The 115,343-nt window shown below is 72.0% G+C and carries 79 protein-coding genes and 5 pseudogenes (1 of these 84 running past the window's edge); 54 read left to right on the top strand and 30 right to left on the bottom strand.

Translation table 11 applies throughout. The features are described 5' to 3' along the window. Window positions 1–217, bottom strand: the 5' end (the start) of a protein-coding gene (locus ACIRDU_RS27630) for an MFS transporter (RefSeq protein ID WP_403584016.1). 1,022 nt of this gene lie to the left of the window's left edge; 217 of the gene's 1,239 nt are visible here — the first part of the coding sequence; the start codon lies at window positions 215–217; the stop codon falls past the left edge of the window. 170 nt (window positions 218–387) lie between these two features. Between ACIRDU_RS27630 and ACIRDU_RS27625 the strand changes: the two genes are divergently transcribed. After that, window positions 388–1,515, top strand: a complete 1,128-nt coding sequence (locus tag ACIRDU_RS27625; RefSeq protein ID WP_403584013.1) for a ferrochelatase — start codon at window positions 388–390, stop codon at window positions 1,513–1,515. 8 nt (window positions 1,516–1,523) lie between these two features. Beyond that, window positions 1,524–2,339, top strand: a complete 816-nt coding sequence (locus tag ACIRDU_RS27620; RefSeq protein WP_403584011.1) for an inositol monophosphatase family protein — start codon at window positions 1,524–1,526, stop codon at window positions 2,337–2,339. Between the two features lie 106 nt (window positions 2,340–2,445). On the opposite strand, the gene ACIRDU_RS27615 is transcribed toward ACIRDU_RS27620, so the two are convergent. Further along, complete coding sequence (locus ACIRDU_RS27615; protein WP_181361613.1) at window positions 2,446–2,619, bottom strand: hypothetical protein; 174 nt, start codon at window positions 2,617–2,619, stop codon at window positions 2,446–2,448. A 417-nt stretch (window positions 2,620–3,036) separates the two neighbouring features. On the opposite strand from ACIRDU_RS27615, the gene ACIRDU_RS27610 reads away from it, so the two are divergent. From ACIRDU_RS27610 to ACIRDU_RS27595, 4 genes are all read left to right on the top strand, one after another. After that, window positions 3,037–3,690 carry a response regulator transcription factor gene (locus ACIRDU_RS27610; RefSeq protein WP_003993508.1) on the top strand — a complete coding sequence of 218 codons (654 nt, stop codon included), beginning with the start codon at window positions 3,037–3,039 and terminating at the stop codon, window positions 3,688–3,690. Between the two features lie 4 nt (window positions 3,691–3,694). Continuing rightward, on the top strand, window positions 3,695–4,927 hold the full coding sequence (locus tag ACIRDU_RS27605; protein WP_403584009.1) for a sensor histidine kinase: 1,233 nt from the start codon (window positions 3,695–3,697) through the stop codon (window positions 4,925–4,927). 408 nt (window positions 4,928–5,335) lie between these two features. Continuing rightward, window positions 5,336–5,632, top strand: a complete 297-nt coding sequence (locus ACIRDU_RS27600) for a DUF4193 domain-containing protein (RefSeq protein WP_003993510.1) — start codon at window positions 5,336–5,338, stop codon at window positions 5,630–5,632. Between the two features lie 13 nt (window positions 5,633–5,645). Beyond that, the gene (locus ACIRDU_RS27595; RefSeq protein WP_403584006.1) at window positions 5,646–6,617 is read left to right on the top strand and encodes a hypothetical protein; all 972 of its coding nucleotides are present in this window, start codon (window positions 5,646–5,648) and stop codon (window positions 6,615–6,617) included. A gap of 46 nt (window positions 6,618–6,663) precedes the next feature. On the opposite strand, the gene ACIRDU_RS27590 is transcribed toward ACIRDU_RS27595, so the two are convergent. Beyond that, window positions 6,664–7,122, bottom strand: coding sequence for a DUF3093 domain-containing protein (locus ACIRDU_RS27590; RefSeq protein WP_403584004.1), 459 nt, complete (start codon window positions 7,120–7,122; stop codon window positions 6,664–6,666). A 58-nt stretch (window positions 7,123–7,180) separates the two neighbouring features. Between ACIRDU_RS27590 and ACIRDU_RS27585 the strand changes: the two genes are divergently transcribed. The 8 genes from ACIRDU_RS27585 to ACIRDU_RS27550 all read left to right on the top strand — a co-directional run bounded on the left by ACIRDU_RS27585 (window position 7,181) and on the right by ACIRDU_RS27550 (window position 14,982). Then, window positions 7,181–7,765 carry a PaaI family thioesterase gene (locus tag ACIRDU_RS27585; protein WP_403584002.1) on the top strand — a complete coding sequence of 195 codons (585 nt, stop codon included), beginning with the start codon at window positions 7,181–7,183 and terminating at the stop codon, window positions 7,763–7,765. Continuing rightward, complete coding sequence (gene dut / locus ACIRDU_RS27580; protein WP_403583999.1) at window positions 7,762–8,313, top strand: dUTP diphosphatase; 552 nt, start codon at window positions 7,762–7,764, stop codon at window positions 8,311–8,313. The genes ACIRDU_RS27585 and dut overlap by 4 nt, the downstream gene beginning before the upstream one ends. Window position 8,314: 1 nt before the next feature. Next, the gene (locus tag ACIRDU_RS27575) at window positions 8,315–9,064 is read left to right on the top strand and encodes a DUF3710 domain-containing protein (RefSeq protein ID WP_403583997.1); all 750 of its coding nucleotides are present in this window, start codon (window positions 8,315–8,317) and stop codon (window positions 9,062–9,064) included. 159 nt (window positions 9,065–9,223) lie between these two features. Then, window positions 9,224–10,399, top strand: coding sequence for an alginate lyase family protein (locus tag ACIRDU_RS27570; protein WP_403583995.1), 1,176 nt, complete (start codon window positions 9,224–9,226; stop codon window positions 10,397–10,399). A gap of 170 nt (window positions 10,400–10,569) precedes the next feature. Then, the gene (locus ACIRDU_RS27565; protein WP_403583992.1) at window positions 10,570–13,113 is read left to right on the top strand and encodes an ATP-binding protein; all 2,544 of its coding nucleotides are present in this window, start codon (window positions 10,570–10,572) and stop codon (window positions 13,111–13,113) included. Further along, the gene (locus ACIRDU_RS27560) at window positions 13,110–13,793 is read left to right on the top strand and encodes a response regulator (RefSeq protein WP_403583989.1); all 684 of its coding nucleotides are present in this window, start codon (window positions 13,110–13,112) and stop codon (window positions 13,791–13,793) included. Before ACIRDU_RS27565 ends, ACIRDU_RS27560 begins: the two co-directional genes overlap by 4 nt. A gap of 40 nt (window positions 13,794–13,833) precedes the next feature. Continuing rightward, entirely contained in the window at window positions 13,834–14,232 is a 399-nt protein-coding gene (locus tag ACIRDU_RS27555; RefSeq protein WP_403583987.1) for an OB-fold nucleic acid binding domain-containing protein, read from the top strand. Between the two features lie 3 nt (window positions 14,233–14,235). Further along, a complete protein-coding gene (locus ACIRDU_RS27550; protein ID WP_403583985.1) occupies window positions 14,236–14,982 on the top strand; it encodes a DUF3159 domain-containing protein in 747 nt (248 codons plus the stop codon). Between the two features lie 68 nt (window positions 14,983–15,050). On the opposite strand, the gene ACIRDU_RS27545 is transcribed toward ACIRDU_RS27550, so the two are convergent. Continuing rightward, on the bottom strand, window positions 15,051–15,725 hold the full coding sequence (locus tag ACIRDU_RS27545) for a TrkA family potassium uptake protein (RefSeq protein ID WP_031134707.1): 675 nt from the start codon (window positions 15,723–15,725) through the stop codon (window positions 15,051–15,053). After that, window positions 15,725–16,396, bottom strand: a complete 672-nt coding sequence (locus tag ACIRDU_RS27540) for a TrkA family potassium uptake protein (protein WP_094053911.1) — start codon at window positions 16,394–16,396, stop codon at window positions 15,725–15,727. Before ACIRDU_RS27540 ends, ACIRDU_RS27545 begins: the two co-directional genes overlap by 1 nt. Window positions 16,397–16,643: 247 nt before the next feature. Between ACIRDU_RS27540 and ACIRDU_RS27535 the strand changes: the two genes are divergently transcribed. The 3 genes from ACIRDU_RS27535 (at window position 16,644) to ACIRDU_RS27525 (ending at window position 21,391) form a co-directional block, all read left to right on the top strand. Next, window positions 16,644–17,615, top strand: coding sequence for a PfkB family carbohydrate kinase (locus ACIRDU_RS27535; protein ID WP_403583982.1), 972 nt, complete (start codon window positions 16,644–16,646; stop codon window positions 17,613–17,615). A gap of 265 nt (window positions 17,616–17,880) precedes the next feature. Further along, window positions 17,881–19,932, top strand: a complete 2,052-nt coding sequence (locus ACIRDU_RS27530) for an APC family permease (RefSeq protein ID WP_403583979.1) — start codon at window positions 17,881–17,883, stop codon at window positions 19,930–19,932. A 130-nt stretch (window positions 19,933–20,062) separates the two neighbouring features. Next, the gene (locus tag ACIRDU_RS27525; RefSeq protein WP_403583976.1) at window positions 20,063–21,391 is read left to right on the top strand and encodes a class I SAM-dependent RNA methyltransferase; all 1,329 of its coding nucleotides are present in this window, start codon (window positions 20,063–20,065) and stop codon (window positions 21,389–21,391) included. Window positions 21,392–21,624: 233 nt separating this feature from the next. Here ACIRDU_RS27525 and ACIRDU_RS27520 read toward each other — a convergent pair whose 3' ends face one another. The 3 genes from ACIRDU_RS27520 to ACIRDU_RS27510 form a co-directional block, all read right to left on the bottom strand. Next, the gene (locus tag ACIRDU_RS27520; RefSeq protein ID WP_403583974.1) at window positions 21,625–24,453 is read right to left on the bottom strand and encodes a glycoside hydrolase family 2 TIM barrel-domain containing protein; all 2,829 of its coding nucleotides are present in this window, start codon (window positions 24,451–24,453) and stop codon (window positions 21,625–21,627) included. 297 nt (window positions 24,454–24,750) lie between these two features. Next, window positions 24,751–26,100 (bottom strand): PHB depolymerase family esterase, encoded by a 1,350-nt coding sequence (locus ACIRDU_RS27515; protein ID WP_403583971.1) that lies wholly within the window; start codon window positions 26,098–26,100, stop codon window positions 24,751–24,753. Between the two features lie 304 nt (window positions 26,101–26,404). Beyond that, entirely contained in the window at window positions 26,405–27,235 is an 831-nt protein-coding gene (locus ACIRDU_RS27510) for a helix-turn-helix domain-containing protein (RefSeq protein ID WP_403583969.1), read from the bottom strand. Between the two features lie 74 nt (window positions 27,236–27,309). On the opposite strand from ACIRDU_RS27510, the gene ACIRDU_RS27505 reads away from it, so the two are divergent. Both ACIRDU_RS27505 and ACIRDU_RS27500 read left to right on the top strand, forming a co-directional pair. Beyond that, window positions 27,310–28,131, top strand: coding sequence for a phytanoyl-CoA dioxygenase family protein (locus ACIRDU_RS27505; RefSeq protein ID WP_403583967.1), 822 nt, complete (start codon window positions 27,310–27,312; stop codon window positions 28,129–28,131). Next, window positions 28,128–28,403 (top strand): hypothetical protein, encoded by a 276-nt coding sequence (locus ACIRDU_RS27500; RefSeq protein WP_403583965.1) that lies wholly within the window; start codon window positions 28,128–28,130, stop codon window positions 28,401–28,403. The genes ACIRDU_RS27505 and ACIRDU_RS27500 overlap by 4 nt, the downstream gene beginning before the upstream one ends. Before the next feature lie 189 nt (window positions 28,404–28,592). Here ACIRDU_RS27500 and ACIRDU_RS27495 read toward each other — a convergent pair whose 3' ends face one another. From ACIRDU_RS27495 to ACIRDU_RS27485, 3 genes are all read right to left on the bottom strand, one after another. Then, the gene (locus ACIRDU_RS27495) at window positions 28,593–30,104 is read right to left on the bottom strand and encodes a glycoside hydrolase family 43 protein (RefSeq protein ID WP_403583963.1); all 1,512 of its coding nucleotides are present in this window, start codon (window positions 30,102–30,104) and stop codon (window positions 28,593–28,595) included. Between the two features lie 40 nt (window positions 30,105–30,144). Next, window positions 30,145–32,277, bottom strand: coding sequence for an alpha-galactosidase (locus tag ACIRDU_RS27490; protein WP_403583960.1), 2,133 nt, complete (start codon window positions 32,275–32,277; stop codon window positions 30,145–30,147). Window positions 32,278–32,471: 194 nt separating this feature from the next. Next, a complete protein-coding gene (locus ACIRDU_RS27485; protein WP_403583958.1) occupies window positions 32,472–34,841 on the bottom strand; it encodes a xyloglucanase in 2,370 nt (789 codons plus the stop codon). A 746-nt stretch (window positions 34,842–35,587) separates the two neighbouring features. On the opposite strand from ACIRDU_RS27485, the gene ACIRDU_RS27480 reads away from it, so the two are divergent. The 3 genes and pseudogenes from ACIRDU_RS27480 to ACIRDU_RS27470 form a co-directional block, all read left to right on the top strand. Then, the gene (locus tag ACIRDU_RS27480) at window positions 35,588–38,530 is read left to right on the top strand and encodes a glycoside hydrolase family 3 C-terminal domain-containing protein (RefSeq protein WP_403583956.1); all 2,943 of its coding nucleotides are present in this window, start codon (window positions 35,588–35,590) and stop codon (window positions 38,528–38,530) included. Window positions 38,531–38,735: 205 nt separating this feature from the next. Next, window positions 38,736–40,118 (top strand): condensation domain-containing protein, encoded by a 1,383-nt coding sequence (locus ACIRDU_RS27475; RefSeq protein WP_403583954.1) that lies wholly within the window; start codon window positions 38,736–38,738, stop codon window positions 40,116–40,118. 80 nt (window positions 40,119–40,198) lie between these two features. Further along, window positions 40,199–40,487 (top strand): annotated as a pseudogene (locus ACIRDU_RS27470) (aldo/keto reductase); the annotation flags it as partial. Window positions 40,488–40,572: 85 nt separating this feature from the next. On the opposite strand, the pseudogene ACIRDU_RS27465 reads toward ACIRDU_RS27470, so the two are convergent. Next, window positions 40,573–40,967: pseudogene (locus ACIRDU_RS27465) on the bottom strand (cardiolipin synthase B); the annotation flags it as partial. A gap of 269 nt (window positions 40,968–41,236) precedes the next feature. Between ACIRDU_RS27465 and ACIRDU_RS27460 the strand changes: the two are divergent. From ACIRDU_RS27460 to ACIRDU_RS27450, 3 genes and pseudogenes are all read left to right on the top strand, one after another. Then, on the top strand, window positions 41,237–42,820 hold the full coding sequence (locus ACIRDU_RS27460) for an FMN-binding glutamate synthase family protein (RefSeq protein ID WP_403583951.1): 1,584 nt from the start codon (window positions 41,237–41,239) through the stop codon (window positions 42,818–42,820). A 14-nt stretch (window positions 42,821–42,834) separates the two neighbouring features. Further along, window positions 42,835–44,597 (top strand): annotated as a pseudogene (locus ACIRDU_RS27455) (thiamine pyrophosphate-dependent enzyme). Window positions 44,598–44,713: 116 nt separating this feature from the next. After that, a complete protein-coding gene (locus ACIRDU_RS27450; protein WP_403583949.1) occupies window positions 44,714–45,556 on the top strand; it encodes an RNA polymerase sigma factor SigF in 843 nt (280 codons plus the stop codon). Window positions 45,557–45,701: 145 nt separating this feature from the next. Here the strand turns inward: ACIRDU_RS27450 and ACIRDU_RS27445 are convergent. From ACIRDU_RS27445 to ACIRDU_RS27435, 3 genes and pseudogenes are all read right to left on the bottom strand, one after another. Then, window positions 45,702–45,889 (bottom strand): annotated as a pseudogene (locus ACIRDU_RS27445) (substrate-binding domain-containing protein); the annotation flags it as partial. Between the two features lie 292 nt (window positions 45,890–46,181). Then, window positions 46,182–47,483 carry an RICIN domain-containing protein gene (locus ACIRDU_RS27440; protein ID WP_403583947.1) on the bottom strand — a complete coding sequence of 434 codons (1,302 nt, stop codon included), beginning with the start codon at window positions 47,481–47,483 and terminating at the stop codon, window positions 46,182–46,184. Window positions 47,484–47,583: 100 nt separating this feature from the next. Then, complete coding sequence (locus tag ACIRDU_RS27435) at window positions 47,584–49,014, bottom strand: endo-1,4-beta-xylanase (protein WP_403583944.1); 1,431 nt, start codon at window positions 49,012–49,014, stop codon at window positions 47,584–47,586. Window positions 49,015–50,207: 1,193 nt separating this feature from the next. On the opposite strand from ACIRDU_RS27435, the pseudogene ACIRDU_RS27430 reads away from it, so the two are divergent. Together ACIRDU_RS27430 and ACIRDU_RS27425 are read left to right on the top strand one after the other, a co-directional pair. Continuing rightward, window positions 50,208–50,546: pseudogene (locus ACIRDU_RS27430) on the top strand (xylosidase); the annotation flags it as partial. Between the two features lie 199 nt (window positions 50,547–50,745). After that, complete coding sequence (locus ACIRDU_RS27425; protein ID WP_403583942.1) at window positions 50,746–52,167, top strand: non-reducing end alpha-L-arabinofuranosidase family hydrolase; 1,422 nt, start codon at window positions 50,746–50,748, stop codon at window positions 52,165–52,167. Window positions 52,168–52,803: 636 nt separating this feature from the next. Here the strand turns inward: ACIRDU_RS27425 and ACIRDU_RS27420 are convergent. Then, complete coding sequence (locus tag ACIRDU_RS27420; protein WP_403583939.1) at window positions 52,804–53,997, bottom strand: YncE family protein; 1,194 nt, start codon at window positions 53,995–53,997, stop codon at window positions 52,804–52,806. Window positions 53,998–54,082: 85 nt separating this feature from the next. Between ACIRDU_RS27420 and ACIRDU_RS27415 the strand changes: the two genes are divergently transcribed. The 11 genes from ACIRDU_RS27415 (at window position 54,083) to ACIRDU_RS27365 (ending at window position 66,833) form a co-directional block, all read left to right on the top strand. Continuing rightward, window positions 54,083–55,060 (top strand): ABC transporter substrate-binding protein, encoded by a 978-nt coding sequence (locus ACIRDU_RS27415; protein ID WP_403583937.1) that lies wholly within the window; start codon window positions 54,083–54,085, stop codon window positions 55,058–55,060. Between the two features lie 77 nt (window positions 55,061–55,137). Continuing rightward, complete coding sequence (locus tag ACIRDU_RS27410) at window positions 55,138–56,292, top strand: FecCD family ABC transporter permease (RefSeq protein WP_403584238.1); 1,155 nt, start codon at window positions 55,138–55,140, stop codon at window positions 56,290–56,292. Between the two features lie 11 nt (window positions 56,293–56,303). Continuing rightward, window positions 56,304–57,296, top strand: coding sequence for a FecCD family ABC transporter permease (locus ACIRDU_RS27405; protein ID WP_403583935.1), 993 nt, complete (start codon window positions 56,304–56,306; stop codon window positions 57,294–57,296). A gap of 20 nt (window positions 57,297–57,316) precedes the next feature. Next, window positions 57,317–58,138: an ABC transporter ATP-binding protein gene (locus ACIRDU_RS27400; protein ID WP_403583932.1), complete on the top strand. Its 822-nt coding sequence runs from the start codon at window positions 57,317–57,319 to the stop codon at window positions 58,136–58,138. Between the two features lie 56 nt (window positions 58,139–58,194). After that, window positions 58,195–58,308, top strand: a complete 114-nt coding sequence (gene amiA, locus ACIRDU_RS27395; protein ID WP_240797855.1) for a streptamidine family RiPP — start codon at window positions 58,195–58,197, stop codon at window positions 58,306–58,308. A gap of 91 nt (window positions 58,309–58,399) precedes the next feature. After that, window positions 58,400–59,254, top strand: coding sequence for a hypothetical protein (locus tag ACIRDU_RS27390; protein ID WP_403583929.1), 855 nt, complete (start codon window positions 58,400–58,402; stop codon window positions 59,252–59,254). Next, complete coding sequence (locus ACIRDU_RS27385; RefSeq protein ID WP_403583927.1) at window positions 59,251–60,732, top strand: CocE/NonD family hydrolase; 1,482 nt, start codon at window positions 59,251–59,253, stop codon at window positions 60,730–60,732. Before ACIRDU_RS27390 ends, ACIRDU_RS27385 begins: the two co-directional genes overlap by 4 nt. Continuing rightward, window positions 60,729–62,108 carry a YcaO-like family protein gene (locus ACIRDU_RS27380; RefSeq protein ID WP_403583925.1) on the top strand — a complete coding sequence of 460 codons (1,380 nt, stop codon included), beginning with the start codon at window positions 60,729–60,731 and terminating at the stop codon, window positions 62,106–62,108. Before ACIRDU_RS27385 ends, ACIRDU_RS27380 begins: the two co-directional genes overlap by 4 nt. An 11-nt stretch (window positions 62,109–62,119) precedes the next feature. Next, window positions 62,120–63,343, top strand: a complete 1,224-nt coding sequence (locus ACIRDU_RS27375; RefSeq protein ID WP_403583922.1) for a SagB/ThcOx family dehydrogenase — start codon at window positions 62,120–62,122, stop codon at window positions 63,341–63,343. Further along, the gene (locus tag ACIRDU_RS27370) at window positions 63,340–65,079 is read left to right on the top strand and encodes an ABC transporter ATP-binding protein/permease (protein ID WP_403583920.1); all 1,740 of its coding nucleotides are present in this window, start codon (window positions 63,340–63,342) and stop codon (window positions 65,077–65,079) included. Before ACIRDU_RS27375 ends, ACIRDU_RS27370 begins: the two co-directional genes overlap by 4 nt. After that, window positions 65,076–66,833 (top strand): ABC transporter ATP-binding protein, encoded by a 1,758-nt coding sequence (locus tag ACIRDU_RS27365; RefSeq protein WP_403583917.1) that lies wholly within the window; start codon window positions 65,076–65,078, stop codon window positions 66,831–66,833. Before ACIRDU_RS27370 ends, ACIRDU_RS27365 begins: the two co-directional genes overlap by 4 nt. Window positions 66,834–66,962: 129 nt before the next feature. On the opposite strand, the gene aztA is transcribed toward ACIRDU_RS27365, so the two are convergent. Beyond that, the gene (gene aztA / locus ACIRDU_RS27360; protein ID WP_403583914.1) at window positions 66,963–67,706 is read right to left on the bottom strand and encodes a zinc ABC transporter ATP-binding protein AztA; all 744 of its coding nucleotides are present in this window, start codon (window positions 67,704–67,706) and stop codon (window positions 66,963–66,965) included. Between the two features lie 14 nt (window positions 67,707–67,720). Here aztA and aztB point away from each other — a divergent pair, with 14 nt between their 5' ends. The 4 genes from aztB to aztD all read left to right on the top strand — a co-directional run bounded on the left by aztB (window position 67,721) and on the right by aztD (window position 72,105). Then, window positions 67,721–68,605, top strand: a complete 885-nt coding sequence (gene aztB, locus ACIRDU_RS27355; RefSeq protein ID WP_403583912.1) for a zinc ABC transporter permease AztB — start codon at window positions 67,721–67,723, stop codon at window positions 68,603–68,605. Between the two features lie 10 nt (window positions 68,606–68,615). Next, a complete protein-coding gene (locus tag ACIRDU_RS27350) occupies window positions 68,616–69,857 on the top strand; it encodes a hypothetical protein (RefSeq protein WP_403583909.1) in 1,242 nt (413 codons plus the stop codon). Next, window positions 69,854–70,816: a zinc ABC transporter substrate-binding protein AztC gene (aztC, locus tag ACIRDU_RS27345; protein ID WP_403583907.1), complete on the top strand. Its 963-nt coding sequence runs from the start codon at window positions 69,854–69,856 to the stop codon at window positions 70,814–70,816. The genes ACIRDU_RS27350 and aztC overlap by 4 nt, the downstream gene beginning before the upstream one ends. Window positions 70,817–70,905: 89 nt before the next feature. Beyond that, window positions 70,906–72,105 carry a zinc metallochaperone AztD gene (gene aztD, locus ACIRDU_RS27340; protein ID WP_403583905.1) on the top strand — a complete coding sequence of 400 codons (1,200 nt, stop codon included), beginning with the start codon at window positions 70,906–70,908 and terminating at the stop codon, window positions 72,103–72,105. A gap of 169 nt (window positions 72,106–72,274) precedes the next feature. Here the strand turns inward: aztD and ACIRDU_RS27335 are convergent, their stop codons facing one another. The 4 genes from ACIRDU_RS27335 to rpmF all read right to left on the bottom strand — a co-directional run bounded on the left by ACIRDU_RS27335 (window position 72,275) and on the right by rpmF (window position 75,341). Then, a complete protein-coding gene (locus ACIRDU_RS27335) occupies window positions 72,275–72,760 on the bottom strand; it encodes a Fur family transcriptional regulator (RefSeq protein ID WP_403583903.1) in 486 nt (161 codons plus the stop codon). Window positions 72,761–73,074: 314 nt separating this feature from the next. Beyond that, window positions 73,075–73,902 (bottom strand): class I SAM-dependent methyltransferase, encoded by an 828-nt coding sequence (locus ACIRDU_RS27330; RefSeq protein WP_403583900.1) that lies wholly within the window; start codon window positions 73,900–73,902, stop codon window positions 73,075–73,077. Window positions 73,903–73,976: 74 nt separating this feature from the next. Then, entirely contained in the window at window positions 73,977–75,164 is a 1,188-nt protein-coding gene (locus ACIRDU_RS27325; RefSeq protein ID WP_403583898.1) for a GTP-binding protein, read from the bottom strand. Between the two features lie 6 nt (window positions 75,165–75,170). Next, window positions 75,171–75,341 (bottom strand): 50S ribosomal protein L32, encoded by a 171-nt coding sequence (gene rpmF, locus ACIRDU_RS27320; RefSeq protein WP_403583895.1) that lies wholly within the window; start codon window positions 75,339–75,341, stop codon window positions 75,171–75,173. A 366-nt stretch (window positions 75,342–75,707) separates the two neighbouring features. Here rpmF and ACIRDU_RS27315 point away from each other — a divergent pair, with 366 nt between their 5' ends. Together ACIRDU_RS27315 and ACIRDU_RS27310 are read left to right on the top strand one after the other, a co-directional pair. Beyond that, window positions 75,708–76,145 carry an NfeD family protein gene (locus tag ACIRDU_RS27315; protein ID WP_403583892.1) on the top strand — a complete coding sequence of 146 codons (438 nt, stop codon included), beginning with the start codon at window positions 75,708–75,710 and terminating at the stop codon, window positions 76,143–76,145. Between the two features lie 29 nt (window positions 76,146–76,174). Further along, window positions 76,175–77,287: an SPFH domain-containing protein gene (locus ACIRDU_RS27310; protein ID WP_403583889.1), complete on the top strand. Its 1,113-nt coding sequence runs from the start codon at window positions 76,175–76,177 to the stop codon at window positions 77,285–77,287. 93 nt (window positions 77,288–77,380) lie between these two features. Here ACIRDU_RS27310 and ACIRDU_RS27305 read toward each other — a convergent pair whose 3' ends face one another. Next, entirely contained in the window at window positions 77,381–77,605 is a 225-nt protein-coding gene (locus tag ACIRDU_RS27305) for a DUF3253 domain-containing protein (RefSeq protein ID WP_403584235.1), read from the bottom strand. A gap of 114 nt (window positions 77,606–77,719) precedes the next feature. Continuing rightward, window positions 77,720–80,947 (bottom strand): BTAD domain-containing putative transcriptional regulator, encoded by a 3,228-nt coding sequence (locus ACIRDU_RS27300; RefSeq protein WP_403583887.1) that lies wholly within the window; start codon window positions 80,945–80,947, stop codon window positions 77,720–77,722. A gap of 175 nt (window positions 80,948–81,122) precedes the next feature. On the opposite strand from ACIRDU_RS27300, the gene ACIRDU_RS27295 reads away from it, so the two are divergent. The 4 genes from ACIRDU_RS27295 to ACIRDU_RS27280 all read left to right on the top strand — a co-directional run bounded on the left by ACIRDU_RS27295 (window position 81,123) and on the right by ACIRDU_RS27280 (window position 85,925). Continuing rightward, the gene (locus ACIRDU_RS27295; RefSeq protein WP_403583884.1) at window positions 81,123–81,797 is read left to right on the top strand and encodes an NADPH-dependent FMN reductase; all 675 of its coding nucleotides are present in this window, start codon (window positions 81,123–81,125) and stop codon (window positions 81,795–81,797) included. Then, on the top strand, window positions 81,740–82,516 hold the full coding sequence (locus tag ACIRDU_RS27290; RefSeq protein WP_403583882.1) for a thioesterase II family protein: 777 nt from the start codon (window positions 81,740–81,742) through the stop codon (window positions 82,514–82,516). The genes ACIRDU_RS27295 and ACIRDU_RS27290 overlap by 58 nt, the downstream gene beginning before the upstream one ends. A 29-nt stretch (window positions 82,517–82,545) precedes the next feature. Beyond that, complete coding sequence (locus ACIRDU_RS27285) at window positions 82,546–85,110, top strand: BTAD domain-containing putative transcriptional regulator (RefSeq protein WP_403583879.1); 2,565 nt, start codon at window positions 82,546–82,548, stop codon at window positions 85,108–85,110. A 308-nt stretch (window positions 85,111–85,418) separates the two neighbouring features. Beyond that, window positions 85,419–85,925, top strand: a complete 507-nt coding sequence (locus ACIRDU_RS27280) for a hypothetical protein (RefSeq protein WP_403583877.1) — start codon at window positions 85,419–85,421, stop codon at window positions 85,923–85,925. Here the strand turns inward: ACIRDU_RS27280 and ACIRDU_RS27275 are convergent. After that, window positions 85,878–88,352 (bottom strand): BTAD domain-containing putative transcriptional regulator, encoded by a 2,475-nt coding sequence (locus tag ACIRDU_RS27275; protein ID WP_403583874.1) that lies wholly within the window; start codon window positions 88,350–88,352, stop codon window positions 85,878–85,880. The genes ACIRDU_RS27280 and ACIRDU_RS27275 overlap by 48 nt on opposite strands. Window positions 88,353–88,542: 190 nt before the next feature. Beyond that, on the bottom strand, window positions 88,543–90,144 hold the full coding sequence (locus tag ACIRDU_RS27270) for an aspartate aminotransferase family protein (protein ID WP_403583871.1): 1,602 nt from the start codon (window positions 90,142–90,144) through the stop codon (window positions 88,543–88,545). 188 nt (window positions 90,145–90,332) lie between these two features. Between ACIRDU_RS27270 and ACIRDU_RS27265 the strand changes: the two genes are divergently transcribed. Further along, complete coding sequence (locus ACIRDU_RS27265; RefSeq protein WP_403583869.1) at window positions 90,333–90,878, top strand: flavin reductase family protein; 546 nt, start codon at window positions 90,333–90,335, stop codon at window positions 90,876–90,878. Window positions 90,879–91,068: 190 nt separating this feature from the next. Here the strand turns inward: ACIRDU_RS27265 and ACIRDU_RS27260 are convergent, their stop codons facing one another. The 5 genes from ACIRDU_RS27260 to ACIRDU_RS27240 all read right to left on the bottom strand — a co-directional run bounded on the left by ACIRDU_RS27260 (window position 91,069) and on the right by ACIRDU_RS27240 (window position 95,590). Further along, the gene (locus ACIRDU_RS27260) at window positions 91,069–92,262 is read right to left on the bottom strand and encodes an acyl-CoA dehydrogenase family protein (protein WP_403583866.1); all 1,194 of its coding nucleotides are present in this window, start codon (window positions 92,260–92,262) and stop codon (window positions 91,069–91,071) included. A gap of 60 nt (window positions 92,263–92,322) precedes the next feature. Further along, window positions 92,323–92,769 carry a YybH family protein gene (locus ACIRDU_RS27255; protein ID WP_403583863.1) on the bottom strand — a complete coding sequence of 149 codons (447 nt, stop codon included), beginning with the start codon at window positions 92,767–92,769 and terminating at the stop codon, window positions 92,323–92,325. A 47-nt stretch (window positions 92,770–92,816) separates the two neighbouring features. Then, window positions 92,817–94,241: a flavin monoamine oxidase family protein gene (locus tag ACIRDU_RS27250; protein WP_403583860.1), complete on the bottom strand. Its 1,425-nt coding sequence runs from the start codon at window positions 94,239–94,241 to the stop codon at window positions 92,817–92,819. A 108-nt stretch (window positions 94,242–94,349) separates the two neighbouring features. Beyond that, window positions 94,350–94,730, bottom strand: a complete 381-nt coding sequence (locus tag ACIRDU_RS27245; protein ID WP_403583857.1) for a YybH family protein — start codon at window positions 94,728–94,730, stop codon at window positions 94,350–94,352. Window positions 94,731–95,002: 272 nt separating this feature from the next. Continuing rightward, a complete protein-coding gene (locus ACIRDU_RS27240; RefSeq protein ID WP_403583854.1) occupies window positions 95,003–95,590 on the bottom strand; it encodes a maleylpyruvate isomerase N-terminal domain-containing protein in 588 nt (195 codons plus the stop codon). A 246-nt stretch (window positions 95,591–95,836) separates the two neighbouring features. On the opposite strand from ACIRDU_RS27240, the gene ACIRDU_RS27235 reads away from it, so the two are divergent. The 5 genes from ACIRDU_RS27235 to ACIRDU_RS27215 all read left to right on the top strand — a co-directional run. Further along, window positions 95,837–97,012 (top strand): acyl-CoA dehydrogenase family protein, encoded by a 1,176-nt coding sequence (locus tag ACIRDU_RS27235; RefSeq protein WP_403583851.1) that lies wholly within the window; start codon window positions 95,837–95,839, stop codon window positions 97,010–97,012. 87 nt (window positions 97,013–97,099) lie between these two features. Then, the gene (locus ACIRDU_RS27230; protein WP_403583848.1) at window positions 97,100–97,987 is read left to right on the top strand and encodes an NAD(P)-dependent oxidoreductase; all 888 of its coding nucleotides are present in this window, start codon (window positions 97,100–97,102) and stop codon (window positions 97,985–97,987) included. Between the two features lie 190 nt (window positions 97,988–98,177). Beyond that, window positions 98,178–99,599, top strand: coding sequence for a flavin monoamine oxidase family protein (locus ACIRDU_RS27225; RefSeq protein ID WP_403583846.1), 1,422 nt, complete (start codon window positions 98,178–98,180; stop codon window positions 99,597–99,599). A 226-nt stretch (window positions 99,600–99,825) separates the two neighbouring features. Further along, the gene (locus ACIRDU_RS27220) at window positions 99,826–113,544 is read left to right on the top strand and encodes a type I polyketide synthase (protein WP_403583843.1); all 13,719 of its coding nucleotides are present in this window, start codon (window positions 99,826–99,828) and stop codon (window positions 113,542–113,544) included. 88 nt (window positions 113,545–113,632) lie between these two features. Further along, a partial coding sequence (locus tag ACIRDU_RS27215; RefSeq protein WP_403584233.1) for a type I polyketide synthase occupies window positions 113,633–115,343 on the top strand: 1,711 nt, incomplete at its 3' end.

Here is a 115,343-nt window from a genome sequence, read left to right as displayed (position 1 = left end):
GGTCCACCATGCGCGAGACCTGCGGCCCGGCCACCGCGGCCGCCAGCGCGATGGTCGCCGACAGGCCACCGGCCAGCCCGTACCGCCCGGTGAGCTGGGAGACCATCGTGACCACGCCGATGCCCATCATCGACAGCGGCATCCGGCCGAGGAAGCCCGCAGCGGAGAAACCCTTGGAGCCTGGGGCTGCGAACAGGGCGCGGTAGGGGCTGGGCACCGGGGGTCTCCGAAAGGCTCAGTAAGCTGCGAACGCAGTCGACACAGCTTACGGCCCGGAACGCCCCGATGCACCCGTTCGGCCCAGCGCCGGATCGCCCCGGCCCGCATGCCGCGCGGGTGTCACCCCGCCGTTTTCCGGCTGTCGGTGCGGGGTGGCAGGATCGACTCATGCCAGACGTGCGCGATGTCAGCCCCTACGACGCCCTGCTCCTGCTCTCGTTCGGCGGCCCGGAAGGCCCGGACGACGTGGTCCCGTTCCTGGAGAACGTGACGCGTGGGCGCGGCATCCCCAAGGAACGCCTCAAGGAAGTCGGGCAGCACTACTTCCTCTTCGGCGGGGTCAGCCCGATCAACGACCAGAACCGCGCGCTGCTGGACGCTCTGCGCAAGGACTTCGCCGACCACGGCCTGGACCTGCCGGTCTACTGGGGCAACCGCAACTGGGCGCCGTACCTGACGGACACGCTGCGCGAGATGGTCCGCGACGGCCGCCGCCGCATCCTGGTCCTCGCCACCAGCGCCTACGCCTCGTACTCGGGCTGCCGCCAGTACCGCGAGAACCTCGCCGACTCCCTCGCGGCCCTGGAGGCGGAAGGCCTGGAGCTGCCGAAGGTCGACAAGCTGCGGCACTACTTCAACCACCCGGGCTTCCTGGAACCCATGATCGACGGGGTGCTCCGGTCCCTCGCCGAGCTTCCCGAGGACGTCCGGGACGGGGCGCACCTCGCCTTCTCGACGCACTCGATCCCGACGGCCTCCGCCGACACCTCCGGCCCCGTCGAGGGGCACGGCGACGGCGGCGCGTACGTGAGGCAGCACCTGGAGGTGGCGCAGCTGATCGCCGACGCCGTCCGGGAGCGCACCGGCGTCGACCACCCCTGGCAGCTCGTCTACCAGTCCCGCTCCGGCGCCCCGCACATCCCGTGGCTGGAGCCCGACATCTGCGACCACCTCGACGAGCGGCACGCGGCCGGTGCCCCGGCCGTCGTCATCGCCCCCATCGGCTTCGTCTCCGACCACATGGAGGTCCTCTACGACCTCGACACGGAGGCCAAGGCCAGGGCCGAGGAGCTCGGGCTGCCGATGCGGCGCTCGGCCACCGTCGGCGCCGACCCGAGGTTCGCCGCCGCGATCCGCGAGCTCGTCGTGGAGCGCGCCGCCGCCGAGCGCGGGCAGGACGTCACGCCGTGCGCCCTGGGCGCCCTCGGGGCGAGCCACAACCTCTGCCCGGTCGGCTGCTGCCCGGCCCGCGCCCCCCGGCCCGCCGCCGCGGGCGCCGACAGCACCTACGCGTGAGGAGCCCCGTGACCGACCCCCTGCACAAGGATCTGCTCGAACTCGCCCAGCAGGCCGCCCACCGCGCCGGCGCGCTGCTGCGGGACGGACGTCCGGCCGACCTCGCGGTCGCGGCGACCAAGTCCAGCCCCATCGACGTCGTCACCGAGATGGACATCGCGGCGGAGAAGCTGATCACGGGCCTGATCGCCGAGCGCCGCCCGGACGACGGCGTCCTGGGCGAGGAGGGTGCCGCCACGGAGGGCACGAGCGGCGTCCGCTGGGTGATCGACCCGCTCGACGGTACGGTCAACTACCTGTACGGGCTGCCCACCTGGGCCGTCTCCATCGCCGCCGAGCAGGACGGCGAGACCGTCGTCGGAGTCGTCACGGCCCCGATGCGCGGCGAGACGTTCCACGCCGTGCGCGGCCGGGGCGCCTGGGCCACCGGCGCCTGGGACGGCGAGCGCCGGCTGGCCTGCCGCCCCGCGCCGCCCCTGGACCAGGCGCTGGTGTCGACCGGCTTCAACTACGTGGCCGACGTCCGCGCCCACCAGGCCGACGTGGCCCAGCGGCTGATCCCGCTGTTGCGCGACATCCGGCGCGGCGGCTCGGCCGCGGTCGACCTGTGCGACGTGGCCGCGGGACGCCTCGACGGCTACTACGAGCGCGGTCTGCACCCCTGGGACCTCGCGGCGGGGGACCTGATCGCCCGGGAGGCGGGCGCGCTGACCGGTGGACGCCCCGGAGAGCGCCCGTCAGGCGATCTGGCAGTGGCGGGGACCCCCGGCGTCTTCGAGCCCCTCCAGCGCCTCCTGGAGGACTTCGGCGCCTGGCACGACTGAGGACGCCGCCTGACGACGGCTCGCCGCACCCCACATGAACGCGCCCCTGCGGCAGCGAAGCGGGCCCCGGCGCTGGATTCGCCGGGGCCCGCTTCCTACGGCCTGATCAGACGCTCGTCGCGCCGACCTCCACACCGTGCTCGGCGGCGAGACGGCGCAGGTCGTCGAGCTCGCCCTGCTCCACATCGACGAGGAACTCGTCGCCCTCGTCGCGAGCCCGGGACAGATCGGACTCGGTCGCCCTTATGCGCTGCAGAAGTCCTGCGGTGAATGCGTCCATGCTGCGCCCCCTCGTCCTGGGTCGTGGGTCGATGGCACGGGGGTGTGCCGTTCGGAAGGGACGATCACGCCGCATGTGGATGCCCAGCGCCGCTCGGCTGGGCGGCGGCGGTGCCGGACACCCACGCATGCCCTGCGGAAAAGCCGTTCGATGCGCACCGCATGGTGGTGCGGCGCCAGCAGAGCGTGATCGTGGGATGTAAAGCCGTCCTCCCCAAGCTCCCTTCCGGGGAAACCTAACCGGAGGAGAAAATCTCGTATTCCCCCTTGCGTTCACTGCTCTCTCACCCGCCTTACCTCCGACTTATGACCGAAAAGGGCAGGATGGAGAGCAACACACCACGACACCGTCGAAGACCCCTGCCCGCGTGCGCCCAGTGAAGGGCTACGCGGGTGGACATGAGGAAGGACCAGGAACGTGCGCGTACTCGTCGTCGAGGACGAGCAACTGCTCGCCGATGCGGTGGCCACCGGACTGCGCCGGGAGGCCATGGCCGTCGACGTCGTGTACGACGGTGCGGCCGCCCTGGAGCGCATCGGCGTCAACGACTACGACGTGGTCGTCCTCGACCGCGACCTCCCGCTCGTGCACGGCGACGACGTCTGCCGCAAGATCGTCGAGCTCGGCATGCCCACCCGCGTGCTGATGCTCACGGCCTCCGGCGATGTCAGCGACCGGGTGGAGGGGCTGGAGATCGGCGCCGACGACTACCTGCCCAAGCCGTTCGCGTTCAGTGAGCTCATCGCGCGCGTGCGCGCCCTGGGCCGGCGCACCAGCGTGCCCCTGCCGCCCGTCCTGGAGCGTGCCGGGATCAAGCTCGACCCCAACCGCCGCGAGGTCTTCCGCGACGGCAAGGAGGTGCAGCTCGCCCCCAAGGAGTTCGCCGTCCTGGAGGTGCTGATGCGCAGCGAGGGCGCCGTCGTGTCCGCGGAGCAGCTCCTGGAGAAGGCCTGGGACGAGAACACCGACCCGTTCACGAACGTCGTGCGCGTGACGGTCATGACCCTGCGCCGCAAGCTGGGTGAGCCGCCCGTCATCGTCACCGTCCCCGGCTCCGGCTACCGGATCTGACCCCGTGGCAGCGACTCCCGCACCCCCGCAGGCGCCCCCCAAGCCCACCTGGGACCCCAGAAGGCCCGTGCCGCCCTTCCCGTGGCTGCGCCCGACCATCCGCATAAGGCTCACGCTGCTCTACGGCGGCATGTTCCTGATCGCGGGCATCCTGTTGCTGTCGATCATCTACCTGCTGGCCGCCCAGGCCCTGAACGTGGGCAGCGAGCTGCCGTTCAAGATCGTCGAGGGCAAGGTCACCAGCGACATCTGCAACCTGCCCGACCAGGCCTCGCCCAGCGAGTTCAACAACGCCATGAACCACTGCGTCAACGAGCAGCGGCAGAACGCCCTGGACAACCTGCTCAGCCGCTCCCTGCTGGCGCTGCTGGGCCTGGCGGTCATCGCCTTCGCCTTCGGCTACGCCATGGCCGGCCGCGTCCTGTCGCCGCTGGGGCGGATCACCCGCACCGCCCGCGCGGTGGCCGGCTCCGACCTCTCCCGCCGGATCGAGCTGGACGGCCCGGACGACGAGCTGAAGGAGCTGGCGGACACCTTCGACGACATGCTGGAGCGGCTCCAGCGGGCCTTCACCGCCCAGCAGCGCTTCGTCGGCAATGCCTCGCACGAACTGAGAACGCCGTTGGCGATCAACCGCACGCTCCTCGAGGTGCATCTGTCCGATCCGAGCGCGCCCGTGGAACTCCAGCAGCTCGGCAAGACGCTGCTGGCCACCAACGAGCGCAGCGAGCAGCTCGTCGAGGGCCTGCTGCTGCTCGCCCGCAGCGACAACCAGATCGTCGAGCGGGGGCCGGTGGACCTCGCCGAAGTCGCCTCGCAGGCCATCGACCAGGTGCGCGGCGAGGCGGAGGACAAGGGCGTGCGGATCCGCGGCGAGCAGAAGCCCGCGGTCGTCCAGGGCAACGGCGTGCTGCTGGAGCGGGTCGCCCTCAACCTGGTGCAGAACGCCGTGCGCTACAACGTGGCGGAGGACGGCTGGGTCGAGGTCACCACCGAGGTCCAGCACGGCCAGGCGGTCCTGGTCGTCGCCAACACGGGCCCCGTCGTGCCGGCGTACGAGATCGACAACCTCTTCGAACCTTTCCGGCGGCTGCGCACGGAGCGGACGGGCAGCGACAAGGGCGTCGGACTCGGGCTGTCCATCGTCCGGTCCGTGGCACGGGCGCACGGCGGGCACATCTACGCTCAGCCGCGAGAGGGAGGTGGGCTCGTGATGCGAGTCACGCTGCCCATCTGAGATCATGTCGCCGATCAACTCGGCGGCACACGGGGATGTTCGCTTTGCGCGGAATTTTTCACACCTCGCCGCGAGTGCCCCGTGTGTGATCGATCACAGAGATGCCTTTCCGGTCATTTACGTTCCGTGATCATGCACGCTGTCGGAAAGCCGGGAAAATCCCGGTTTTCGGGGGTCTTGATCACGGGAAGTACACGGTGAGACGCCTTTGTAGTGCGGCATTCGGACCGTGTACGGTCCCCATCGCCATCCAAGCCGATCACTCGTGAGGAGTCCGGTTGGGTGTCGATTGAGTAACAGACCTTGATGTGAGGCAAAATCTCCGCCTCAGGTCGGGCACAAGTCCGGCCTCTCACGCGTTACGTGCGCTGGAGAGACACCGCAGACACCCAGAGGGGGAGAGCGACCATGGCAACCGATTACGACACTCCACGCAAGACCGACGACGACGTCGACTCGGACAGTCTCGAAGAGCTGAAGGCTCGGAGGAACGACAAGTCGGCCTCCGCCGTGGACGTCGACGAGTTCGAAGCCGCAGAGGGCCTCGAGCTCCCCGGAGCCGACCTCTCGAACGAGGAGCTGGCAGTCCGGGTGCTCCCGAAGCAGCAGGACGAGTTCACCTGCATGAGCTGCTTCCTGGTGCACCACCGCAGCCAGCTGGCCCGGGAGAAGAACGGTCAGCCGATCTGCCGCGACTGCGACTGAGGACGGGTCGGCCATGACTGGCTCGACCCCTCCCTGGAAGCGCCGCTTCCCCCGACGGAAAGCGGACGAAGGGCCGACGGACGGCCCGCGGTACGGCGTGCGTGACGGCGAGCGAGGCTCAACCGGTACGGGGGCGGCCTCGCACGAACCGGCAGCGGACCGGGGTGACCTCCCGGCGTCCGTGGACGTCCCCGCACCCGTCGCGAGACGGCGGGCGGGGGCGATCCGGGACCGGGCCAGGGAAGGCGCCCGCAAGGGCGGCGACCGGGCCCGTGCCGGGCTCGCCCTCCTCGCCGACCGGATCATCGAGATGGCCCCGCGCGTCCCCGTACGGGACTTGGCGACGCTGCGCAGGCAGTTCCCGGGCCTCGGTCCCGAGGAGCTCGCGGACAAGCTCGTGGCGGGCGCCGCGAAGGCGACGGCGACGGTCGGCGCGGGTATCGGCGCGGCCGCCATGCTCCCCGTGCCCCCGGCGATGCCGACGGAACTGGCCGCCGAGGTCACCGGCGTCGCGGCGATCGAGCTGAAGATGATCGCCGAACTGCACGAGGTCTACGGCGTACGGCCGCCCGGCAACCTCAAGCAGCGCAGCACCGCGTACCTCGACTCGTGGTCGGGGGAGCGCGGCATCGACGCGTCCAAGCCGTCGACGTTCAACACGGCGCTGAACAGCCGCATGAAGCGCGAACTGCGCCAGCGGATCATGAAGCGCATGGTTCGCAACATGCCGAATCTGATGCCGTTCCTGGTGGGCGCCGCCGTCGGGGCGGTCATGAACCGCGGCGAGACGAGAAAGCTCGCCGGCCGGATCCGCCAGGACCTGCGCAAGATCCAGGTGCCCTGGGAGGCGCTGGAGGCACTCCCCACCCTGGAACGCCCGGCGGACGCCCTGGAGATGGGCGAGATCACGCACGACCCCCTGGGCCGCCACGAGGACGACCGGCACGACGGCGGAGGCGACGGCAAGCACCGCGACGGGCGCTGAGACCGGCCCGTCAAGCCGCGGCCGGGTGATGCCCCGCGCAGGTGTGCTACGCCGGCTTCGCCGCCCGCAGCGCCTCCGCCAGGCGCTCCGGCTCGCGCGTGGACAGGTACAGGTACGGAGTCGGATCCTGCGGGTCCGTGACCTCCACGCGCAGGGCCGTCGGGATGTACGCGCGCAGCAGGAGGAAGGCGCGCGGGTCGGCCTTGTAGGTGCGCCAGGCGCGGGCCTCCTCCGCGTCCAGCACCTCGGCCTCGCCCAGCGCCGCCACCGGGATCTTCGCCTCGCCCGCGATCAGGGAGTCGCCCACCACGCGGATGCGGACCGAGCCGTACGAGCTCGCGGCGACGGCCGCGACCGCGGTGCCCCCGGCCAGGCCGCCGAGCATCGGCAGCGTGCCGAACGGGAGCAGGATCAGGGCCATGGAGACGCCCACGAGGAACGAGATCAGCCACCAGGTCCGCGGGGCGGTGAGGCGTTCTTCGTAGGGGGCGGCGGAGAGCTGCATGGGGCCAAGCTTGACACGGTGTCGGGCAGGGGCCGACGCGCGGGTAAGGTCTCCCGCTGTGAGTGGTACTTCCGCAGCTCTTCAGCCTCCGGCCGACGCCGTGCGACCGGTGCGGCATCCGGACGCGCCCGCGCCCGGTGAGCTCCTCGGCGCGCACTACGGAGCGTGTTTCGGCTGTGGCGGCGACCAGCCGCACGGGCTGCACCTGGAGGCGCGGGCCGGCGAGGGCGTGTCGCTGACCGCCGAGTTCACCGTGCAGCCCGCCCACCAGGGCGCCCCGGGCCTCGCGCACGGGGGCGTGCTCACCTCCGCCCTCGACGAGACCCTCGGCTCGCTGAACTGGCTGCTGCGCACGATCGCGGTGACCGGGCGGCTGGAGACCGACTTCGTGCGGCCCGTGCCCGTCGGCACCACGCTGTACCTGGAGGCGGAGGTCACGGCGGTCGCCGGGCGGAAGATCTACTCCACCGCGACCGGGCGCGTCGGCGGTCCCGACGGACCCGTCGCCGTGCGCGCCGACGCACTCTTCGTCGAGGTGAAGGTCGACCACTTCGTCGACCACGGCCGCCGGGAGGAGATCCAGGCCGCCATGAACGACCCGGACCAGGTCCGCCGAGCCCGTGCCTTCGAGGTGAACCCGTGAGCCGACAGCCGCTCGACGTGCTGATCCGGCGCGTCGATCCGGAGGTACCGCTTCCGTCGTATGCGCAGCCCGGGGACGCCGGGGCCGATCTGCGCACCACCGAGGCCTGCCGGCTGGAGCCGGGCGAGCGGGCGGTGCTGCCCACGGGGGTGTCTGTGGCGCTGCCGGAGGGGTACGCGGCCTTCGTGCACCCGCGATCCGGTCTGGCCGCCCGCTGCGGCGTCGCCCTGGTGAATGCCCCGGGGACGGTTGATGCCGGGTACCGTGGGGAGATCAAGGTGATCGTGGTGAATCTCGACCCGCGCGAGGCCGTGCGGTTCGAGCGCTTCGACCGGATCGCCCAACTGGTCGTCCAGCAAGTCGAGAGGGTCCGCTTCCGCGAGGTGGCGGAGCTTCCCGGCTCCGCGCGGGCCGAGGGGGGCTTCGGGTCCACCGGAGGCCATGCCGCGGTGGACGGGACGAACGGCACAAGCGGTCGGGCCGCCGTGGGCGGTCAGACGGGTGGGAATCGATACGCTTCGGTCGTATCCGACCGGGAAGGACAGTGACGTGTTCGGACGTCGCAAGAAGAGGGATGCCGCCGAGGACGCGGCCGGCGAGGCCGAGCAGGTCGTCGACGGTGTCGACACCGAGGCGGACGAGGGCGAGCGCCTGAGGCTCGAGCCGGCGCCGCGCCCCGATGGCCCCTGGGACAGCTCCGAGGTCCGCGACCCGGCCGAGGGCCGGGTGGACCTGGGTGGTCTGTTCGTGCCGGGCGTCGACGGCATGGAGCTCAGGGTCGAGGTCGCGGGCGACGCGATCGTGGCGGCGACGGTCGTCCTGCGCGACAGCGCCATTCAGTTGCAGGGCTTCGCCGCTCCCAAGCGTGAGGGCATCTGGGGCGAGGTGCGCGAGGAGATCGGCACCGGCATCACCCAGCAGGGCGGCATCGTCGACGAGGTCGAGGGGCCGCTGGGCTGGGAGCTGCGGGCCCAGGTGCCCGTGCAGCTGCCGGACGGCACCGGCGGCTTCCAGGTCGTGCGGTTCGTCGGCGTGGACGGCCCCCGCTGGTTCCTGCGCGGGGTCATCTCGGGCCAGGGCGCGGTACAGCCGCAGGCCGCCGGGCTGCTCGAGCAGATCTTCCGGGACACGGTCGTGGTCCGCGGCGATGCCCCGATGGCGCCCCGTGACCCGATCGTCCTGAAGCTGCCGAACGACGCCCAGATGGTCCCCGAGGGCGTGCAGCAGGAGGAGGGCTCCCGTTTCGCGGGCGGAATGGGCCAGCTCCAGCGTGGACCGGAGATCACCGAGGTCCGCTGACCCCGCAGAGACACCAGGGCCGCACCCCACCGGGGAGGCGGCCCTTTCTCGTGCGCGGAGCCTTGACGGCACATTGGTCTGTACCTACCGTCTCCGTCTAACGCGTCTGTTCATAAAGGCGCTTCACGTTCATATACGAGAACGGAAGGCCCCCCACGCATGCGCAGAACCGCACTCCTCGCGGCCTCGGCCGCCCTCGTCGCCGGTGTTCTCGCCCGGCCCGCCGACGCCGCTCCCAGCGCCCCCGGTACCTTCACCCACCCCGGAGTCACCGTCTCCAAGGGCCAGTTGGACTTCACCCGCTCCAAGGTCATCGCCGGCGCCCAGCCCTGGAAGGGCGCCTTCGACCGGATGATGGCGAGCAGGTACGCCGACCTGAACCGCACGCCCAAGCCCAGGGCGGTCGTCGAGTGCGGTTCGTACTCCAACCCCGACCACGGCTGCACCGACGAGCGCGAGGACGCGATCGCCGCGTACACCCAGGCGCTCGCGTGGTACATCACCCGTGACGAACGGCACGCCCGCAAGGCGATCGAGCTGATGGACGCCTGGTCCGCCGTGATCAGGGACCACACCGACAGCAACGCGCCCCTCCAGACCGGCTGGGCCGGCTCCTCCTGGCCCAGGGCAGCCGAGATCATCACGTACACGTACACCGGGAACTGGGCGAACTCCGGCCGCTTCGCCACCATGCTCCGCACCGTCTACCTGCCCGAGGTCATCAACGGCTCGAACTCCAACGGCAACTGGGAGCTGTCGATGATGGAGGCAGCCGTCGGCATCTCGGTCTTCCTGGAGGACAAGGCGTCCTACGACAAGGCCATGGCGAAGTTCCGCACGCGCACGGCCGCCTACGTCTACCTGGAGTCCGACGGGGCGCTGCCGAAGACCGTGCCGAGCCAGAATCTGAACACCCGGGAGAAGATCGTCACGTACTGGCAGGGTCAGTCGACCTTCGTCAACGGACTCAGCCAGGAGACCTGCCGCGACTTCACCCACACCGGCTACGGCCTCTCGGCCGTCTCGCACGTCGCCGAGACCAGCCGCATCCAGGGGCAGGACCTCTACGGCACCGATGTGGGCGAGCGGCTGCGGCACGGGCTCGGCTTCCACGCCAGGTACCAGCTCGGCGCCGGCGCCGAGAGCTGGCTGTGCGGCGGCTCGCTGAAGCTCGGCCTCGGCCCGATAGCGGAAGTCGGTCACAACGCCCTGGCCAACCGTCTCGGGCACGCCATGACCAACACCGGGACGCTGACCCTGCGGGGCCGCCCCGCCGGCAGCAACAACCTCTTCGTCGCCTGGGAGACCCTCACCCACGGCGACAACCCCGCGTGACCCCGTGACCGACCGGGCGCCGGGCGGGGACCCCGGCGTCCGGTCCGCACCCCGGCCGCGTCAGGGTTCCGTCAAAGTGCGCCCCGCAGCCGCGCCCGGCACTCGGATGCCGTGCTCGCCGGCCGTAAGGTCGACGCTGCGCAGTCGGCAGACCGGAAGACAATGGGGCCATGGCACGCGGCAAGCTTCGGATCCACCTCGGCGCGGCACCGGGCGTGGGCAAGACCTACGCGATGCTGTCCGAGGCGCACCGCCGTGTCGAGCGGGGCACCGACTGCGTGGTGGCCTTCGTCGAGCACCACGGCCGGCCCCGCACCGAGGTGATGCTGCACGGCCTGGAGCAGGTGCCGCGCAGGGAACTGGAGTACCGCGGCGGGATCTTCCCCGAGATGGACCTGGACGCCGTCCTCGCCCGCCGTCCCCAGGTCGCCCTGGTGGACGAACTCGCCCACACCAACGTCCCCGGCTCCCGCAACGCCAAGCGCTGGCAGGACGTGGAGGAGCTGCTCGCCGCCGGCATCGACGTGGTCTCGACCGTCAACATCCAGCACCTGGAGTCCCTCGGCGACGTCGTCGAGTCGATCACCGGGGTGCGGCAGCAGGAGACCGTGCCGGACGAGGTCGTACGACGGGCCGACCAGGTCGAGCTGGTCGACATGACGCCGGAAGCGCTGCGGCGGCGGATGGCGCACGGCAACATCTACCAGCCCGACAAGGTCGACGCCGCCCTGTCGAACTACTTCCGCCCCGGCAACCTGACCGCTCTGCGCGAGCTGGCGCTGCTGTGGGTGGCCGACCGGGTCGACGCCTACCTCACCCAGTACCGCAGCGAGCACCGGGTGTCGAAGATCTGGGGCTCGCGCGAGCGGATCGTGGTCGGTCTGACCGGTGGCCCCGAGGGCCGCACGCTCATCCGCCGGGGCGCCCGGCTGGCGGAGAAGGGCGCCGGTGGTGAGGTGCTGGCCGTCTACATAGCCCGCAGTGACGGGCTGACCTCGGCCTCGCCCAAGGAGCTGGCGCTGCAGCGCACCCTGGTCGAAGACCTTGGTGGAACGTTCCACCACGTCGTCGGCGACGACATACCGGCCGCGCTGCTCGCCTTCGCCCGCGGGGTGAACGCGACCCAGATCGTGCTGGGCTCCTCGCGCCGCAAGACCTGGCAGTACGTCTTCGGGCCCGGGGTCGGCGCGACCGTCGCCCGGGAGTCCGGGCCCGACCTCGACGTGCACATCGTCACCCACGGCGAGGTCGCCAAGGGCCGCGGACTGCCGGTGGCCCGGGGCGCGCGGCTCGGGCGGTCCCGGCGGGTGTGGGGCTGGATCGCCGGTGTCGCCGGCCCGCCGCTCCTCGCGATGCTGCTCAACGCCGTCGACCTCGGCCTCGCCAACGACATGCTGCTGTTCCTGGCACTGACGGTGGCGGCGGCCCTGCTCGGCGGGCTGCTGCCCGCCCTGGCCTCGGCTGCGGTCGGCTCCCTGCTGCTGAACTACTTCTACACACCGCCCCTGCACCGGTGGACCATCGCCGACCCGAAGAACATCGTCGCCATCGTGATCTTCGTGGCGGTCGGAGCAGCGGTGGCCTCCGTGGTCGACCTCGCCGCCCGCCGCACCCACCAGGCGGCCCGGCTGCGGGCCGAGTCCGAGATCCTGTCCTTCCTCGCCGGCAACGTGCTGCGCGGCGAGACCGGCCTGGAGGACCTGCTGGAACGGGTCCGGGAGACCTTCGGCATGGAGTCGGCCGCCCTGCTGGAACGGGCGAGCGACGTCGAGCCGTGGACCTGCGCCGGCCGCGCCGGCCAGGGGCGTCCCGTCGAGCGGCCCGACCAGGCGGATGTGGACATGCCGGTCGGCGACCACATGGCCCTGGCGCTCACCGGCCGCGTGCTGCCCGCCGAGGACCGCCGGGTGCTGGCCGCCTTCGCCGCCCAGGCCGCCGTCGTCCTGGACCGCCGCCGGCTCCGGGAGGAGGCCGACCGGGCCCGCACGCTCGCCGAGGGCAACCGCATCCGTACGGCGCTCCTGGCCGCCGTCAGTCATGACCTGCGTACGCCGCTCGCCGGGATCAAGGCGGCGGTGTCCTCGCTGCGCTCCGAGGACGTCGAGTGGTCCGAGGAGGACCGGGCCGAGCTGCTGGAGGGCATCGAGGAGGGCGCCGACCGGCTCGACCACCTCGTCGGCAACCTGCTCGACATGTCACGGCTCCAGACCGGCACGGTCACCCCGCTGATCCGCGAGATCGACCTCGACGAGGTGGTGCCGATGGCGCTCGGCGGGGTCCCCGAGGGCAGCGCCGGCCTGGACGTGCCCGAGACCCTGCCCATGGTCGCGGTGGACCCCGGGCTGCTGGAGCGGGCGATGGCCAACCTCGTCGAGAACGCCGTCAAGTACAGTCCGCCCGGCGCGCCCGTGCTGGTCGCCGCCAGCGCCCTCGCCGACCGGGTCGAGGTGCGGGTCGTCGACCGCGGGCCCGGCGTCCCCGACGAGGGCAAGGACCGCATCTTCGAGCCCTTCCAGCGCTACGGCGACGCCCCGCGCGGCGCCGGGGTGGGCCTGGGGCTCGCGGTGGCCCGCGGCTTCGCCGAGGCCATGGGCGGCACCCTGAACGCCGAGGACACCCCAGGCGGCGGGCTCACCATGGTCCTCACCCTCCGCGCGGCGGGAACCCGCCCGGAGCTTCACCCCACGGCAGAACCGGAAAGGCAGGCCTCATGACCCGCGTCCTGGTGGTCGACGACGAGCCGCAGATCGTGCGCGCCCTCGTGATCAACCTCAAGGCACGCACCTACGAGGTCGACGCGGCACACGACGGCGCCACCGCCCTCCGGCTCGCCGCCGCCCGCCACCCCGACGTGGTCGTCCTCGACCTCGGGCTGCCCGACATGGACGGCGTCGAGGTGATCCGGGGCCTGCGCGGCTGGACCCGGGTGCCGATCCTGGTGCTGTCCGCCCGGCACACCTCCGACGAGAAGGTCGAGGCGCTGGACGCGGGCGCCGACGACTACGTCACCAAACCGTTCGGCATGGACGAGCTGCTGGCCCGGCTTCGGGCCGCCGTGCGCCGGGCCGAGCCGGCCGGGGACGGGGAGGGCGACGTGATCGTCGATACCGGCGAGTTCACCGTCGACCTGGCCGCGAAGAAGGTCAACCGCGCCGGCAAGGACGTACGGCTGACCCCCACCGAGTGGCATCTGCTGGAGGTCCTCGTGCGCAACAGCGGCCGCCTGGTCGGGCAGAAGCAGCTGCTCCAGGAGGTGTGGGGGCCGTCGTACGGGACGGAGACGAACTATCTGCGCGTGTACATGGCGCAGTTGCGGCGGAAGCTGGAGGCGGACCCCGCGCACCCGAAGCACTTCATCACCGAGCCGGGAATGGGCTATCGCTTCGAGAAATAGGCCTTCGCCCTTCGTCAGTACGCCCCGGTACGCTTCAGACATGAGTGCTGTTCCTCGTTCCGAAAAGCCGGTGGGCCGGTTCCGGCGCATGCTCGACCGGCTCTCCTCGTCGCAGGAGGACCTGGAGTCCGAGGAGCTGCGCGAGGACTCCGAGACGACCGGCTGTATCCGGATCGGTGACTGTCAGGACCGACAGATAGTGACCGTTACTGGTACCTTGCGCACGGTCACCCTTCGGCCGCGCGCCGGAGTCCCGGCCCTGGAGGCCGAGCTGTTCGACGGCTCCGCCGCGCTGGACGTGGTGTGGCTCGGCAGGCGCTCCATCGTGGGGATAGAACCGGGGCGCAAGCTGATCGCGTCGGGCCGGGTCTCGATGAGCCGGGGCCGCCGGGTGCTGTTCAATCCCAAGTACGAACTGAGACCCCTCGGACGGGAGTAGCCGGTGACGTCGCTCGACAAGCCGACCGAAGAGACATCTGCGGACGACGCCCGGGCGGTGACCGAGGCCGCCCTGTTCGAGGCGTTCGGCGGCGTGCGGGGCATGGTGGAGACGGTGCTGCCCGGCCTCCTCTTCGTCACCATCTACACGATCAACAAGGACCTGCATCTGTCGGCGATCGCGGCGCTGGCCGTGTCGCTGGTGCTGGTCGTGGTCCGGCTGGTGATGAAGGACACCGTCAAGCACGCCTTCAGCGGTGTCTTCGGCGTGGCCTTCGGCGTCGTCTTCGCGATGATGACCGGCAACGCCAAGGACTTCTACCTGCCCGGCATGCTCTACACGCTGGGTCTGGGTCTCGCCTACATCATCACCACCCTGTGCGGGGTGCCGCTGATCGGGCTGATCCTCGGACCGGTCTTCAAGGAGAACCTCTCCTGGCGCACGCGGAACCCGGGCCGCAAGAAGGCGTACGCGAAGGCCAGCTACGCCTGGGGCGCGATCCTGCTCGCCAAGTGCGCGATCCTCTTCCCGCTGTACTGGTGGGCCGACACCACGCAGCTGGGCTGGATCCTGATCGCCCTGAAGATCCCGCCGTTCCTGCTCGCGGTGTACCTGACGTGGGTGTTCCTGGCGAAGGCGCCCGCGCCGATCGACGTGTTCGCGGAGATGGAAGCCGAGGAGAAGGCGGCCGAGGAGAAGGCGGCCGAGGAGAGGGAGCGGCAGGCCGCCGCCCGATCCGCCGAGCAGTGACCCTCCGGAGTTGACGGAAGGGGCGTCCCGAGCACTCGGGACGCCCCTTCACTTGCTGCAAGACGCGCTCAGCTCGCCGCGTTCCGCCGTACCGACAGCAGATCCTCCAGCTGCTCCTCACGGGCCTGCGCGGCCACGAAGAGGAGTTCGTCGCCGGCCTCCAGGGAGTCCTCCCGGGAGGGCGTCAGCACGCGGTTGCCGCGGATGATCGTCACCAGGGACGTGTCCTGCGGCCACTCGACGTCGCCGACCTGCGTGCCGGCCAGGGCCGACTCCTCCGGCAGGGTCAGCTCGACCAGGTTGGCGTCGCCGTGGCTGAAGCGGAGCAGACGGACCAGGTCGCCGACGCTCACCGCCTCCTCGACCAGGGCCGACATCAGACGCGGGGTGGAGACGGCGACGTCCACGCCCCAGGACTCGTTGAACAACCACTCGTTCTTGGGGTTGTTCACACGGGCGACGACGCGCGGGACGCCGTACTCCGTCTTGGCGAGGAGCGAGACGACCAGGTTCACCTTGTCGTCGCCGGTCGCGGCGATCACGACGTTGCAGCGCTGGAGCGCCGCCTCGTCCAGGGACGTGATCTCGCAGGCGTCGGCGAGCAGCCACTCGGCCTGCGGGACGCGCTCGACCGAGATGGCGGTCGGCGCCTTGTCGATCAGCAGGATCTCGTGGCCGTTCTCCAGCAGTTCGCCCGCGATCGAGCGGCCGACGGCGCCGGCTCCGGCAATGGCGACCCTCATCAGTGACCGCCCTCCTCTTCGGGACCCTTGGCGAACGCCGCCTCGACCTTGTCGACCTCGTCGGTGCGCATCATCACGTGCACCAGGTCGCCCTCCTGCAACACCGTCTGCGAGGTGGGCAGGACCGCCTCGCCGAGCCGGGTCAGGAACGCGACCCGCACACCGGTCTCCTCCTGGATCCGGCTGATCTTGTGGCCCACCCAGGCGGTGGAGGTGTGCACCTCGGCGAGCTGGACACCGCCGGTGGGGTCGCGCCACAGGGGCTCGGCGCCGGAGGGGAGCAGACGGCGCAGCATCTGGTCGGCCGTCCAGCGGACGGTCGCGACGGTGGGGATGCCCAGGCGCTGGTAGACCTCCGCGCGGCGGGGGTCGTAGATGCGGGCGGCGACGTTCTCGATGCCGAACATCTCGCGGGCCACGCGTGCGGCGATGATGTTGGAGTTGTCACCGCTGGAGACGGCGGCGAAGGCGCCGGCCTCCTCGATGCCCGCCTCGCGCAGGGTGTCCTGGTCGAAGCCGACGCCGGTGACCCGACGGCCGCCGAACGAGGAGCCCAGCCGGCGGAAGGCGGTGGGGTCCTGGTCGACAACGGCGACCGTGTGCCCCTGTTGCTCCAGGTTCTGGGCCAGTGCGGAACCCACCCTTCCGCACCCCATGATGACAATATGCATCGCGTCACACCGCGCTTCCTGCAGGCCCTCTGGCCCTCATGAATGTTGTGCTCATGTCTCTCTTTCGGCTCGCCAGGCATCACGTCGCGGCCTGAGTGCGGGCCGCCGGGCAACATCATGCCGGTGGAATCACGTCATGATGCCCTCCGGGGGCGGTGCCGCGTTGGCTGCCCGACTCCAACGTATCGGCAAAGTCCAGGGGGTTGCCGAGGGCCCTGCCGGGCCCCGGGCCGGGGAGGAACCTGACATGAGCACCGAGATCGACGTCCTCGTGCTGGGCGGCGCGGGTGTGGACACGATCGTGCACGTGCCCGAGCTGCCCGTGCCGTTCGCGGACAGCCACATGATCCGGCCCGGGATCGTGACGCGGGCCGGCCAGAGCGGGGACTTCGTGGCACTCGGGACGAGCGCGCTGGGGCTGCGCACGCACCACCTCGACCTGCTCGGCGACGACCCCGAGGGCGACCTCGTCCGCGCGCTGCACCGGGAGCACGGCATCGGGCTCACCGCCGTCCCGCAGCCGCTCGGCACCAAGCGCGCGGTCAACCTCGTCGGCCCCGACGGCAGGCGGCTGTCCCTCTACGACGCCACCCGGGTCGCCGACACCGACCGGCTGCCCGAGGCCACGGTGCGCGCACTCGCCGCCGCCAGCCGGCACGCCCACGTCGTCATCACCCAGCCGTGCGCCCACGCGCTGCCCGCCCTGCGCGAGGCGGGCCTCACGATCTCCACCGACCTGCACGACTGGGACGGCTCCAACCCCTACCACGAGCCCTTCGCCCACCAGGCCGACCTGGTCTTCCTGTCCAGCACGGCCCTGACCGATCCGGAGCGGACCATGCGGCGGATCACCGAGCGGGGCCGGGCCCGGATCGTCGTCGCCACCGCAGGGGCGGACGGGGCGTACCTGCTGGCCGACGGAGAGCTCACCCACGTGCCCGCCGCCGCGCCCCCGGCCCCGGTCGTCGACTCCAACGGCGCGGGTGACGCCTTCGCCGCCGCGTTCCTCCACGCCTGGCTGAACGGCGCCCCACCCCACCGCAGCGCCCTGCACGGCACGGTGGCCGGCGCCTACGCCTGCACGATCCCGTCGAGCCGGGCCGCCGGCATCGGCCGGGAGGAACTGAGCGCGGGGGTGACGGAGCTGGAGCGGTCCGGGCAGCCGGGGGATCCCGGTACTTCTAGCGTGCCCCCGGCGACACGTCCTTGCGGCGGCTGATGCTGCGGACGCTCGCCATGGTCAGGATTCCGAGGGCGACGAGGGTGGCCGCGGCGCCGATCAGCTGGGCGGGCGTGTGCATGGGACCTCCAGGGGCGGCAACGGCCGGGGGACGGGCGGGGCTTAGTCATATAGGCATGGGAAGCAAGTGACCTGCGGAATCCGCAGCCGCGCGGGCCGGTGAATTCACTCGGAGAGCAGACGGAACGCCGACGAGGGGTGGCGGGTGGGCGACCCCGCAATCGAACGCCTACGATCCTCTGTTGTGTCCAAACTGACCGACGTGCCCAAACGGATCCTGATCGGGCGCGCACTGCGCAGCGACCGGCTGGGCGAAACGCTCCTGCCGAAGCGCATCGCACTCCCCGTCTTCGCCTCCGACCCGCTGTCCTCCGTGGCGTACGCGCCCGGGGAGGTGCTGCTGGTCCTGTCGATCGCGGGCGTGACGGCGTACCACTTCAGTCCGTGGATCGCCGTCGCGGTCGTCGTGCTGATGTTCACCGTGGTGGCCTCGTACCGGCAGAACGTGCACGCCTACCCCAGCGGCGGCGGGGACTACGAGGTGGCGAACACCAACCTCGGTCCCAAGGCCGGCCTGACGGTCGCGAGCGCGCTGCTCGTCGACTACGTCCTCACCGTCGCGGTGTCGATCTCCTCCGGCATTGAGAACCTCGGCTCCGCGATCCCCTTCGTGGTCGAGCACAAGGTGTTCTGCGCGATCGCCGTGATCGTCCTGCTGACCCTGATGAACCTGCGCGGCGTGAAGGAGTCGGGCTCGCTGTTCGCGATCCCGACGTACGTCTTCGTCGCGGGCGTCTTCACCATGATCGCGTGGGGCGCCTTCCGCGGACTCGTCCTGGACGACACCATGCGGGCACCGACGGCGGACTACGTCATCAAGCCCGAACACCAGGGCCTGGCCGGCTTCGCCCTGGTCTTCCTGCTGCTGCGCGCCTTCTCCTCCGGCTGTGCCGCGCTCACCGGCGTCGAGGCGATCTCCAACGGCGTCCCGGCCTTCCGCAAGCCCAAGTCGAAGAACGCCGCGACCACCCTCGCGATGATGGGCCTGCTGGCCGTCACCATGTTCTGCGGCATCATCGCGCTGGCCGCCGCGACCGACGTCCGGATGGCCGAGAACCCGGCCAAGGACCTCGTTCACAACGGTGTCCCGCTCGGCCCGGACTACGTCCAGAACCCGGTGATCTCCCAGGTCGCCGAGGCCGTCTTCGGCAAGGGCAGCTTCCTGTTCATCATCCTGGCCGCCGCCACCGCGCTGGTGCTGTTCCTCGCAGCGAACACCGCCTACAACGGCTTCCCGCTGCTCGGCTCGATCCTCGCCCAGGACCGCTACCTGCCCCGCCAGCTGCACACCCGCGGTGACCGCCTGGCCTTCTCCAACGGCATCGTGCTCCTCGCCGGCGCCGCCGGACTGCTGGTCGGGATCTACGGCGCCGACTCCACCCGCCTCATCCAGCTGTACATCGTCGGCGTGTTCGTGTCCTTCACGCTCAGCCAGACCGGCATGGTCCGGCACTGGAACCGCCACCTGGCCACCGAGAAGGACCAGGCCAAGCGACGCCACATGATCCGCTCGCGCGCCATCAACGCATTCGGCGCCTTCTTCACCGGCCTCGTGCTGGTGGTCGTCCTGGTCACCAAGTTCACGCACGGCGCGTGGGTCGCCCTGCTCGGCATGGTGATCTTCTACGCGACGATGACGGCCATCCGGAAGCACTACGACCGGGTCGCCGAGGAGATCGCCGCCCCCGAGGGCCCGAGCGACGACAGCGTACGGCCCTCACGCGTCCACTCGGTCGTGCTGATCTCCAAGATCCACCGCCCGACGCTGCGCGCCCTGGCCTACGCCAAGCTGATGCGCTCGGACACGCTGGAGGCGCTCAGCGTCAACGTCGACCCGGCGGAGACCAAGGCCCTGCGCGAGGAGTGGGAGCGGCGCGGCATCGACGTACCGCTGAAGGTCCTGGACTCGCCCTACCGCGAGATCACGCGGCCGATCATCGAGTACGTCAAGAGCCTGCGCAAGGAGTCGCCGCGCGACGCGGTGTCCGTGATCATCCCCGAGTACGTCGTCGGTCACTGGTACGAGCACCTGCTGCACAACCAGAGCGCCCTGCGGCTGAAGGGCCGGCTGCTGTTCACGCCCGGGATCATGGTGACCTCGGTGCCCTACCAGCTGCAGTCCTCCGAGGCGGCCAAGCGGCGGGCCCGCAGGCAGCAGGACTGGAACGCGCCGGGTTCGGTGCGGCGCGGCCCCGCGCAGGTGCGGTCGAAGGAGTCCACCGAGCACAAGTCGTGAGACGACGGCTCGTGTGACAAGACGACGGCTCGTGTGAAGCGGCCGGGCGGCAGCCACGTAGACTGGTGGGCTGTTGTCCGGCCGCTTCTGTTCGGCCCTTCCCCCTCACGTGTTTTGGAGTCACCCCGCCATGCAGGCAGAACCGAGGAAGTCGCTGGTGGGGGAGGAGTACGAGGTCGAGGTCGGCCCCGTCGCCCACGGCGGTCACTGCATCGCCCGTACGTCCGAGGGCCAGGTGCTGTTCGTACGGCACGCGCTGCCCGGTGAGCGGGTGGTGGCGCGGGTGACGGAGGGCGAGCAGGGCGCGCGGTTCCTGCGCGCGGACGCCGTGACGGTGCTCGACGCCTCCAAGGACCGGATCGACGAGCCCTGCCCGTTCGCCGGCCCCGGCCGCTGCGGGGGCTGCGACTGGCAGCACGCCAAGCCGGGCGCGCAGCGGCGCCTGAAGGCCGACGTCATCGCCGAACAACTCCAGCACCTCGCCGGGCTCACCCCGGAGGAGGCCGGCTGGGACGGCACGGTGCTGCCCGCCGAGGGCGACAAGGTGCCCGCGGGCCAGGTCCCCGCGTGGCGCACCCGTGTCCAGTACGCCGTCACCGCCGACGGCCGGGCCGGCCTGCGCCGGCACCGCTCGCACGAGGTGGAGCCGATCGACCACTGCATGATCGCCGCGGAGGGCGTCAGCGAGCTGGGCATCGAGAAGCGGGTCTGGACCGGCATGGACTCCGTCGAGGCGATCGCGGCGACGGGCTCCCAGGACCGCCAGGTGGTCCTCACGCCGAAGCCGGGCGCGCGCCTCCCGCTGGTCGAACTCGACCGCCCGGTCTCCGTCCTGCGCGTGGACGAGCGCTCCGGCGGTGTCCACCGCGTCCACGGTCGCCCGTTCGTCCGCGAACGTGCCGACGGCCGCACGCACCGTGTCGGGAACGGCGGCTTCTGGCAGGTCCACCCGAAGGCCGCGGACACCCTGGTGACGGCGGTCATGCAGGGCCTGCTGCCCCGCAAGGGCGACATGGCCCTCGACCTGTACTGCGGCGTCGGTCTCTTCGCCGGCGCGCTGGCCGACCGCGTCGGCGACCAGGGCGCGGTCCTCGGCATCGAGTCCGGCAAGCGGGCGGTGGAGGACGCGCGGCACAACCTCGCCGACTTCGACCGCGTCCGCATCGAGCAGGGCAAGGTCGAGAGCGTGCTGCCGCGGACGGGCATCGAGGAGGTCGACCTGATCGTGCTGGATCCGCCCCGGGCGGGGGCGGGGCGCAAGACGGTTCAGCATCTGGCTTCGCTGGGCGCGCGGCGGATCGCGTATGTGGCGTGCGATCCGGCGGCGTTGGCGCGGGACCTCGGGTACTTCCGGGACGGCGGGTACCGGGTGCGGACGCTGCGGGCGTTCGATCTGTTTCCGATGACGTCGCATGTGGAGTGTGTGGCGATTCTTGAACCGGCGGCAAAGGGGCTCTGACCTGCAGTTTCCCTAGGCCGCTCAGGTGCGGCCGGGTGTGCTCGACCTGTTTCCCGACCCCACGAGGTGAAGGCGCCATGCGCTCGGAGCCTCCCGTCTGACTCAAAACCGGTTCCTCGCTCCAGCCGGCGCCAGTCTGCTCCGGACCGCCGACGCCGTCGTGGACGGCGGAGCAGCGCCGGTAGGCAGGGGGCCCGGCCGCATGGTGCGGCGTCGGCGAGTGGGTGGACGCGCTACCGGGAGAACGAGAAGTACAGGGTTCGGCCGTAGTCGCCCGTCGCCGTGGTGGGGGCGCCGCTGGGGCCGAGCGCGGCCGGCGCGTCGAACTTGGTGCCGATGGCCGGGATGGCGTCGAGGAACGACAGGTCTCCCTTCGGGAAGGGCGGCGCGGTATGGCGGGGGTCGGGTCCGAACCGGGGGGTGAAGAGGCGCAGGTAGAGGTTCTCGTCCTCGGAGACCATGGTGATGCGTCCGGTGGTGGTGTGCAGGGACGCCCAGCGGACGTCCGCGTGGTAGCCCTTGAACTCCGGGTACACCCAGCCTTCGGCACCGGTCGCGGTGTCGTTGTACTGCTTCGTCCAGACGTCCGTCGCGACGCCGCGCAGCCGGTTCTTCCACACTCTGTGCGGTCCGCGGCCGAGCCATGTCACGCCGGTCACCTGCGATTCGGGATGGTCGAAGCCGACGCCGAAGAGGTCGTGCTCGCCGGTGAGGTGGTAGCGGTAGTCCAACTGCAGCCACCCGCTGGGGTGCAGACGCCACCGGACGTGGCGCAGGACGCCGGAGTACTCGGCCTCCACCGAATAGGCGTCGCCGTCGGGCCCGTGTGTCAGGCGGGTGAGGTCCGCCGTTCCGGTGGTGGGCAGCGGGCCGCGGGACAGCGCGAAGTCCGCCCCTCGGTGGGTGACGCCGGCCAGCATGCCCGTCGTGGCGTCGAGCGTGACCGTGGTGTGGCGGGACGCGAGGGTGAACGTGTCGTCCGCGAGTCGGCCGCGTACGGCCGGTCCCGGGCCCGTCCGTACCAGTCGCCGGGCCTGGTCGGCGGCGGAGGCGATGGTCCATGTCCAGCGGCGGATCTCGCGGCCGTCGGCACCGGTGACGACGAGCGCCATGGCGTCGGCGCGTCGCCAGCCGGACGGCAGGGGCAGGCGCAGCACTCCTTGCGCGCCGGGCTCGATGTCGGGAGCGGAGGCGGTGCCCTGGGCCCGCACCGTGTGGCCGTTCCGCCGCTGCGCCGGGGTGCGGAAGTCCAGGAGCCGCCAAGTGAACCGGCAGGTACGGGTGTTGGTGAACGCGTAGTGGTTGGTGAGGCCGATCCGCCCGTCGAAGTCGTCCGGCAGGCCGGAGAGGAACCGCTCCGGCTCGGCGAGTTGCACGGGAGACCAGATGTCCTTGATCGTGTAGAAGCTGGCCTCCTTTTCGCGAAAGGGGCCGAGGATGCCGTCGGGTGCGGCGTTGCCCGCCACGTCGATGGCGCCTCTGAGGTCGTCCCGCACGATGCCCTCGTCGACCAGTGACCACAGGAAGCCTCCTGCGGAGAGCCGTTCACGGCCCATCAGCTTCCAGTAGTCGTCGAGCCCCGCGCCGGCGCCGCCGTCGTAGAGGCCGTGGAGGAACTCGGTGGGCATGAAGACGTCGCCCTGTTCCTGGAGGATGCGGCGCGTGCTGTCGTAGGTCTCGTAGTGGTCGGTGTTGATGCCGCCGAAGTTCGCCCAGGGGTGGAGAACGGCGCGCCGCTGGGGGTCGTGGCGGGCGTAGTCGGCGTCGAGGGCGGTGTTCCAGCCGCCTTCGTTGCCGTTGCACCAGAACAGGATCGACGGGTGGTTGACGTCACGGGTGACCATCGAGGCGACGAGAGGTCTGCCCGCCGCCTCGTCGTAGGACTTCTGCCAGCCGGCCAGTTCGTCGAGCACGTACAGCCCGAGTTCGTCGGCGAGGTCGAGGAAGTGCGGGTCCGGCGGGTAGTGGGACATCCGGACCGCGTTCATGTTCATCTCCCTCATCAGGAGGATGTCCTTGCGGCTGATGCGCGCGCTGGTCGCCCGGCCGGACGTGGGCCAGATGGTGTGCCGGTTGGCTCCCTTCAGGAGGATCCTGACGCCGTTGACGTACACGCCGTCGCCGGGGCGCACCTCGACGGTGCGGAAGCCGAATCTCTCGTCGACGCGGTGGACGGTGCGGCGGTCGCCGGCGCGGAGCGCGACCTCGACGCGGTAGAGGTGCGGGGTCTCCGCCGTCCACTGCCGGGGGGAGTCGACAGTGGTCCTGAGGGTCACCGCCGTGGCGCCGGGAGCGACGGCCGCGGTGAACGGGGCGCCGACCGGGCGCCCGGAGAGGTCGGTGACCCGGGCGACGAGACGGTCGGCGGAACCGGTACCCGACAGATGGGCGTCGATCCGCAGCGTGCCGTCGGCGCGGGCGTCGACGGCGATGCGCTCGATGTGCTGGTGCGGGAACGCCTCGAGATGGACGGGGCGGTAGATGCCGCCGAAGTTCCAGTAGTCGCCGAGGCGTTCGGCCCGGTTGACGGAGTCGTCGGTGGACTCCTTGCTGACGGTCACCTCCAGGAGGTTGTCCTGGCCCGGACGCAGCTTGCCGGTCACCTCGTACCGGAACCGGTAGAAGCCACCGCGGTGGACGGGCCCGGCCGGCTCGCCGTTGATCCACGCCTCGGTCTCGGTCATCGACCCCTCGAAGACGACGAAGACGCGTCTGTCACGCCAGTGGGCGGGCGGCGTGAAGGTGTGCCGGTAGCGGCCTTTCTCCTCCGGGCGCAGATTCCACCCGTAGTTGTACGTGCCGTATCCGTGGAACTCCCAGTTGGACGGAACCGGGATGCTGCCCCAACTGCCGCTGCGCCGCCCGCTGGTGCACAGGAAGTCCCAGTCGACCGGGTGGTCGGCGTCCTCGCCGGACAGGTACAGGCGCTCGGTGCGCGTGGAGGCGTCCGTTCCGTCGGCCGTCCCGGCCTCGGCGGCCCGGGCCCAGCCCGTGGGCAGGCCTCCGGCGAGGGCCGCGCCGGCCGCGCCCAGGATCAGAACGCCACGGCGTGACAATTGCATGACATCTCCAGCCTTCAGAAACCATCGGGAGGCAACGGCGGGGACGTGCACGTAGTCGACGGGTCCGGGTCGGCACACGGTCGTCGAAGCTCTTGCGTCGGCAACCCCGGAGATCAGCGCACATCCGCAGGGGCGATGACGACATGAGGAGTCGAATAAGTCGAACACGGTGGCAGCAGCCGGCAGGTGTCTCGGAATCGCACGGTCAGCGTCGCCACTGCAAGCCCACATGCTTGCGTATGGCTTCTCGAAACCGAGGGTGGTTTCGAGAAGCCCTCGCAGCCCTGGGCGGTGGTGTCAGCCGAGGCGCCACTGCTGGTTGCTGCCGCCGTTGCAGTTCCACAGTTGGACCAGTGCGCCGCTGGCGGTGGAGGCCCCGGTCACGTCCAGGCAGAGGCCCGACTGGACGCTGGTGATGGTGCCGTTGGAGTTGCGGTTCCATTGCTGGTTGGTGCCGCCGTTGCAGTCCCAGATCGAGACTTTCGCGCCGGCCGTGGTGCCGGTCGCGTCGAGGCACTTGGCACCGCCGTAGACGGTGAGCTGCTTGGTCGACGTGCTGGTCCAGGTCTGGTTGGTGCCGCCGTTGCAGTCCCAGATCTGCGTCTGGGTGCCGTTGCTCTGCGCATGGCCGGGCACGTCCAGGCACTTGCCGGAACCGGTGGCCTGGACCGGACCTGTGGTGGTCCCGCCGTTCCCGCCGTCGAGTCCGAAGAAGGCGATGGCCCGGGCCGCCATGCCGTTTTCGGGCAGGCTGTGCCCGGCGCCCTGGATGCTGATCGCCTCGACCGGTGCCTGCGCGCCGGCGGAGCCGTAGCGGGTGCGGGTCCAGTTGGGCTGCGGGGAGTCGGTGAAGACCGGGGTCTGGCTCACCCCGAGCACATTGGTCCACTGCTTGATCTCTTCACCGAAGTTCACGTAGTCCAGCGCTTCGTCCTCGGTGCCGTGCCACAGCTGCATCCGCGGCCGGGGGCCGGTGTACCCCGGGTAGGCGTTCCGGACGAGGTCGCCCCACTCCTGTGGGGTCCTGGTGATCTGGCCGGTGGAGCAGGCGCTGTTCCAGCCGGAGCCGTCGGTGGTGGCGAAGCAGCCGAACGGCACGCCCATGAACGCCGCACCGGCCTTGAACAGGTCGGGGTAGTCGCCGAGCAGGACATTGGTCGTCATCGCGCCGGACGAGGCGCCGGTGACGTAGACCCGGCCGGGGTCGGCGTTCATGTTCTGCAGGGTGTACCGGACCATCGAGGCGATGCTCGTGGGGTCGCTGCCCCCGTCATGCCTGAGCGCCTGGGGCGAGGAGACGTCGAAGCACTGCCCGCTGACGTTCGCGTCCGGGTAGACGACGATGAACCCGTACTGGTCGGCCAGGCGGGCGAACTCCGTGTTGGAGTAGAAGGCGGGCCCCGTGCCGGTGCAGTAGTGCACTGCCACCAGCACGGCCGGGCGTGCCGGAGCGTTGTCGGGCCTGTAGACGTACATCCGCAGGTTTCCGGGGTTGCTGCCGAAGTTGGTCACCTCGGTCAGTGACGCGGCCGACGCGGTCGTAGCCGAGGCGCCGGTCAGTCCGAGCGCCGCGATCAGCGGCGAGATCGCCATCAGCAGGGTTACCAGTACATCTGTGATGCTTCTCTTTTTGGACTTCCGGGACATGACGGTGTCCTTCGTGGAATCCGGCGCGGCCGGGGGGATGACCGGGTGGTGAAGCGCTTCGACGATTCCATTGCCCTTGGCGTGGTGTCAATGCCTGGAGGTAAGCAAGGCAGCGGAGCCTCCATTCCTCTGTTTCGGCAGAGACTTCTCATTGACTCAGTTATCAAGTGAAGCGCTTCAACACTCGCTGTGGGCTACCGGCCGACCTTGACCGCTTTGTCGGGTGCGGACCGTGACCGCGTTCGGGAATTGCTGCGGCGAGCCGATCCGCCGCAATCCATGGAGGCCAGGGCGCGCGGGCCCGTCAGCGGCGCTGGCGTGCCGCCTCGATGGGGCTCTCGTGCGGGCCTCGGCCTTCCAGCCCCGCCGGGGCAGCCGCACGTACGTCGCGCGGACTGGCGCCGAGTTCACGGCGGCAGGCCTTGTTGAAGGCCTGGAGGTCGGCGATGCCCACGGCCGCGGCGACGGCGGTGATGGACAGGGTGGAGGACGACAGAAGGTGGCGGGCGCGCTGAAGGCGTCGGTGCCGGATGTACGACACGACCGTGAGGCCGGTTTCGGCACGGAACACGCGTGTCAGGTGTGTGTGGGAGATTCCGACGGCGCGAGCGACGTCCGGTACGGACAGCGGGCCTGCCAGGTGTTCTTCGACGTAGGCCTGGGCGGCGGCCACGAAGGGGTGGCGGCGCCCGGCCCCCTCGCCCCTCGGGAGCTCGGCGATGCGCCACAGAGCGGTCCAGACCTCGGCCGTGGCCCGCCGGGGAGAGGTCGGCATGGCCGTCACGGCGTGTCGGAGCAGGTCGGCCAGGTGGGTGCTCTCGGCGGCGGCGTCCTGCATCACCGGCACCACCCGCGCGGTTCCGCCGTCATGCAGCCGCAGGTGGACGTAGAAATGCTCGGACCTGCCCCGGTAGTGGAAGTGCACCTCCGTGTTCGGCGGCACGAGACTGACGTGGCCGGGGCGTATGGGGTGGACCGACGGCCCGAGGGACAGAGCCCCCTCGTAGTGGTAGAGGTGCAGCTGCCACAGGTCGGGCAGCCGGAACACGTCGTGGGCGGTGGAGACGCCGTGTATCCCGATGCCGGCGGCGACCACGGTGGGCGCCTCGTCGAGCCGCAATGTCACGTGTTTCACGAGGACGAAAAATTACCAGCACTGGACGATTTCAGCCCACGACCGATCTCAAACACGGCACGTACGTTCGTCGCATGTCAACCAGCACGCAACTCCTGGCATCGGTTCAGGTGGCGCGCTTCGTCGCGCAGGGATTCCTGCGCCTGGACGGGGTGGTGCCGCAGGAGATCAACGAACGGGCCATCGCGGCCCTGACCGAGGGCGGCCTGCCGGAAGTGCCCTACGGCACTGCGCTGGGCGAGGCGTTCGCCCAGGACACCTTCGTCCACGAGCTGCTCGCCCTGCCGGTCGTCGCCGGCGCTGTCGAGAGCCTGGTCGGCCCCGACCCGACCGTCGACCACCATGCGGTTCATGTGCGCGAGCCGTACGAGGGACAGGCGCAGCCGCTCCACGCAGACGCGATCATCGATGTGCGGCCGGACGCGTTCGACATCCAGCTCATGTACTACCCGCACGAGGTGACCGCCGAGATGGGCGGCACCCTCAGCGTGCCCGGAAGCCATCTGCGCAGGATCAACGAGACGGACGTCGGCCGCGTCCAGAACCTCCGGGGACAGACCCGCCTGACCTGCCCGGCGGGCACGGTCGTTCTCGTGCATCACGGCATCTGGCACAGTGGCCGCCGCAACGACACCGCGGGCCGGCGCTACATGTACAAACTCCGCCTCAACCCGACCGTGCCGCAGGTGCGTCTGTGGGACGTCTCAGATCTGCACGACCCCGCGGTGACCGCGGAACTCAACACGTACTTCCCCTGGTACGAGTGGGCCACGGGCCGACTGGAGATCTACAACCGGGTCCTGCTGTGGCGGGCCCTGACCGGAGACGACTCGTTCGACGTCGACTACTGGGTCACGCGCGTCAGCAACCGGCCGGCCCTGAGGAGTCACGCATGAGGCAGCAGGTCCTGGTCCTCTATCTCGCGACGTCGGCGCTGGACTCCCCCGTCGTGGGCTGGTCCCGCTACGACGGGACCGGCCGGACCCGTCCGACGACCGGTGACAGCGACGAGCCGCCCTATGCCACCGGGCTTGACGCATTGCAGGACGGGTGGCGTCTGTTCCAGGCCTCCCAGCTGCTGCCCCCGCAGCCCGGTCACGAGTACGACGTCTCCTTCCTCAAACACGAGTTCTTCTTCGAGAAGGCGGAGGACGTCCTTCGCCTTTGACGCAGGTCAACGCTTCTGCATAACTCCCTGCGTTTATCGTCCCACCCTCGTGCAGGCCCTCTCGAGAAAGAGATTGCTAATCCCGGTTACGTTCGAAGCGCTTCGACAAACTGGGGCAACGAATGAAGGGCATGTATATGCCATTCAGGATGTGCGGGCCCTTTCGGTCGGTCGTGCCCTTCGGCCGGTTCAGCGGTCGAAGGGCTCGTAGTCGAACCAGTCGAAGTGGACGGTGCCTTCGGCGGCGTACATGCCGATGACGCGGCCGGTGAAGCCGCCGGCGACCTCGGTCGACAGGTAGCGGCCGTCGAGGGCCGCGAGCTCGGTGAAGGTGCCGTCGGGTTGTTCGATGCCGAGGGAGACGATGTCGGGTCCGGTGCACGGCCCGTGCGGGGGCGGTGGGTCCGTGATGGTGAGGGCGAGGACCACTGGCCCTGCGGGCACGGAGCGTTCGGCCATGACCGTGCGCAGGTCGCCGACGCGCGCGATCACCCGTACGTCCGTCCCGGACGCCTCGATCGCGTAGTGGTGCCGCTCGTCCAGCCGGACGGCGAGGCCGCCGCGCCCCTGCTCCGGGTCGACCAGGGTGCGGGCCCGGCAGGTGAGGTGCTGCTGGCGGCGGCCGGTGAACACCGCGTCGGGCTCATCCAGGGAGCCGCCTCGCGCGTGGAGCGTCAGCCATCCGGGGCGGTCCTTGGTGGTGCAGAGCCCGGCGGGGCGGTCCCGCACGGAGATCCAGGCCGGCCCGAGTTCGCTGAGCTCGAAGTCGTCGCGCCGTTCCTCCTCGGGAGCGGGGGACAGCGGCCAGGGGAGCGTGGAGAGGTCCGTGGTGACCTCGCCGACGACGGGCCAGTCGTTCTCCCAGGTCACGGGTGTCAGGAAGGTCTCCCGGCCGAGCACGTGCCAGCCGGGGGTGCCGCCGCGCGGCCGGACGCCGAGGAAGACCATCCACCACGAGCCGTCGGGGCCCTGGACCAGGTCGGCGTGGCCGGTGTTCTGCACGGGGTGGTCGGTGCCGCGGTGGGTGAGGATGGGGTTGGCCGGGCACGGCTCGAAGGGGCCGGTCGGCGTGCGGCCGCGGGCGATGGACACGCCGTGGCCGCGTTCGGTGCCGCCCTCGGCGATGAGCAGGTACCAGTAGTCGCCGATCCGGTACAGGTGCGGCGCCTCCGGGGCCTTGGCGCCGGGGCCGCCGGACCAGAGCTTGTGCGGTGTGCCGTACGTCTGTCCGGTGGACGGGTCGAGGCGGACCTGTGCGACCCCGGCGACGGTGCACCAGCAGGTGCCGTCCTCGTCCCAGGCCAGGTCGGGATCGATGCCGGGTACGTCGGGTGCGGGGATCGGATCCGACCACGGTCCGGCGGGGTCGGTGGCGGTGACGATCAGGTTGCCGCCGCCCTCGCTGCAGTTGGTGACGATCAGCCAGAAGCGGCCGTCGTGGTGGCGCAGGGTGGGGGCGTAGATGCCGCCCGATGACGGCATGGAGGCCGGCAGGCGCAACTGCTCCGGCCGGTCCAGTACGTTGCCGATCTGCCGCCAGTGCACCAGGTCACGGCTGTGGAAGAGGGGTACGCCGGGGAAGTACTCGAAGCTGGAGCAGGCGAGGTAGTAGTCGTCGCCGACCCGGCAGATGCTCGGGTCGGGGTGGAACCCGGGGAGCACGGGGTTGGCGGCGGGGGCGATCCGGTTCTGAGCAGGCACTCTCGGTTCTCCTTTCGTCGGGTGGGCGGCAGGGCGGCGCTCAGGGAGCGTCCGACTCCGTGCGGGTGATGCGGAGCAGCGCCGCGGACGGCGCGGTGGGCAGGGTCACGGTGAGGTCGGCCGTGTCCGGGTTCCAGGCGGCAACGGCCTGATGTGCGGCGGGGTACAGCACCTCGGCACGGGCCGCGCCGCCCGCCCGTTCAGGCAGCCGGAGAGTGGTCGCCTCGCCGCCCGAGCGGCGCCAGACGGAGAGGTAGGTGGTGGAGGGGGCGTGCAGGGCCAGGGCGATCCAGGGGTCGTCCCAGCCGGGAAGGCCGAGTGGCCAGGACGGCACGGCCTCCGGCAGGTCGGCGCGGATGGCTTTGTACACGGCGACCGCCTCGTGGACCAGGGCGCGGGCCTCGGGCCCCAGCTCCGGCAGGTGGCCGGAGAGGTGGATGCGGCCGAGAAGGGCGCTCGCCATGGTGAAGGCGACCTCGTCGAGGGAGTCCTCCGGCCGCGGATAGGCCCACACGGCGCCCTGCTCGGGAGTGACGGCGGTGGGTGCGGAGGCGGCGATGGGCGCGTAGCGCTGTAGGTTCTGCTGGTCGCTGGTGGACTGCAGTTGCAGCCGCGACAGCAGGGCGTGGTCCCATCGCATGCCGCCCGAGGCGCAGTTCTCCACCACCAGGTGCGGATGGCGGTCCAGGATGCCGTCCAGCCAGTCGAGGTGCGCCCGGTTGTGGCCGAGCAGACCGGCGCCCGGGGTCTCGCCGGGGTGGGCGCTGGTGCCGGAGCCGGGGTCGATGTTGTGGTCGAGCTTGAGATAGCCGACGCCCCACTCGCCGACCAGGCGGTCCACGACCTGGTCCAGGTGGGCGCGGGCGGCCGGGTGGCGCAGGTCCAGGTGGTGCCGGCCGGTCTCCGTGAGGCGGACGCCGTCGCGGCGGAAGAACGCCTCGTCGGGCAGGGACTTGGCCATGGGGCTGTCGACGCCGATGACTTCAGGCTCCAGCCACAGGCCGGGGACCATGCCGCGCTCCCGGATGCGGTCCAGCACCTCGTGGATCCCCTTCTCGCCGGGGAAGCGGGAGGCGGCCGGTTCCCAGGCGCCGACGGTGGTCCACCAGCCGCCGTTGTCGCCGTCGTACCAGCCCGCGTCGATGACGAAGTACTCGGCGCCGGCCTCGGCCGCCGCGTCGATCAGCGGCAGCAGTTTGTCGGTGGTGGGGTCTCCCATCAGGCAGTTCATGTAGTCGTTGAAGATGACGGGCAGACGCCGGTGGTCGGCGTGCGGGCGGCGGTGGGCGCGGCGGTAGCGGGTGAGCGCGGCGAACGCGGCGTCGGGGCCGCCGTCCGCGCTGAACGACAGGGCGGCGGGTACGGTGCGGAAAGCGGCGCCGGGTTCCAGGGGGTGGCGCCAGCCGTGGTGGGCGTCGGTGGGCCCGAACAGTGCCGCGTAGGCCGTCCGGTCGTGTTCTTGGCACTCCCAGCGCCAGCCCCCTCCGTTGTGCTCGATCTGCCACACCCAGGTGCGGCCGGTACGCCGGTCCGTCAGTCCGCCCATGGGCAGGTGCCCGCAACTGGACCAGGTGCCCTGTCCGTTCAGGGCGAAGCCGGCCTTGCCGTGCCCGTACTTCACGCGTCCGCTGACGCCGGGTGTGGTCCCGCGCATCGGCTGTCGCTGCCAGCGGCATTCGGCGAGCCAGTCGTTGTCCGCCCACAGCAGATCGGCGGCGTCGACGGCCGCCGGGTCCTGCGAGGTGAGGCAGCCCACCGTGAGCGAGCTGACCGACTCCAGGTGCAGTGTGGTCCGCCCTTCGTTGCGCAGGATCACTTCGCTGCGGAGCACGGGGATGCCGTCCGGCGACCGGTAGGTCACCTCCGCGGCCAACCCGGTTTCCGGGTCGTGGAGATGCACGGTCAGCGTGTGCCAGTCGCCGTCGCGGGCCGCGCGGTGGGCCCGGTGGCGCAGCCGCCCGCCGAGAGCGGTCCCGATCAGACGGCTGCCCGACCAGTCACGGCCGTGACCCGCGGCCGTCACCTCCACCAGCGGCAGGGACGCGCCGGGGTCGCTGCCCGCTTCGCCGGGCAGTCCGAGATGCGTCAGGCGGGCGCCGCCGTCGTCGCCGAGGACGAACTCGAGATGCAGGGCGTCGTGACCCCAGCGGAAGCTCCGCTGATCGTTCTCCATGATGTCCTTTCCAGGTCAGGGGCTGCACGGGACCGCGCAGCCACCGGGCGGCGGTTCGTGGGCTGTGGGGCCGGTGTCCCGGTTCGGGCCGTGCTCGCCGACGCACTCGACGGCGAGCACGGTGGTGTGTGCGCGGTGACGCACAGGGGCAGCGCGGCGTCAGAAGCCCACCGCGCCCCAGGAGGGAGCCGACCTCACTTCGGCTCGCCGTAGATGACTCCGCGTCCGTTCGTCCCGAAGTACACGCGACCGTAGATCCGGGGGTCTCCGGTCATGGTGTTGCCGGTCCAGGCGTACTGGTGGCGGTCGTCGTTGATGCGGGTCCAGGTGCGGCCCGCGTCGTCGGACCGGAAGATGCCGCGCACGCCGTGGATCTTGGAGCTGGTGTAGACGGCGGGGTAGGTCGCGCCGGGCGCGGCCTTGCCGAATCCGACGACATCGCCCTCGTCCACCGCCTTGAACCTGGTGAAGGACGTTCCGGAGTCGGTCGACCGCCACAGCCCGTACGGTGTGGGGGTCGTGGGCTTGTCGGTGCCGCCGGCCAGCCAGATGTCGCCCTCGTGGCCCGGTACCGCCTTGAACCGGACGTTCCCCGCGGTGGGCAGACCGGTCGCCGCCGTGGCCTCGAAGCTCTTGCCGCCGTCCGTGCTGAGGTAGAAGACGCCGGCGTGGTAGGCGTAGAACTTCGCCGGGTTCACCCGGTCGGAGCGCACGGGGGCCCCGGCCGGCAGCCCCTTCGACGCCGTCCAGGTCGCTCCGTGGTCGTCGGACCAGCTCACCGGCGCACCGGCCGGGGACCAGACGATCCGTCTGCCGTCGGCGCTGATGGCGACGGCCTGGTCCTCGACTCCGGGCCCGGTCACGCCGGACGGCTCACTGCCCGACGGCTTCCAGCTGCCGCCGCTGTCGGTGGAGATGGCGAAGCGCTGGGTCCAGCCGCTGGTGGGACGGCCGACCCGCACGATGGTGTGGGGCGCCAGCTCCGCGTAGTCCAGGGCCGGGGTGTTGTCGAAGGTCGGGCTGTCGTACATCTTCGACGCCTTGCGGAAATCCGTGTGCCGGAAGCCGCCGACATCGCCCATGCCGGAGAAGAGGTGCGCCGCGCCGGCGGGCGGGCTGATCACACACAGGACAGCGGTTTCCTCCAGCCCCTGGGCCCGTACGGACAGGTGCACCGTGCCGCCGCTGTCCCAGTCGGTCAGGTTGTCCGCGCCGTAGATCGTCGCGCCGGTGCCGTACATGAAGTGGTCGGAGTCGAAGGGGTCGATCTGGACGGACTCCATCATCCAGCCCAGCTTGGGGGTCATCTCGGGCAGCGACGGCGAGGCGTTCCAGGTCAGCCAGGGGGCGGCGGAGATGTCGATGTCGTAGCGCAGGGTGCGCACGGAGTTCGGGCCCAGGTCCCACGCGCGGGTCCAGCTCGCGCCGCCGTCGGTGGAGCGGAAGAGGATGCAGTCGGGCCACCAGTTGACCTGGGTGGACACCATCAGGGTGTCCGGGTTCTGCCGGTCGATGGTCAGGCCGCTGTAACCCCACTTGTTGTCGTCGCTGGTGGACGGGACCGGGCTGATGCGGGTCCAGGTGCCGGTGGCGGTGTCCAGCTTCCACACGTCGCCCTTGGAGCCGTCGTACGGGCCGGCGGTGTCGCTGGTCGCCAGGTACAGGTAGCCGCCGACGTGGTCGAAGACCGCGTGGTGCGGGATGAAGCCGGTGGGCTGCCCGGGAACGCGTTCCCAGGTCCTTCCCGCGTCGGTCGACCGGTACAGGATGTTGTCCTTGTCGGCGACGGTGACGTAGAGGGTCCGGGTGGCCTTCCCCGCTCTGCCGGTGCGCTTGTCGAAGACGACCTGCAGCACGCCCAGGTTGTCGCCGTTGTAGCCGTCGGGGTCGGTGGGGTCGGGGACGAAGTCGCCGACGTTGGGGAAGGTGGTCACCTTCGCGAAGGTCTTGCCGTAGTCGGTACTGCGCCACAGCCCGTGGCCACCGCGCACTCCCAGGTAGAGGATCCTGTTGCGGTTGGGGTCGATCACCAGCCGCTCGCCGATGCCCCGGCCGGGCATGTTGCCGCCCAGCCGGAACGGCAGGGGCGTGGTCTTCCAGGTGCGGCCGCGGTCGGTCGAGCGCAGGATCGCCGCCATGTCCGGGTCCCACTCGGGCATGGTGTACGTGCCCGCCGCCAGGTAGACACGGTCGGGGTCGGCCTCGTCGGTGGCGACGCTGATGATGCCGGTGTGTCCGTACTCGTCCCAGCCGATCCAGTCGGTGAGGGGGACCCACCGTCTGGACTTCTTGTCGAGGCGGTAGGCGCCACCGATGTCGGTCCGGGCGTACACCAGTCCGGGCTCGCGCTGGTTGAAGACGATGCCGGTGACGAAGCCGCCGCCGACTATCTCGGCGTTGCGGAAGGTGTAGGGCGTGTGCCGGACCTTCTCGGCCACGCGGGCGGATGTGGCGGGTGTGACGGGTGCGGCGGAGGCACCGGAGGGGGCCAGCAGGGGGAGTGCGGCCGTGGCCGCGCCTGCGGCCAGCAGGCCTCGGCGGGAGAGGTGCGGGGCATGGGTCATGACGGGTCCTTGCCTTTCGGGTGCGGGTCCCTACGGGGCCTGCGCACAAGCCGCGGTCCGGCCGGCCGGCTCCAGAAGCCGATCCGCAGGCCTCGTCTGGGGCGCCGAGGGTGCCGGACGTGCCGGAGGTGTTCCCGCCGGCGGGCCGCATGTGGATCGTGGTGCCCAGCGCCCGGGACACGGCCTGGTAGTCCTCGTTGCCGGCGGGCGGCAGCGGTGAGAGGGAGGCGGCGCCCGCCACGCCGGCGGCTGTTCGCAGGACGACTCGGCGGTTCACCTCACTGCTCATGTCGTTGCGGCCCTTCGTTTGCGTCGATCCGACCGGCGGGCGGGCAGACGCTGCGTCGTCCGGTGGTCTCATGTCCGGAGGGCGGCAGCCAACCGAGTCGACGCGCTTCGACGTTTCGGTGAGACTAAGGCCGCATTTCCGTGGGCGACAACGGGCCGTCAAGGTCACTTTTCGATAACAGGCACGGTCGGGCGTGAGAGCGCGCACCGCCCTCCATGCGACTTTGCCCCATGTGAGCTGGGTTTCTAGGTGAACTTTTCAAGAGGAACGCCGACACCGGAAGAACGGCTTCCGACGGCTGGGCCACCTGTGATTGACACACGACTCAGCGTCATGTCAACGTCGAAGCGCTTCGACTCCACCACATGTGATCGACAAAAGCCGTACGCCGCCCGGCTCCGCAGTCGCCCACGCTTCCCGCGCCTTCTCCGTCGACCTCCTGCAAGGGACTTCTCAGGTGAGTACCGCCGCCACATCCCCCGAGCCGCCCACCACCGACCTGCCGTTCCGTGACCCCGCGCTACCCCTCGCCCGGCGAGTCGACGACCTGATCTCCCGGCTGACGCTCGACGAGCGCATCGAGCTGCTCTACCAGCACTCACCAGGAGTCCCGCGCCTCGGACTGGCCCCCTTCAAGACCGGTACCGAAGGACTGCACGGCGTGTCCTGGCTGGGGCCGGCCACCGTGTTCCCACAGGCGGTGGGCCTGGGAGCGACCTGGGACGAGGAGCTGCTGCACGAGGTCGCCACGGCCGTCGGCACCGAGGCCCGCGCCCTCCACCAGCGCCCCGCCGCCGACGGTCGCCGGCCCAGCCTCCAGGTCTGGGCCCCCGTGGTGAACCTGCTGCGCGACCCCCGCTGGGGCCGCAACGAGGAGGGGTACGCGGAGGATCCGCTGCTCACCGGCCGGCTCTCCGTCAGCTTCTGCCGCGGGCTGGCCGGGGACCACCCGGTCTATCTGCGCACCGCACCGCTCCTGAAGCACTTCCTCGCCTACAACAACGAGGACGAGCGCGACATCACCTCCTCCGTGGTGCCGCCCAGGGTGCTGCACGAGTACGACCTCGCCGCCTTCCGCCCGGCGATCGCGTCCGGCGCCGCCACCGGCGTCATGCCGGCCTACAACCTCATCAACGGCCGCCCCTGCCATGTCAGTCCACTGATCGAGACCGAGGTACGGCGCTGGGCCGAGCCCACCGGCCACGAGCTGTTCGTCTGCAGCGACGCCGGAGCGGTGACCAACCTCGCCGAATCGGAGCACTACTTCGACGACCACGCCACCTCCCACGCGGCGGCGGTACGCGCCGGTGTCGACAGCATCACCGAACTGGACGAGGACGGCAGCGTCACCCTGGACCGGCTCCGCACGGCGGTCGACCGCGGGCTGCTCACCGAGGACGACATCGACCGCGCCGCGCGACGCCACCTGTCGATACGCTTCCGCCTCGGCGAGTTCGATCCGGACCTCGACCCCTACGCCGGCATCCGCGACGACGTCGTGGACAGCCCCGCCCACCGGGCGCTCGCCTTGCGCGCCGCCACGGAGTCGGTGGTGCTGCTGAAGAACGACGGCGCACTGCCGCTGTCACCGGCCCCCGGCGGGCGCGTCGCGCTCGTCGGTCCGCTGGCGGACACCCTCTTCGAGGACTGGTACAGCGGCACCATGCCGTACCGGATCACCATTGCCGCCGGCCTGGAGGCGGCCCTCGAGGAGCGCGGCGCCGAAGCGGTCCGCGCGGAGGGGGTCGACCGGATCACGCTGCGCGCCGCCTCCACCGGAGGCCTCCTGCGCGTGCCGGCGCTCGACCCCGACGGGCCCATGGTGGCCGGTGCTCACTCGGACGAGCAGGAGGCGGGCGACAGCGCCTGCCACGACCTGTTCGACTGGGGCGAGGGCGTGCTGACGCTCCGCAACGCCCGCACGGAACGCTACGTCACCCTCAAGGACGGCGACCTCACTCTCGCCGCCGACCAGACGCAGCCGAACGGCTGGTTCGTCCACGAGACCTTCCGGCTGGAACCCCAGCCGGACGGCACGGAACTGCTGCGCAACATCAGCAACGGCCGCTACGCCGCCGTGGACCCCGCCACCGGCCGCGTCACCCTCTCCGCCCAAGCCCCCGAGCAGGCGGAACGCTGGACCCGAACTGTCGTCAGGGACGGAATCGCCGAAGCCGTCGCGGCCGCCGCCTCGGCGGACATCGCCGTGGTCGTCCTCGGAAACGACCCACACATCAACGGCCGCGAGACCGAGGACCGTGCGGGCATCTCACTGCCGCCCGCGCAGGAGGCCCTGCTGCGCGCCGTCGCCACCGAGCGTCCCGAGTCGGTACTGGTCGTGATGAGCAGCTACCCGTACGCCGTCGACTGGGCGGACGAGCACCTGCCCGCCGTGGTGTGGACCTCCCACGGCGGGCAGGAGACGGGCCGGGCACTCGCCGCGATCCTGCTCGGCGAGGCCGAACCCTCCGGACGGCTCCCGCAGACCTGGTACCGCGGCGACGACCCGCTGCCCGGCCGCCTCGACTACGACATCATCAGCGCCGGCTGGACCTACCAGTACCACCAGGCCGCACCGCTGTACCCCTTCGGGCACGGCCTGTCCTACACGAGCTTCGCCTACTCCGGCCTGCGGCTGTCCGCCCGGGAAGCGGCGCAGGACGACACCCTGACCGTGAGCGTCGAGCTCATCAACACCGGAACGCGCACGGGCACCGAGACCGTGCAGCTCTACACCCGCGCGCTCGCCGCCCGCCACCGCGCGCCCAGGCGCAGACTGACGGACTTCCGCAAGGTCTCCCTCACCCCCGGTGAACGGCGGCGGCTGGAGTTCGACCTGCCCGTCGCGGCCCTGGCCCACTGGTCCGTCCCGGCCGGCGCCCTCGCCGTGGACCCGGGGCCGTACGAGATCCTGATCGGGCACTCGGCCGATGCCATCGCCCTGACAGCGCCACTCACCGTGACGGGGCCGGCGCTCCCTGCCCGCACTCTCCTCGGCGGACGACTGGAGGCCGTCGACTTCGACGAGTGCGAGGGCGGCACGCTCGTCGACGCCACCCGGGAGAAGGGGGAGGCGGTCACCCCGGCGACCGGTGACATCCACTGCGCACTGCGCTACGGCTCAGTCGACCTGGGCAGCCCGGCGGACGGGCCGCGGGTCATCACGGCCGAGGTGTCGTGCGCGACGGAGGAGGACGCGACCGTCGAGATCCACGCCGACGGCGCTCCCGGTGCCGGAACCTTGCTCGCCACCCTCCGTGTCCCCAACGGCACCGACGGCCGGTACGACTGGCGCACGGTCAGCGCGCGGATGCCGGAGGAGGTGACCGGGGTGCACGATCTGCATCTCGTTCTGCGGGGCGGTGTCCACCTGGCAGCGATCGCCGGCGGGACGCGGTGAGCAGCGGCGGGACGCGGTAAGGAGGGGTGGGGCGCGGCAAGAAGACGTCTGCCGCCGCGTTCCACACTCTCCGGCCATTGACGCACGCGGCCCGCGCGGATCTATCCTCTGCCTGAACAGGGGGCGCCCGGGCTCCGGCCGCGTCGTCGTACCGCCGGACGGTGTGGAGGATCGGGGTCCGTACCGGAGGAGGGCCGGGGCGGGTATGCGACAGACCGCACGCCATGACGTCGTCTTCGTCGCCGGCACCGCCGGAGAGCATGAACTGACCTGGTCGCAGAAGGCCCATGAACGCGAAGGATGCCACCCCCATCTCCACGGACCCCGCAACAGGAACGTACGGATGGGGCGGGCACTGGACGGCCGGCCCGACATGTCCGCGGTGCTGCATGCCTTCGCCGCGGTCATGGCTCACTTCGAGGCGCTGCGCACCCTCTATCCACGTGACGCGGACGGGCACCCGCGCGCGGTCGTCGTGGCTTCCGGCGTGCTCCGGATCGACGAGTACGCCTCCGACGCCCCGCCGACCCACGACCAGCTGAGCGCCTTCACGCTCCGACTGGCCGAGCCCGGATTCGCCCCGGACGACCTGCCGTTGCGGGCCGCCGTCATCACCGTGGACGGCAGACCCATCCACATCGCGCTGTCCTTGCACCACTTCTCGGCGGACACGACGGGCGCTCGGATCGCGGCCGAACACATAGCCCGACTGGCCGCCGATCCGGGCGCCGACCTCGGCTCGGGGTGGCTGCCGCGGCAGATCGCGAGCTTCGAGGCCAGTCCCTCGGGGCTGCGGCACGCCCATCGTGTCGACACCCATGACCGGGCCATGCTCCGTCGGTCCGCCATGCCCGAACTCCGGACTCCCCAGAGCCACAGGGACGCCGTCTACAACTTCGTATGCCTCGACTCGGCGGCGGTCGCCCTCGCGGCAGCCCGTCTGGCGAAGCAGTACCGCACATCCGTGGCCGCCGTCCTGCAAGCCGCGTACGCGTGCACGCTCGCCGAGCACCTCGGCATCGGCACCTGCGTGTTCAACACCGTGATGCCCAACCGGCAGACCACCTTGTCCCGCGAGGCGGTGGCCCATGTCGCCGGCAGGGCGCTCGTCCCGGTCGACACGGCCCTGGGCAGCGACCGGTTCCCGGCGCTGTGCCGAGCCGTCGACGCGGCACTCGTCAGATCCTCCTCCGTCAGCCTGCGCGAGCCCGACCGCTACGCCAGATCCCTGGACGAGGTCTCCGCCGAACTGGGCCGCTCCGCACACAACCCGTACGTGGTCAACATCCGTCCCATAGCGCCCCGCACGCTGATCCGGGCTCGCGCGGACAGGACACCGCAGGACCTCGACCGAGCCATGGCATCCAGCCGTTACCGACGATTCCCCAAACCCGTCGACGCGTACTCCGGAAACCTCTCCTTCGATGTGTGGGGCATGTTCGAGACGGCCGGAATCAGTCTCGGGACGGATGCGACGTCGTTCGACGCGACGGATCTCGAACAGATACTGCGGTCCTTCGAGAGCCGGCTGGTCGGAGCCGCGATCGGCGGTCACGCCGCAAGGAGCGGCTCCTTCGCCGGCGCATAGAGCGCGGCGGAGCGCGGACGGTCGGCGTCGAGATCACTCACGACGCCGGGTGTGCTGCCTGATCCGAGCGGCGCGGCTCTCTGTACTTCGACACCGCAGCGCACTACGGCCTCGGTCTCTCCGAGCGCCGTCTGGGTGCCGCCCTGCGAGGCCGTCAGCGTGACGAGTACGTCATCTCCTCGCGTGCTCCGCTCCATCGAGGACACGCTTGAGCGCACCGGCCTGGATCGCCTCGACATCGTCTACCTGCACGATCCGAACGTCCACGGGCGGCAGGCGGCCGAGGAGGCCATGCCCACGCTGGCGGAGTTGCGCGACCAGGATGTGATCGGCGCGATCGGCGCCGGCATGAACCAGTCTGCGATGCTCGAACATCGTCGCTGCGCGGGATGCCGAGTGGCGGTGTTGCCCCGGTGCGGGAGCGAGTCTCCTGTGGGCACCCATGGCCCGAGCCGCCGCATGAGGCGATGCCGACGCCGCCGGGGGACGCGGTGTGCTCGTCGACGATGAGGGCTTTGCGGTGGCAGCGGTGGTTCTGCTTGAACGGTGACAGCCGAACGGGCTTGCGGAACCAGGCCACCTGCACACCGGCGAGAGCGGCGGTGAAGTCGCGGGCGACTGACCGCGTCAGTAGACGAATGTCATCATGTCGATCGTGTGGCGGGCGGAGCGGATTACGCCGAGCATCGCGGGAAGAATCTTGTCACCGTTGCGCGGCGGCACCACCTCGTTGCCTTCGGTCGCGGCCACACCGGTCAACCGCTCGAGGCGGCGGCGCAGGCGTTGCTTGCGGGCTTCCGCGTCAGGTTCGGTGCCACGATCAGCGGCCGCAGGTATGCCGTCGGGCATCACACCGAATCTCCCGTTGGGCCAAGAGGACAGCAAAGGACGGATCGTCGCGGCCGCCGGACCAGCCCGAGAGAGCAGAGGCCCGGCAGCCACCGCCTCACTCCCGGCATCGGCCGGGACAGGGCCGCGGTGCGTGATGTCCGTCAGGCGTTCCCTGGCACAGGGCTCGGGAATTGTCGAGATTCGTCGTCATGCCGCTACGCACCACCTTGCCGCTTTCTTGACGAAGCGGCAGGACTGTAAGGCCACGTCAGGGCAATGAGCGAGAGGTGACTCGTATGGCAATCGTCGCCCTGACTCTGGCCGCCGGCATGCTGACGGCCGTTGCCGCGGTCGGTCTTTCGCCCTGGTGGTGCGCGGCCGCCGTACCGCTCGTCCTGCTGGGTCTGGTGGGTGCGGCGGACCTGCTGCAGCGCCGGCACGCGGTGCTGCGCAATTATCCCGTTCTGGGGCACGCCCGCTACCTTCTGGAGCGGATCCGCCCGGAACTGCAGCAGTACTTCATCGAGCGGAACTTCGACGGGCGCCCCTTCGACCGGGACGTCCGCGCCATCGTCTACGAGCGGGCGAAAGGCACGGACGCCGAGCAGCCGTACGGCACCGAACGGGACGTATACCAGCCCGGTTACGAGTTTCTGGTGCCGTCGATGGCCCCCTGTCCGGTGCCCCAGGCGCCTCCGCGGGTACGGATCGGCGGGCCCGACTGCAGCCGTCCCTACGACATGGCGCTGTTGAACGTGTCGGCGATGAGCTTCGGCTCGCTGTCGGCCAACGCGATCCTCGCGCTCAACGGCGGAGCGGCGGCCGGGGGCTTCGCCCACGACACCGGTGAGGGCGGACTGTCGGAGTACCACCTGAGGCCCGGTGGGGACCTGGTCTGGGAGATCGGCACCGGTTACTTCGGATGCCGCACCGGTGACGGCGACTTCGACCCTGCCGAGTCCGCCGGCAAGGCCACCCACGATCACGTCAAGTGCGTGTCCCTGAAGCTCTCCCAGGGTGCCAAACCGGGCATCGGCGGGGTACTGCCGGGCGTGAAGGTCAATGCCGAGATCGCGAAGGTGCGGGACGTGCCCGAGGGGCAGACGGTGATCTCGCCGCCGTACCACAAGGTGTTCTCCACCCCGCGCGAACTCGTCCGCTTCATCGCCCGGATGCGAGAGCTGTCCGGTGGCAAGCCGACCGGATTCAAACTGTGCGTGGGGTCGCGCCGGCAGTTCCTCGCCGTGTGCAAGGCGATGCTGGCGGAGGGCACGGCCCCCGACTTCATCGTCGTGGACGGAGGCGAAGGCGGTACCGGAGCCGCCCCGCTGGAATTCGCCGACCACGTGGGAACACCGCTGACCGAGGGCCTGCTCACCGTGCACAACGCCCTCGTCGGCACGGGCCTGCGCGACCACGTCAGAATCGGGGCGAGCGGCAAGATCGCCACAGGCACCGATCTGGTCAAGCGCCTGGTGCAGGGCGCCGACTACGGCAACGCGGCGCGGGCGATGATGTTCGCCGTCGGCTGCATCCAGGCTCAGCGGTGTCACACGAACACCTGTCCCACCGGCGTGACGACACAGGACCCCCGACGCGCCCGTGCCCTCGACGTCGGCGACAAGACGCCGCGCGTCCAGCGCTTCCAGGAAGCGACCGTGGCCAGCGCCCTGCAGATCATGGCGTCCATGGGCGTGACCGATCCCGCCGAGCTGCGCCCGCACATGCTCCGGCGGCGCATCGGTCCCCACACCGAGCGCTCCTACGAGGAGTTGTACCAGTGGCTTGCACCAGGCCAGTTGCTCGCCGAGGCGCCTGCCGCCTGGGCGGCCGACTGGCAGGCGGCCGATCCCGACCGATTCACCGTCTGATCCGGAGGATTCACGTGGCCCGTACCGTAGCCCGCGTCATCGCGGACGCACTGAGCGAACTCGGTGTGCGCCAGGTGTTCGGCGTGGTGGGAGACGCGCTCAATCCCCTGACGGACGCCATCCGCACCACCGAGGGCCTGGAGTGGGTGGGCTGCCGGCACGAGGAGGCGGCGGCATTCGCCGCGAGCGCCCAGTCGCAGCTCTCCGGCACCCTCGGCGTCTGCATGGGCACGGTCGGACCCGGTTCCGTCCATCTGCTCAACGGGCTGTACGACGCGGCCAAGAGCCACACCCCCGTTCTGGCGATCGCCGGCCAGGTACCGCTCGCCGAACTCGGCACCGACTACTTCCAGGAAGTCGACAACGACGCCCTCTTCAGCGACGTTGCCGTCTTCCGCGCGACCATCACCTCTCCCGGCCAACTCCCGCAGATGCTCGAGACGGCCGTGCGCCATGCCCTGGGCCGCAAGGGCGTCGCCGTCCTGACCGTGCCCGGCGACCTGGGTGAGCGCGAACTGGAGTCGGACGCCCGGCCCGGTTCTCCCTGAACGCTCCGCTCAGCCGGCCGGAGGAAGCCGCCGTGCGGAGGGCATCCGAGCTCCTGGCCCGAGCCCAGCGGGTCACGCTGCTCGTCGGACGGGGCGCACGCGGGGCGCGCGAGGACGTGCTGACCCTGGCCGACCGGCTGGCCGCGCCCATGGTGCTCACGCTCAAGGCCAAAGAGGGCTTCGAAGGCGACACCAACCCGTTCCAGGTCGGCCAGACCGGGCTGATCGGCAACCCGGCCGCCGCCTCGGCCCTTCACGACGCGGACACCCTCCTGCTCCTGGGGACCGACTTCCCCTACCGGGACTGGTATCCGCAGGGGAAGACCGTCATCCAGGTGGACACCGAGGCCGCCCACATCGGGCGGCGGACACCAGTCGACGTCGGCCTCGTCGGCGACGCGGGCGTGACCGTCCGTGACCTTCTCACCCACCTAGCTCCCGCCGCTGCCGGGACGGAAGGTGCGCGGGACCGCTCGCACCTGCAGAAGGCGCAGGAGCGTTTCCGGCAGTGGCGCCAGAGCCAGGCGCGGCTGGCTGATCCAGCACATGACAAGGGCCTGATCGGCCGCGTCCGCTCCTCACTCGACAACCGCACCCACGACATCCGGCCGGAGGCGTTGGCGGCAGTGGTGGACCGGCTTGCCGACGACGACGCCGTCTTCACCTCAGACACGGGCATGGCGACGGTGTGGCTCTCGCGTTTCGTCGAGATGCGGGGCGAGCGGCGGCTCATCGGTTCCTACAACCTCGGCTCGATGGCCAACGCGATGCCGCAGGCGCTGGGGGCCCAGTGCCTGGACCACGAGCGGCAGGTGGTGGCCTTCTGCGGGGACGGCGGGCTGAGCATGCTCCTCGGCGACCTCATGACACTGAAGACACATCACCTCCCCGTGAAACTCGTCGTCTTCGACAACCGCCGTCTGGGCATGGTCAAGCTGGAACAGGAACAGGCCGGGCTCCCGGAGTTCGGCACCGTCCTGGACAACCCCGACTTCGCCGCCGTCGCCACGGCCATGGGCATCACCGGTATCCGTGTGACCGACCCGGCCGAGCTGGAGAAGGACGTACGCCGCGCCTTCGACACCCCCGGGCCGGTGCTGCTCGACGTGCTCACGAACCCGGACGAGATCGCGGTGCCGGCCAAGCCGACCGTCGAGCAGAGCTGGGGGTTCGCTGTGGCCAAGGTCAAGGAGATCGTGCGTAGCCACGGGGACGACCGCCCGCTCTGACGCGGCTGCGAAAATTTCCGGACAGCGAGGAGTGCATGCCGTGGGTCGGGGTAGGCGGGCGGACGTCGGTGAGTGAACCGACCCGGACGAGGGTGATCGATGGGGAGGGGCGCATCATGGTGACGACGAGCGTGCAGACTGCCGGACAGGCGGTGGACGTGCCAGAGATCGCAGACCCGTCCCGGGTCGCTCCCAAGGACGCGCGGGAGTTGTCGAAGCTGTTCTTCGAGCAGCTTGCGACGCTGGAGGAGGGCACCCCCGAGTACCAGTACGCCCGCAACACGCTGATCGAGATGAACATGTCCCTGGTCCGCTACGCGGCCGGCCGGTTCCGCAGCCGAGGCCCGGAGGAGATGGAGGACATCGTCCAGGTCGGCATGATCGGACTGATCAAGGCCATCGACCGGTTCGAGCTGACCCGTGAGGTGGAGTTCACCTCCTTCGCCGTCCCCTACATCGTGGGTGAGATCAAGCGGTTCTTCCGCGACACGTCCTGGGCCGTGCACGTACCCCGTCGGCTGCAGGAGGCCCGTGTCCAACTGGCCCGGGCCAACGAGGAGCTGCGCAGCCGGCTGGGCCGGACACCGACCACCAAGGAACTGTCCGAGCTGATGAGCCTGTCCGAGCAGGAGGTCGTCGAGGCCCAGGTCGCCTCCAACGGCTACAACTCCGCCTCCCTGGACGCCGCGATCAGCGGCAGCGAGGACGGCGAAGCCGCGCTCGCGGACTTCATCGGCAACGAGGACGCGGCCCTCGGCCTGGTCGAGGACTTCCACGCCCTCGCACCGATGATCGCCGAACTCGACGAACGGGATCGAAAGATCATCCACTGGCGTTTCGTGGAGGAACTGACCCAAGCCCAGATCGCCGAACACCTCGGTGTCTCCCAGATGCATGTCTCCCGCCTGATCTCACGCCTCCTGACCCGCCTGCGCACAGGCATGCTCAGCACACACTGAACGCTTGAGGTCGTTGGCCGGACGGTTGGGCAGCGCGCCGCCGTGGGGTGGGGGAAGGCGGCGCCGCATGCCCCGTTCGCCTGCCGCGGTGAGCAGCACGCCGAGCGCCCGTCCCTTGTGCGGGAGAGTTGCCGACGCTCGCCGGTGGCGGAGCCGTGCTGTCGCGGACCACAAGTCGGGTGGCGATCTCGAGGCCGAGCTGCGGAACCTTCTCGCCGCGGCCGAGAGACAGCGCCAACTCCGTGGCCGCGGCCGCCCTTTCGGTCAGCGGCTGGCGCACCGTGGTCAGCGGGGGTTCGGGGGTTCCACCCAGGCCGCGACCGGTACGTCGTCAGGAAGAGTGGCCCGCCGACCATCTCCCGGCGGAGGCCGCCGAGAATCGCCGTCACCATCGCCCTCGTTCAGCAAACCCGCGGCCGTGGTGGCCTGCGACGCCTTGAACCGGGCGCGCGAGACCTCCGTCCGTGTTCTTGGAGCCACTTCTCCCACGGCCTGTTCGCCGGCCGTGAGCAGTCCGAAGGCGTGGGAGCTCTCCTGAAACAGGCTTGTTCGTCCTTCAATCCGGGACGGACGTCGCCGGAGTGGAGCCGGGATCGTCCTGGCTCCACTCCGTGGTGCGGGCGGGTCACTGGAACTGTGCGAAGAACCTCCAGATCTCTGCTTTGGTCCAGGTGGTGACGCCGCTTTCGTTGGGGGAGCCGTCGACCGGACCGGGTATGTGGCCTCCGTCGAACGCGGCCCATTGGACCGGGTATCCGGCACGGCAGCCCGAGTAGGTGGTGGTGATGTGCGTTCGGCTGCCCGGCGCGGGCTCGCGCGGGCTCTGGGGGGTGCAGCCGTTGTTGCTGACGAATCTGTCGCGCAGGGACCGTCCTTGCCCGATGTTGAGTACGGAGTCGCTGATGCCGTGGATTCCGAAGTAGGCGATGGGCTGGGTGCCGCCGCTGCACCCGCTGATCTGAGCACCGGCGATGACGGCGACGGCCCTGAAGACGTTCGCCCGGCTGCACGCGAGTGCGTAGCTCATGCCGCCGCCCCAGCTGAATCCCGTGGCGAAGCGCTGTGCCGGGTTGACACACAGGCCGCCCTCGATGCGCCGGATCATGTCGTCGACGAAGGTGACGTCCTCACCGCCCGCATTGGCCCAGCCGTTGCCGAGGCCCTGGGGGGCGACGAGGATCGCGCTGTTGTTCGACTGTTCCTGTTGGCCGTAGTAGGACCAGGCGTTCCCGCTCGTGCCGCCCGAGGCGACGTCGCCGGCGGTTCCGCCCCGCCAGTGGAACGCGAAGATCAGCCGGTAGGGGCGGCTGTTGTCGTAGTTGGCGGGGACCCTGAGGATGAAGCTACGGCTCTTGCCGCCGCTCTGAATCGTGTGCGTACCGCTCGCCAGAGTCGGGGCGCTGCCGCATCCGCCGCCGCCACCGGACGACAGCTTGATCATCTGCCATTGCTGGTTGGCGCCGCCCCAGTCGGTGTACTGGACGACGTTGCCGCCGTCGGCGGTGGAGGCGCCCTGGACCTCCATCGCCTTGCCGCTGGTGCGGTTGATCAGCCGGACGTGGCCCGCGTCGGAGTCGGCCAGGCGGAACTGCTGGTTGGTCCCGTTGTGGTCGGCCCACTGCTGGATCGCGGCACCGTCTGCGCTCGAGGCGCCGGACACGTCGAGAACCTTGCCCGAATGCCGGGCCTTGAGGCGGTAGAAGCCGTCACCGGAGGCCACGAACTGCCACTGCTGGTTGGCTCCGTCGTTGCGCGTCCACTGGCTGACCCGCGCGCCGTCGGCGGTGGACGTGCCAGAGACGTCCAGCGCCTTGCCGCTGTTGCGATTGACCAGGACGTACCAGGCATTGGTGTCCACCGTCGCCGCCTCGGCGGGCGCGGGATTCACCGTGGCCAGCATGCCGATGGCGAGCGTCGCAGCCACCACGGCGGCGACCCGGGACCACCAGCGATGTCTCAATGGAGGGGCGGGGGAAACCGCACCGCAGGTCCTCATCGATTCATCCCTTCGTTTGTGGCCGGCCTCATCAGGTGCGGGTCCAGCGTTGGTTGCTGCCGTTCGAGCAGGAGTAGAGCTGGATCAGGGTGCCGTTGGCGGTGCCGCCCGCGGCGGCGTCGAGGCAGAGGCCGGACTGGACGCCGACGATGGATCCGTCGGAGTTGAGGCGCCATTTCTGGTTGTCGCCCCCCCAGCAGCTGTAGATCTGGACTTTGGTGCCGTTGCCAGCGCCTGCGGCGTCCAGGCACTTGTTGCCGTAGACCCTGAGCTCACCGGCGGCGGTGTACGTCCACTGCTGGTTGGTGCCGTTGTGGCAGTCCCACAGGTGGAGCTGGGTGCCGTCGGTGGTACTGGTGCCCGGCACGTCCAGGCAGCGGCCCGATCCGACGCCCTTGATCTGTCCGGAACCGGGAGGGGGCGTGGAGGAGCCGCCGTTGAGTGCGTTGAGGACGGCGGTGTAGGCGGGTTTCTTGCTGCCGTCGCCGTTGAACAGCAGCGGCGTGTGCTGCGGTCGCCAGGAGTCGGTGTCGCGCACGCCCCAGACGGTGATGCCGAGGCAGCGCGGGACGGCCAGGCAGTCGTTGGTCACGTTGGCGTAGGTCGAGGCCGGGGCGCCCTGGATGTCGAGTTCGGTGATGGCCACGTCGACGCCGAGGGCGGCGAAGTTCTGCAGGGTGGTGCGGAAGTTGCTGTGGTAGGGGCTGTCGTTGTTGAAGTGCGCCTGGAAGCCGACGCAGTCGATCGGCACGCCGCGCTGCTTGAAGTCCCTGACCATGGCGTACATGGCCTGGGTTTTGGCCCACGTCCAGTTCTCGACGTTGTAGTCGTTGTAGCAGAGCTTGGCGGCCGGGTCGGCGGCGCGCGCGGTGCGGAAGGCGACCTCGATCCAGTCGTTGCCGGTGCGCTGCAGGTTGGAGTCGCGCCGGGCTCCCGAACTGCCGTCGGCGAAGGCCTCGTTCACGACGTCCCACTGGGCGATCTTGCCCTTGTAGTGGCCCATCACGCCGTTGATGTGGTTGATCATCGCCTGGCGCAACGTGCTGCCGCTGAGGCTCGCCATCCAGGCCGGCTGCTGGGAGTGCCAGGCCAGGGTGTGGCCGCGCACCTGCTTGCCGTTCTGCACCGCCCAGTTGTAGACGCGGTCACCGGCGGTGAAGTTGAACTGGCCCCGCTGCGGTTCGGTGGCGTCGATCTTCATTTCGTTCTCGGCCGTCACCGAGTTGAACTCACGGCCCGCGATCGTCGTGTACGCCGAGTCGCCCAGCCTGCCCGAGGCGATGGCGGTACCGAAATAGCGGCCGCTCTGCGCCGCCGCGGCGCCGAGCGTGCTCTCTGCGGCGTGCGCGGTCGGCGGCGCGACCAGTGCGGCGACCACACCGAGGACGCCGACGACCAGCGCCAACAGCAGGCTGCGGATCTTTTGGCGGATAGCCGGTCTGGGAAGGGCATACGAGCCCATGACTGTGCCTCCAAGGTAGACATCACGGAAGGACTGAAGCGCAGGGGAATGCGTCGCCCGGCTCCCACTCGGCAGACGGACGGGGCGGGCCGGAACCCGGGCAGCACGGAATCACCGGACACCGCGGTCATGGGACCGGGACGATCTCAACCGGCACGGACGGCACCCGGTCGGCCGTCGGGTGACGTACGGCGGGCGGCAGCGCTGTTTCGACACAGGCATGGGGGCACTCCATCGCGGCTCAGCCGGGGGACCGCCGCGCGGCGTTGCGTACCTCTCCAACTGCGCGAAGAGCCAGGATGCGCTGGTGCGAACCTCACCGGAACGTGACGGGGTGGCGCAGGTGCTGTGGTGCGTTGCGCGATCTGTCGTGCAGCTGTGCGTGGGATCTGCCGTGCAGCACACATGTGCTCAGGGCCGACATGGTTCGACATCTTGAACTGCGGCCCCTCCTCAAACAGGGATGATTGAGGTATTGGCGATAGGTCGTCAACACTCCCCGCAGGAAAAGTTTCAGTTCCTCGCCCGAAACATTCGGAATCCCGATGAGTCGGGCGGTGAGCGGGGCCTGCTCGAGGGGAGGCCCCGGTGATCGCGGAGGCGATCTCCCTGCGCACAGGATCCGGGCGAGTGCCAGGGATGTCGCTGGCCTGAAGGGTCGTCAGATTCAGACAGGCGTGTGCGTGGGTGAGCTCAGTCGCAGTCGTCCGCCGAGATCCCCGGGCGCCCGGGGACTCCTTCCCCGAGGCCTGGAGTGAGGTTGGAATCTCCTGACGCCGTTCCGGAGGTCGGGAGGTCGCGGACGCTGGAGACCGGGCGGTCGGGTGCCGGCACCGTCCCCGAGATCACTCCGCTCCGGCACCAAATGGTGGCGGACTGCAGCCATTTGATGGTGTGACGTGCTTCGTTTCGCGCATAGCCCCAGCGAAACATTTCGGCATTCGTAGCGACCGTTGCGAGAGGTATTGACGCCGTTCACCGGTTCCCTATCATTCAGGTTGCCCGACATTCCGACGTCTGTTCGGGGTCGCGAACGCCGGGGTCGCTCCATCGCACAGCAAGGCATCTCCGGGGGTTCACCCTCGAACGCCGAGCGCAAGGAGTCGCGTCGCGTGCACGTGTCATGGACTCGTCAATCTCTTCCGCGCCGCCGCACGCCGGTGACCCTTACCGGCTTCGCTGCCGAGAACACCGGGCAGTACGTCCCGAAGTCGTCGGCCGGCCCCTTCGGTCCGTACACGAGGCGGCAGGTGCTCCTCGGCCTGCGCGGGCCTGTCCCCGGCGGAGGCGTCCCGCACCAGGGCGGCCTGGTCAAGACGTGCAACGGCGCCTGGCACTACCTGGTATTCGTCGACATCTGCCCCGGCGGCCGGGTGCCCGCGTCGGCCCCGGTCGCATGAACCTGGGAGGGGTGGCCCGTCGTCCCATCGGTGAACGGCGCATGGGGCACCTCCCGTCCCAGCCCGGCCATGCCGCCGCCCCGCCAGGGCATCCCCATGACCGGCGTCGACACGTTCGACGGCACGACCCTCGCAAGTCTCCACCCCGGGTGCCCATGCCGTCCGAAGGCGCCGGGCACCACCGGTCTTCCGGGAGGTTGCGAAGAACCGGGAAGTCACAAGCGGTCTGCCGTGGTGTTCGCAGGCCGCCGCACACCGCACCGCACCGACAGTCCGGACAACCTCTGACGAGGCCGACCGGAACCGCCTACTCAAGGTTGAGGAAGTCCCCATGCGCAGAGGAAGTTTCAGCCGCAGGCATCCGTCTGCGGTGCTCGCCGCCGCGGTTGCGGTCCTGGCCGCGTTGGCGGCGATGCTCGTCGCCACCCCGGCTCAGGCGGCTACCAGTGGCGCCTTGCGCGGTGTTGGTTCGAACCGGTGTCTCGATGTGCCGGGCGCCAGCCAGACCGACGGCACGTATCTGCAGATCTGGGACTGCTGGGGCGGGACCAACCAGCACTGGACGGTGACCGACAGCAATCAGCTGACCGTGTACGGCAACAAGTGCCTGGATGTTCCGGGTCACGCCACCGCGGCCGGTACCCGGGTGCAGATCTGGACGTGTTCCGGTGGTGCGAACCAGCAGTGGCGCGTCAACTCCGACGGCACGGTCGTCGGCGTGGAGTCCGGGCTGTGCCTGGAGGTTGCGGGCGCCGGTACGGCCAACGGCACAGCGGTGCAGATCGGGAGGTGCAACGGCGGCAGCAACCAGAAGTGGACCGGCCTGTCCGCGCCGCCGGGCGGCACGTGTTCTCTTCCGTCGACGTACCGGTGGACATCGACGGGTGCGCTGGCGCAGCCGGCGAACGGGTGGGCCTCCCTGAAGGACTTCACCACTGTGACGCACAACGGCAGGCACCTGGTCTACGCGTCGAACTTCTCGGGATCGGCGTACGGCTCGATGATGTTCAGTCCCTTCACGAACTGGTCGGACATGGCGTCGGCGGGTCAGACCGGCATGAACCAGGCCGCGGTGGCCCCCACACTGTTCTACTTCGCGCCCAAGAACATCTGGGTGCTGGCCTACCAGTGGGGTGCCTGGCCCTTCATCTACCGCACGTCGAGCGACCCCACCAACCCCAACGGATGGTCCGCGCCGCAGCCGCTGTTCACCGGGAGCATCTCCGGCTCCGACACCGGCCCGATCGACCAGACACTGATCGCCGACGGCCAGAACATGTACCTGTTCTTCGCCGGTGACAACGGCAAGATCTACCGCGCGAGCATGCCGATCGGGAACTTCCCGGGCAACTTCGGCTCGTCGTACACGACGATCATGAGCGACACGAAGGCCAACCTCTTCGAGGGCGTACAGGTCTACAAGGTCCAGGGCCAGAACCAGTACCTCATGATCGTCGAGGCGATGGGCGCGAACGGTGCGCGCTACTTCCGCTCGTTCACGGCCTCCAGCCTGAACGGCTCGTGGACCCCGCAGGCCGCCAGCGAGAGCACCCCCTTCGCGGGCAAGGCCAACAGCGGTGCCACCTGGACCAACGACATCAGCCACGGTGACCTGGTCCGCAACAACCCCGACCAGACCATGACCATCGACCCCTGCAACCTGCAGTTCCTCTACCAGGGCAAGTCCCCCAACGCGGGCGGCGATTACAACCGACTGCCGTGGCGGCCGGGTGTCCTCACCCTGCAACGCTGACCTTCCCGATTTCACGGTGACCGTGATGTGGTGCGGTCTGCAGGCGCGTGGGCGAGCGGTTCACAGCGTGGTCGATTCCACCAGATGACCGACACTCGCCGCCTCGAGGAACCCCAGCCGGGCGGCGGCCGGGGTTCCTCTCGCCTCGGGCGCCGTCGTCGCGGCCCAGCCCGTCGTCGGAGAGGCCGAGGGGTTCGGACCCCCCTACGGAGAGCCCGCCACCGGACGCGCCACGCCTGCCACTCTCGTCCACACCGTGACGCTCCGGATCATCCACCGCGCCCTCGGGTGACGGGGACGGCTGCTTCTGCATCGTCGACCGGAAGGAGGAGGGGATCCCTGCGGCAACTGCGACGTGTCCCGCGCGAGACCCAGGAGGCTCTTTACGAGCGCCCGGCCGTCGCCCTCGCTGCGGCGGTCGGCGTACGGCTCGAGGATCACCGTTGTCGGACGCTCGTTTGACGCTTACAAGGACGTCGTGAGGTACGGGAGTGAAATGGCGTCCCGAGAGCGTCGCCGGCCGGGTCCCGTCGGCGGGCCGGGGCGCGGTGCCGGATACCGGCGAGCGCCCGCCCCGGCCGCACCGACCACCCTGGCCGCCCCGGACGTACGGACCGTGCCGGCCTGAAGCCGTCGTCACCGGCCCACGGGATCACCGTCGGCACCGTCGTCGCGGCTGCGTAGCGTCATGTGGCCGCCGTGGTGCAGCGGAGTACCCGGCCGCAGACGGGTCACCTCGTGCCCCGTCTCCGCGTCGGCGAGGTGCACCTCGCCGTGGCCGCCCCGGCTGACGGCGATCCAGTCGGACCCCGGTGAGGCGGCCACCGCCCGGCGCTGGACGCCCTCCCAGGGGGTGCCGCCGCGACGCGGAGCGCCCTCCATGGCAGGCAGGGGAATCCGGCGGACGGTGCCGTCGGTGCCCAGGAGGACCAGTTCGTCGCCGTCGGGGTGGATGCGGGTGAAGGCGGTGTGGCACCGGGCGAGGGCCAGCCGGAAGACGAGCCCGGGGCCGAGTTCCGTGTGGAGCGTGCGGCCCGTCTCCAGGTCGTGCCGCCACGCCTGGTTGGTCCATTCCGGCCAGCGCAGCGGGTCCGGGTCGCCGCCGCGCAGCGTGCTCCACAGTGCCCGCCGACGTGTATCGAGCCGGAGGTACCAGCCGCGGGCGGGCGACCCCCAGGGGACGACCGCCTCGCTGACGAGTACGTCGCCCTTCCTCCGGGCCCGGTGCACTCCCTCGCCCGTGGCCGCGAACACGTCTCCCGTGCCGGGTACCTGCGCGTCCCCGTGTCCGTCGTCCGGCAGCGGCAGGACCGCGTGCGGTGTGAGCGGGGGGCAGCCGGGCGGAGCCGCGAGGAGGTCGGCGAACCGGTGGACGGCCAGCTCCCCGGGCTCGCGGTGCCGGAGCACGACCAGCGGATCGTCGCCGCCCAGCACCGTCACGCCCGGTTCGCCGACGCGGGTGCGTACCCGTGCCGTGTCTCCGGTGGCCAGGTCGAGCACGGTCAGCAGGTCCGACCACGGTTCGGTGTTCGCACCCAGGCCGGTGGTGACGGCCAGCCGGCGCCCGGACGGGTCGCAGGCGAGGTGCTCGGCCGGCACGGCCACGGGAACCGTGTGTTCCACGAGCGTCTCGCTGAACGGATCGAGTACCAGCAGCTCCCCTCGGCGGTCGTCGACGCAGGCCACCCGTCCGCCCGGCAGCGCCAGGAACCCGGCGTGCTCGGAGAGGTGACGGCCGGTGAGGCGTCCCACGACGGTGCCGTCCGGCACGGTCAGCACATGGACGGATCCGTCCACATGGTCGGAGACGAGCAGGACGGGTGCGGGCATGGGTCCTCCAGAAACCGGTCTGGTGAAAACGATTATCATGTATCTTCGGTGCGTTCCCGGTATCCGAGGAAGAGCGAGGGCATCGATGCTGCGCGCACCGTCGAGATTCGTCCGTGGTTGGATCACCGCAGCGGTGGTGGGTTCCGTTCTGGTCGGCTGCGGCTCGTCGTCCGAAGAACCCGCGAGTGACAAGGCCGGGCCGACGGCGAAGACGGACGTCAGGGTTGAACCCATCAAGGCGTCCACGGAGTTGACCGACACCAACGGCGTCAAGGTCTCCCTGAAGAAGGAACCCGAGCGGATCGTCTGCCTGTTCGCACTCTGCGACGACATCCTGACCGAGCTGAGCATCGTTCCGACGGCCACCAACAGCGCGTTGCTCGCCCACCCGGACTTCCTGGGGGAGGAGAAGGCCAAGGAGGTCGACGTCATCCCCGGCGGATTCATCGCCCCGGAGGTGGAGGCGATCCTCTCCCACAAGCCCGACCTCGTGATCGGCCTGGGAGACACGCACGGAAAGCTCGCCCCGGCGCTCAAGGGCGCCACGACGTTCTGGGCCATGCAGCCCGAGACGTGGGAGGACAGCGTGGGATACCTGCGCGATCTCGCCGCGCTCACCGGGCGCACCGCCGAGGGGGAGAAGGCCGAGAAGACCTTCCGGACCAAGCTCGCCGCCGCCGAGAAGGCGCCCAGCGACAAGACCGCTCTCGTCATCTACGGCAGTGACGAGAACTTCGGCGTCGCGACCCCGGAGTCCGACGTGGCCGCCAGCCTCTTCCCCAAGATCGCCGACTACCCGTGGAAGTCCCGTGGCGTGGAGGGCAGTTACAGCCTCGAAGAGATTCTCGCCCAAGACGTCGACGTGCTGTTCGTCGAGACCCTGAGCTTCGGCGACGCGGACGGCAAGCTGTCGGAGAAGCTGGCCGACAACCCTCTCTGGGGCAAGATCCCGGCGGTGAAGAACGGCGACGTCCACGAGGTGAACTCGGAGGTGTGGGCCAAGGGCCGGGGCACCCGCTCACTCGGCATCGTCCTCGACGAGGCCACGGCCGCCCTGCGGTGAGGACGCCCCTCTCGGCACCCGTCGCCTCGGGCGGACAGCGGGCGTCGCGCGGCGCGCGCAGGGGGCAGCCGCTCCTGGTGGTCGTCCTGCTGGCCGTCTCCTCGGTCTGCGCGCTCAGCCTCGGCACCCCCTACGTCCCACCGCACCGGCTGGTCGCCGCGGTACTGGACGGGGACACCACGCTCGCCGGGATCGTCGTCACCGAACTCCGCGTGCCCCGACTCGTGCTGGCGCTCGTCGCCGGAGCCTGTCTGGGTGCGGCCGGGCTCGTGCTCCAGGAGGCGCTGCGCAATCCCCTGGCGGTGCCGGAGATGCTGGGCGTGTCGTCCGGTGCCGCTCTGGGGGTGGCCGCGCCGCTGGTGCTGAGCCTGTCGCTGCCCGCCGCCGTCCAGCCGATGCTGGCCATCGGCGGGGCCGCGCTCGGCGGCGGCCTCACGCTCCTGGCCGCCGGGCTCGGCCGCAGTCCGTCCGCTGTGCTGCTGACCGGCGCCGCGGTGGCGGCCGCGTTGCAGGCCGCGCTGCTCGTCCTGATGGTCATGGCCGACCAGTTGGACCTCCAGCTCATCTACCGTTACCTACTCGGCTCCCTGTCCGCCCGGACCTGGGACGACGTGGCGGGTCTGTGGCCGTGGCTGCTCGTCGCGGCCCCCGCGCTCGTGCTGTGCGCGCCGGTGCTGTCGGTGATGCGGCTGGGCGACGAGGACGCCGAGGCGCTGGGTGTGCGCGCGCAGCGCGCCCGGCTGGCGGCACTGGCCATCGCGGTGGTGCTGATCGCCCCGGTGACGGCCGTGTGCGGGCCCGTCGCGTGGGTGGGCTTCCTCGCCCCGCACCTGGCCCGGTGGTTCAACCCCGCAGTGGGGGCGGTGCGCTGGCTTCCATGGTCCGCCGTCTGGGGCGCGGTCGCCGTGGCCGTCGCCGACCTCCCGGCTCGGCTGGCGCTGGCGCCCGTGGAGACACCGGCCGGTGCGTGGACGGCTTTGCTGGGGGTGCCGGCCGGGGTCGCGCTGATGCGGTCGGGCGGTCGCGGTCGGGCGGCCCGGCGCCGGCCGGCCGCCTCGGCCGCGGTGCGCGAGCCGCTGCCCGGGCCGGGGAAGGCGGCTTCCGGTGTCGCGGACGACATCCCTCGCGCAGAGGCGTCGGACGACGTCAGCGCAGACGCGCCCGGGCACGACGGGCTCGACGATGGCTGCCCGCCCCCTTCCGGGGCGACCGAAACGGAGGACGTACGGTGACCCGGCGATTCATGGCTCTCGCGGCACTGGCCGTCGTGTGCGCCGGTGTGGAGCTGGTGGCCGGGCGCGGCATGTCCCCGGGCGTGGCCTGGGACGTCCTGAACGGTGGCGGTGACGCGACGGAGCGCCACATCCTGTTCCAACTGCGCCTGCCCAGGCTGCTGGTGGCTCTCGTCACCGGTGCCTGCCTCGCCGTCGCGGGGCTGGTCCTGCAGTCCGCCCTGCGCAATCCCCTCGCCGGGCCGGAGGTGACGGGCGTGACCCCGGGGGCGGTGCTCGGAGCCGTCACCGCGACCGCCCTGGGGCTCGCCGGGTGGGACTCGCCCCTGGCCGTGGTCCTCGCCGCGTGCGCGGGCGGGTGTGCCGGAGCCGCGCTGCTGTGGCTGCTCGCCGGCCGCGGGCGCGGTGACCCCGCGCAGACCGCCGTGCACGGGGTGCTGGTGTCGGCGGTGCTCGGCGGGCTCACCGCCATGGTGCTCCTCGTGGAGCCGGGCGAACTCGGCAGTGTCGTCCAGTGGCTGGTGGGCACCACGGAGGGCCGGGTGTGGCAGCACTGGCACCTGCTGTGGCCGTGGGCCCTCGTCTGGGGGGTCGCGGCCTGGTTGCTGGCCGGGCCGTTGACCCTGCTGCGCTGCGGGGACGACATCGCCCTGGCCGCCGGCCTCTCGGCTCGCCCGGCCCGGACCCTGGCCCTGCTGTGCGCGGTGGCGCTGACGGCGGGTGCGGTGGCCGCCGTCGGGGCGCTGGGCTTCGTGGGACTGCTCGTTCCACACCTGGCCGTGGCCGTCTTCGGTGCGGACCTGCGGGTGAGCCTGCCCGGCGCCGCCCTGGTGGGCGCGGTGGTGGTGTGCGGGGCGGACGCGGCGGCGCAGCTGTCCTCGCGGCTGCTGGCGGGGGCGCTGGACTCCGGACGGCTCACGCTGCCGGTCGGGGCGCTCACCGCCTGCCTCGGCGCCGCGTTGCTGCTGGTCGTCGTGCGCCGCACGCCGAGCCGTACGTTCTGACGTCGAATCGAGGACAGAGCATGACCGAGTCCGTGGGGATCCACGTCGAGGGGGTCCACTTCGGCTATCCCGGGCGACCTGTACTGCGGGGCGTCGACCTGACCGTCCCGCCGGGCGAACTGACCGCCCTCATCGGGCTGAACGGCTGCGGCAAGTCGACCCTGCTGCGGCTGGCCGCCGGGCTGCTGCAGCCGGACGAAGGGCGCGTTCGCCTCGGCGGGGACGACCTCGCCCGGCTGTCCCGGCGCGCCACGGCCCGGAGGGTGGCCCTGCTGCAACAATCCGCTCCGGCCGTGCCGGGTATGACGGTGCGTCACCTCGTCCGCCAGGGGCGGTACGCGGCGCGCGGACCGCTGGGCATGCTGCGCGAGGGCGACGACCCCGTCGTGCACCGGGCGCTGCGGGACGTCGGGGTGGAGGAGTGGGCCGACCGTGACGTCGACGCGCTGTCCGGAGGCGAGCGGCAGCGGGTCCGGCTGGCGATGGCGCTCGCCCAGGACACGCGCGTCCTGCTGCTCGACGAGCCGACCACCTACCTGGATCTGCACCACCAGCTCGACGTGCTGCAGACGGTGGTCCGCCTGCGCCAGGAACGCGGGCTCACCGTGGTGATGGTGCTGCACGACCTGGCCCACGCGGCCCGGTTCGCCGAACGTGTCGTCGCCCTGCGCGACGGCCGTGTGGTGGCCGACGGAGCACCGGGCGAGGTGGTGACCCCGAGGTTGCTGGCGGACGTGCTGAAGGTGGCGGGACGGGTCGGCCGGGACCCCGAGGGAGGCTGGCCGGTGTGTTACCCAGATCACCCTCTCCCAGATCTAGAATATGAAAATCAGATTCATTAACGTGTGTCACGGCGCTCACTCGAACGCCGTAACTCCCGGATGTACAAGGAGAGTTCATGGACAACGAGCAGATCTTCACGCCGATCGCCGACCAGGGCCAGCTGGCCCACGCCTCGGCCTCCCACTCCAACGCGCTCGTCGAGAACCCCTTCGACGACAACGAGGAGTAAGCGAGGGTCCGGCCACCCTCGACCGTGGGCCCGCCCGTTGCCTTCCGGGCGGGCCCACGCCCATCCCCCACCTTCCGTCAGGAGGATCGCCGTGTCCCGCAGCCGACTCGTCCCCGGTGTGGAGGTCGTCGCCGTGCCCGGGCGAGGGCTCGCCGTCCGGACCCAGGAAGGGGAGTTCTTCAGTGTCAGGACAGGGAGTGCCGACGAAGACGTTCTGCTCTCCCGGCTCACCGGCGTGACGACGGGCTCGGTGGGCGAGGGACTCGATCGTGTGGTGCGGGCGTTCGAGGAGGCAGGCTATCTGGCGGAAGGGCCGCAGGACTCGCGTTGGCCCGCCGCTCGCCGGGACATCCGGATCCTCGGCGACCCGGTACTGACCGAACCGCTCGCCGCGCAGCTGGCCGCCTTGGGCGCGCGGCCTCTCACGACTGAGACCGTCAGCGCCTCGGCCGGATCACCGGTGGGCGTCGAGGACCTGCTCGACGGAGAGCCCTCCGCGGTCGTGTGGTGCCACGACGGACCCGTGCCGGACGGGCTGTGGGACGCCGCCGACACCCTGCCCGACCACGGCGTCGCGTGGCTGCGCTGCCACCGCGAGGGCTGGCAGGCGTACGTCGAGCCGGTGGCCGCCGCTCCCGGAGACGTCACCTCGGCGCACGTCCGATCCCGCCGGCTCGCCGCCACCCCAGCCCACCGCGAACTGGCCGCGTACTGGAGCGGATCTCGTACCTCCGGCGCGCCGGTCCGGCTCTCCCCGCCCGCCGCCACGCTGCTCGCGGCGCTGCTCGCGGACGATCTCGGCCGGTGGGCCACCGGCGCCTCGCACACGGCCGGCCTCCCGGCCCGTCGCCGGCTCCGCCGCGTGGACCTGCGCACGCTGACGGTCACCGAGCACCCCGTCCTCCCGGTGCCCGTCGTCGCACCGATGCCGAAGAAGGACGGATGACAGCGCTCGACGCGACCGTGGAGGAACTCGCCACCGACGTGCTCCTCCCGGCCGGCGACGGCCCCTTCCCGGCCGTCCTGGTGCGCACTCCCTACGACCGGACCCGGCACCGGGCCGAGGCGCGCGGCTGGGCCCGCCGCGGATTCGCCGCCGTCGTCCAGGACGTGCGCGGCCGGTTCGCGTCACCGGGGGAGTGGCACCCCTACGCGAACGAAGCCGCCGACGGCGCGGCGGCCGTCCGCTGGATCCGGCGCCAGCCGTGGAGCGACGGCCGGCTGGTGGCCGTCGGCGCCTCCTACGCGGCCCACTGCGCCCTCGTCCTCGCCCTCGACGTGCCCGAGGACGCCCGGCCCGACGCCGTTCTCGCGGCCGTACCCGCCCTCGGCCTGGCGGAGACTGCACGCGAGGCGTCCGGTGTGGAGCGGCTGCTGTCCCGCGCCGGGTGGTGGGCCGCCCACGGTGACCGACCGGACTCGGACGAGAGCGCGCTGGGCAAGGCCCTCACGGCGGACCCCGGTCTCCTCACCCACCTGCCGCTCACCGGCCTCCCCGAACGGCTGGGCCGCGGGCTGCCCTCCTGGGCGGGCCTGTGGCGGCAGCGCGACCGCGGACGCCTGATCGCGCGGGCGGCGCACGCCGCCGTGCCCCTGCTCGCGGTGGGCGGCCATCACGACCACTTCACCGAGGACACCGTCGCACTGTGGCACGCCTGGGGCGGACCCTCGGCGCGGCTGCTGCTGGGCCCCTGGGGCCACGGCCTCGGTTCCACACCCGGCCCCGACGCCGGCCCGGCCCACCGGGTGAACCTCGGCGAGCTGTACGTGCGCTGGACCCGCCGCGCCCTGGCCGGTGAACTGGCCCCCGGCCGCCGTGGCTCACAGGCGCTGGGCGGATCCGATCTGTGGCTGCCCGCCGGTACGGAGGGCGAACCGCGTACCCGACGGCCGCGGCTGCTGCACGGGGCCGCTTTCACCGCCGATCCCGGCCGGCCCGTCCGCTCCGACGACCTGACCGTCCCCGCTGACGGCCCGTCCGACCGCTGCCTGCTGGTCACCCCGCCGCTCCCGCGTCCGCTCGACGTGGTCGGCCCCGTGAGCGTGCACCTGAGGGCCACGGCCCACACGCCGTCCGCCGACTGGGCCGCTCGGCTGGTCGCCCTCACACCGGAAGGGGTCGCCGAGAGACTCGCCGTCGGAGTCGTCCGGCGCGACGAACGGGCAGGCCGCGAGGCCGCGTTCACCGTCCGCCTCGGCCGGATCGCGCGTCGGCTGAGCGCCGGCATCCGGCTGCGCCTGGAGATCGCCGGACACCATTTCCCGGCCCACGCCCGCAACCCGCACACCGGGGAGGACCCGGTGACAGCCGGCAGGCTGCACGTCTCCCGGCGCGAGATCGATCCGGACAGCGTGGTGCTGAGCCTGCCCGTGCTCCCGTTCCGCCCCACCCCCGTCGACCCCGCGGAGGAGATCCTGAGATGACGACGCTGTCGCTGGAAGCACTCGTCGACCCCGTCTGCGGCATCGTCCGCAAGGTCGAGCCCGTCGAGCACCCCACGGGTGCCCCGCCCCGCTACACCGCGCTCACGGCCGAGATATCCGACGCCCGCCGACACGGCCTGTGGCCCGCCGACCGGGTTTCCCTCGGCACCACCTTCGGCGACCCCGGCCAAGCCCGTGTCGCCGCGATAGCCGAGGGGGTGGAGCGGTACTGCGGCAACCGCGTCCCGCCGCCCGGCCACTCCGACGCCCCTGTGCGGGCCACCGCCACCGAACTGGCCGACAAGGGCCTGCGGCTCTACGGCCCGGGGGACCTGCCCGCGTACGCCGACTGGCAGTACGCCCGGGAGAAGTTCCCGTACCGCCCCCTCACCCCCGACACCCCGGCCCTGTGGACGCGCGGCACCGAACTGCTGCCCGACGGAGGGACGACGGAGGTCTGGGCGCCCGTCGCGCTCACCCACCTCAACTGGCGCCAGGGTGACCTGCGCGAGCTGCCCCGCACCCACCACCTCAACTACGCCGGGATCGCCACGGGACAGGGTCTCGACGACGCCGTCGAACGCGGCCTGCTGGAGATCGTCGAACGCGACGCCCTGGAACTGTGGTGGCATCTGGACGGCCCGGCCCGCGGCATCGACCCGGCGAGCGTGCCCGGCCTCGCCGAGGACCTCGCCGGTTCCGCGTTCGACGTCCACATCGTCGAGATGTACTCGGAGTTCGCCCCCTGCATGGCCGCGCTGGTGCACGACCCGCGCCTCGGCCTGTACGCAGCCGGGTTCGCCTGCAAGTACGACCCGGCCGAAGCCGCCCGCAAGGCCGTCCTGGAAGCCGTCCACACCTGGGTCTTCACCCAGGGCCTGACCGATCCCGGCGGCTGGGTGTTCCAGGCCGTCGAGGCCGGGCTGCTCGCCCGCGGGCTGTACCTGGATCACCGGGCCGACGGCCGCTATCTCGACGTGTGCGGCGAGCAGTTCGAGCACGTGAGGGACCTGGGCGCCCATGTGCAGGTGTGGCTGGACGAGAGGATGGCCGCCGAGGCCGGGCGGTTCACCGAGCCGGCGCTCGGGACCGTGTCCCTCGACGAGGTCGAACGCGGCAGCCGGCAGCGGCTGGACCGCACGCTGCACGCGGGCGGCCACCGTGTCATGACCTTCGACCTCACCACGGAGGACGTGGCCGAGACCCCCCTGCGCGTCGCCCGGGTGCTCGTCTCCGGGCTGCTGCCCAACGCCCCGGCCGCCTTCGGCTACTTCGGCTGCCCGCGCCTCGCCGAGGCCGCCGTCGCCCGAGGGTGGCGCACGAGCCCGCCGAGCGCGCCGGAGGACTTCACTCTGGCGCCTCCGCCGCACATGTGAGGGCCGCACCCGTGGAAGACCCCTGCGCAGGCCGCCCGGTGGACCTCGTCACCGCCCTCGCTCGCGCGCGCTCCCCGGAGCCACCCGGACCCGACACATCCGCCGGGGGAGCGGTCCGGTCCTGGCCCGGACCGCCGCGCCCCTTCCCGCCGGCCGGCCCTGCCGACCTCGACCTGGCGGCCCTGCTGCGCCACTCGCTGTCCGCGGCGGACGACTCCGGACGCCTCAGGCCCGTGTCCTCCGCCGGTGCACTGCACCCGGTGGACGCCGAACTGTACGTGGGTGCGGGCTGCTCCCTGCCGCCGGGCCGCTACGGCTACGACCCGCTGCGCCACCGCGTCCACCGCCTCGGCCGGCAACCCGAGGACACGCCGCCCGGCGTGACCGCCGAACTCACCGTCACCGCACGGCGCACGGTCTCCCACTACGGCCACCGCGCCTGGCCGCTGCTGCTGCTGGACACCGGGCACGCCGCCGCGGCCCTGTTCCTCGCGGCCCGCGCGCTGGGCACGGACCAGCCCGAGGTACGGCTGGACGGTCTCGCCGAGAGCCCCCTGGCCACCGTGCACGTCCCGCCACCCGGCAGGCGGGGCGGCCCGGCGCACCAGGAGGGCGGGCGGGCCCAAGACCCGGACGGCGGCGCCCGGGTCCCGGACCCGCCGGGGGGCAGGCCCACCCCCACCGAACTGCTGGCGCGCCGCAGTACCTCACCGCCTCTGCCGGGCGCCCCGTCCCAGGACGCGTTGCTGGCGGTCCTCACCACCGCGGAACGGGCGGGCACCGGCGCGCTGGGCGAGGTCCTCACCACCGCCGCACGGCCGGGCGGCGGCGACCTGCGCTGGTGCGCCGCGGTGGGCCCGCCACGACCCGCCCTGATGGCGCTGTCCGCCGACGGCACGACCCTGCGGCGGCACGCGGCGGGAGAGGCCCGCCCGACGCTCGCGGCCTGGGCCGCGGGCCAGGCGTGGATCGCGGACGCGGGCGCCGTCCTGCTCGCCCACGGCTGCCCCGCGGACGCCGACGCCGCGCACATCCGCCGTGTCCACCTGCGGGCGGGCTTCGCCGTCCACCTGGCCCATGTCACCGCCCTGCGCCACGGGCTGGGGGCCCGGCCCGTCGGCTCGTGGCAGCAGGCGGACCTCGGCGCCGCCCTCGGCACCGCCCCGGGCCGGGACTGGGTCGTCCACGGACTGGCCCTCGGCACCCGCCACGCCGACGAGGAGAACACCACATGATCATCCACCCCGAGCTGCGCCGCGCCGCCGGGGGCGCCCGGCGTCCCCTGCTCGCGTCCACCGTCCTGCTGGGCGCCGTCACCCTGACCCACCTGGCGCAGGCCGTACTGCTGGCCCTCGCGCTCGCCCATCTGGCCCGCGGCGACACCGGCTCGCTTCCGTGGCTGCTGGCCGCGGTGCTCGCCGTCGTCGCCGCCCGCGCCGGGCTCGCCCTGTGGCAGCGGCGCACCGCCACCCGAGCCGGGGCCCGGGTCAGGGTGGCTCTGCGCGACGAACTCCTCACCCACCTGGGCCGGCTGGGGCCCGCCCACCTGACCAACGCGAGGACCGGAGCCGTCCGCACCACCCTCGTCGACGGGGTGGAGGGCGTCGACGCCTACGTCTCCCGCTACCTGCCCCAGCTGCTGATCACCCTCACCGTGCCGCCCCTGGTACTGGCCGCCCTGGCCGTGGTCGAACCGCGGGCACTCCTCGGCCTCGTCCCCGCCCTGCTGCTGGCCCTGGCCGGTCCGCGCGCCTGGGACCGGCTCCTGGCCGCCCGCGGCAAGGAGCACTGGGACACCTACGAAGGGCTCGGCGCCGACTACCTGGAGGCACTCCAGGGCATGCCCGCCCTGCGTGCCGCCGGGGCCGTCGGACGCACCCGCGCACGCCTGGAGGAGCGGTCCGAAGCGCTGCACCGGGCGACCGTCGCCAAACTGCGGGTGTCCCTGGTCGACACCGCCATCACCGACCTCGCCATCCAGGGCGGCACCGCGGCGGCCGCGCTCCTGGCGTGCTGGTCGGCCGTCACCGGATCCACCACGGCGACCGGCACCTATCTGGTGCTGCTGCTGGCCTCCGAGTGCTTCCGGCCGGTCCGCGACCTGGCCCGCGAATGGCATGCCGGATACCTGGGCGTGTCGGCCGCGGACGGCCTCGCGGCCCTGCGCACCGCCGAGCCGGCCGTCCCCGACAGCGGAGAGGCCCCCGCCCACTGGACGACCCCGCCCGAAGTGCGCTTCGACGACGTCCGGTTCGCCTATGACGGCACACCTGCGCCCGCCCTCGACGGCGTCTCCTTCAGCGCGCAGGCGGGACGGACGACGGCGATCGTCGGCCCTTCCGGCGCGGGCAAATCCACGCTGCTGGCCCTGCTCCTGCGCCACCACGACCCCCAGGAGGGCAGGATCACGCTCGGCGGGCGCCCCACGACCGAGTACACGCTCGACTCGCTGCGGCAGGGCATCGCCGTCGTGTCGCAGGAGACGTACCTCTTTCACGCCAGCATCGCCGACAACCTGCGCCTGGCCCGGCCCGGCGCCACGGACGAGGACCTGACCCGGGCGGCACGCGTCGCCGGAGTCCACGACGAGATAGCCGCCCTCCCCGACGGCTATGACACCGTCCTCGGTGAGCGCGGCGCCACCCTCTCGGGCGGCCAGCGCCAGCGTCTTGCCCTCGCGCGCGCCCTGCTCGCGGACGCCCCGGTGCTGGTTCTGGACGAGGCCACCAGCGCGGTCGACGAACGCCGCGAAGCGGACATCATCCGGGACTTGACCAGCGCCGCGAGCGGCCGGACCGTTCTGGTGGTCGCCCACCGGCTCGCCGCCGTCCGGCACGCCGACCGCATCGTCGTCCTCGACGAAGGACGGGTGGACGCCGTCGGCGAGCATGCCGGCCTGGTCGAGGCCGGCGGCGTCTACGCGCGGCTCGTCGACGCCGGCCGCGCCCACCGAGGAGAACTCGCCGCATGAGCACCGCCACCGCCACCACCGCCCCCTCCGAAGCGGACGTACCCGCGCGAGGCGCACTGCGGGCCCTCCTGCCCGCCCTCGCCGCACACCGCGCCATGACGGCCCGCACCTGCGCCGCCGCCCTCCTCGAACAGGGCTCCCTCGTCGCACTGCTCACCCTGGCCGCGCACACCGTGGGTACCGCCGTCATCGAAGGGCGAGCCCCTTCGGCCGCCACCGTCACCGCACTCGTGGCCCTGGTCCTCGTCCGTGCCCTGACGACCTGGCGGGAGATGGACCTCTCGCACGACCTGGCCTACCGGGTGCTGGCCGTACTGCGGGTGCGCGTCTTCGACGGACTCGCCCGCAGCGCGCCCGCCCGCATCGCGGGGCGGCGCAGCGGCGACCTCGCCGCCACCGCCATGGCCGACGTGGAGGCGCTGGAATTCTTCTACGCCCACACCACCGCCCAACTGCTGGCGTCGGCAACGGTGTTCACCGGTGGCTCCCTGGTCCTCGCCGTGGTGGAACCGTGGCTGCTGGTGGCCGTACTCCCGGTCGCGGCCCTGCTCGCCGCGGCGCCCTTCGCCGACGCGCGCGGGCGCGCGGCACGCGGCGGCCGCACCCGGGCGGCCGCGGCGAGGCTGTCCGCCGACACGGTGGAGACCGTCGACGGGCTGCGCGAACTGCTCGCCTTCGGCCGGCTCGCGGAACGCCGCCGCACGCTGGCGAAGCGGGGACGGCAGGTGGGCGACGCCCAGCGCGCCGAGGCCACCTGGGAGGCGGTCGCCGCATCGGTCCGCGACCTGCTCATCGTGGCCGCCGTCCTCGGCGTGGTCACCGCGGCGGCGCAGTCCGTGACCTCCGGACGGCTGCACGGCGCATGGGCCCCGGCGGCGATGGCCCTGGCCCTGTCCGTCCTCGGTCCGGTCGCGGAGTCGGCCCGCGCCCTGAGCCAGGCCGTGGCACTGCGCGCCGCGGCCGCCCGCGTCGGCGCGGCCGTCAAGGCCCCCGCCCTCGCCCCGCCGCCCCCCGCTCCCCGCCCTCTGCCGCCCGGTCCGTTGGGTGTCCGGCTGCACGGCGTGCGGTTCGACTACGGTGGACAGCCCGTGCTGGACGGCGTCGACCTGACCGTCCCCCCGGGCCGGACACTCGCCCTGGTCGGTGTCTCGGGAGCCGGCAAGTCGACCTGCGCCCACCTCCTGGCCCGGTTCTGGGACCCTTCCCAGGGAACGGTCCAGCTGGTGCCCGCCGAGGGCGACCCCGTGGACATCCGGGACGTGAGCGACCCCGAACTGCGCAGGGCGGTCGTCCTCGTGGGACAGGAGACACCCCTCTTCCACGGCACCCTCGCCCAGAATTTGCGGCTCGCCGCACCCGAAGCGGACGACGACCTGCTCGCCACGACAGCGCGCCGGTGCGGCGTCGACCGGATCGCCGCGATGGACACCCTCGTCGGGGAGCGCGGCGCGACCCTCTCGGGAGGACAGCGGGCCCGCATAGCCCTCGCCCGCGCGCTGCTGGTACGCCCGCGCGTCCTCGTCCTCGACGAGTCCACCGCCCACCTGGACAACACCGGCGACGCCCAGCTCGCCGCCGCGCTGCGGGAGGAGGGCCGCACCACGATCGTCATCGCCCACCGGCCGGCCACCATCCGCCGTGCCGACCGCATCGCCGTCCTGGAGAAGGGCCGCATCACGGAAGAGGGAACCTGGGAGGACCTCACCAGCCGCCCCGGCAGCGCGCTCAACCGCGTACTCACCACCCCCTCCTGAGCGCGGGACGTCGCCCCGGGGCCCCGGGCAGGGGGAGGCTCAAGGGCGCGTGCACCTGGAAGACGACGCGCAGGGGCCGCCCGCCTTCGGCACCGTCCGTGCCCGCCCCGCCGGTACTCCACGACACGTTCACGCAGGCTGCCAGATTTTGGCCAGGGCCCCAGGGGTGAGGACCTGCTCGGGCGGCCCCTGCCCGACCAGCCGTCCGTCGCTGAGGAGCAGGCAGGCGTCGGCCGAGCGGGCGGCCTCCAGGTCGTGCGTGGCCTGGACGACGGTCGTGCCGTCGGCGACCAGGTCCGTCAGAAGGGTCGTGATCCGTTCCCGGGCCTCGGGGTCGAGTCCGGTGGTCGGCTCGTCCAGGAGGAGCAGGTCTGACTGCTGGGCCAGGCCCTGGGCGATCAGGACACGCTGGCGCTGACCACCGGAGAGCTCGCCGAGCTGGCGGGCTGCCAGGTCGGCGACGCCCAGTCGCTCCAGGGCGGAGTCGACCACCGCCCGGTCGTGGCGGGTGAGACGCCGCCACAGCCCCCGCTCGCCCCAGCGGCCCATCTCCACGGTCTGCCGCGCGGTGAGGGGAAGTGCGTCGCCGACGGCGCCGCGCTGCGGGACGAAAGCCGGCGGACGGCCCTCGGCGTACCGGAGCTGTCCGGATGTGGCCTCGATCACGCCGGCGAGGACGCCGAGCAGCGTGGACTTCCCGCTGCCGTTCGGCCCGACGAGCGCAGTCGTGGCCAACGCCGGTATCCCAGCCGTGAGTTGGTGGAGAACGGGCCTTCCCGGATAGCCCGCGTCCAGGCCGGTCATGCGAACGCGCTGATCGGCCGCCTCGGTTTCGGGAGGCCCCGGGCGGTGTTTTTTGAACATGGTTGTCATTGTAGTCTCGTCGTATGGAGTGGTTGACGGCCCCTTTCGAGGTGGCCTTTGTGCAGCGTGCCCTGTGGGCCGGGATTCTGGTGTCGGCGATCTGTGCCCTCGCGGGGACGTGGGTCGTGCTGAGGGGGATGGCCTTCCTCGGTGACGCCATGTCCCACGGCCTGCTGCCGGGTGTCGCGGTCGCCGCGCTGCTGGGGGGCAACCTGCTGGTGGGCGCGGTGGTGAGCGCCGCCGTCATGACGGCGGGTGTCACCGCTCTCGGCCGCACTCCGAGGCTGTCCCAGGACACCGGTATCGGCCTGCTGTTCGTCGGCATGCTGTCGCTCGGCGTCATCATCGTGTCGCGCTCGCAGTCCTTCGCCGTGGACCTCACCGGGTTCCTCTTCGGCGATGTCCTCGCGGTACGCGAGAGTGACCTGGCCCTCCTCGGGGTGGCGCTGCTGCTGGCACTGGCCGTCTCGGTGCTCGGTCACCGCGCCTTCCTGGCGCTGGCGTTCGACGAGCGCAAGGCCAAGACGCTCGGCCTGCGTCCCCGGGCGGCGCACGCCGTGCTGCTCGGTCTGCTGGCCCTGGCCATCGTCGCCTCCTTCCACATCGTGGGAACGCTGCTCGTCCTCGGCCTGCTCATCGCCCCACCGGCGGCTGCCCTGCCCTGGGTGCGCGGCGTGCGCGGCGTCATGGTCCTCGCCGCGGTCCTCGGCGCGACCGCCACCTTCGGCGGCCTGCTGCTCTCGTGGCATCTGAGCACCGCGGCCGGCGCGACCGTGTCGGCCCTCGCCGTCAGTCTCTTCTTCCTGTCCCACCTGGCGTCCGGGATCCGCCACCGGCGCCGCGCGGATCTCCCCCGCTCCGCCGGCATCCCCGCGTACGCCCCCACGACCCGACCGAACGAAACCTGAGGCGATCTCCTTGTTCGTCCGAAGAAACGTCACATCCCTGGCGCCGGCACTCCTGTCCGCGGTCCTGCTGACCGGGGGTTGCGCCGGCCAGGACGGTGATCCCGAGACCGCATCGGGAAGTGCTTCCTCCTCACCCACCCCCCACGGGTACGTCGAAGGCGCCACCGAGGCGGCCGAGCAGCAGTCCCGGCTTCTCCTCGGTGACCGCGCCACCGGCGAGACCCGCGTACTGGACCTGATCACCGGTGAGGTTCACCGGACGGCACGCAGAACGGGGGTCACCGAACTCACCACGGACGGCCGCTTCGGCTACTTCCACGGCACCGACAGCACACACGTCCTCGACAGCGGCGCGTGGATGGTCGACCACGGGGACCACGTGCACTACTACCGCGCGAAGATCCAGGAGGTGGGCGAACTCCCCGGCGGCACCGGTACGAGCGTCCGCAGCGACGCGGGTGTGACCGTGGTGACCGGCGCGGACGGGAAGGCGGGTGTCCACTCTCGCGCCGACCTGGAGAAGGGCGAGACAGGCACCCCCCTCGGGCTTCCCGGCACCTACGAAGCAGCCGTGGTCCCGTACGCGGAACACCTGATCGCTCTCACGCGGGACGGTGACAGCCCCGCGCAGGTCGTGGTGCTCGACCGGTCGGGCAAGCGCGTCGCCTCTGTGGAGTCCGAGTGCGAAGACCCGAAGGGTGACGCGGTCACCCGGCGGGGGATCGTGCTCGGCTGCGCCGACGGCGCCCTGCTCGTCCACGAGGACGACGGCGCCTTCCGCGCCGAGAAGATCCCGTACGGCGAGGACGTGCCGAAGACGGAGCGGGCCGCGGAGTTCCGGCACCGTCCGGGCAGCAGCACGCTCACCGCGCCCGCGGGGAAGGACGCCGTCTGGGTCCTGGACGTGACCGAGCGTGCCTGGACCCGGGTGGAGACCGGCCCCGTGATCGCCGCGAACACCGCGGGCGAGGGTTCGCCGCTGGTCGTCCTGGAGAACGACGGGGCCCTCCACGGCTACGACATATCCAGCGGCAAGCAGACCGCGGTCACCGACCCCCTGCTGGAGGACGTCTCCGAGGAGGCCACCGGCGAAACGGCGGCACCGGTGATCGAGGTCGACCGGAGCCGGGCCTACCTCAACGACCCGTCAGGCAAGCGCGTGTACGAGATCGACTACAACGACAGCCTCCGTGTCGCCCGCACGTTCGACCTGGACGTCCGGCCGTCCCTGATGGTGGAGACGGGCCGATGAGCGTGCGAGTGGGAACGGCGCGGGTGCGCGCCCTGGTGCTGACCCTCGTCAGCTTCTTCGTCCTCGCCGGCACGGTGACCGGTTGCGCGGGCGGCGACGACGACCGGCCCCGGGTCGTGGTGACGACCAACATCCTCGGTGACATCACCCAGGAGATCGTCGGGGACGATGCGGACGTCAGCGTCCTGATGAAGCCCAACGCCGACCCGCACTCCTTCGGCCTGTCGGCCGTGCAGGCCGCCGAGCTGGAGAACGCGGATCTGGTCGTCTACAACGGGCTCGGGCTGGAGGAGAACGTACTGCGGCACGTGGAGGCGGCCCGCGAGTCGGGTGTGGCCACCTTCGCGGCCGGCGAGGCGGCCGACCCGCTCTCCTTCCACCCGGGGGACGAGGGCGGTCCGGCGGACGGGGCCGGAGAGCCCGACCCGCACTTCTGGACCGACCCCGACCGGGTGCGCAAGGTGGCCGGCCTGATCGCCGACCAGATCGTCGAGCACGTCGGGGGCGTGGACGAGAAGGCCGTCCGGGACAACGCCGAGCGCTACGACGGACAACTCGCGGACCTCACCGCCTGGATGGAGAAGTCCTTCGCCGCCATCCCCGAGGACCGGCGCGCCCTGGTGACCAACCACCACGTCTTCGGATACCTCGCCGACCGCTTCGGCTTCCGCGTGATCGGTGCGGTCATCCCCAGCGGCACGACCCTCGCCTCGCCCAGCTCCTCCGACCTGCGCTCCCTGACCCGGGCCATGGAGCAGGCCAAGGTGCGCACCGTCTTCGCCGACTCCTCCCAGCCCACCCGGCTGGCGGAGGTCCTGCGCCAGGAGATGGGCGGCGACGTGGACGTCGTCTCGCTGTACTCCGAGTCGCTGACCGAGAAGGGCAAGGGCGCCGGCACATACCTGGAAATGATGCGCGCCAACACCTCGGCCATGGCCGAGGGCCTCACCGGCGCCTGATGAACCCACCCCGCGACCCGGCGGACCGAACGCCGGCCGCTCCACCCCCGAAACCCGCCCCGACCGGGGCCGGAGAGGAAACACCGACCATGAACAAGCCGACGCGCGCCAGAACGCTCACGGGCACGGCCCTCGCCCTGGCGGCATCGATGGCGCTGACCGCCTGCGGTGGAAGCGACGACGCCTCGTCCGACGCCGAGCCGAAGCAGACGAAGAGCAGCAAGGCCGTCGCGGTCGACAACCCGCTGGTCGCCACCTTCGACGGAGGAATGTACGTCCTCGACGGCGAGACCCTGAAGCCGGCGAAGACGATCGAACTGCCCGGCTTCAACCGGGTCAACCCGGCGGGCGACGAGGACCACGTCGTCATCTCCACCGACAGCGGCTTCCGCGTCTTCGACGCCGCCCGGCAGACCTTCACGGACGCCGAGTTCAAGGGCGCCAAGCCCGGTCACGTCGTGCGGCACGCCGGCAAGACGGTCCTGTTCACCGACGGCACCGGCGAGGTGAACGTCTTCGACCCCGCCGAACTCGGCGACGGCACCAAGCCGCAGACCCGCACCTACACGTCCGCCGAGCCCCACCACGGTGTCGCCATCGAACTGGCCGACGGCCAACTCGTCACCACCCTGGGCACCGAGGAGAAGCGCACCGGCGCCCTCGTCCTCGACAAGAACAACAAGGAGACCGCACGCGCCGAGAACTGCCCGGGCGTGCACGGCGAGGCCGCCGCCGAGGACGAGGTGGTCGGACTCGGCTGCGAGGACGGCGTCCTGCTCTACAAGGACGGCAAGTTCACCAAGGTCGACGCCCCCGGCGACTACGCCCGCATCGGCAACCAGGCGGGCAGCGACACCTCCCCGATCCTCCTCGGCGACTACAAGACCGACCCCGAGGCGGAACTGGAACGGCCCACCCGCGTCTCGCTGATCGACACCCGCACCGCGAAGATGAAGCTGGTCGACCTCGGCACCAGCTACTCCTTCCGCTCCCTCGGCCGCGGTCCGCAGGGCGAGGCACTCGTGCTCGGCACCAACGGCGTCCTCCATGTCATCGACCCGGAGACCGGCAAGGTGGAGAAGAAGATCGACGCGGTGGGCGACTGGACGGAGCCCCTGGACTGGCAGCAGCCCAGGCCCACCCTGTTCGTCCGTGACCACACGGCGTACGTCTCCGAGCCGGGCAAGCGCCGACTGCACGCCTTCGACCTGGACTCCGGCGAGAAGCTGACGTCCGTGACGCTGCCGAAGGGCACCAACGAGCTGTCCGGCACGGTGGCCGGTCACTGACCGGTCCTCTCCGGAGCGCGCCTCACGGAACGCCCGCCGACCCTCTGCCGGCGGGCGTTCCGCACCGCCGTAGGCAGGGATCAGGACAGGGCCGCGGAGGTCCGGCGTGTCCCGTGGCACCGGCCGCCGGCGGGGAGTCGGTGAGAGAGCCCGCCATGACACAGGCCGTTCAAGCGTGCCGGTCCGTAGGGGCCGGTGTGGTGCTCCGAGTGAAGCGGCATCGGTCGCACACGCCGGTCAGTTCCACCGTGTGCTCGACCTCGGCGAAGCCCGTGACCTCGGCCACCTTCTCGGCCCAGCGTTCGACCACGCCCGCATCCACCTCCGTGCTGAGGCCGCAGTCGCGGCAGACGAGGTAGTGGCGGTGCCCGTCGGCGGGGCGGGGTCGGTAGAGCCGCTCCCCGCTCCTCTCCCGCACGACGTCGAGCCGGCCGGAGCGGTCCAGGGCGTGCAGCGTCCGGTACACCGTGGTCAGGCCGATGGTGATGCCGTCGGCTTCCAGCGCCTCGTGCAGCTCCTGGGCGGAGGTGAAGCCGGCCCTCTGGTGCAGGGCGCTCATGACGGCCTTCCGCTGCCGTGTCGTGCGCAACGGCGCCGGCAGCTGTGTGGCTGATGTTTCGCGCAGGGCTGCCCACCTCCAAGAGACATCGCACATGGTAATCATTTCCAACGATTCAAAGGAGGCCCCGCACGCGGTAGGGGCCGGGCCCGCTTTGCCGGAACGGCCAGAAGTCGGCGTTCAGCGGACGTTCCGGAGACAGTGGTCAGTGCCCGCCTCGTTCGCGGAAGGCGCACGCCGCTCGGGGGACCTGGGCGAACCCGGTGCATGTGTGCGAGCAGGCCCGCACCGGCTTCCTTCCTGCGGTCACCAAGTCCTCCTGGTGGCCGTGCCGCTCGCAGAGCGAGGGCGGCCATGCAGTGCGGGGGCACGGGCGGCGACTCCGCCCCGGGAAGCGCCGCCGTCGGCTGTCACGGCAGGCGCAGGAGGTTGAGCCGGTAGCCCTCGGCCTGGGGCAGGCGTTGCGCGGCGATCGCGGACACCATCTGCTGGCAGGGCAGCGGCAGTTCGGCCAGCAGGGGGCCGGGGAGGCTGGTGAGGGTGTGTGACGCCAGTACGCCGATCCCGGGGCGCCAGCCGGTCAGTCCGGCCGGGTCGGGGCAGTACCAGTGCATGCGGGCGTCGACCTTGCTGAGGACGTCGTGCTGTTCCTGGGTGTCGAAGAAGCCCGGGCCGGCGGTGTCGAGGGCCAGCAGGGAACCGGGGAAGCGGTCGGCGAGCAGATCGACGACCCGGCGCACATCGGGCTCGTGCAAGTAGGGCAGTACGGCCTCCGCGACGAACAGGCAGGGCCCGTCGGTGCGCGCGGCCACCTCCGCGGCCCACGACTCGTCCGTCACCGAGGCCGCGATCATCGTCCGGCGCGGCGTGTCCGTGAAGAAGGTGCGCCGCAGCGCGATCACATCGGGCAGGTCGAGTTCGAACCACCGGGCACGGCCGTTGTCCACGCGTTCATAACGCGTGTTGAGGCCGGTGCCGATCTCCACCACGGTTCCGGCGGGGTGCTCGGAGAGGAAGTCCGTCACCCATCGGTCGAACAGAAGGGCGCGCAGCAGTGCGCCGGTGAGGCTCGGGAGGTCGTCGAAGCGTCCGAAGTCGTAGTCGATCGAGGCGACGATCTCTTCGGCCCGCGCGTCCCGCAGCAGGGCGTGTTCCTTGCGGTTCTCCACCGCGCGGGCGTACAGCGGGATGAGGAGTGTCTCCTGCACCGTTCCCAGGCGCGGCTTTTCCCTGTCCATGAGCGGCCTCCCTGACACAGGTGTGTACCGGGCCGGACGGTGCCGTGGCTGCGACCACCGTCCAACCCGGAGTTTCAGTGCCCCGTCACAGTGGTGAGGGGGGCGTGCTCGTGCGCGCAGCTCTCGTCGACGCCGTAGGTGTCCCAGGCGGGGAACGGATCGCTGGCGGGCGGGGCCTCGTCTTCCCGTAGGAGACAGCCGGCCAGGGCCGCCCGCAGGGATTCCGCATTCAAGTGGGTGCCGATGAACACGAGTTCCTGGGCGTGAGGGCTGTCGGAGTCACGCGCGGCGGAGGGTTCGAAGCGTGCCACGGAACCGGCCTGGGACCACAGTCCCGTCACTCGCGGCCGGCTGGCCAGCGTGAAGAAGCCCTTGGACCGGAGGACCTGCCCGTGAGCGCCGCTGTCCAGTGCCTCCGTGACGAACGTCCACAGCCGCCCGGGATGGAAGGGCGCCGCGGAGCGGAAGACGGTCGAGGAGATGCCGTACTCCTCCGTCTCGGGGACGTGGTCGCCGTTGAGTTCCCTGACCCAGCCCGGAGCCTGTTGTGCCCGCTCGAGATCGAAGCGGGCGGTGCCCAGGACCTCTCCGACCGGTACGCGGCCCCGCACGGCCGGCACGATGTGGGCAGCGGGGTTGAGGCGGGCCAGGGTGGCCCGCAGCCGGTCGGCGGTCGCGGAGTCGACGAGGTCGAGCTTGTTGAGGACGATGACGTCGGCGAACTCGGTCTGGTCCATCAGGAGGTCGCTGACCGTGCGTTCGTCGTCCTCGTACTGGTCCAGGCCCCGTTCGGCGAGTTCGTCGCCGCCCGCGAGTTCTGGAAGGAAGTTGGCGGCGTCCACGACCGTGACCATCGTGTCCAGCCGGGCCAGGTCGCCGAGGGTGGCGCCGTCGTCGCGGGCGAAGGCGAAGGTGGCGGCCACCGGCATGGGCTCCGAGATGCCGGAGGACTCGATGAGGAGGTAGTCGAAGCGCCCCTCGCGTGCCAGCCGGTCCACCTCTTCCAGCAGATCGTCGCGCAGGGTGCAGCAGATGCACCCGTTGGTCATCTCGACCAGGCGTTCCTCGGTGCGCGACAGAGCCGCCTCGCCGCCGCGTACCAGGGCGGCGTCGATGTTGACCTCGCTCATGTCGTTGACGATGACGGCGACGCGCAGGCCCTCGCGGTTGGTGAGGACGTGGTTGAGCAGGGTGGTCTTGCCGGCACCGAGGAACCCCGACAGGACGGTGACGGGCAGGCGCGGCGAGGGGACGTGGGTCATGCGGTGTCAGCCCTCGGGGCGGAGCAGACCGCGCTCGTGGGCCTCGGCCAGCCGCTGGGGCACGCGGTACGGAACCCCGTCCACCGTGACCGTCACCAGCTGCGGCGTCGTGGCCTTCCACTGCGCGCGACGGTGCCTGGTGTTGCTGCGGGACAGCCTGCGTTTGGGCACGGCCATGGGGACCTCCGAGTACGAGTGGTGTGCGCCACGGACGATACATGAAAATGGATGTCATTACGATTGATGCTGTCGCGCCGCTGTCCCGGATCGGCGAGGGGCGGGACTCCGGTTCGGGAGTCCGACCGCACCTGCACTCCGTTGCGGTGGATGGGGCCGCTCTCGCGGGACCCCCGCCGGTGGCCGCCCGGATCTCCGCATTGAGCCGTGGTGCTCGGTATCGAGCGCGTGAGCGTCGGTGTAGCCGTTGACCTGCTCTTATATGGCTCGGCCCAACGATCAAGAAGCACCGCTGCCCCGTGTCTGTCCTGTCCAGAGTTCCGGGCGGTAGCTTGGTGGAGAAGGCCCCTGAAGGAGGGCGATTCGATGGCGTGGTTCGCGTGGCTGCTCGCCGCCGCAGCGCTGGGTGTCGCGGAGTTCTTCACCCTGACCCTGGTCTTCGGGCTCCTGGCGGGTGCCGCGCTGGTCGCCGCCGTCGTCGCCGGTGTGGGCATCGGCGTACTCGGCCAGTTCGTGGCCCTCGGTGTCGCGGCGGCCGCGGGCCTTCTCGTCGTCCGTCCTGTCGCGCTGCGGCAGATGACACAGCAACCCCTCACCCGTGACGGCAGCGATGCGCTGATCGGCAAGCGGGCCGAGGTCATGCAGGAGGTCACCGCGACCCGCGGTCTGATCAAGCTCTCCGGCGAGGAGTGGTCCGCCCGCGCGCTCGACGAGAGCCTCGTGATCCCGGTGGGCGCGCTGGTGGACGTCATGGAGATCGAAGGCGCCACGGCCATCGTCTACCCCCGCGAGCTTCTTCCGTGAACGGCTGAACGCACAGCAACGGAGGCACTGTGGATCCATTTGTCGTCCTCGCCCTTGTGGCGGCCATCGTCGTCGTCTTCCTCGTGGCCTCCAGCGTGCGGATCGTGCCGCAGGCACGCCGCTACAACGTCGAGCGGTTCGGCCGGTACCGCCGGACGCTGCAGCCCGGGCTGAACCTGGTCGTGCCGGTGGCGGACCGCATCAACACCAAACTCGACGTGCGCGAGCAGGTCTATTCGTCCGATCCCAGGCCGGTGATCACCGAGGACAACCTCGTGGTGAACATCGACACCGTGCTCTACTACCAGATCACCGACCCGCGGGCGGCGGCCTACGAGGTCGCCGACTACCTGCAGGCGATCGATCAGCTCACCGTGACCACGCTCCGGAACGTCATCGGCAGCATGGACCTGGAGGAGACGCTCACCTCGCGCGAGGAGATCAACTCCCGGCTGCGCGCCGTCCTCGACGACGCCACCGGCAAGTGGGGCATCCGGGTCAACCGGGTCGAGATCAAGGCCATCGATCCACCGCACACCATCAAGGAGGCGATGGAGAAGCAGATGCGGGCCGAGCGTGACAAGCGCGCGGCCATCCTGCACGCCGAGGGGGAGCGGCAAGCCAAGATCCTTACCGCTGAAGGCACGAAGCAGAAGGACATCCTGGAGGCGCAGGGCACGCAACAAGCCATGATCTTGCGGGCGGACGGTGAGGCGAAGGCGGTGGAGCTCGTCTTCCAGGCCGTCCATCGCAACAATGCCGACGCGAAGATCCTGGCCTACAAGTACCTGGAGACGCTCCCGCACCTCGCGAACAGCGACAACAACACGTTCTGGGTGATCCCGGGGGAGCTGACCGAGGCGATTCGGACCGTCACCACCGCATTCGGCGACCAGTCGGCAGCGGGCCCGCCCCAACCCGCGCAACCCGAGGAAGCAACCACTGCCGCGCCTGGCGACACGTCGTACGAAAGCCGGACTCCGGAGCTCGGTGCTGCAGGCTCGACGGCTGCGCTCGATGCCGTCGCGGCTGCTGACGAGGCAGGGAGGCAGGCCGCCGCCGCGGTGAGCGACGCCAAGGCCGAGGCCGAGGCCGCGAAGTCGCCTCAGACGCCGCGCCGGGGGCAGACGCCCGGCGGTTGAGCCGACCCTCGGTTGTCGCCAGGGACTGCCCTCAGGCTTCCAGAGCCCTCGGGAGGACCGGGCACTTCGAGCACGGGCGGCGCGGGGCTTTTGTCACCGTGCGCGACGGATGCGGATGGGGCCGCGGGCCTCGGCCTCCGCGACGGGCCGCCCGGCCTGGGTCACCTCGACCTTGCCGGCCGCCACCAGACGCCAGGCCGCTTGGCGGGCCGGTTCCATCAGAGTTCGCCAGCCACCGCCGTCACCCTCGTAGATCTCCCGCGCGGCGTCGGACGGACAGATCGAAGCAGTGTCCGCACGTCGCGCCAGCAGACTCATGATGGCCTGCTCCAGCCGCTGAGTGAGCTGCCGATCCGTCTCCGCCACGCCATCCAGTGTGGCACCTCTTGCAGGGGGCGGACGGCGCTCGCCTCCCCGCGGAGCAGCCCGTGCTCAGGACCTCGACTCCGCCAGGGCTTCACTCTCGTGGTCGCGTCGGGTGCCGGCCGTGAACTCCCGCGTGTACGTCGCCTCGTCCATCGTGGAGCGCAGGCGGTGCGCGATGCGTTCCACGTCGCCTCGCTCCGCCGGGGGGTGCGGGGCGCCCGCCCGTTCCCGGGTCGCCGCCGCCGTGCCGAGGAGGCGGGCTGCCCGCTCCGGGGCGCCGGACAGGGAGTACGCGCCGGCCAGGCCTTCGAGGGCCAGGGCGACCGAGCGGGGGTCCTTCGTCGTCGCGGCGGCTGTCAGGCCGTCCCGGTGGTAGGCCAGGGCGCGGTCGGCGTCGCCGCGTTGTTCGGCGATGAAGCCCAGTTCGGCCAGGACCAGCGCGAGGCCCGGGCCGTCGCCGCGCCGGCGGTTCCAGGCCAGCCAGGGGCGCAGCCACTCCTCGGCGGCGTCGAGACGGCCCTGGCGGCGGGCGCTCAGGGCGAGGCCCAGCGCGGCGAACTGCTCGGCCGGCTGGTTGCCCTGGCCGACCGCGATCCGCAGGGCGCGGGTGTGCAGGTCGTCGGCCTCGTCGTAGCGCTGGGTGAGCAGGGCGATCCTGCCGAGACCCGACAGCTTCGTGGACATCTCGGGCCAGGTCTCCAGGGCCTGGGCGATGCGCAGGCTCTCCCGGTGCAGCTGGGCGGCGAGGTCGTAGTCGCCGTTGATCTCGGCGAGCCTGCCGAGCACGTCCGTCGTCTTCAACCGGCCCCACAGGTCGCCCAGTTCCGCGAAGTGGGCGCGGGCCTCCTCGGCGTTGCCGCGCAGCGACTCCAGGTCACCGCGCGCCAGGGCGAAGCACGCCCGCGTCGTCAGCGCGGCGGCGGTGCCCCACGCGTCGCGCAGGGTGCGGAAACGGACCAGGACGCGCTCGACCCGCTGCTCGCCCTTGACCAGGGCCCCCACCGTCCACTGCGCGTGCGCCAGGAACCACTGGGCCCTGGTCGACTCCAGGGTCGACTCGGGCGGGTACTCCTCCAGGGCGTCGCACTCCCGGTCGTGCTCGCCGAGCAGCAGGCGGATGCCCGTGTACCAGAACACCGCCTCCACGCGCTCCTCGGGCGCGGCGTCGCCCGGCGTGTCCAGGGCCGTCGCCAGCGCCCTGCGGGCCTCGCCGAGCCGGCCCCTGACGTACCAGTACCAGGTCAGCGAGTTGACCAGGCGCAGCGCTTCCTGCGCGGCCCCGGACCGGTCGGCCTCCGCCAGCGCGCGCTGCACGTTCGCCGCCTCCACGTCCAGGTACTGGAACCAGCGGGACTGCTCCCGCTCGTGCAGATGCGGCCGGGCCCGCTCGGCGAGGCGGACGCAGTGCCGCAGGTGCCGGGCCGCGATCTCGGCGTGCTCACCGGACTCGGCGAGCATGTCACGCGCGTAGACCGCGACGGACTCCAGCAGCCGGTAGCGCGGACCCTGCGGTCCCTCGGTGCGGACGGCCAGCGAGCGCTCCACGAGCAGGCTCAGCGCGTCGAGCACGTCGGCGGGTGACACACCGCCGCCGGAGCACACGTCCTCGGCGGCCCGCAGACCGCACCCCTCGCTGAACACCGACAGCCTGCGCAGCACGGTCCGCTCGCGGTCGTCGAGCAGACTCCAGCTCCAGTCGAGCGTGGCCTGGAGCGTCCGGTGGCGTGAAGGGGCGTCCCGGTAACCGCTGTTGAGCACCTTGAAACGGTCGTCGAGCCGGTCGTGCAGTTCCCTGATGCCCAGCGATCTCACGCGCGTGGCGGCCAGTTCCAGGGCGAGCGGGATGCCGTCGAGGCGCCGGCACACATCGGCGACGAGCGGGGCGGTGGCCGCGTCGAGCACGAAGTCCGGGTCCGTCGCCCTGGTCCGGTCGACGAAGAGGCGTACGGCGCCCGCGCTCGTCAGCGCGTCGAGGTCCGGCCGGTCCTCCGGGGGCAGCGACAGCGGCGCCACCGGATACACCGTCTCGTCCCGGGTGCGCAGCGGCTCCTGGCTGGTCGTCAGGATGTGCAGGTGCGGGGCCCGGCTCAGCAGCAGGCCGGCCAGCCGCGCGACGGCCTCCACGACGTGTTCGCAGTTGTCCAGCACGAGCAGCAGCCGGCGGCCGGCCAGTGCGTTGGCGAGGCGGTCCGTGGGGCCCTTGGCGTCGTCGTCCGAGGTGTTCTCCCGGATGCCCAGCGTGGCCATGACCTGCTCGGCCAGCGCCTCCTCCCCGGCGAACCGCTCCAGGCCCCCGGCGTCCGCGAGTTCCACCAGCCAGGTGCCGTCGCCGAACGCGCCCCCCAGACTCTCCGCCATGGCCTGGGCGAGGCGGGTCTTGCCGACCCCGCCAGGGCCGGTGAGCGTCACCAGGCGTCGCCGTAAGAGCAGGGTCCGGATCGCATCGATGTCCCGTTCGCGGCCCACGAGCGGCGAGGCCGAACCGGTCGGCCCCGGTCCCGCCTGCACCCCCGTCGCAGACCGCGCGGGCGGCTCCGGCCGGGCCAGCACCGGGTCGTGACGCAGGATGGCCTGCTGGAGCGCCTCCAGGGACGGTCCGGGCGTCAGCCCCAACTCCTCGTCGAGCCGGCGCCGCAGATCGTTGAAGCAGTCCAGCGCGTCGGACGAACGCCCCGCCTGGTACAGCGCCCACATCAGCGCGCCCCGCAGCCCCTCGCGCAAGGGATGCTGCTCCACCAGTTCCGTCAGCTCGCCCACCAGCAGACTGTGCTCGCCCAACTCCAGCCGCACTGAGGCGTGTTCCTCCACCGCCGTCAGCCGCTCCTCCTCCAGGCTCGCCGCCGTCGGCCGCACGGACGGCTGGTCGGCGAACTCGGCGAAGGCGGGGCCGCGCCACAACGCCAGCGCCTCGGTGTACAGCGCCGCCCGTGTCACCGGGTCCTCGCCGGATCTGGCCCGGGCGACCAGGTCGCGGAACCGCCCGGCGTCGAGCGCACCGGCCGGGACGTCCAGGACGTATCCGGGCGGCCGGTGCGCGACCAGTTCGCGGCCGCCCGCCTCCGCGTCCTGCAACACGCGCCGCAGCTGGGAGACCTTGGCCTGGAGCGACGCCGCAGGCCGGGCCGTGAAGGTCGAGCCGCCCCACAGGTCCTCGATGAGCCGCGCCGCCGGGACGACCTGCCCGCGGTGGGCGAGCAGATCGGCGAGGAGCATGCGCACCTTGACTTCGGGTACCCGCACGACACGACTCTCGTCCGTGCGCACCTCCAGCGGCCCCAGCACCCCGAATTCCATGATCTCAGCGTAACCGGCCGACAACCGGCGCGACCGGCGACGACAAGGGCTCGGCCACCGGTCCGAAGGCCCTCCCCGCGGCATTTCCGAAGCCGTCCGAAGCGAATCCGAAGGGGCATATGCCAGGGTTCCCCGAGGAATGCGGTTTCGGCGGGGGCGCGGAGGGCGGGGGCAGGTGGCCGAGAATGAACGACTTCGGCTGGCGATCATCATCGGCAGCATCAGGAAGGGCCGGTTCGGGCACGTCGCGGCGGAATGGCTGGCCTCCCGGGCCCGGCTGCGGCCCGACTTCGACGTGGACGTCATAGACCTCGCCACGGCCTGGCTGCCCGACGTGATGTCCGCCGACCCGTCGGCTCCCCGACCCCAGGCCGTCAAGGACCTGGCGCCCTGGCTGGCGTCGGCCGACGCGTTCGTCGTGGTCACCCCCGAGCACAACCAGACGTTCCCGGCGTCCTTGAAGAACGCGATCGACTGGTACGACGAGGAATGGCACGCCAAACCCGTCGGATTCCTCTCCTACGGCGGTCCCTCCAGCGGTCTGTGCGCCGTGGCGGCCCTGCGCCAGGTCTTCGGCGAGGTCCACGCCGTCACCGTGAACGAGACCGTGAGCTTCCACAACTACTGGGAGCGGCTCGGACCCGACGGCACCCTGGCCGCCTCCGACGACTGGGACGTGTCGGCCCGGCTGATGTTCGACCGCCTCAGCTGGTGGGCCGGTGTGCTGCACCGGGCCAGGGCAGAGCGCGGATACCACGTACCCCCGGTGAACAGACAGGAGCGCAACGCGCCATGGACGGCCAGTGGTTCCGACGTTTCGGCGATCCCGAGCCCGACGCTCTCAGGCTGATCTGCTTCCCGCACGCCGGGGGCGCGGCCAGCGCGTACCAGCCGCTGTCCCGGCAGCTGCGACCGCACGTCGAGGTGCGGGCCGTGCAGTACCCCGGCCGCCAGGACCGCCGGCGGGAGACCCCGGTGGCGGACATCAGGGAACTCGCCGCGCTCGTCGCCGGGAAACTGGAGGACGAGGAGACGGCAGCGCCCTTCGCGTTCTTCGGTCACAGCATGGGCGCGCTGGTGGCGTACGAGACCGCCCGGATCCTGGAGGAGCGCGGGGCCCGGCCACCCCGCCGGCTCTTCCTGTCGGCCCGGGGTGCCCCGGGGCCGCGGCGCAGTCCGCACGACGTGCTGCCGGACGACGACGCGATCCTGGCCGCCGTACGCCGGCTCGGCGGCACCGGCGTGGCCCTGTTCGACGACCCGGAACTGGTGGCAATGGTGCTGCCCGCTCTGCGAGCCGACTACGCGGCCCTCGCCGCGTACTCCTGGACGCCCCGGGAGCCGCTGCACACGCCGGTCACCGTGCTGTGCGGCGACGCCGACCCGGTCGTCTCCGTCGAGGAGGCGGCCGGCTGGCGGACGTTCACCCGCGCCGAGACCGAGGTGCGGGTCTTTCCCGGCGGTCACTTCTATCTGGACCAGCGGCTCGGCGACGTGGCCGAGGTGGTACTGCGCGGCGTCCGCCCGGCGGGCGCCGCTCGGGCGGGCAACGGCGCCGGCCATGACTGAACACGGGTGTTCGACGTACGGGGGTAGGCGTGGAGTTCAAGGTTCTCGGGCCGCTTGACGTGGTGAGCGGCGGGCGGAGTCTGCCGCTGGGCGGCGTCAAGCAGCGAGCGGTGCTCGGGCTGCTGTTGCTCCACGCCAACCAGGTGGTCGCCACCAGCCAGCTCCTCGAGGCCCTGTGGCCCGAGGACGGGAGGCCGGTCACGGCACGCAAGATGGTGCAGAACGCCGTGTGGGGCCTGCGCGCCCTGCTGGAGAGCGGCGGCGGCGAGGGGCACGAGCCGCCGCAGCTGATCACCCGGGCGCCGGGCTACGTGCTGCGCGTCGACCCCGAAAAGCTCGACGCGACCCGCTTCGAACGCGCTGTCGCCGCGGGCCGGGCCCGCCTGGACGCGGGTGCGGCGGCCGAGGCCGCCGAGCTGCTGGGGGAGGCCCTGGCGGAATGGCGCGGCTCGGCCCTGTCGGATCTGGCCGAACAGGGAGTGGAGTGGGCCGAGTTGACGGCGTTACGGCAGTTGCGCCTGGACGCCATGGAGGACCGCTTCGAGGCGGAGCTGGCGTGCGGCCGGCACCATGGCGTGCTGGGCGAACTGACCTCGCTGGCCGAGGCCGAGCCCCTGCGGGAGCGATTGTGCGGGCAGCTGATGCTCGCCCTGTACCGCTGCGGGCGGCAGGCGGAGGCGCTGAGCGTGTTCAGCAGGGTGCGGCTGGCCCTGGTGGAGGAGTACGGCCTGGAGCCGTCCGCCGCCCTCCAGACCCTGCAACGACGCATCCTGCGCCATGACCAGGCACTGGCCTCCCCCACGGAGGTCCGCGCGGAGCGGGGCGCCGCCGAGATGAGCGCACCGCGGTGGCGCCCGGTCGTGGAGGCGGACGTCGCGCGGACACCGGTTCCCATCACGGCGGACGCAGGGGACCCAGGGGTGGGCGGGCCGGACGGCGCGGCACCGGAGCCCCTGCGTGCGGCCGGTCTCATGGGGGCCGATGACCAGACACGCGTGCCGGTGTCCGCCGCCGGTGTCGCGGAGGGCGGAGACCGACCGCGTACGGCGCCGTCCATCGGAGGCGCAGAGGAGGGAGGACGGGGGAGCGGGGCTTCGCCTTCCGGCGGCGCGGGGGGTGGCGGTGGTTCGGGCGGGGTGTCCTCGTTCGGCGGCGTGGAGGCAGGCGGTGGTCCGGGCGGGGTGTCCTCGTACGGCGGCGCGGGGAGTGGCGAACAGCCGGGCGTGACAACGGGGTTCGGCGGTGCCGAGGGCGGGGTGGTCGCCGAGCGGCGGGACGTGTGCGTGCTCGTGGTGTGCACCGAGTCCGCCGGGGACGCGGCGGCCATGGAGAGCGAGCAGTTGGACACCTCCCTGCACGACGCGGTCACCGTGCTCACCGAGAGCGTCGAGACCCGCTCCGGGACGGTCGTCGGCTCCATGGGCGGGCTGTGCGCCGCCCTGTTCGGACTGCGCTCCGAGCGCCCCGAGGCATCGCTGAACGCGGTGCGCGCGGCCTTCGCGGCCCGTGAACGGCTGGCCGTGCGGGCGGGCATGGTGATGCGTGCCGTGGTCGTCTCCGGCAAGGCGATCGTGCGGCACGACCCGCACGACCCCCGGGCCCCCGTCTCGGTGGTGGGCACCCTGCTCGACAAGGCGCACGGCCTGCTCGCCGGCGTCCCGGAGGGCGAGCTGTACGTGAGCGAGGACGTGGCGGCTGACACCGGCACGTGGGTGGGCTACGACGAGACCACCCGCGCCGCCGACGGCGCCGTCGGCATCCGCAGGGCCCGGACCCTGCACACGGACCGGCCCGCCGGGCCCGGCACCGATGTCCGGCGCCGGCCCGAACTCGCCCTGCTGGAGAACCTCCTGGAGTACTCGCGCCACCATGACGTGCCCTCCATGCTGACGGTGCTCGGCGGCCACGGGGTCGGCAAGACCGGTCTGCTCGCCCAGTTCGAGCGCCGCGCCGCGGGCGACTTCGGCGAGGTGCGGATCGTACGGCCGAGCACCCCGAAGGGCGGCCAGGACGCCGTCGGCACGGCCGCCGCACTGCTGGAGGCGTGGGCGCCGCGGCACGGGGCGCGGCTCGACCCGCCGGAGCAGCGGATCCGAGCCGTGGTCCGCTCCGCCGTCGACTCCGACGTGGTCGCCGCACGGCTGCTGCGGGTGCTGGGTCCCGCATCCCACTCCGGCCTGGCCGGGCGCGGGGCCGACCTGCTCGCCGCGTGGCGCGAGGTCATCGAGCACGAGGCTCGCCGTCGCCCCCTGGTCCTCTGCCTGGACGACCTGCACCTCGCCGACGAGGCAGTGCTGGACTGGGCGGAGAGCCTGGCCGTCGCGGGCACCGGGGCGCTGCTGGTCGTCGCCTGCGGCCACTCCGACCTGTTGCGCCGCCGGCCGTTCTGGGGCAGCGGCTGCGAGCACGCCAGCCGGCTGACCCTGCCCCGGCTGCGCGAACCGGCCGCCCCGCCGCGGCGCACCCTGCCCTTCCCGGACTGCCGCACCCGACGGCAGGAGGAGCGGGCGAGGCCGTCCGGCCGGATCCACGCCGGGTTCCGCGGCAAGGGCGCCGAGCCGGTCGAGGTACGGCCCGGGCGACGGGCCGTGTGACGGCCGGACTGGCCGGGGTGCGGTCCGGGGGGTGGGTCGTGTGACGGCCGGGCCGTGCAAGGTGCGGGTGTGGGCGGTGGGTCCGGTGGTGGCCGGGCCGGTCGGGGTGCCGGTGGGGCGTGTCGTGAGCCGACCCGGCGAGGTGCCGTGCCGGCTGCACGGCCGTGTGATGACCGGGCCGAGGAGTGGCGAATGGGCGGGGTGTGGGCGGGACTTGGTGTGCTGTCCGTATGGACATCGCAGCCCCACAGACCCGCCGTCCCGCGCACGCGTCACCTCGGCCCGGGCGGGTTTCCGTCGCCGGAGAGATGGACACTCCGCTGGCCGTCTTCGTCGGCGCCCGGTTCGCCGCGGCCCTGCACGAAGGGCTGAGCCGGGCCGGCCGCCCCCGGGACACCGGCCCGGCCCGGCCGGATGACTCCGAGCCCCTCGCCCGACCGCCCGGGCGCACGGCGGCGCGGCAGGACGCGCTGCTCGCCGAGCACGCCGGGGAGATACTGGCCCGCTTCGCCGCCGGGCTCCGGACCGTGCCGGGTGTCACCGCGGCGGACCGGACCCGGATGACCGCGTGGGCGCGGCGGGTGCTCGGCGCGGCCGGTTCCGCCGGTCCGGTGCGTACGGGCGCGGCGGCACCCTGGGAGGCCCTGGCCGGGTCGCTGCTGGTCGAATCGGCAGCGGACGTCCTGCCCGAGGGGTCCGCGGACGTCACGCGGGCGCTGGGCGCCCTCGCCCGCGCCATACGCCTCACCGGCACGGGCGGGACGCGCTCAGGCGACCTCGGACTCCCGGACCGGCGGAAGCAGCGACTCCAGTAGCCGGTCCAAGGCGTCGCCCGGCTCCGGGCTGAGGCTCAGGCTCAGGGTCACCGTGCGCGGGTGCGCGGTGGCCCAGCCCGGACGCCGGTCCGGCAGCCGGGAGTCCGCGCCGACGACGATGAGCAGCGGCACGGCCGCATGGGTCTGCGTCAGCCGCTCCACCAGGTCCAGCAGCGCGTCGTCGGCGTGCTGGAGGTCGTCCCAGATCAGCACCAGCGGCTGCTCGCGCGCCGCCGCCGCCAGGAACGCCGCCCACGCCCGGAGCATCTCGCCGGGGTTCTCCCGCTCGTGCGCCGTCCGCCGCGGCGAGAGCAGCCGGGCCAGGGGGTGGAACAGGTCCGCTCCGGCGGCCGGGTCGCCGCTCAGGCGGTTCAGCGCGGCCCGCAGCCGTGCCGCGGCCCGGGGCTCGGGGGCGCCGGGGTCGATGCCGCAGTAGGAGGCCAGGATCTCCGCCGGCACCGACAGCGCGGAGCCGGTGTGCGGCGCAGGAACCGTGCCGGCCAGCACCCGCACGGGACCGCCGTGGTCCTCCTCGACCCGCCGCTGGAACTCCATCAGCAGGCGTGTGCGGGCCCGGCCGGACCCTTCGATGAGGGTGATCAGATGCGCCGCCGAGCGCTGCCGCGTGTGCAGCAGGGTGTGATGCATCAGCTCCAGCTCGCTGACGTGGGCACCGGCACCGCCGGCCGGACCCCACGACAGGCTGGTGACGTCGTCGTGCAGGGCGTGCAGTTCCCACGGGGCGAGGGCCGACGCGCAGGCCCGCCGGAACGTCGCGGCCCGTTCGACCTGGCGGTGGGTCTCCGCGCAGACGTGGATCTCCCCGGCCTGCACATGGGCGAGCATCGTCCGGCAGGTGTCGACGAGCCTGCCACCGCTCCACAGCGGCGGCGGGTCGTCCGAGGACCGGCGCGGCAGCAGGGCCTCCCCGGACGCCACGGCCGCGTGGACGGTGAGACCGCGTACGGCGGCCTGCGGAGGGGTGAGCGTGCCGGTGGGGACGCTCAGGCTGTCGCGGACGGCGGACGCGGTGCGGACCGCGCGCTCGGCGCTGTCGGCCGGGTCCGTCCCGTCGGCGAACACCGCGAGCACGGTCGAACCGAGCACGGCCGTGACCCGGCCGCCGTGGAGTTCGGTCTTCTCCCGGGCGACCTGGGTCAGCGCGTCGACCACCCGGTCCCGGTCCTCGGCCAGCACCCGGCCCAGTTCCGCGCCGAGCCCGAAGCGGAACATGACCACGCTGGCGGTGCGGGACTCGTGCCGGCCGCGGGAGGAGACCTCGGCGGCCGGTGCGGTCCGCTCCGCGGTCGCGGCGGGTCGGATGCGGGCGGGCGGTTCGGTGCACGCGGCTCGCTTCACCGTCGCGCGCGGTTCGGTGCATGCGGCCCGCCTCGCGATGGTGGCGGGTTCGGTGTGTGCGGCTTGCTTGGCGGGTGTGGGCGGTTCGGTGTGTGCGGCCTGCCTCGGGGGTGTGGCCGGTTCGGTGTGTGCGGCTTGCTTCGCGGGTGTGGCCGGCTCGGTGCGCGCGGCCGGCGCGGACGCCGGTGGTGCTGCCAGCGGTGCGGAGGTCGCGGCGGGTTCGGGCGGGGCCGTCGTGGGCCGGGGGACCGGGGTGAGGTGCGCCGGCTCCCGGCCGCTCACCGGGCGAGGCACCTCCAGCACCGGGTCCTGGGTGAGGATCGCCTGCTGCAACCGGTGCAGTTCGCGCCCGGGCTCCAGCCCGAGCCCCTCGACGAGCGCGGTGCGTACCCGGCCGAAGACCGCCAGCGCCTCGGCCTGCCGCCCGCACCGGTACAGGGCCACCATGAGCTGCCCCGAGGCGCGCTCGCGCAGCGGCTCGGCGGCCACCAGGCTCTCCAGGTCGGGCAGGACGAGCTGGTGCCTGCCGCAGGCGAGGGCGGCCTCGAAGTGATCCTCCATGACGTCGAGCCGACGGTTCTGCAGGGCCGTCAACTCCGGCCAGCAGATACCTTCCTCCACTAGATCGGAGAGGACGGGCCCGCGCCACAACGCCAGCGCCTCGCCGAGCGAACGGCGGGCGCGTTCCACCTCGCCCGCCGCCAGGGCGGCCCGCCCCGTCACCACCCGCTGCTCGTAGTCGAGCAGGTCGACGCGCTGCTGCGGCACGCGCAGCAGGTAGCCGGGTGCACGGGTCAGCAGTTCCGGACCGTGCTCGGCGCGCGGCGGCCGGGACAGGACGCCGCGCAGCTTCCAGACGGCGTTCTGCAGGATCTTGCGCGCGGTCATGGGCGCGTCGTCGTCGGCCCACAGGGCCGACAGCAACTGGCTGGTGGACACCACCTGGTTCGCCTGCAACAGGAGATACGCCAACACGGCGCGTTGCCTGTGCCCGCCCAGGTCCACCAGGCTTCCCGGCGGTCCCCCCGCATGCTCGACCTCGAGTGGCCCCAGTAAGCGGAACTGCATGAACTCCCCCGTTTCGCTTGCGCCGGCGTGCTGCGTTACCCGGGACCGGCAGGCCGCCTGACGGGTCGTCGACGCGGTCCGCCTCCCGTACTGCTTCCGGTCGGGCGTCCGGCCCGGTCATGGCCGGCGTCGGCCGGAATGCCCTGGGAGTCCGCCGGTGGGGGGAGGCGGCGGACCCGCCAGGGGTGGTTCAGCGGCCCGCGGCGGTGAGTTCGTCGCCGGCCTGCTTGCGCAACAGTGTGCACACGTCATGCAGTCCTGCGTACAACTGGCCGAGTTCCGCGTCTGTGACATGAATCGAGGGTTCAAAGCGCAACGTGTTGACCGCGCTGGCCGTCGGGAACGTCCGCACCCGGTGCCGGCGCAGCAGATGGCCCGCCAGGAAGTAACCGAACAGGCCGCTCCGCGCGATCTGGCCGAGCTCCGGCGACGAGGCGCCGGACTGGTCGTGGAATTCCAGGCCCTGCATCAGCCCGTCTCCGCGCACGTCCGCCACCACGTCGGGGAACTCCGCCCGCAGCGCGTCGAGTTTCGCCCGCAGCGCCGCACCGCGCTCCTCGGCCTGCCGGTAGGCCGCGCCGCCGTCCCTCTCCAGCAGTTCCAGGACCTTCAGCGCGATGTGGCAGGAGAAGCTGTCCTTGGCGAAGGTCGAGCTGTGCACGATCTCGAAGTCCCGGCGGTAGCGCTTCTCGCGCACCAGCATCACGGACGCCTTCGCGACGCCGCCGCCGAGCGTCTTGGCCAGGGTGTAGTAGTCACCGCGCAGACCGATCCGGGAGCTGGCGAGCAGGGCGCCGGTGCGTCCCATTCCGCTCTGGATCTCGTCGACGACGACGGGGCAGTCGATCCGGGCGCAGAACTCCTGGATCTCTTGGGCGAACTCGCGGGACAGGACGCGGATTCCGCCCTCTCCCTGGACGGGCTCGACGAGGAAGGCGCAGAACACGGGGAACTCGTGTTCCGTCACCGTGATCCTGCCGTTCTCCGTGCTCAGACCGAGCAGGACCCGGCGTTCACGCGCGTAGACGGCGTTCAGGTCCTCGGGGCTGTCGTGCGGGACGAACCGTGCCTGTGCGGCGAGGGACTTGAAGGGCAGCCGGTAGCTCTCGTTGTGGGTCAGCTGCACACTGCCGGCGAGCTTGCCGTGGAAGCCGCCCTCCAGGGCGAGGAACAGCGGTGGCGCCGCGGTGATCTCGTCGTTGCGGCGCCTGATCGCCGCCTCCACCAGAGCGACGGCGTCGTTGCCGTCGGCGGCGAGGGCGACCCCGAGCCGTGCGGCCGCCTCCCCGTGGACGGTGGCGGAGCCCTCGGCCGCCGCGGCGCGCGCCGCCGCGAGTTCGGCGTCGACGGAGCCGAGCAGCTCGGACACGCGTAGACCCCGGTCGAGTTCGGCGTGCTTGACGGCGGCTTCCACCGCTTCCGCGCCACTGTTCCCGAAGATGGCGTAATACGGCTCGTCGTCGGAGAGTTCACGCGCGATGATGCGGTTCAGTTCGGCGGCCAGCCGGTTGGCGTACGGGTGGCGCGAGAACTGGGCGTGGATCGGTGTATGTTCGGCGAGCAGCCGACGGGCGTACGCGGTGATCTCGGGGTGGTGGTGGCCGAGCAGCACCGAGCCGTAACCGCCGGCGAAGTCCACGACCGGGACCTCGGTGCCGTCGTCGTCCCGTACGTACAGGGTGTTTCCCTCGGCGCGCACGTATTCCACCGCCAGTCCCGCGGTGTCGAGTACCTGGCGCAGATAGGGCTCGGCGAGTTCGCGTTCCGCGGTTGCGGCGGAGGTCTCAGTCATGTCCTCAGGGTCTGACGGCCGGGTAAACGTCCGGTCACTGCAAGGTCATCGGTCCCGCCCGGTCACGCGAGGCCCGCCGGTTACCCGGGCATGAAGGAACCGCGAGACGCCGCGGTTACGTTGATTGCGCCGGCTGCCCCTTCCGTGCGGACGGCACAGACGTGTCCCGTGACCCATCGGAGAGTGGCATGAATTCCGCGTCCGCCGAACTCGATCACGCCGCCGTGCGTTCCGGTCACGAGCCGGTACGCCCGGACCGGTTGCGTGGGGTGATGTCCCGCTTCGCGACCGGTGTCACGGTCCTCACCGTGGGCGGGGAGCACCTGCACGCCATGACGGCGAACGCCTTCAGCTCGGTCTCCCTCGACCCTCCGTCGGTGCTGTGCAGCGTCGGGCACAGTGCGGTCATGCACGGTGCGCTCACCGGGGCCGGGCGCTTCGCCGTGAACATACTCGGCGCTCACCAGGAGCAGCTCGCCCGGCACTTCGCCGACAAGAGCCGTACGCTCGGTGCCGCCCAGTTCGAGCGCGTGGACTGGCGCGCCGGCGAGCACACGGGCGCCCCGCTGCTCGACGACTCGGTGGCGTGGCTGGAGTGCGAGCTGACCGAGTCGCACGCGTTCGGCGACCACACCATCTTCATCGGCACCGTGCTGGCGGCGGGCGAGGGCGCGACCAGTGACGAGCTGCTCTTCGTCAACGGCCGCTTCGGCAAGCCGGCCACCCGTTCCTGAAACGGCTCGACCGCCGCCGCGTGCGGCGGACCCGGCAGGGCGGCACCACCCACCGGTGGTGCCGCCCTGCCGTGTGTCCCGGTCGTGTGTGTCTGGGACGTGTGTGTCTGAGACGTGTGTCCCGGTCGTGTGTCTGGGTCGTGTGTCTGGGTCGGGTCTCGGGCCTCCCGCCGTGGCGGGAGGCCGGCCGTCACAGGAAGTAGGTGCCCGGGTCCATGCCGAGCAGGACCCGCCCCTGGACCTCCAGGTTGGCGTCCCGCTGGACCAGGGCGTGCAGCGAGAAGCCCTGGATGTCGCGGTGGAAGCGTTGCAGGGGCACCTCACGCCGGATGACCGAGCCGCCGCTCGCCGCGTACAGCAGCTCGACGGCCTCCTTGGCGAGCTGTGCCGCGTACGCCGTCCGGCCGCGGATCACGGCCTTCTCCTCGTCGGTGGGCTGCTCGCCGGCGTCGGCCCGGGTCTGCAGGACCTCCAGCCAGAGGTCCGCCAGGGCCTCGGCGGCGTCGATCTTGTTGGCGGCCGTGGCGACCTGGATCTGCGTGAGCGGGTGCAGCTTCTGGTCGGTCCAGTCGGTGTACGTGATCCCCCGGCCCGGCAGGCGCTCGAGGAACAGCTCGTAGGCGCCGCGCGCGATGCCGGTGAACGCGGCCGCGACGCCGGACAGGACGTAACCGAGCAGACCGTAGTTGCGGCCGGTGGCGCCCGTGTTCTCGCGGTCGCCGGTCGCGCTGACCATGGCCTCCTCCAGGGAGACCACGCGGTGCGCGGGCACGAACACGTCCTCGGCGGTGGTCGTGCAGCTGCCGGTGGCGGCTCCCGCGCTGACGTGCCAGTCGTCGGTGACCTCCAGCTCGGAGACCGGGACCAGGGCGACGAGCTCCTCGGTGGTCCCGTCGGGGCGTTCCACCATCGCGGCGAGCAGGTCCCAGTCGGCCCCCCGGACACCGGAGTTGTACTGCCACCTGCCGTTGAGGCGGTAGCCGCCGTCGACGGGGGCGAGGGTGCCGGTGGGGGCGAAGACGATGGACACCCGGGTGCTGCCCCCGGCGAACACCTCCTGCTGCGCCCGGTCGGGGTAGAGGGAGGCGCACCAGGTGCTGGTGAGCCACACCATGGTCAGCCAGCCGGTGGACGGGCAGCCGCGCGCGACCTCGGCGATGACCTTGAACTGGTCGGCCGCGCCGAAGTCGAGTCCGCCGTGGGCGCGGGGCACCGCGGCGCGGAACACCCCCGCCTTGTCCAGCAGCCGGACGTTCTCCTCGGGGATCCATCGCCGCTCCTCCGCGTCCGCGCCGTTCGCGCGCAGTGTGGGGACGACATCGCGTACGGCGTCCAGTACGGACGCCAGGGCTTCCTGGTCGGTCACTGTCTCTCCTCGGGCCATCTTCGTTTTCGGGCACGGCGGAGCCCCCCCTGGCGCGCCAGGGGGGGCTCCCGGGGCGCACTAGTCGGCGACGAGACCGGTCGCGGCCACCGGGCGGTCGATGGCCATCAGCCAGCGGCCGTCCTCGGTCTTGCGGAGCACGTCGGTGCAGACGCCCTCCAGCCGGACCGGCTCACCGTCGGGGCCGGTGGTGTCGATGGAGTACTCGACCCCGATCAGCGCCACGTCGCCGGCCACGTACGAGTGGGTGACGCTCGCCTCGAGGGTCGGCTTCGACGCCAGGAACTCCTTGAAGAACGCCAGCCGGTCGGCGCCCGTCAGGGGCTCGCCGGAGAAGTTCGACACCGAGTCGTCCAGGTAGAGGCGGTTGAACAGCTCGCCGTCACCCGAGTTGAACACCTGGATGAAGATCTCGTTCTGGATGTCCGTGTCGGACGTGAGGTCGGGCCGTTCCGGGTCGAAGGGGACGGTGAAGTGCGTGGCTGACGTGGCCGGCGTTGTTGACATGGGGATGCGGTTCCCTTCCGGGGGGTGGGTGGGTGATGCCTCGGTGGTCATTCCTCGCCCGCTGCCTGCCGGGCGGCACGCAGACCGGACTCGATGGCGCCGTCGATGTAGCCGCTCCAGCCGTTGGCTATGTCGCCGCTGGCGAAGGAGAGCCGCCCGCTGGTGAAGGTGACCTCCGGGTAGAGCGTGGTGAGCTGACGCGGCTTGCGGAACGCCCAGCCGCCGCGCGCGTAGGGGTCGCGGCCCCAGTCGTGCACCTTGACGCCGATGACGTCCAGGTTCACGCCGAGCTGCTGTACGGCCTTCTTCACCTGGGCGACATTGGTCGGGTCGAGCCGGGGGTCGGTGCTGAAGGCGACGTAGAGCATGCCTTCGGACGTTTCCTTGAACGGCAGCAGCATGGGGATCTGTGAGCCGCCCTCGGCGCCCTGGCCGTAGACCCGGCCGGCTCCCTTGCGGGCGTGGATCCACAGCTTGACCGCGTTCGTCACGGCGATGCCCTGGGTCGTGGCGGTGGTGAGCGCCGGGGGCAGGGACGGGCTGAACTTGACCGTGCTCAGGGCGTTGACCGGCATCGCGACGACGACCGCGGTGGCGCTGTAGCGCGTGCCGGAGGTGGTGGTGACGTAGACCAGGGAGCCGGTGTCGTTCACCGAGGCGACCGGCGAGCCGAGCTTGATCGTCGGCTTGGCCTCGTCGATCATCGCCTGGAGCAGCGCCTTGGTGCCCTTGGCGATGCGCCAGCGCATGGTGTCGTTCCAGCCCGCGTTGGTGTGGCCGGCCAGAGCCCACCAGTGGGCGAACATCGTGAAGGCACCGGCCGTGCTCGAGCCGCCCGCGTAGACCGCCGTCTGCCCGTTGACGAGGAGTTCCTCCTCGGGCGTGAGGGCGAGCTGGGTCAGGCGGTCGCGCAGCGTCAGCTTGTCCAGGCTCTGCAGCAGGTCGGCCCGGTGCAGGGGCTGGAACGGCTTCTCGAAGTACGTCCGCGAGCCGTCGAACATGCGCTCGAAGACGGTGCCCATGCGGCCGAACCCGTCCTCGGGCGTGAACTGCCGCGGGCCGTTCGGCGTCGGCAGCCACGTGGTCGAGATCGGCTCGTCCTCCTCCAGCGCCAGCTTGTAACGCGTGAGTTCGGCGCCGAGGTAGGGCTGGGTCGGTTCGACCCAGGTCCCGCCGCGCTCGATCAACTGGCCGCCGTAGGTGTCCGTCCAGGTGCGGCCGCCGATGCGGTCGCGGGCCTCCAGGACGAGCACGCGCTTGCCGCGGGCGCGCAGTTCGCGAGCCGCGGTGATGCCGGCGAAACCCGCGCCGATGACGATGGCGTCCCAGTCCGCCGCGGCGCCTCGCCCGGCGGCCGAGGCGGTCGGGGCGAGCGGGGCGAGGGCGGGTAGCGCGACGGCGGCCGCCCCGGCCGCCTTGAGCAGGGTGCGGCGCGTCGGCCGCCGCCCACTGGTGGGTCCGGTGGTGTGCATGGTGCTGTGTGTCCCCCGTGTACTCGGTGCGGGCCCGCCGTGCGGAACCGGCATGTCACTCATGAGCCAAGGTGCTTTCGGTGCTGCGTGCCGCGGCGTTCGCGCCGGTCAGCTCGCCTGGCCGAACGGGTCGTCGATGGCGTAGCGCCACACCCCGTCCTCGCCCCGGGTCAGCACGTCCACGCCGACGCCGGCCAGGTGGTCGGTGGTGCCGTCGGCGCCGGTGATGTCGATCGTCCAGTCGACGATCATCAGGGCGGTCTCGCCGGTCACGAACACCTGCCGGGGCTTGGCCGCCATCCGCGGCCGGGCTTCGAGGAATTCCCGCTGGTACTTCCGGCGTTCGTCACCGCTGAGCGGCTTCCCCGGTTCCCAGACGGCGACCGCGTCGGCGGTGTAGAACTTCTCGACCGTCTCGAAGTCGCCCGCGTTGACGGCCTCGACGTAACGGGCGGTGTGGTTTTCCAGTTCCGCGACGAGCTCGGACATGGCGGAAATCGACCTGCCTTCTTGGCTGGAGAAACGTTTGGGGGGAACGTTCAGGAGAAAGGAACGTTCCACGCGGGTGCTGCACGGACAGTGCGGGTGCTCGTGCATTTCCGTGGCCGACACTATTCGGGCGGGTTCAACGTTCCAGCCACGCTGCGGTAATGCCGTGGTCTCCCGGCCTGCGGGGCCCGGCATGACAGTGCCGCCGGGCGACTGTGTGCGAGTCGCCCGGCGGCACGTGATCCGGTGAGCGGGGGAGGGCGGGGGCGGCCTCAGGCCTGGCGCACCCGGCCGTCCCAGCGCCAGGCGCCGCGGCGCGGCCGCCCGGGCAGCGTGGTGCGTCCCGTGCACCACAGCAGGGTCTCGGCGGGGGAGTGACCGGTGGGCGCGTCGGGGAAGAGCCGCTCGACCACAGGCGCCGCCAGGGCGTCCGAGGGCGTGTACTCCACGCCTACCGCCTGCGCGATGTCCCGGCCGTGGACGACGAGTTCGAGCACACCCATCGCGGCGAAGCCGGCCGCGTCGGAGTGGCCGTACGGGTGCCAGGCGCGGACCTCCGGCGGGGTGTCACGGACGGTGCCGGCGAGCAGCGTGCCGGCGATCCGGATGCCCTCCAGGGCGGCCGGGACGGGGGCGTGGCCGTCGATCGAGGAGAACAGGGTGATGTAGCGGTCGGTGGGGCGGGCGATGAGCAGGCCCGCGTAACCCACCACCCCGAGCGCGATGTGCGACAGGGTTTCACGACAGCTCCAGTCCAGATCACCCGCCTTTCCGCGCCAGTTCTGATCTGCTCCCTTTTCGAGTGCCGAGGTGGTGTCCTCGGCCGCCGTCCGTACGAGTTCGGGCCATGAAAGAGTCATGCTGGGATGTTCCCACACGGGGCCCCGCGACCACCGTCCGATCATTTCCCGGTCAGTGGCCGGTAATTGCCCGGTAATGATGCGTCGGAACCCGTCCGGTTCCCTGAGGTGTGGCAGTGATGACCGGACGATGAGTGTGCTCTTACTCCTTTCTCCGAGCCCTTCAGTAAGGTTTTGAACTGCCGGGGAGCGTTGGGTTCTCGCGCCTTTCGACCGGCAGTAGGAATCACGATCGAGGAGCCGGAAATGGCCACGAACGACGACCTGGCAGCCGTACTGGAAGCCGTGGACAGCATCGTCCCGACCCTGCGCGAGAACGGCCGCGCCGCCGAGGACCGCGGCTGGCTGCTGGACGAGAGCATCGAACTCCTGGAGAAGGCCGGGGTGTTCCGCATGGCCGTGCCGCGCCGGTTCGGCGGGCTCGACCTGCCGCTCGCCGACCAGGCCCGGGTCATCACCGAGATCGGCCGCGGCTGCCCGGCCGCGGCCTGGGTGACGATGGTGTGGGTGACGAGCACCTGGACGGCCACGCTCTACCCCGACCGGGCCCAGGAGGAGGTCTTCGCGGCCGGCTCCGTCAAGATCTCCAGCGCGTTCGCGCCGACCGGCGTCGCGGTCCCCACCGAGGGCGGCTACCTCCTCAACGGCACCTGGAAGTTCAACACCGGCTGCAAGGGCGCCGACTGGGACTTCACCGCGGCGATGGTGCGCAACCCGGACGGCACCGAGGGCGAGATCATGGCCCTCGTCCCCATGGACGACCTCACGATCGTCGACGACTGGGACGTCTCGGCCGGCGCCGCCACCGGCAGTGCCACCGCGGTCGCCGAGGACGTCTTCGTGCCGGCCCACCACGCCGTGTCCTTCGAGGAGGTCATGGTCAGCGCGACCGGTGACCGCTCCAACACGGGTGCCACCGGGCGCAACTACGGCCTGCTCAGCTTTGTCATGGCGGAGTGCGCGGCCGTGTTCATCGGCATCGCGCGCGGCGCCTACGAGCTGTTCCTCGAGCGCCTGCCGGGCCGGGGGATCACGTACACCGACTGGACCGACCAGAAGCTGCACCCGCTCACGCAGATCCAGGTCGCCACGGCCGCCAACAAGATCGACGCCGCCGAGGCCCTGTCGACCCGCTGGCTCACCCTCCTCCAAGAGCGCGCCGACGCAGGCGAGCAGCCCACCGACGCCGAGAAGGCCATCGTGCGGGGCCAGACCGGCTTCGCCGCCCAACTGGCCAAGGAAGCCGTGGAGATCCTCTACGGCGCGAGCGGCGGCTCCGTCATCCGGCGCGACGTCCACATGCAGCGCTTCCACCGCGACATCCAGGGCTTCTCGCTGCACGCGCTCGCCAACGCCGAGGTCAACCTCGAACTCCAGGGCCGTGTCCTGGTCGGCCTGGAGCCCGGCACCGTCTTCCTCTGAGTCGACGCCCCGGACCGTCTTTTCTCGCCGGCGCGCCCCGCGTGCCGGTCCGTTCAGCACACCACTTCGTACTGGAGGAACTGATTCATGGGTGACAACCACACCTCGGTGTCGGTGCTCGGCCTCGGCCTGATGGGGCAGGCCCTGGCCGCCGCCTTCCTGAAGGCGGGTCACGCCACCACCGTGTGGAACCGCTCGGCGGACAAGGCCGAGAGCCTCGTCGCGGACGGCGCGGTCCTCGCCGCGAACCCCGCCGACGCCGTCGCCGCGAGCGACCTCGTGGTCGTGTGCGTGTCGACGTACGACGTGGTGCACGACGTCATCGGCTCGCTCGGCGACGCCCTGCGCGGCAAGACCGTCGTCAACCTGACCACGGGCTCCTCCGAGCAGGCCCGCCAGACCGCCGAGTGGGCGGAGAAGAACGGCGCGCAGTACCTCGACGGCGCCATCATGATCACCCCGCCCGGCATCGGCGCCGAGACCTCCGTCCTCTTCTACGCCGGTGACCAGGCCGTCTTCGACGCCCACGAACCCGTGCTGAAGCTCCTCGGCGGCGGCACCACCTACCTCGGCACCGACCACGGCAAGCCCGCCCTGTTCGACGTGTCGCTGCTCGGCCTGATGTGGGGCGCCCTGAACAGCTTCCTGCACGGCGTCGCCATCGTGGAGACCGGCGGCGTCAAGGCCCAGGAGTTCCTGCCGTGGGCGCACATGTGGCTCGACGCGATCAAGATGTTCACGGCCGACTACGCCGCGCAGATCGACGCCGGGGACGAGAAGTTCCCGGCCAACGACGCCACCCTGGAGACGCACCTGGGCGCGCTCAAGCACCTCGTCGAGGAGAGCGAGGCGCTCGGCGTCGACACCGAACTGCCCAAGTACTCCGAGGCGCTGATGGAGGGCATCATCGCCCAGGGCCACGCCAAGAACAGCTACGCCAGTGTCGTGAAGGCATACCGCCGCCCCAAGCAGTGACCGGGTCCGGTATGCGCGTCACCCCCTGACGAAGGGGCCGGTTCCGAATCCCCCGTCGGAACCGGCCCCTTCCCCATGCCCGAACAACGGCGTCCAGAAATCGCCACGCGTCGGCCGTCCCGCATTTCCGTCGGCGGATTCCAAGCGCTTTCCGTCCCGCAATTCCCGCTCTTCGCGAAAGGTGTGTTCCATGACCGAGAACGGCGACAGCACGACCCCTCGCGCCCACGGACGCGTCACCAGGAGAACACTTCTGAAGGCGGCGGGCGCCACCGCGCTCACCGCCGGTGCCGTCACGGCGACGGCATCCCCCGCCGCGGCCGACGACAAGCCCTACGACGCCATCGTCGTCGGCGCCGGCTACGCGGGCGGCACCGTCGCCCGCGAGCTGGGCGCCCGCGGCATGAAGGTCCTGGTTCTGGAGGCGCGCGGCCGGATCGGCGGCCGCATCGAGCCCGGCACACTGGCCGGAGAGCACATCGAACTGGGCGGCGGCTGGTTCGGCCCCGGCCAGGACCTCGTGGCCCGCGAACTGAAGCGCTACTCGCTGACCACCACCGAGGACGTGCACGCCACCCGCATGGTGATGCCCGGTCCGAACGGCTACACCAGCCACTCCCCGCAGGAGGCGGGCGCCCGGCTCAACAGCCTGTTCGCGGACTTCTACGCCGGATCCGAGCAGTACTTCGAGCGGCCCTACGAGCCGCTCCACCGCAAGGACCTGCTGGCCTCCGTGGACCGTCTCTCGCTCGCCGACCGCATCGCCCAGCTCCAGCTGACCGGCGTCGACCACGACTGGGTGAGCGGCGCCACCTCGGTGTTCGCCGGCGGCAACCGCACCGGCTCCCTCACCGGCCTCGCCCAGTGGTACCAGCTCGCCGGCGGCACCTACGACACGTTCCTCTCGGTGATGAGCCAGCTGCCCCAGGGCGGCATGATCTCCATCCTGGAACGGATGCTGCGCGAGTCCGGCGCGACCGTCAGCCTCAACTCGCCGGTCACGGCGATCCGCGAGCGCGGCGGCCTCACCCACGTCGAGGTCCGCGGCGGCCGGGTGTACAAGGCGCCGGTCGTCGTGCTCGCCACGCCCGTCAACATGTGGTCCACGCTCACCTTCGAGCCGGGCCTGCCCAAGGTGTACGCCGACGCCGCCCGTGAGGGCCTCGGAGTCCCGCACGCCACCAAGCTGTGGCTGCGGGTCAAGGGCACCTCCGAGGCGGTCTCCGCCCAGGCCCCGGAGGGTGCTCCCATCCTGCTGCTGATCCCGCAGAAGCAGCTGCCCGACGGCCGCGTCTTCGTCGCCTTCACCGGACCCGCCCTCGACGTGTCCGACCCGCAGGCGGTGCGTGCCGCCGTCCGCGGGCTGCTGCCGGAGGCCAGGGTCGTCGAGTACCGGGCGAAGGAATGGCACAAGGACCCGTACGCGCGCGGCGGCTGGGGCCTGCGCCGGCCGGGACAGCTCCTGCGTCAGCTGCCGGACATCCAGCAGCCGTTCGGACGCATCGTCTTCGCCGGCGGTGACATAGCGAGCGGCTGGAACGGGGCCTTCGTCGAAGGCGCCCTGGAGTCCGGCTTCCGTGCCGCGGAACAGGCCGCGACCCTCGCAGGCTGACCGACGGCAGCGCCATGACCGGGCGGTGGAGAACGGGGAGTGCGGTCCCCGTCCACCGCCCGGTCATGGCGCCTTTTTCTTTTCGCCCTCCCTTTCGTCCGCACCGAATTACCGGAGCGAGGCCGGACACTGAGAAGAGGGAGAGACCCCCCTGCCTACGATCGGGCCGAACATTCCCCCACTCAGCAGTTCTGCGGTAATTCGGCCGAAAGGGCAGTCGAGCGCGATGACGAACCAGCACCAGTCCGAATCGATCGGGACGCGCCGTGCACGGAGCGAGGACATCGCGGTCGTAGGCCTTTCCTGCCGCCTGCCCGGAGCCGGGGACCCGGAGGCCTTCTGGGAACTGCTCAGCACCGGCACGTCCGCCATCACCCCGGTCCCGGCGGACCGCTGGCAGTCCGCGACCGGCGACGCCGCGCCCGACGGCACCGAACCGGGTCTGCGGCGCGGAGGCTTCCTGGAACGCGTCGACACCTTCGACGCCGCATTCTTCGGCATCGCCCCGCGTGAGGCGCGCGTCATGGACCCGCAGCAGCGCCTCGTGCTCGAACTGGCCTGGGAGGCACTGGAGAACGCCGGGATCGTCCCGGCCACCCTGCGCGGCAGCCGCACCGCCGTCTTCGTCGGCACCCTGCGCGACGACTACGCCGCGCTGCTCTACCAGCACGGCGCCCGTACCGTCACCCAGCACACCATGACCGGCGTCAACCGCGGCGTGATCGCCAACCGCGTCTCCTACCACCTCGGGCTGCGCGGCCCCAGCCTCACCGTCGACTCGGCCCAGTCCTCCTCGCTGGTCGCCGTGCACCTGGCGTGCGAGTCCCTGCGCGCGGGCGAGTCCGACGCCGCCATCGTCGCCGGGGTCAACCTCAACATCCTCGCCGAGGCCGCGGTGGCCGGGGAGCGCTTCGGCGGGCTGTCTCCCGACGGCACCACCTACACCTTCGACGCCCGCGCCAACGGCTTCGTACGCGGTGAGGGCGGTGGCGCCGTCGTCCTCAAGCCGCTGTCCCGTGCCCTCGCGGACGGCGACGACGTCCTCGGAGTGATCCACGCCAGCGCCGTCAACAACGACGGCGCCACCCCCGGACTGACCGTGCCCGGCCAGGAGACGCAGGAGCGAGTCCTGCGCGAGGCGTACGAACGCAGCGGCCTCGACCCCGACGCCGTCCAGTACGTCGAACTGCACGGCACCGGCACACCGGTCGGCGACCCCGTCGAGGCCGCCGCACTCGGCGCGGTGCTGGGCACGGCCCGCTCCGGCGCCGGTCCGCTGCGAGTCGGGTCCGCGAAGACCAACGTGGGCCACCTGGAGGGCGCCGCCGGCATCGTCGGCCTGATCAAGACCCTGCTGGCGCTGCGCCACCGCCGTCTGCCCGCCACCCTCAACTTCGACATCCCGAACCCGGCGATCCCGCTGGCCCAACTCGGCCTGGAGGTACAGCGCGAGACCGGCGACTGGCCCGCCCCCGACCGGCCGCTGATCGCCGGTGTCTCCTCGTTCGGCATGGGCGGCACCAACGCCCATGTCGTACTGGGGGAGGGGCCGGTGACACCGGGAGGCGCCTCCCCCGCTCAGCGGCCCGCCGACCCCGAGGCGAACGGCGCGCTGCCGCCCTTCACCTCCGAGGCGAACGGCGCCCTGCTGCCCTGGGTCGTCTCCGGACGCGGCACCGCCGCCCTCGCCGCCCAGGCCGACCGGCTGCGTGCCGCCGTGACCGCCGAACCCGGGCCCCGGCCCGAGGACATCGGCCGCTCCCTGGCCACCACCCGCACCGTCTTCGACCACCGGGCCGTCGTCCTCGCCGACGACCCCGCCGGCATGGTCGCCGGCCTGACCGCCCTGGCCGAGGGCCGGCCCGCCGCGCAGGTCGTCACGGGCGCCGCCCGCCCGGGCACGACGGCCTTCCTCTTCACCGGGCAGGGCGCCCAGCGCACCGGCATGGGACGCGAACTGCGCGACGCCTTCCCGGTGTTCCGCACCGCCTTCGACGAGGTGTGCCAGGCCTTCGCCCCGCTGCTCGACCGGCCCCTCGCCGAGGTGGTGGACTCCGGGAGCGGCCTGGACGACACCGCCTGGACCCAGCCCGCGCTGTTCGCCGTCGAGGTCGCCCTGTACCGCCTCGTCACCTCCTGGGGCGTCACCCCCGACCAAGTGGCCGGGCATTCCATCGGCGAGATCGCCGCCGCCCATGTCGCGGGCGTGCTGTCCCTCGACGACGCGGCCCGGCTCGTCGCCGCCCGGGGCCGCCTGATGCAGGAACTGCCCGCCGGCGGCGCCATGGTCGCCGTCGAGGCCACCGAGGACGAGGTGCTGCCCCTGCTCACCGCGCAGGACGGGCCGGTGGCCGTCGCCGCCGTCAACGGGCCGCGCGCGGTGGTGCTCTCCGGCGCGCTCGACAGCGTCACGGCCGTCGCGGAGCGGTTCGCCGCGCAGGGCCGCAAGACCCGCCGTCTCACGGTCAGCCACGCCTTCCACTCGCCGCTCATGGACCCGATGCTGGAGCCGTTCCGCACGGTCGTGGAGCAGCTGACGTTCCACGAGCCGCGGATCCCCGCCGTGTCCACGGTCACCGGCACCGCCGTCGAGCCGGGCCAGTGGACCTCGCCCGCCTACTGGGTCGAGCAGGTGCGCCGCCCGGTCCGCTTCCTCGACGCCGTACGCACCCTGGAGAGCCTGAGCGCCGCCACCCTGCTGGAGCTGGGCCCCGACGGCGTCCTGACCGCGCTGGCCGCCGCGAGCACCGGCGACAGCGAGGCCACCGCCCCGGTCGCCACGCTCCGCGCCGGGCGCTCCGAGGTCCGCTCCCTGCTCACCGGCGTCGCCGCCGCCTTCGTCCGCGGCACGCCCGTCGACTGGGCGGCCGTGCACGCCGGCGGCCCGGGCCGCCGCGTCCCGCTGCCCACCTACGCCTTCCAGCGCGAGCGCCACTGGATCGACGGCCCGGCCGCCCCCGCCGCGCAGGCGGCGGCACCGGTCCTGCCGGAAGCCGAGGCCACCCCGCCCCCGGCCGCCCCGGCCCCCGACGCCACCGCCCTCGTGCTGGAGCGGGTCGCCGCCGTCCTGGAGCACACCGACGTCGGGCGCGTCGACCCGCACGCCGCGTTCAAGGATCTCGGCTTCGACTCCCTGATGACGGTCGAGCTGCGCGACGCCCTCGCCGCCGCCACCGGCCTGAAGCTGCCCAGCGGCCTGCTGTTCGACCACCCCACCCCGGCCGCCCTCATCGCCCACCTCACCACCCTCCTCGCCGGTCCGGACACCGCCGCGCTCACCGAGGACCGCGCGGGCGGCACCCCCGACATGGCGCACGAACCCATCGCCATCGTCGGCATGGCCTGCCGCTACCCGGGCGGCGTCACCTCTCCCGAGGAACTGTGGCACCTGGTCGCCGACGGCCGGGACGCCATATCCGGCTTCCCCGACGACCGGGGCTGGGACAGCGGCCTGTACGACGCCGACCCCACGCACAGCGGTCACAGCACGGTCCGCGAGGGCGGCTTCCTGCACGACGCCGCCCTGTTCGACAACGAGTTCTTCGGGATCTCGCCCCGCGAGGCCCTCGCCATGGACCCGCAGCAGCGCCTCCTGCTGGAGACCGCCTGGGAAGCCGTGGAGCGGGCCGGCCTGGACGCCGCCGCCCTCAAGGGCAGCCGTACCGGCGTGTTCGTGGGTGCCACCACCCTCGACTACGGACCCCGGATGCACGAGGCCCCCGACACCGTCGAGGGGCACCTCCTCACCGGCACCACGCCGAGCGTCATGTCCGGCCGTATCGCCTACCAGCTCGGGCTGCTCGGCCCGGCCGTCACCGTGGACACGGCCTGCTCGTCCTCGCTGGTCGCCCTGCACATGGCGGTGCGTTCGCTGCGCACCGGCGAGACCAACCTGGCCATCGCGGGCGGCGCGACCGTCATGTCGTCGCCCGGCATGTTCGTGGAGTTCTCCCGCCAGCGCGGCCTGGCCGCCGACGGGCGCTCCAAGTCCTTCGCCGCGTCCGCCGACGGCACCTCCTGGGCCGAGGGAGTCGGCCTCCTCGTCGTGGAGCGCCTCTCGGACGCGATCCGCAACGGGCACCGGGTGCTGGCGGTGGTCCGGGGCAGCGCGATCAACCAGGACGGCACGGGCAACGGCCTGACCGCCCCGGTCGGCCCCTCCCAGCAGCGCGTCATCCGCGACGCCCTGTCCGACGCCCGTCTCACCCCCGCCGAGGTGGACGCGGTGGAGGCGCACGGCACGGGCACGCGGCTGGGCGACCCGATCGAGGCGCAGGCGCTGCTGGCGACGTACGGCCAGGACCGCGAACAGCCTTTGCTGCTGGGGTCGTTGAAGTCGAACATCGGGCATGCGCAGGCCGCCGCCGGTGTCGGTGGTGTGATCAAGATGGTGCAGGCGATGCGGCACGGTGTGCTGCCGCGGACGCTGCATGTGGACGAGCCGTCGCCGTTCGTGGAGTGGGACACGGGCGCGGTCGAGCTGCTCACCGAGGAGCGTGAGTGGACCGCCCGGGACGGTGTGCCGCGGCGTGCGGGTGTGTCGTCGTTCGGGATCAGCGGGACCAACGCGCATGTGGTGGTAGAAGAGTTCGTGGCAGCGGAGGAGGCCGCGGCGGTCGAGCGGCCGGAGCCGTCCGGGCCGGTTCCGTTCGTGCTGTCGGCGCGGGACGAGGGGGCGCTGCGCGCCCAGGCCCAGCGCCTGCACGACGTCGTCACCGAGAGCGGCACGCATCCCGCCGACCTCGGCGCGTCCCTCGCCGTCACCCGCACCGCCCTGCCCCGACGTGCCGTCGTCACCGCCACGGACTCCGACACCCTCCTGGCCGGTCTCGCCGCCCTGGCCCGGGGCGAGGAGACCCCGCAGGTCGTCACCGGCAGCGCCGCCGGCGCGGGCCGCACCGCCTTCCTGTTCACCGGGCAGGGCGCCCAGCGCGCCGGCATGGGCCGCGAACTGTACGCCACGTCCCCCGTGTTCGCGGCGGCCCTCGACGAGGTGTGCGCGGCCCTCGACGAGCACCTCGAACTGCCGCTGCGCACGGTGATGTTCGCCGACGCCGACAGCGAGCCCGGCCGGCTGCTGCACCGCACCGCCTACACCCAGCCCGCCCTCTTCGCCGTAGAGGTCGCCCTGTTCCGGCTCCTCGCCCACCACGGCACCACACCGGACCTGCTCGCCGGACACTCCATCGGTGAGCTCGCCGCCGCCCATGTCGCCGGGGTGCTCTCCCTCGCCGACGCGGCCCGGCTGGTCGCGGCCCGGGGACGGCTCATGGAGGCGGCACCGGCGGGCGGCGCCATGATCGCCGTAGAGGCCACCGAGGCCGAGATCGCCGCCGACCTGGAGAAGACGGCCGACCGCCTCGACCTCGCGGCCCTCAACGCCCCCGACTCCCTCGTGATCTCGGGCGACGAGGACGCCGCCGAGCAGCTGGCCGGACAGTGGCGCGCCCGCGGCCGCCGCACCCGCCGGCTCCAGGTCAGCCACGCCTTCCACTCGCCGCACATGGACGACGTCCTGGACGAGTTCCGCGCCGTCGCCGAGAGCCTCACCTTCCACCCGCCGCGCATCCCGATCGTCTCCACGGTCACCGGCGAACTCGCAGCCCCCGACGAGCTGACCTCGCCCGAGTACTGGGCGCAGCAGATCCGCCGGCCCGTACGGTTCGTCGACGCCGCCCGGGCCCTGCACCGGCACGGCGCCACCGTGTTCGTCGAGACCGGCCCCGACGCCGTGCTCGCCCCGCTGACCCGGACCGCGCTGGCCGACACGGACGCGGTCACCGTCCCGCTGCTGCGTGCCACGCGCCCCGAGGGCGAGACCTTCCTCGCCGGAGTCGCAGCGGCCTGGGCGGGCGGCGCGCCGCTCGCCGCCGAGACCTTCCACCCCGGCGCCCGCCTCGTCGACCTGCCGACCTACCCCTTCCAGCGGGAGCGCTACTGGCTCGCGCCCCGACAGCCGCTCGACGCACGGGGACTGGGTCTCGACCCGGCCGGGCACCCGCTGCTGCACGCCTCGATGGAACTGGCGGGCAGCGACGGGCTGGTGCTCACCGGCCGCCTCGCCGTCGCCGACCAGCCCTGGCTCGCCGACCACGCCATCGCCGGCACCGTCCTCGTGCCCGCCACCGCGTTCCTGGAACTGGCCCTGGCCGCTGGGGGCCGCTTCGGCATCGACCAGATCGACGAACTGACCCTGGAAGCCCCCCTGGAGCTGCCGGAGCAGGGCGCCGCACGCGTCCAGGTCGCCGTCGGCGCACCGGACGCCTCCGGCAACCGGCCCGTGGAGATCCACGCCTGCCCGGAGAGCCGCCCGGACGCCGAGCAACCGTGGACACGGCACGCCTCCGGCACCCTCGGCGGCACCCCGTCGACCGGACCCGACCTGCGGCAGTGGCCGCCCACCGGCGCCGACGAGGTGCCCCTGGACGACGCCTACGAGCGCCTCACCGCACTGGGCTACGCCTACGGCCCGGCCTTCCAGGGCCTGACGCGCCTGTGGCGCACGGCCGACGCGCTGTACGCCGAGGTCGCCCTGCCCGAAGCGCACAAGGACGGCGCCGACCGGTTCGGACTGCACCCCGCCCTCTTCGACGCGCTCCTGCACCCGGTCGTGCTGCACGCCGCCGGGGACGGCACCTCGGCGGACACCATCCGGCTGCCGTTCGCCTGGTCCGGCGCGTCCCTGCACGCCGGCGGCGCCGACACCCTGCGGGTGCGGATCGAGCCCGGCGGGTCCGGCACCTATGCCCTGCACGCCGCGGACGCCGTCGGCGCACCCGTCATGAGCGTGGAGTCCCTCGTCCTGCGCCCGGTCGCCAAGGACCGGCTCCGCTCCGCACCGCGGCTCCACGACGCCCTGTACACCGTGGAATGGACGCCGGTCGCGGCACCCGAGGGCGACGCCCCGCACGTCGTGCAGGCCTCAGACCTCACGCAGCTGGACGCCTCGGCCGAGGTGGTGCTCGTACGCGCCCCCGCCGGTGACGAAAACGGCGACGTGGTGGCCGGCGCCCACCACACGACGGCCCTCTTCCTGCGCCTCGTGCAGGACTTCCTCGCCGACGAGCGCCTGACCGACGCGCGCCTCGCGGTGCTCACCCGGGGCGCCGTGGCACCCGCGCCCGGCGACCTCGTCCCGGAGCCGGCCCAGGCCCCGCTGTGGGGCCTGCTGCGCAGCGTGCAGTCCGAGCATCCGGACCGGGTGGTCCTGATCGACGCCGACCTGTCCACCGACGACCGGCTCCTGGCCGCCGCTGTCGCTTCGGGTGAGGCGCAGGTGGCGGTGCGGTCGGGTGGGTTGGTGGTGCCGAGGTTGCGGCGGGCTGCGCACGTGGAGGGTGGTGCGGTCTCGTGGAGTGAGGGCCCGGTGCTGGTGACGGGCGGTACCGGTGGCTTGGGCGCCGTGGTGGCCCGGCACTTGGTGATGCAGCACGGGGTGCGTTCGCTGGTGCTGGTGAGTCGGCGCGGTGAGTCGGCGCCCGGTGCGGGGGAGTTGCGGTCGGAGCTCGAGGCCGCGGGTGCTTCGGTCACTGTGGCGGCGTGTGATGTGACGGACCGGTCGGCTCTGGCGGGGTTGCTGGCCGGGGTGGGTGAGCTGTCGGGTGTGGTGCATACGGCGGGTGTGCTGGACGACGTGACGGTGGAGGGGCTGACCGCTGAGCGGTTGCACTCGGTGTTGCGTCCGAAGGTGGACGCGGCGTGGCATCTGCACGAGCTGACCCGGGACATGGATCTGAAGGCGTTCGTCCTCTATTCGTCGGTGTCGGGTCTGCTGGGTACGGCGGGGCAGGCGAACTATGCGGCGGGCAACGCGTTCCTGGACGCGTTGGCGGCGCACCGCCGGGCGGCCGGACTGGCCGCGACCTCCCTCGCCTGGGGCCTCTGGGACGGCACCCACGGCATGGGCGGCACCCTCGGCGACGCCGACCTCGCCCGCTGGACGCGCCAGGGCATCAGGACCCTCACCCCCGAGCATGCCCTGGCCCTCTTCGACGCGGCCCTGGCAGGCGACGACGCGCTGCGCGTCCCCGTGCTCTTCGAACCGCGTGCACTGCGCGCCGATTCCTCACCCCTGCTGCGTGACCTGGCCCCGGCACCCCGCTCCCGGCGCACGGCCGCACGCGCCGCCGACGCGGGCACCGAGGGCACCACCTGGGCGCAGCGGATCGCCGCCCTGCCGCAGGAGCGGCGCCGCGAGACGGTCCTCGACCTCGTCCGCGGCATCGTGGCCGGCGTCCTCGGCCACACCGACCCGCAACGCCTCGACCCCAAGCGCGCCTTCAAGGAGAGCGGCTTCGACTCCCTCGCCGGCGTCGAACTGCGCAACCGCCTGAACAACGCCACCGGACTGCGGCTGCCCGCCACCGTCGTCTTCGACCACCCCACGCCCGGCGCGGTCGCCGACCACCTGCTCACCCGGATCGCGGACACCACCGCCCCGGCACCGGCCCGCACCGCACGGCCCACCACCGCCCATGACGAACCCATCGCGATCGTGGGCATGGCGTGCCGCTACCCGGGCGGTGTCGCCTCACCGGACGACCTCTGGCGGCTGGTCACCGAGGGCGGGGACGCCATCAGCGAGTTCCCCGCCAACCGGGGCTGGGACCTGGACGGCCTCTACGACCCGGACCCCGCCCACACCGGCACCTCCTATGTCCGGCACGGCGGCTTCCTGCACGACGCCGACCGGTTCGACCCCGCCTTCTTCGGCATCCCACCGCGCGAGGCGACCGCCATGGATCCGCAGCACCGGCTGCTGCTGGAGACGGCCTGGGAGGCCTTCGAACACGCCGGCATCGACCCCACCGGACTGCACGGCTCGGACACCGGCGTGTTCACCGGCGCCATGTACGACGACTACGCGTCCCGCCTCGCGGCGAGCCCCGAGGAGTACGAGGGCTTCCTGCTCGCGGGCAACCTCTCCAGCGTCGTGTCCGGCCGGCTCTCCTACACCTACGGCTTCGAGGGCCCGGCCGTCACCGTCGACACGGCGTGCTCGTCGTCGCTGGTCGCCCTGCACCTGGCGGCGAACGCGCTGCGCAACGGCGAGTGCTCACTCGCCCTCGCCGGCGGCGTGACCGTCATGGCGGGACCGCACGTCTTCGTCGAGTTCTCCCGCCAGCGCGGCCTGTCCCCCGACGGCCGGTGCAAGTCCTTCGCGGCGGCGGCCGACGGCGTGGCCTGGTCGGAGGGCGTGGGTCTGCTGGTGGTCGAGCGCCTGTCGGACGCCCTGCGCAACGGTCACCAGGTGCTGGCGGTGGTCCGGGGCAGCGCGGTGAACCAGGACGGCGCCTCGAACGGCCTGACGGCGCCGAACGGACCGTCGCAGGAGCGCGTCATCCGCCAGGCGCTGGCCTCGGCCGGTCTGTCCCCCGCCGAGGTGGACGCGGTGGAGGCGCACGGCACGGGCACGCGGCTGGGCGACCCGATCGAGGCGCAGGCGCTGCTGGCGACGTACGGCCAGGACCGCGAAGAGCCTCTGCTACTTGGCTCGTTGAAGTCGAACATCGGGCATGCGCAGGCCGCCGCCGGTGTGGGCGGCGTGATCAAGATGGTGCAGGCGATGCGGCACGGTGTGCTGCCGCGGACGCTGCATGTGGACGAGCCGTCGCCGTTCGTGGAGTGGGACACGGGCGCCGTCGAGCTGCTCACCGAGGAGCGTGAGTGGACCGCCCGGGACGGTGTGCCGCGGCGTGCGGGTGTGTCGTCGTTCGGGATCAGCGGGACGAACGCGCATGTGGTGGTCGAGGAGTTCGTGGCGCCCGAGGAGGTCGCCGTCGAGCGGCCGGAGCTGCCGGGGCCGGTTCCGTTCGTACTGTCGGCGCGGGACGAGGGGGCGCTGCGCGCCCAGGCCCAGCGCCTGCACGACCACCTCGACAGTCACCCCGAGCAGTCCCTCGCGGACCTCGGCTGGTCCCTCGGCACCCGCCGGGCCCGGCACAGCCGCGGTGCCGTGGTGGTCGCCCGGCACCGCGCGGAACTGCTCGACGGACTCGCCGCGCTGAGCCGAGGGGCGACCACCCCGGCCGCGGTGCGCACCCCCGCGCCCTCGCGCGGCAAGACCGCCTTCCTGCTGACCGGGCAGGGCGCCCAGCGCCTGGGCATGGGCCGCGAACTGTACGCCGCGTCCCCGGTGTTCGCGGCGGCCCTCGACGAGGTGTGCGCCCACCTGGACCCGGAACTCATGCGCCCGCTGAAGTCGGTGCTCTTCGCCGCCGAGGACAGCGCGGACGCCGCGCTGCTCGACCAGACGGCGTTCACCCAGACCGCCCTGTTCGCCGTGGAGACCGCGCTGTTCCGTCTCGCCGAACACCACGGCCTCACCCCGGACTTCCTGCTCGGCCACTCGATCGGCGAGGTCACCGCCGCCCACCTCGCGGGCGTGCTCGACCTGCCCGACGCCTGCGTTCTCGTGGCCGAGCGCGGCCGGCTGATGCAGGCCGCACGCGAGGGCGGCGCCATGGCGGCCGTCGAGGCCGGAGAGGACGCGGTACGCGCCGCGCTCGCCCCCTACGGCGACCGGGTCGCGGTCGCCGGTGTCAACGGGCCGCGCGCCACGGTCATCTCCGGCGACGCCGACGCCGTGGACGAGCTCACCGCCCGGTTCAAGAAGGACGGCGCACGGGTCAAGCGCCTCCCCGTCAGCCACGCCTTCCACTCGCCGCACATGGACGAGGTCCTGGACGAGTTCCGCGCGATCGCCGCGGACCTCGTCTTCCACGAACCGCGCATCCCCATCGTCTCCAACGTCACCGGCGGACTGGCCACGGCCGAGGACCTCGCCTCGCCCGACTACTGGGCGCGGCACATCCGCGAGGCCGTCCGCTTCCTCGACGGCGTACGCCTCCTGGAGGCGGCGGGGGTCACCGAGTGGCTGGAACTCGGCCCCGACGGTGTGCTGAGCGCCCTGGTCGCCGAGTCCCTGGAGCAGGCCTCCGGGGTCGTGACCCCGGCCCTGCGCAGGGGCCGTCCCGAGCCGGAGGTGTTCGCCGCCGCCCTCGGCACGCTGGCCGCACGCGGCGCCGACGTCCGCTGGGACACCGTCTTCCCCGGCGCGCACGGCACCGACCTTCCGCTCTACCCGTTCCAGCGGCAGCGCTACTGGCTGGACGCGCCCACCACCGTCACGGACGCCGCGGGCTTCGGACTCGTGGCGGCCGACCATCCGCTGCTCGGCGCCGCCGTCCCGCTGGCCGACCGTGACGAACACGTCCTCACCGGACGCCTGTCACGCGGCACGCACCCCTGGCTGACGGAGCACACCGTGGCCGGCACGGTGCTCGTGCCCGGCACCGGACTGCTCGAACTCGCCCTCCGGGCAGGCGAACAGCTCGGCGCGACCACCGTCGAGGAACTCACCCTGGCGGCCCCCCTGGTACTGCCCGAGCGCGGCGGCGTGCACCTCCAGGTGTCCGTCGGCGCCGAGGACACCGACGCGACCCGCCCGGTGCGCATCCATGCCCGGCCCCACGGCGACCCCGGCCACGACGGGACCTGGACCCTCCACGCCTACGGCACCCTGAGCGCCCGCACCGGCACCGCCGAGGAGGCGCTCACGGTCTGGCCCCCCGCCGGAGCCCGGGAGATCGACCTCACCGGCGCCTACGAGCGTCTCGCCGAGCGGGGTTACGCCTACGGGCCCGCGTTCCGCAACCTGCGCCGGCTGTGGACGGTCGGCGACGACCTCTGCGCCGAGGTCGCCCTCGACGACGACCAGCGCACCGAGGCACGCCGGTTCACCCTCCACCCGGCACTGCTCGACGCCGCCCTGCACCCGCTGCTTCCGGGCGTCGCCGGTGACGAGGGCCGGCCGCTGCTGCCGTTCTCCTGGGCCGGAGTGAGCGCGACCGCCGCCGGCGCGTCCGTGCTGCGGGTCCGGCTCGCCGGAGCGGCGGCACCGACGGCCGCGAACGGCGGCTCCACGACGGTCGCGCTCACCGTGGCCGACGGGTCGGGCGCACCGGTGGCCGACGTGGCGGAGCTGACCCTGCGCCCGCTGTCCGCCGAGTCGCTGCGCGTCGCGGACACCGGCTCCGCCGACGGCCTCCTCAAGGTCGAGTGGACCCGGCCGGCCGCCGCGGACGCCATGGCCGACCTCTCCACCTGGGCCGTCCTCGGCCGAGCGTCGGACCTCGGCCTGCCGGACCGCACGGTCCGCTCCTACGCCGACCTCGCCGAGCTGGCCCGAGCCGTCGACACGGGCGCACCCGCACCCGAGATCGTCGTCGCCCCCCACTTCTCCGCGCCCGCCGGCGACACGCTGCCGGGCACCGCGCGGGAGGCGGCACACCGGGCACTCGTCCAGGTGCAGGAGTGGCTCGCGGACGACCGGTTCGCACGCGCCCGCCTCGTGGTCACCACGCGGGGCGCCGTGGCCACCGCGGCCGACGAGGACGTCACCGACCTGGCACACGCCCCGCTGTGGGGCCTGCTGCGCACGGCCCAGTCCGAGAGCCCGGGCCGCATCCAGCTCCTGGACCTGGACGCCACGGACACACCTGCCCTCACGGCCGCTGTCGCTTCGGGTGAGGCGCAGGTGGCGGTGCGGTCGGGTGGGTTGGTGGTGCCGAGGTTGCGGCGGGCTGCGCACGTGGAGGGTGGTGCGGTCTCGTGGAGTGAGGGCCCGGTGCTGGTGACGGGCGGTACCGGTGGCTTGGGCGCCGTGGTGGCCCGGCACTTGGTGATGCAGCACGGGGTGCGTTCGCTGGTGCTGGTGAGTCGGCGCGGGGAGTCGGCGCCCGGTGCGGGGGAGTTGCGGTCGGAGCTCGAGGCCGCGGGTGCTTCGGTGAGGGTGGCCGCGTGTGATGTGACGGACCGGTCGGCTCTGGCGGGGTTGCTGGCCGGGGTGGGTGAGCTGTCGGGTGTGGTGCATACGGCGGGTGTGCTGGACGACGTGACGGTGGAGGGGCTGACCGCTGAGCGGTTGCACTCGGTGTTGCGGCCGAAGGTGGACGCGGCGTGGCATCTGCACGAGCTGACCCGGGACATGGATCTGAAGGCGTTCGTCCTCTACTCGTCGGTGTCGGGTCTGCTGGGTACGGCGGGGCAGGCGAACTATGCGGCGGGCAACGCGTTCCTGGACGCGTTGGCGGCGCACCGCCGGGCGGCCGGACTGGCCGCGACCTCCCTCGCCTGGGGCCTCTGGGAGGAGACCAGCACCATCACCGGCCACCTCGCCGAAGCGGACCTGCGCCGCCTGGCCCGCTCCGGCCTGCTGCCGCTGGCCACCGACGACGCCATGGCCCTCTTCGACGCCGCCCCGGCCACCGGTGAGAGCGTCCTCGCCGTCACCCGGCTCGACACCCGGGCGATCCGCGCCCTGGGCGACCGGGTGCCGCCCCTCCTCGCCGGACTCGTCCGCGGCAGCAGCGCCCGCCGCCCCGCGCTCGCGGGCGACGCCCCCGCCGGCCGCAGCGAGGGCCAGGGTCTCGCCGAGCGGCTCGCCGCCCTGTCCGCGCCCGACCGGGAACGGGCCCTGGTGGACCTCGTCCGCGGCCGGGTGGCCGCCGTCCTCGGACACGCCGACCACACGGCGGTCGACGCCGACCGGCCCGTCCAGGAGCTCGGCTTCGACTCCCTGACCGCCGTCGAGCTGCGCAACCAGCTCGCCGCCGAGTCGGGACTGCGGCTGCCGACCACCCTGGTCTTCGACCAGCCCACGCCCAGGGCGCTCGCCACCTACCTCGGCGACCGCCTCACCGTCGAGGAGACCGCGCCGGACGAGCCGGTGCTCGCGGAACTGGCCCGGCTGGAGGCCGCCATCGAGGCGGCCGCCACCGACGCGTCCGCCCACGGCCGGATCACCGCCCGCCTGCGGGAACTCCTCGACGCCGCCGACAGCGCGGCCGGCACCCCGGCGGGGACCTCGGCCCAGGACCGCGACGACGACCTGGACTCGGCCACCGACGACGAACTGTTCGCCCTCGTCGACGAGCTGAACTGATCACCACACCGCCCACTTCGACACCGATCACCACACGACACACGGGAGTTGACACACCATGGCGGGCGAGGACAAACTCCGCGACTACCTGAAGAAGGCCGTCGCCGATGCCCGTGAGGCACGCCGGCAACTGCGGGACATCGAGGACAGGCGTCACGAGCCGATCGCGATCGTGGGCATGGCCTGCCGCTACCCCGGCGGCGTGTCCTCGCCCGACGACCTGTGGCGTCTCGTGGCCGACGGCACCGACGCCGTCGGCGGCTTCCCCGGCAACCGCGGCTGGGACGTGGACGGCCTCTACGACCCGGACCCCGACCGCACGGGCACCTCGTACGCCCGCGAAGGCGGATTCCTCTACGACGCCGACCGGTTCGACCCGGCGTTCTTCGGGATGTCACCGCGCGAGGCCATGGCGATCGACCCGCAGCAGCGGCTGCTGCTCGAGACGGCCTGGGAGGCGTTCGAACACGCCGGCATCGACGCCATCGCGCTGCGCGGCTCGGACACCGGCGTGTTCGCGGGCCAGATGTACAACGACTACGGCTCACGCCCCCACCTGCCGCCGGAGGACTTCGAGGGATACCTGTTCAGCGGCAGCGCCGGCAGCATCGCCGTCGGCCGGCTCTCCTACACGTACGGCTTCGAGGGCCCGGCGGTCTCCGTCGACACGGCCTGCTCATCCTCGCTGGTCGCCCTGCACCTCGCGGTGAACGCGCTGCGCAACGGCGAGTGCTCGCTCGCCCTCGCCGGCGGCGTCACGGTGATGTCGACACCGGTGGCCTTCCTGGAGTTCTCCCGCCTGCGAGGTCTCTCACCCGACGGCCGGTGCAAGTCCTTCGCGGCAGGGGCCGACGGTGTGGCCTGGTCGGAGGGTGTCGGTGTTCTCGTCGTCGAGCGACTGTCGGACGCGGTGCGCAACGGGCACCGGGTGCTGGCGGTGGTGCGGGGCAGTGCGGTGAACCAGGACGGTGCGTCGAACGGTCTGACGGCGCCGAACGGGCCGTCGCAGGAGCGCGTCATCCGGCAGGCCCTTCACAACGCCCGTCTCACTCCGGCCGACGTGGACGCGGTGGAGGCGCACGGCACGGGCACGCGGCTGGGCGACCCGATCGAGGCGCAGGCGCTGCTGGCGACGTACGGCCAGGACCGCGAAGAGCCTTTGCTGCTGGGATCGTTGAAGTCGAACATCGGGCATGCGCAGGCCGCCGCCGGTGTCGGTGGTGTGATCAAGATGGTGCAGGCGATGCGGCACGGTGTGCTGCCGCGGACGCTGCATGTGGACGAGCCGTCGCCGTTCGTGGAGTGGGACACGGGCGCGGTCGAGCTGCTCACCGAGGAGCGTGACTGGCCGGCGCGGGAGGACGCGCCGCGCCGCGCGGGTGTGTCCTCCTTCGGATTCGGCGGGACCAACGCGCACGTGATCCTCGAAGAGGCCCCGGCCGCCCCGCCCGCCGAGACCACCGGCGCCCGCGCCCTGCCCGCCCTGCCGTGGCTCCTGTCCGCCCGCACTCCCCAGGCGCTCACCGCCCAGGCCGAACGGCTCCACGCCTTCGCCTCGGCTCCCGGCGCCCCCGACCCCCTGGACATCGCCTACTCCCTCGCCACCACTCGCGCCGCCCTCCCGCACCGCGCCGCCGTCGTGGGCGCCGGGCACGCCGAACTCCTCGACCGCCTCCGCCACCTGACCCCGGTCAGCCCTTCAGGCGGTGGTCTGGCGGTGGTGTTCTCGGGTCAGGGTGCTCAGCGGGTGGGGATGGGACGGGAGTTGTATGCGGCGTTTCCGGTGTTCGCGGGGGCGT

The organism is Streptomyces sp. NPDC093598 (genome assembly GCF_044764825.1).
Taxonomy (GTDB): Bacteria; Actinomycetota; Actinomycetes; order Streptomycetales; family Streptomycetaceae; genus Streptomyces.
This window is presented reverse-complemented; position numbering and strand designations above follow the sequence as displayed.

Bases quoted from the DNA above. Each gene is read 5' to 3' on its own strand.
- ACIRDU_RS27625 (WP_403584013.1), top strand. From the start codon at position 388: ATGCCAGACGTGCGCGATGTCAGCCCCTACGACGCCCTGCTCCTGCTC.
- ACIRDU_RS27615 (WP_181361613.1), bottom strand. From the start codon at position 2,619: ATGGACGCATTCACCGCAGGACTTCTGCAGCGCATAAGGGCGACCGAG.
- ACIRDU_RS27600 (WP_003993510.1), top strand. From the start codon at position 5,336: ATGGCAACCGATTACGACACTCCACGCAAGACCGACGACGACGTCGAC.
- ACIRDU_RS27595 (WP_403584006.1), top strand. From the start codon at position 5,646: ATGACTGGCTCGACCCCTCCCTGGAAGCGCCGCTTCCCCCGACGGAAA.
- ACIRDU_RS27590 (WP_403584004.1), bottom strand. From the start codon at position 7,122: ATGCAGCTCTCCGCCGCCCCCTACGAAGAACGCCTCACCGCCCCGCGG.
- ACIRDU_RS27570 (WP_403583995.1), top strand. From the start codon at position 9,224: ATGCGCAGAACCGCACTCCTCGCGGCCTCGGCCGCCCTCGTCGCCGGT.
- ACIRDU_RS27565 (WP_403583992.1), top strand. From the start codon at position 10,570: ATGGCACGCGGCAAGCTTCGGATCCACCTCGGCGCGGCACCGGGCGTG.
- ACIRDU_RS27560 (WP_403583989.1), top strand. From the start codon at position 13,110: ATGACCCGCGTCCTGGTGGTCGACGACGAGCCGCAGATCGTGCGCGCC.
- ACIRDU_RS27555 (WP_403583987.1), top strand. From the start codon at position 13,834: ATGAGTGCTGTTCCTCGTTCCGAAAAGCCGGTGGGCCGGTTCCGGCGC.
- ACIRDU_RS27545 (WP_031134707.1), bottom strand. From the start codon at position 15,725: ATGAGGGTCGCCATTGCCGGAGCCGGCGCCGTCGGCCGCTCGATCGCG.
- ACIRDU_RS27540 (WP_094053911.1), bottom strand. From the start codon at position 16,396: ATGCATATTGTCATCATGGGGTGCGGAAGGGTGGGTTCCGCACTGGCC.
- ACIRDU_RS27535 (WP_403583982.1), top strand. From the start codon at position 16,644: ATGAGCACCGAGATCGACGTCCTCGTGCTGGGCGGCGCGGGTGTGGAC.
- ACIRDU_RS27525 (WP_403583976.1), top strand. From the start codon at position 20,063: ATGCAGGCAGAACCGAGGAAGTCGCTGGTGGGGGAGGAGTACGAGGTC.
- ACIRDU_RS27520 (WP_403583974.1), bottom strand. From the start codon at position 24,453: ATGCAATTGTCACGCCGTGGCGTTCTGATCCTGGGCGCGGCCGGCGCG.
- ACIRDU_RS27515 (WP_403583971.1), bottom strand. From the start codon at position 26,100: ATGTCCCGGAAGTCCAAAAAGAGAAGCATCACAGATGTACTGGTAACC.
- ACIRDU_RS27505 (WP_403583967.1), top strand. From the start codon at position 27,310: ATGTCAACCAGCACGCAACTCCTGGCATCGGTTCAGGTGGCGCGCTTC.
- ACIRDU_RS27500 (WP_403583965.1), top strand. From the start codon at position 28,128: ATGAGGCAGCAGGTCCTGGTCCTCTATCTCGCGACGTCGGCGCTGGAC.
- ACIRDU_RS27490 (WP_403583960.1), bottom strand. From the start codon at position 32,277: ATGGAGAACGATCAGCGGAGCTTCCGCTGGGGTCACGACGCCCTGCAT.
- ACIRDU_RS27485 (WP_403583958.1), bottom strand. From the start codon at position 34,841: ATGACCCATGCCCCGCACCTCTCCCGCCGAGGCCTGCTGGCCGCAGGC.
- ACIRDU_RS27475 (WP_403583954.1), top strand. From the start codon at position 38,736: ATGCGACAGACCGCACGCCATGACGTCGTCTTCGTCGCCGGCACCGCC.
- ACIRDU_RS27450 (WP_403583949.1), top strand. From the start codon at position 44,714: ATGGTGACGACGAGCGTGCAGACTGCCGGACAGGCGGTGGACGTGCCA.
- ACIRDU_RS27435 (WP_403583944.1), bottom strand. From the start codon at position 49,014: ATGGGCTCGTATGCCCTTCCCAGACCGGCTATCCGCCAAAAGATCCGC.
- ACIRDU_RS27425 (WP_403583942.1), top strand. From the start codon at position 50,746: ATGCGCAGAGGAAGTTTCAGCCGCAGGCATCCGTCTGCGGTGCTCGCC.
- ACIRDU_RS27420 (WP_403583939.1), bottom strand. From the start codon at position 53,997: ATGCCCGCACCCGTCCTGCTCGTCTCCGACCATGTGGACGGATCCGTC.
- ACIRDU_RS27415 (WP_403583937.1), top strand. From the start codon at position 54,083: ATGCTGCGCGCACCGTCGAGATTCGTCCGTGGTTGGATCACCGCAGCG.
- ACIRDU_RS27405 (WP_403583935.1), top strand. From the start codon at position 56,304: ATGGCTCTCGCGGCACTGGCCGTCGTGTGCGCCGGTGTGGAGCTGGTG.
- ACIRDU_RS27400 (WP_403583932.1), top strand. From the start codon at position 57,317: ATGACCGAGTCCGTGGGGATCCACGTCGAGGGGGTCCACTTCGGCTAT.
- amiA (WP_240797855.1), top strand. From the start codon at position 58,195: ATGGACAACGAGCAGATCTTCACGCCGATCGCCGACCAGGGCCAGCTG.
- ACIRDU_RS27385 (WP_403583927.1), top strand. From the start codon at position 59,251: ATGACAGCGCTCGACGCGACCGTGGAGGAACTCGCCACCGACGTGCTC.
- ACIRDU_RS27380 (WP_403583925.1), top strand. From the start codon at position 60,729: ATGACGACGCTGTCGCTGGAAGCACTCGTCGACCCCGTCTGCGGCATC.
- ACIRDU_RS27370 (WP_403583920.1), top strand. From the start codon at position 63,340: ATGATCATCCACCCCGAGCTGCGCCGCGCCGCCGGGGGCGCCCGGCGT.
- ACIRDU_RS27365 (WP_403583917.1), top strand. From the start codon at position 65,076: ATGAGCACCGCCACCGCCACCACCGCCCCCTCCGAAGCGGACGTACCC.
- aztA (WP_403583914.1), bottom strand. From the start codon at position 67,706: ATGACAACCATGTTCAAAAAACACCGCCCGGGGCCTCCCGAAACCGAG.
- aztB (WP_403583912.1), top strand. From the start codon at position 67,721: ATGGAGTGGTTGACGGCCCCTTTCGAGGTGGCCTTTGTGCAGCGTGCC.
- aztC (WP_403583907.1), top strand. From the start codon at position 69,854: ATGAGCGTGCGAGTGGGAACGGCGCGGGTGCGCGCCCTGGTGCTGACC.
- aztD (WP_403583905.1), top strand. From the start codon at position 70,906: ATGAACAAGCCGACGCGCGCCAGAACGCTCACGGGCACGGCCCTCGCC.
- ACIRDU_RS27335 (WP_403583903.1), bottom strand. From the start codon at position 72,760: ATGTGCGATGTCTCTTGGAGGTGGGCAGCCCTGCGCGAAACATCAGCC.
- ACIRDU_RS27330 (WP_403583900.1), bottom strand. From the start codon at position 73,902: ATGGACAGGGAAAAGCCGCGCCTGGGAACGGTGCAGGAGACACTCCTC.
- ACIRDU_RS27325 (WP_403583898.1), bottom strand. From the start codon at position 75,164: ATGACCCACGTCCCCTCGCCGCGCCTGCCCGTCACCGTCCTGTCGGGG.
- rpmF (WP_403583895.1), bottom strand. From the start codon at position 75,341: ATGGCCGTGCCCAAACGCAGGCTGTCCCGCAGCAACACCAGGCACCGT.
- ACIRDU_RS27315 (WP_403583892.1), top strand. From the start codon at position 75,708: ATGGCGTGGTTCGCGTGGCTGCTCGCCGCCGCAGCGCTGGGTGTCGCG.
- ACIRDU_RS27305 (WP_403584235.1), bottom strand. From the start codon at position 77,605: ATGAGTCTGCTGGCGCGACGTGCGGACACTGCTTCGATCTGTCCGTCC.
- ACIRDU_RS27300 (WP_403583887.1), bottom strand. From the start codon at position 80,947: ATGGAATTCGGGGTGCTGGGGCCGCTGGAGGTGCGCACGGACGAGAGT.
- ACIRDU_RS27290 (WP_403583882.1), top strand. From the start codon at position 81,740: ATGGACGGCCAGTGGTTCCGACGTTTCGGCGATCCCGAGCCCGACGCT.
- ACIRDU_RS27280 (WP_403583877.1), top strand. From the start codon at position 85,419: ATGGACACTCCGCTGGCCGTCTTCGTCGGCGCCCGGTTCGCCGCGGCC.
- ACIRDU_RS27275 (WP_403583874.1), bottom strand. From the start codon at position 88,352: ATGCAGTTCCGCTTACTGGGGCCACTCGAGGTCGAGCATGCGGGGGGA.
- ACIRDU_RS27270 (WP_403583871.1), bottom strand. From the start codon at position 90,144: ATGACTGAGACCTCCGCCGCAACCGCGGAACGCGAACTCGCCGAGCCC.
- ACIRDU_RS27265 (WP_403583869.1), top strand. From the start codon at position 90,333: ATGAATTCCGCGTCCGCCGAACTCGATCACGCCGCCGTGCGTTCCGGT.
- ACIRDU_RS27260 (WP_403583866.1), bottom strand. From the start codon at position 92,262: ATGGCCCGAGGAGAGACAGTGACCGACCAGGAAGCCCTGGCGTCCGTA.
- ACIRDU_RS27255 (WP_403583863.1), bottom strand. From the start codon at position 92,769: ATGTCAACAACGCCGGCCACGTCAGCCACGCACTTCACCGTCCCCTTC.
- ACIRDU_RS27250 (WP_403583860.1), bottom strand. From the start codon at position 94,241: ATGCACACCACCGGACCCACCAGTGGGCGGCGGCCGACGCGCCGCACC.
- ACIRDU_RS27245 (WP_403583857.1), bottom strand. From the start codon at position 94,730: ATGTCCGAGCTCGTCGCGGAACTGGAAAACCACACCGCCCGTTACGTC.
- ACIRDU_RS27240 (WP_403583854.1), bottom strand. From the start codon at position 95,590: ATGACTCTTTCATGGCCCGAACTCGTACGGACGGCGGCCGAGGACACC.
- ACIRDU_RS27235 (WP_403583851.1), top strand. From the start codon at position 95,837: ATGGCCACGAACGACGACCTGGCAGCCGTACTGGAAGCCGTGGACAGC.
- ACIRDU_RS27230 (WP_403583848.1), top strand. From the start codon at position 97,100: ATGGGTGACAACCACACCTCGGTGTCGGTGCTCGGCCTCGGCCTGATG.
- ACIRDU_RS27225 (WP_403583846.1), top strand. From the start codon at position 98,178: ATGACCGAGAACGGCGACAGCACGACCCCTCGCGCCCACGGACGCGTC.
- ACIRDU_RS27220 (WP_403583843.1), top strand. From the start codon at position 99,826: ATGACGAACCAGCACCAGTCCGAATCGATCGGGACGCGCCGTGCACGG.